Consider the following 113308-nt stretch of genomic DNA (forward strand, 5'->3'; position numbering starts at 1 on the left):
CAATATAGTTCCTACCGAGGGATATGCCACAGTTACAAATGTTTTATCTGATCACACGGCAATTCAATTTGCTGTACCTTCCCGCGAGTGGAATGAACTTGAAAAATCAGAGGAGTGGAGGGATTTTCAAGCTCTTCTGGAGAAAATTCAAGAAGCATTTTGCCAGCAGAAGCTCCCAACTGCTGAATAGCAATGGGAAATTCAAGATTATAGAGAAACTTACGATCAACAACTTCCTTTCTATGAAAATGAGAATATTCTTCTACACACAAAGGGTATTTTTTTACCGTTAATTCATGATTGTTTAGAAAAACATGCACATCAGTTATTGCAATGGGAAGCTGAGAACGGTTCTCAAAGGTAATATCTAGTAGCATTTGCTTTTGGTCTTTTTTGTAAGCAACATTGCTGACTTGGATTTTTAGATTTTTTCGTTTGGTATAGAGGGTAATAAGAGTACCAAATGAGCCGATGATAGAAAGTAAAAGCGTGATGTTCGCTTTTGTGAAGAAGTGACTTATTAAAGAAATGGAAGATTCGTTCATATTGTTCTCCTTAGTCTAAGTATTCAGGCATGGCAGTGCCTGTAATTACAGTATAGGAGGATACAACATAAAACACAATATGTACAACTAGAATAGACAGAAATCGAAAAAATAAGAAAGAGGTGAACGTGATGACAGAAGAAAGAAAAACTCTCTTGAGCGAAATTACAGAAAACCTGCAGCATCTGGATCAGAAATCCCTAGAGCTGATGCGTACAGGAGTAAAACTTCTCATAAGCAGAGACGCAATTGAAAATATGGAAAAGAAAGCGGGGTGAGAAAAAGCAGTTCGACAAATATCGACTAAAAAGGAAAGAGAGGTGAGAGATGTGGCAATTCAGTACACATCAGAAGAAAAAAAGTACGTTCTCCTTAAAGGAAACATCCTGAAGCGCATGGAAGCTGAAAGAGTATCGGATGCTCAGATGGCTGCTGCTACTGGAATGGCAGTGAGAACATACAGAGAGAAAAAATTATATCCAGAGAAATTCACTTATCCAGAACTCAGAAAATTGTTTATCCGATTGAAGTTTCCAGAGAGTGAGATATTGGAGGCACTGACATGAGAGATTTAATTGATTCCATCCTGATTGGAGCTTCTGCGAGCTTTCTTCCATTCTGGATCTGGAACAATGTTGGTGATCAGCTTGCCGGAGCACTGGCACTGATTGGAATAGTGTGCATAGCCAAAAGGTGGCGTGTATGGAATGCGTAACGAAAAAGGATCCTCAGAGCGGCAACTCAGGAGGACCCACTAACAATAGTTTATCACCCTTTCATTGTATGAGGGTAGAAAGGAAAAGTCAATGATTAAAGTTGAGAAAATTGAGAATGGAATGAAACTGGAAATGGCGGGAGATTCACATAATCTGATTCGTGAATTTAACGAGATTCTGAAAGCAATGTACAAAGTACTGGATGAAAGCCTTGTAAAGTCAGTTCCATTTACTACAGAAGATATCTTACACACAATGGTACATAATGCAGCGGCTAAAAAAGAGGAGGAAGAGGAAAGATGAGCATGAAGATCAATAAGCTGGAGATTGAGAATGTCAAACGTATCAAGGCTGTAAAAGTAGAACCAAAAGCAAATGGTCTCACTGTGATTGGTGGAAATAACAATCAGGGAAAGACTTCTGTTCTTGATTCCATTGCATGGGCTCTTGGAGGAGAACGCTACAAACCATCACAGGCAACACGAGAAGGTTCTGTAATTCCACCTACATTACATATCGTAATGAATAATGGTCTTGTTGTGGAGCGTAAAGGAAAAAACAGTGCCTTGAAAGTCACTGATCCAAATGGACAGAAGGCAGGACAGCAGCTCCTTAATGAATTTGTGGAACAGCTTGCATTAGATCTTCCTAAATTTATGGAAGCTTCTGGCGCGGAAAAAGCAAAGATCCTTTTACAGATCATTGGTGTTGGTCCGCAGCTTACTCAGTTTGAACAGCAGGAAAAAGAGCTTTATCAGGAACGCTTATATATTGGCCGAACTGCAGACCAGAAAGAGAAGTTTGCGAAGGAACAGCCATATTTCGCAGATGCACCCAAAGACCTTGTATCTGCCTCTGAGTTGATCCGGCAACAGCAGGAAATCCTTGCAAGAAATGGAGAAAATCAGAGAAAGCGTGAGCATCTGCACCAGTTGGAGCAGAAGTATCAGCGTATCAATGAACAGATGACGGTTCTTCTGGCAGAGCAGAACCAGGTGGAAAATGATCTGGAAATCGCCAGAAAATCTGCACTGGATTTGCATGATGAGTCTACAGAAGAGCTGGAACAGAACATTTCCAATATCGAAGAGATCAACCGGAAAGTCAGGGCAAATCTGGACAAGGAAAAAGCAGAAGACGATGCAAAAACATATCGTGATCAGTACAATTCACTGACAAAGGATCTTGAAGCTGTCAGAGATAAAAAAGCACAGCTTTTGGATTCGGCAGAACTTCCACTTCCAGAACTGTCTGTTAAGGAAGGTGAACTAATCTACAAAGGCCAGAAATGGGACAACATGTCTGGTTCTGACCGGTTAAAGGTGTCAACTGCAATCGTAAGAAAACTGAATCCGAACTGTGGTTTTGTGCTTCTGGACAAGCTGGAACAAATGGATATGAAGTCTTTGAAGGAGTTTGGTGAATGGCTGGAAGCAGAAGGTCTTCAGGCAATCGCAACAAGAGTAAGTACAGGTGATGAATGTTCGATCATTATCGAAGATGGATACGTGGTTGGACAGGATATTCCGGAAACACCGAAAAAGAAAGAATGGAAGGCAGGTGCATTTTAAATGGAGATTACGAGAGGTAAGATCCCATGTGCAAAAAAGGTAGTTATTTATGGACCGGAGGGAATCGGCAAGTCGACATTTGCCAGCCAGTTCCCGGATCCGGTGTTCATCGATACAGAAGGAAGCACGAATTCCATGGATGTGGCAAGACTGCCAAAGCCTACAAGCTGGCAGATGCTTTTGGATGAGATTCAGTATGTGAAGTCTCATCCGGATGTATGCAAAACATTGGTCATTGATACCATTGACTGGGCGGAATCCATGTGTATCCAGAGTATCTGTGATAAACATCAGAAATCAGGCATTGAAGACTTTGGTTATGGTAATGGTTACGTCTATACAAAGGAAGAAATGGGACGTTTTCTGAACAGGCTTTCAGAAGTTGTTGAAGCAGGTGTAAATGTCGTGTTGACTGCGCATGCCCAGATCCGTAAGTTTGAACAGCCGGATGAACTGGGAGCTTATGACCGCTGGGAACTGAAACTTGGAAAGAAAACATCATCCCAGACATCCCCACTCATTAAAGAATGGGCGGATATGCTTCTGTTTGCAAACTATAAGACGTTTTCCATTGCTGTTGATGATAAGGGGCAGAAAAGAAAAGCACAGGGCGGGGAACGTGTGATGTATACATCACATCATGCCTGCTGGGATGCAAAGAACCGCTATGGACTTTCGGAGCAGGTACCGTTCAGCTTTTCATCAATCGCACATATCATTGATGACAGCAGACCAGCTGAACAGCCAAAAGTTGAACCACAGCCTGCATATCAGGTAGAGAAGCCAAAAGCAACACAGCCTGCGCAGGCACCGGTTCAGCAGACATATACTGCAGGTGAGCAGGTGAACCTTCCATTGAATGGACCAACTAAAACGGAAGAACAGAAAACATTCCCTGCACAGGATCCGGCAATCCCTAAAGCACTGCGTGATCTGATGGAAGCCAATCACGTAGATGAATGGGACATCCAGAATGTAGTGGCTGCCAGAGGATACTATCCTGCAGATGTGAAGATCAGAGACTATGATAAAGAGTTTATCGATGGATGCCTGATCGGGGCATGGCAGCAGGTTTATCAAATGATCAAGGAAATGAAAGAAAAACAGGAAGTACCGTTTAATTAAGGAGGATATGAGATATGGCAACAGAAGGAAGAGAATTTGGATGGGATGACACTATTAAAGAAGATGCTCAGGAGTTCGAGCCGCTTCCGGAAGGTGACTACAATGTAACGATTGAGAAATTTGACAGAAGCAGATCTTCTGGAAGTGGAAAGCTTCCGGCATGCAATATGGCAGTTGTGTACTTTCATGTACATGCTCCGAATAGAGAGATAACTATCCGTGAGAACTATGTGCTGCACAGCAGTCTGGAGTGGAAACTGTCAGAGCTGTTCCGCGGTGTTGGACTCAAAAAAGAGGGCGAGGAGCTTCGAATGGACTGGAGTGCACTGCCGGGTAAGACTGCCCGTGCAAAGATCGGACTGAGAGCAGGTACCAAGGATCCGACAAAGAAGTATAATTTTATCGACAAGCTTTATCCGAAAGAAGCATCAAAGCCGGCATTTACACCAGGGGGATTTTAAAAAATGGAGCTGAGACCATACCAGCAGGAAGCAAAAGACGCGATCTTTGAGCAGTGGGACAGCGGAGTGTTAAAGACTCTGCTGGTCCTTCCCACAGGATGCGGAAAAACAGTGGTATTTGCGAAGGTTACAGAAGATTGTGTTCGTCAGGGAAGCAGAGTGCTTATACTTGCTCACCGTGGAGAGTTACTGGATCAGGCTGCTGACAAACTGAAAAAGACAACGGGACTTGGCTGTGCAGTGGAAAAAGCAGAATCCTCATGCCAGGGCACATGGTTCCGTGTGGTTGTTGGCTCTGTGCAGACTCTCATGAGAGAAAAACGGCTGAACAGTTTTGCATCTGATTACTTTGACACGATCATCATAGATGAAGCACATCACTGTATTTCTGACAGCTACCAGAGAGTGCTGCAGCATTTTTCAGGAGCACACGTGCTGGGTGTTACGGCTACACCAGACAGAGGGGACATGAAAAATCTTGGAGCATATTTCGAATCCCTTGCTTATGAATATACACTGCCGAAAGCAATCAAAGAAGGATATCTGTCACCAATAAAAGCACTGACGATTCCATTGAAGATTGATATGGGCGGTGTATCCGTACAGGCAGGTGATTTCAAAGCAAGTGACATCGGCACAGCACTGGATCCGTATCTGCAGGGGATTGCAGAAGAAATGAAGAACTACTGCCAGGATAAGAAAACAGTCGTATTTCTTCCGTTGGTAAAGACCAGTCAGAAATTTCGTGATCTGCTGAATGAAAATGGCTTTCGTGCTGCAGAAGTAAACGGGGACAGTCAAGACAGGGCTGAGATCTTAAAAGATTTTGATTCTGGGAAATATAATGTCCTTTGTAATTCTATGCTCCTGACGGAAGGATGGGATTGCCCGTCTGTTGACTGTATCGTAGTCCTCAGACCGACGAAGGTCAGAAGCCTTTACTGTCAGATGGTTGGACGGGGAACCAGATTGTCTCCGGAAACGGGAAAAGACCATTTATTGCTGTTAGATTTTCTCTGGCATATAGAGAGACATGAGCTGTGTCATCCGGCGAGTCTGATTTGCGAGAGTACAGAAGTCGCCCAGAAGATGACAGAGAACCTGGAAAAGGAAGCGGGCAGGCCTGTCGATATTGAAATGGCAGAGAAAAAAGCTTCTGAAGATGTTGTGGCGCAAAGAGAAGAAGCTTTGGCAAAGCAGCTTGCGGAAATGAAACGGCGAAAGAAGAAACTTGTGGATCCATTGCAGTTCGAAATGTCGATCCAGGCAGAAGATCTGTCGAGCTACGTGCCATCATTTGGCTGGGAGATGGAACCGCCATCTGATAAACAAAAGAAACGACTTGAAAAACTCGGGATACTGCCTGATCAGATCGATAACGCAGGGAAAGCTTCCAAGATTCTCGATCATTTGGAAAAAAGAGAGAAAGAAGGACTCAGCACTCCAAAACAGATACGTTATCTGGAGGGAAAAGGTTTCCGGCATGTAGGGACATGGCAGTTTGAAACAGCTAAGAACCTGATTGACCGTATAGCCGGAAATGGCTGGAGAATACCGGAAGATATTGTACCACAGGAGTATAAAGGAGCATAAACATGGAGCAGAGGACAAGCCTTGCAGAAATAATTGAATACATCGATCCCGGTTCCCTGAGTTATCAGGACTGGGTGAATGTCGGAATGGCACTGAAGCTGGAAGGCTATCCGATCAGCGTCTGGGATCAGTGGAGCCAGAAAGATTTCAGCAGGTATCATTCTGGAGAGTGCGAAAGGAAGTGGAGGACCTTTTCAGGATCCTCTTCCCCGGTAACTGGTGGAACTATCGTGCAGATGGCGATGGAACATGGATGGGTGCCTGAAAGAGGACATGAACTGGACTGGAACGACAGCATTCAGGTTGACAGTGACCGTGTTGTAGTAGATAAGAACTGGCTGGAAGGAAAAGAGGTCCATGAACCTAAGAAATGGAACCCGGCAGAGCAGCTGATCACATACCTGGAAACACTGTTTGAAGCAGGCGAGAATGTAGGGTATGTGACGGGTAGCTGGGAAAAGACGGATGAGAAAGGTACACGCTGGCTGCCTCAGAAGGGTTCATGGGACCGTACTGCAGGACAGCTTATTGAACAGCTCAACAGCTGTGATGGAGACATTGGTGCAGTACTTGGCGATTACAATCCAGAAGCAGGAGCCTGGATCCGTTTCAATCCATTAGACGGAAATGGTTGTAAGAATGAAAATGTAACGGAATATAGATATGCACTGGTTGAGTCAGATCATATGGATATCGAGCAACAGAATGCTATCCTTCGTGAGCTGGAACTTCCTATTGCATGCCTGGTGTATTCAGGAAAGAAAAGTCTTCATGCGATTGTACGTGTGGATGCTGCAGATTACAACGAATACAGAAAGCGTGTGGATTACCTTTATGAGGTGTGCCAGAAGAATGGCATTGATGTAGATACACAGAACAGGAATCCTTCCAGATTGTCCAGAATGCCTGGTGTGCAGCGTGGAGAAAAGAAACAGTTCATTGTAGATACCAATCTGGGAAAAGCATCCTGGAATGAATGGTATGAGTGGATCGAAGGTGTGAACGATGATCTTCCGGAACCAGAAGGATTGGAAACAGTGTGGGATAATCTGCCGGAGCTGTCACCATGCCTGATAGAGGGGGTCCTCAGAAAAGGGCATAAGATGCTGATCGCTGGGCCTTCCAAAGCTGGTAAGTCATTCCTGCAGATAGAACTGTGTATTGCCATTGCAGAGGGCAAGAAGTGGATGCAGTGGCATTGTGCACAGGGACGTGTGATGTATGTCAATCTGGAGCTTGACAGAGCAAGCTGCCTGCATCGATTTAAAGATGTTTATACATCTATGGGAATCGCTCCGGAGAACCTTCAGAACATTGATATCTGGAATTTACGAGGCAAATCAGTACCAATGGATAAGCTGGCACCTAAGCTGATCAGAAGGGCAGCCAAAAAGGATTATGTAGCGATCATCATAGATCCGATCTATAAGGTTATTACCGGTGATGAAAACAGTGCTGATCAGATGGCAAACTTCTGTAATCAGTTTGATAAAGTATGTACAGAGCTGGGCTGTGCCGTAATTTACTGCCATCACCACAGCAAAGGCAGCCAGGGCGGTAAGAAATCCATGGACCGTGCTTCTGGTTCTGGTGTATTTGCCCGTGATCCGGATGCACTCCTGGATCTGATCGAGCTGGAACCGACAGAAGCTTTGATGAAACAGGAAGAGAATAAGGCTATCTGTGGAGCCTGCAAGAGTTATCTGGATGCCCATTTCAAGTGGCAGGATGATCTTTCACGGGATGATCTGCTAAGCAGTATACAGATGATGGATTATTGCAGAGCACATCTGGATAAGTGGCAGATGATAGCCTTGGAGAGGCAGGTAGAAGCCGCAAAGAACGTTGCAAAGTCAAAAACAGCATGGAGAATTGAGGGTACGCTCAGAGAGTTTCCGAAGTTCGAACCGGTCAATCTGTGGTTTGATTATCCGGTACATCGTATTGATCAGATTGGAAGCCTTAGAGATCTGCAGTTGGAAGCAGAAAAACCGATGTGGGAAAAAGCAGCTCAAAAAAGGAAAGAAAATGCTCAGAAAACTCGTGAGCGTAAGCTGAATGAATTTGAGATTGCATTTCAGAATATTGAGTTTGATGGCAGGGAAATATCGGCTACGGAGTTGGCCGAAGCTCTTGATACAAATTCAAGAGAACTGCTTTCGTGGCTGGGAGAAACCAAAAGACAGAAGAAAGAATTAAGAAGAAAATTCGAAAAATATATGGGTGATGATGGTAAAGCCTACATCAGAAGAAGGAGTGCACAAGACTGAGCACAACCTAGATTGCGAACAGTACGCATAACTATAATTTTTATGGTTATGTGCATACATGCTCAAAATCATAAATTTCTGGTTATGTGCAGAGCACAAAAGGGTGCGTGCACAACTATATACTACGTATATATGTATGTGCGTACCCCCACCTAGCGGGGGTAGGTAGTCGTGCGACAAGCTTACGCACGACGACCACCCACCCCGCACTCAGGTGGGCACCATACCTTGAGCACCAAAAGAAGGAGTTGAAAAATTTTGGAGACTGAATTTTTTTTAGCAATGAATCCTCCGACAGTAACTCATCAGGAACACAAGGTTACGGTCGTAAAGGGGAAGCCGATATTTTATGATCCACCAGAGCTGAAAGCTGCCAGACAGAAACTGATGGCATATCTTGGCAAGGAAGTTCCGGAAGAACCATATCGAAACGGTGTTCGATTGGTAACGAAGTGGTGTTTTCCTGATGATGGTAAACATGGCAATGGATCATACCGGATCACGAAACCAGACACAGATAATTTGCAGAAGCTGTTGAAGGACTGCATGACCAGAGTTGGTTTCTGGGAGGATGACGCGCTTGTGGCATCGGAGATCGTAGAAAAATTCTGGTCACAGGTACCGGGAATTTATATCAGGATTGAAGAATTATGACAGGACAGGAATTAATAAAGCTCTGGGAGTTATACCCGGAAGCAAGAAATCTATATGAACAGTATAACAGTATTCTGGTTGAAGATGACAGAGCCTGGAAGGAACTTACAGGTACAGCAGAAGAGCTGATCAGGAAGAGTAACACAGAATTATACACAACAGTGATTTTGGAAACGGTACGTCAGCTGGAATATTTGGCAAAGAGGAGAAAAGCCGGATGAACAAGATGCGTGAATATGAGCGAGGCCGTGAAGATGGTCTTGACCTTGCTCTCAGGATAGTGAAGCAGGGGGGGATTGAAGCACTGGAGAAGGAAATAAAGTTCCGAAATATCACCGGTGTACATACATCTCTTGCAACAAAGGATCTGGACAAGGCATCCCAGAAGATTAAAGAGATGACCTTAGACACATTTACGATTCTTGGAATCGCGGTATTGCATGATACTTTTGGTTTCGGTCAGATACGCTGTCAGAGATTTATGGACGGCATGGACAAGGGAGCTGAGTATCTTGCGGATGATCTGGCGACATGGCCGGACTATATCAACAGTATCAAGGAACAGTTGGGAATTGATCTGGAGATCAGATGGAATAATTGAGGAGGAAATAAGATGCTAATCAGAAGTCAGGACAGAGAAACATTAATCAATTTGGACAATTCGATTGTGATCGGTATTATGGATATTGAAGGAGCTATCAAAGTTATATGTTCGTATTCGTGTGAAGATTATATTATCGGGCACTATTCCACCGAAGAAAAAGCTCTCAAGGTGCTGGATATGATTGAGAGGGCTTATGCAGATGCAGAGTTAATTCCAATGACTGTGCCAAATATTGGAAAAATGTTTGCGGAAGGATCAGCATCAAAAGAGAAAGAACTTTTGGCTAAAGCTATTGGAGAAGTGCTTATGAAGAAAATGGTATTTCAGATGCCAGCAGATAACGAAGTAGAAGTATAAAAACAGAAAGGAGCCAGCCTCCGGCCGGGGCAAGGGTATACCGGGCTTCTTGAAGAAATGAAAAATGAATTATCTACAGAAGAGTGGAAACAGCAGAAAAAGGAACAGCGGGCAAGGTTTACAGCATTGCAGAATCTGCCTTATGAGATAAAACTGAAACGACAGGCACGAAGAGCCTGGCTGTTTTATGAGGAACTTTTAAGCAGAGATATGAATTGTCATGTCAGTGTTGGAGGCTTAGATAGTATCACACTGTATATCTGGCTGCTGAGCATTGGAATCGAAGTTCCAGCTATTTCAGTAACACATGTAGAAGATGTCAGTATCCAGAGAGTACATAAGGCACTGGGGATTGAGATTGTTCGATCATACAAAAGCAAGGTTCAGGTTCTCAATGAGGTTGGATTTCCGGTTATAAGTAAAAAGATCGCCGGCAGGATCAACCTTCTCCAGAATCCTACACCGGATAATAAAACAGTGCGACATGCGATCATTACAGGAGAGTGCGGAGCACAGGGACATTTTGCCAAAAACAGCAGAATGCAGCTCCCTAAGAAATGGCTCAATAAATTTGGCGGCTATGAGAACGAGAATGAGGGTACTCACTACGGAAAGCCTGATCCGGAGATTAAGGTATCAAAGGAATGCTGCTATTGGCTCAAGGAAAAACCTTGTGATGACTGGGCGAAGCAGCACAACAGCGCACCGTATCTTGGAATGATGGCCAGTGAAGGCGGTCAGAGAGAGGAAGCACTGATCGAGCATGGCTGTAACTATTATGGCAAGACAGTAATCAGATCTGCACCATTCGCGATTTTTTTGAGGCAGGATATATTGTTGCTTGCCTTGGCGATGGACCAATGGTATCACGAGCATTTGGATTACTTCGAAAGAAAATTCCATGAACAGCCTTATGGAAGAAACAAAAATGGAAGTCTTAAGGAATACGTACCAGTAGATTCAATTATTCCGGCGATATATGGAGTGATCGAAGAAAATGACATTGGAGTGTTGAGGACGACAGGTGCTCAGAGAACCGGTTGTGAAATGTGTGGATTCGGAATTCATTTGGAACAGCGTCCACATAGATTCGACCGACTGAGGGAAAGAAATCCGAAAGCCTGGGAGTTTTGGATGTATCGTTGTTGTACAGATCCGAAGACTGGCGAGAAATATGGCTGGGGTAGAGTACTTGATTACATTGGAGTTGAGTGGGAAGACATTCCACCAGTACAAATGACAATATTTGATTATCCGGAGGTATTGCCGGAAAAGAAGGGAGAAAACGAACAATGTTTAACTTTACATTAGGCTTTTTAGTCGGTATTGTAACCGGAGCTGCTGGGCTTATATGCGTTGCACTCGCATATAGCAAGAATCATCCGGACAAATAAGAGAGGAGAAGATCATGCTGACAAGGCACAAGCACTTGAGAGATTACGGGATCCCAGCAGACGACATTGAAAAACTGAATAACATGCTCAAGGATTTCCCGGAAGAATACACAGACATCCTCTATAGTGCCGCCCTGTCAGCCTGCCCTAAAGGGCTTGCGGAGCTGATAAGTTACGGCATCCTACACCAGAAGGGGTACGACAGTATGACACTCGAGAGATATGTTCCGATCAACCGCAGAGATTTCTATGCATACAAGAGAAAGACGCTTGCGGAGATGTATGATCAGATGCGGTTGCTGGGACTGTGGAAAGGGGAATGAAAATGAGAGACATACTTTTCAGAGGAAAGAAACTGGGCAACGGCGAATGGGTAGAGGGAAATCTGATTTTCTCGGTAGATGCAGATAAAGAGTTTGAAGCAATTATTATTCCAGTTGAGAATAGCGATATGTTTACTTTAACCAATGATAAAGATTTAGGCTTTGAGAATTGGCACAAAGTAGATAAAGAAACCATTTGCCAGTATACAGGACTGACCGATAAGAACGGAAAGAGAATCTGGGAGAATGATATCGTCCAGTATGGCACAGTTGCAGCTACCGTGGAATTTGGAGAATACGGGAATGGAAGTTTAGGATTTTGCGTAGATTTTCCAGAAGAAACCAATTATCGAAAAGATTTTTCGTATTGGTCGAAGAAAGTGGTCGTTATTGGAAATGTTTTCGACAATTCAGAATTATTGCAGGAGGTGCCGGAATGAGTAAAGCGATAAGTGATAATTCATATGTAGTAAAAGCAGAAGATTGGTGTCCGCTGATGGAACTGTCAGAGAAAGATACAGGAGATTATCCGGTAAATACATTTGACGCCGGACATGCGGAAGGCTGGAATGCTTGTATTGATAAGATTACGGGAGAATCATGAACGGTCAAATAACAATCTTTGAATGGATGGAACATCGGGAACATCCTAAAATGGCAATGGGATGTGAAGAATGTTATTGTAAAAACTGCCTGTTCTGGTGGTCTTCCAGATGCCCCTATGGTGACTGTTGGGACGATCATCGGGCAAAGGTGAAACCGTTTTGCAAATTATTTCCCGACCAAACACCGCGAACATTGTGGAGCGACTGGAAGAAGCCTGGAGAGCAGGAACATTGGTGCAGAGGCGGTACATTTTATCCCGAGCGAAAATGCGAACATTATGTAAAATACGAAGGGCAGACTGTAGAATGGTGTGTCAGGGCAAATATAAGTATTTTTCAGGATGGATATACAATGTGCACTCTCAAAGAATCTATTGGATGTGATGCTTGCATAGCGGAATCCGAGGGCAGAAAAATCAACGAATATGCCTGTGAGTACATGAGAGATACTGGATGCGAGCGGATGTTTGAAACAAAAAGTCTGATACTAGACGCGATACAAGAGGGCGATGATATAGAGCCGTGCATGGAACAGTGCTGCATTGGATGCACAAGAACTTGTGGTTTCCGGTGCGGGCGGAAATTGAAGTGGAATTAAAAAAGGACGGCATCCAGAAATGGGTGTCGCCCTTGTACTATAATAAAGTTATGAATGTGCCTGGATTTTGGCGATCAATGCATCCTGTAAAACTTTTGAATAGTTGATACCATATTTTTCACACGCGGTATTAAGCCATGCAGGAATGCTTAAAGTCTTTTTGACAGCTTTGTCGCTGTATGCACGGGCGAATTCATCCAGGTTAACACAGATTAGGTTGACAAGTGCAGCATCTTCATCTTTTTTGACTTTATCAATCGGAGTTGGATCAGGAAGAACATCGCCGTCGCGCAAGGATGTGAATAAATACTGACCACAAGCTTCCTGAGCCATTGCGAAAGCATCTGCAAGGTCATCTCCAAAAGTTGCCAGATCGTTGAGGTCCGGGAAGATGACAGAGTAACGTCCGTCTTCTTCTGGATAAAAAACAGCAGGATAAATATAATTCATGGTAACGCTCCTTTCTTTATGGGGAGCAGGTCTCATTTGAGACCCGCCTGTTTGAGTATGGAGTTGACAACCCTTTGAGGTATGTCGCCTCGATGAAACGGGATTGTAACTCTTCCCGGTTTGGTTGGATGTTTATATTGATGATGTGAACCACTCACATCCACCAGTTTCCAACCATCATTGAGGACTACTTTTTCAATTTCTCGAAATCTCATTTGTATTGTTTCCTCCTTACAAGTATATAGTAACACGTAAAATACGTAATGTCAATAGAAAATACGTAAAATACGTAAAAAATAATGATTTCAAAGGACTGGATTAAACCGGTTCTCTTTTTTTACGTCAACATGTCACCTCAGAAATCCCATTCTGCATGATATGATATTGTGAGAAGTGATATTATAGCAATATTTTACCTACAGAGGTGATAATGTGGCGAACTTAAAAGCAATCTCAAAGAAATTACAGAAAGCTATATTGTCTACTGGACTGGTTATAAAGATTGGAACATCACAGTTTTACAGCAAGGAGCAGGAGCGACTTATTACAGTTACGATTGTATCAACGCCAGTATTTTATCAGAATAAGTGGGGGAATTGGAAGACCTGTGATCATGAGATTATGCGGACTGCATCCCAGTATGATGTGGTGATGTGCTTAAAGGAGATATGGGAGGCGTGCAGAGAATGGAAATAGACAGGGGTGATTAGATGGGATTAACGCCTAAGCAGAAAGCGTTTGCTGACGAGTATATAAAGAATGGCGGGAATGCCACTGATGCCGCAATAAAAGCTGGATACGCTGAGAAAAATGCAAGAATAACAGGAGCAAAGAATCTAACAAAAGCTAACATTTTAGAGTATATAGCCGAAAAACAGTCCCTTATCGAAAAGCAAAAAGGCACTGACATCATGTCACTGGCAGAGATTCAGCAACGCCGTTCTATGATCGCAAGGGGAGAACTGACTGATTCCTTTGGCTTTGCCCCTGACTTCTCCGATCAGCTTAAGTCCATGAATGATCTGGAAAAGGCACTCGCTATCAAAGAAGCAAAGGAAGAACAGCAGAGGATAGCAGAGAAAGCTCGACTGCAAGAAGTCTATCACCTTGATCTGAGTGTCGTCCCGGATGTGTTTCACAGAATGATCCGGGATATCCGGGCAAAGAAACATTCAGAGTATATTCTTCCGGGTGGTCGTGGATCCATGAAATCATCTACAGTATCTCTGGTTATTCCGGAACTGATTAAGAATAATCCGAACATGCACGCGCTGATTCTGAGAAAAGTAGGCAACACTATCAAAGATTCTGTTTATGCCCAGATGAAGTGGGCACTGGATAAGCTGAATCTGTCACAGGAATTTGCCTGCAAAGTATCTCCTATGGAGATTACATACAAGGCAACCGGTCAGAAAATCTATTTTCGTGGTGCCGATGACCCGTTAAAGATTAAATCTATCAAGCCAGAGTTTGGGTATATTGGCATTGTCTGGTTTGAGGAACTGGATCAGTTCGCCGGTCCTGAGGAAATCCGAAACATTCAGCAGTCTGCTATCCGTGGCGGTAATGAAGCATATAAGTTTAAGTCTTTCAACCCGCCAAGAAGCAAGAATAACTGGGCGAATGAGTACACAACACAGGCGAAAGAAAAAGACGAGAGTGCAATGGTTCAGCATAGTACATACCTTGATCTGGGAATAGAGCAGGAATGGCTTGGTGATATGTTCCTGAAAGATGCGGAACATCTGAAAGAAACGAACCCGGATGCATATGACAATGAGTACCTGGGACATGCCAATGGTAATGGCGGCAACGTTTTTGAGTATATCGAAGAAAGAACGATCACAGATGAAGAAATCAGCCACTTTGACAGAATCTATCAGGGTGTAGACTGGGGTTGGATGCCTGATAAATATGCTTTTATTCGCCTTTACTACGATGCGGCGCGGGAAACGATCTATTTCATTGATGAGATGTACGAAAACAAGAAATCAAATGAATGGACGGCAGGGGAAATCAAACGCCGGAAATATAACGATTATGAGATTACCTGTGACAGTGCAGAGCCGAAATCCGTAAATGATTACAGAGATTTCGGACTTCCTGCCAGAGCTGCTATAAAGGGGCCAGGCAGTATTGAGTACTCAATGAAGTGGTGGCAGAGAAGAAAACTTGTTATTGATCCTGCCAGAACACCGAACGCGCGGGATGAGTTCAAAAAGTATGAGTATGAGCGGGACAAAGAAGGGAATATCATCAGCGGTTATCCGGACAAAGATAATCACCTGATCGATGCCGCGCGATATGCTACAGAGAGATTATGGACGAGAAGGGGGCACAGTGCATGATGCAGGAATGTGATTTTTGCAAGAAAGTGAAATTTTGGAAAGAAAATTCTGAATGCTGTCGGTTTGGTTGTATGCTGCATATACGTCCGGAAAATGCAAGCGGAAGTGTTACCACCAGTCCGTACAAGATTAACTATTGTCCGGTATGCGGAAAGAAGATAACAGCAGGTGACTAAATGGGAATCATATCAACGATAAAAAGGTGGATAGGGATGTTTTTCAAGAATCAGGCAGAACAGGACTTCCGGACAGAGGTGATCGAATCCCCTGTGATGGAAGCGATGATACAGAAATGTGCGAATATATACAGAGGTACACCGTACTGGGTGGATGAGGACGACAGGATCAAGACGATCAACTTTGCAAAGTCTGTTTGTTCTGAAACTGCCCGGCTTGCCACTCTTGCGATCGGCATCCAGATTGATGGATCCGCAAGGGCGACATGGCTCCAGGAACAGATTGACAGGATGTACTCTGAAATCCGGCACTGGGTAGAATACGGATGTGCTTATGGGACAGCGTTTATTAAGCCGAACGGTGAGGGATTCGATGTGTTTACGCCGTTGGACGTACTTCTGACAGACTGTGATAATCAGGAAGTAAGAGGGATCATCTTCAAGGATCAGTACGCAGAGGGCGACAAGTATTATACGCGACTGGAATACCACAGGTTTGTAGACAGCGTGGTTGATGGAGTAAACGTATCGCCTTATTACATCAGCAACCGTACCTATGTATCATCCAGTGCTGACAGCATCGGAAATCCTATAGAGATGAGCAAGACCAAGTGGGCGGGACTGCTGCCAGATACGCCTCCGATTATGAAAGCCAGCGGCGAGAGCCTTGACGGTCCGATATTTGGAGTATTCCGCACCCCACAGGCGAATAATGTTGACTTGAATACCGTTCTGGGGCTGCCTATCTTTGCAGAAGCTATCGAGGAGCTGAAAGACCTTGATATAGCATATAGCAGGAACGCAAAAGAAATATTGGATTCTAAGAAAGTTGTCCTTGCAGACGACAGACTTCTTATACCGGATGGTATGCCGATTTCTTCGCGATCTTCGGAGGGATTTGAAAGAAAACGACAGCAGATGAAACTTCCGGACTATATCAAGAATATATTTGGTGAGGGACCGGATGCTTTCTATCAGGAAATCAACCCACAGCTTAACACAGACACCCGTATCACAGGCATAAACGCTCTTTTAAGCCAGTTGGGCTACAAGATTGGATTCTCTAATGGGTATTTCGTATTCAACGAATCTAGCGGCATTCAGACGGCTACAGGGGTGGAAGCGGAGCAGCAGAGAACAGTCCAGTTTATTAAGGATGTAAGAGATAAACTAGAATCCTGCCTTGATGGAGCTATCTATGCAATGAACGTCTATGCAGATCTGTATGGTTTAGCACCGGTGGGGACTTATAAAGTAAACTATGATTTTGGTGATATCCTGTATTCCTATCAGGAAGACAAAACAAGATGGTGGCAGTATGTTTCTACTGGAAAAGTGCCATTCTGGTACTACCTTATGAAATTTGAGGGGATGACAGAAAAAGAAGCAAAAGCCCTTGCAAACGAAGCAAAGCAACAGAACAAAGACAGCGGATTATTTGGAGAGGAGTAAAGATGGCAGATACATTTAAAGGTTTTATTACGTCAGATGGAAGAAAGCTAAGAATATCTCATAATGATCTTGTGGATCTACCAGAAAAAGGAACAGAGATATCCTATAATGATTTGAAAGATTTGCCGGAAGCAGATGCTACATTAACGAAAACAGGAGCGTTTGCCGATGCAAAGACAGTTGGGGATAAATTCACGAAAAGTGAAGAAAGGATACAGGAATTAAAGAAAGCAATTGATGATGCTGATCAGACAGGCGCAGAGATTCCGGATAATGTAGTTCTGTTTGAAGAAGTAGAAGATGAAGAGAATCCCATGGATATAGAGAGCTTTGTTAAAGAAAAAATCAAAGAAAATCTGACACTGGATGCAGATGGAGAATACATTCGTCTGCTGTATGGAGAAGATGAACTTGGAAAAGTTCCTATGGGTAATAGCGGGGTGGAAGTGGTACCGTGCACTGGTGTCACGATTAATGAGTCAGATATGAATATTGATATCAGTAGTGCTAAAAGTTACAAATTTACAGCAACGGTAACACCTGCAGACTGCACACAGACGCTTCGATGGATATCTTCAGTTCCTACTGTAGCAACAATTTCATCTACTGGCGAGCTTACAGTTGTGGGAGAAGGGGCAACGGTGATAACTGCGAGATGTGGAAATTATACGGATACTGTCAATATTTCTATTGTGGATTCAAATGTATCAGTAGGTGTTGATAAAAATGGTGGATGGTTTATATCGAGCGGCGCAGCACAGCTCGACAGCAATACTATGCGTGCACACACATATTATGGAGACACACCACCAGCACAGTACTATACAGATACGAATTATGATTATGGCGTACCTTTGAAAAAAGGTGTAACATACGTTGTCAACCTGGAGAACACAGTTTCCGAAGCATTTTATGGAGCACAAATATACGATGCGTCCACAGCATCAAGATTAGTTGATGCAGGATGGAAAAATGCAGGAACGAAATATATGTATACTCCAGAAAAAGATGATTTGTATCTTTATGTCAATTTTAAGTATACTGCAGGTGGAACAACGATTACTGATAATATTCTGCAACAAATACAAGCAGCTTTTTCTGTAAGTACGGAGGTATCATAAATGGGTTACATTCTGACAGACAAAAATGGAAATAGAATAGTTTCGCCAGCTAATTATGCTGCTACAGATGAGCAGGTATATGAGCAGCTTGAAAGGTTACTTGAAGAAGGAAAAATATCTGGATCAAATAATTCCAGAGATACGCTTATCAGAGGGATATCTATTGAATATGGCAGGCTTAATGGCAGCAGTTTTTATTTTGCACGGATTCCGCAGTTTGATTTAGAAGGAAAAAAGGTTACACCTAAGGTAGCTATCACAAGTGCAGATGGACTGGTTGATGGAGCTAAAATATCAGCATTAGATTATGCAAAGCGTGAAAAGACTGCTTTTTGTGTGAATGCATCTTTGTTTAATACCAATACATCTAAACCGGAGGGACAGCTTGTTATTAATGGTGTTGATAAGACTGCATATAAGACTGATAGTTCCGGGAAAAAATATGCATGGATGGATAGCGATATGGGAACAGCGATATCTGATACAGAATGTTATCCTTTGTGTATCGATGCAAATGGAAAACTTTCAACACCGTATACAGATCGAAAGACAGATGCGGCCCAGCCATCTGCATTAATTGAAGCAGGATATAAATATGCTGTAACAGCCTGGGGGACTATTATCGATAACTATAAAAGTACGACAGCCGATACATGGGATGAAATCGTGCATAAAGATAAAAAAGTAGTGCGACAGGTTATTGGACAATTCCAGAACGGCGATTATTTTGTATGTAGCTTTGATGGGATAAAGGGGGCAGTTACTGTAAATGAAGCAGGAATGGACTATGATACGATAGCTACTTTTCTCATTTCCAAGGGGGTAAGATTTGCATATAGTTTAGATGGTGGCGGATCCTGTGAGACAACTATTGGAGACCGACAGATAAATCCTATTTTTGAAGGCAGTACTGGGAGAAAAGTGGCAACAGTTATTTACTTTTCGGCAGATTAAAGGTGCGGGGATTATGAAAATTAATAGCCATGTCGGCAGCGTACATATAAAACTTGATACCAAACGGATTGATGGCAATCTTAAAAAAGCCCAGAAAAAACTGAATATGCAGATTGTAGCAGATTGCAAGCCTTATGTACCATTCCGACAGGGGGCATTGAGGAGTAGCGTCCGGTTCCCGCAGGGCATAGATGGCGGTGAAATCCAGTACAACACACCGTATGCACACTATCTCTATGTTGGAAAGGTGTATGGGCCCAATATCCCCATTAAGGATGCACAAGGTAATATTATCGGTTGGCAATCACCACCGAAGAAATCACCGACTGGTAGAGATTTACAATATCATACTCCGGGAACAACAAGCAAGTGGTTCGAGGAGGCAAAACGGCATAATTTACCGGATTGGACAAGACTGGTGAAGAGAACGGTAGGTGAAAAATAGTGCTATATCCAGAGTATTTTTTGGGAAAAGAACAAAGGATCCTTTCTCTCTATCAGGAATTAGAGGACTTCATCCTGACTGATATTTCTCGGCGACTTCTACAGGCAGGCAGCATGACTGCAACAGCTGATCGGCTTATCTGGAGACTTACACAGATGGGCGAAAGCCGGGCGGCGATCGAGCAGAAATTACAGAGTCTTACCAAGCTGTCACAGCAGGAGTTGAGAAAGGTCTTGCAGAACACTGTACTGACTTCCTGGGACAATGACAAGGACATCCTGCTTGGCATCAATGAGAATATCAGCCCGCCACTGGAAAATCCAGAAGTTATTGCGGTGATGGATGTGGAATTCAAGAAAACGCTTGGTGAATTATCGAACCTGACAAGGACAACTTTGAATCAGTCCCAGAAAGACCTTATTAATCTGCTTGACGAGGTGGATATGCGGATTGTATCTGGAGTGCAGCCTTACACCGCCGCTGTAAGTGATGTTCTGGACAATTATGCCGGTAAGGGACTTATGATAGATTATCCAACAGGAACAAGGCGAACACTGGAAGCGGCTGTAAGGTGTTGTGTAGTGACATCTATGAACCAGACATCGGCACAGGTGACAAATCAGTACATTGCGCAGGCTCAGACCAATTATGTCCTTATATCGGCACATCTGGGTGCGAGAACCGGGAAAGATGAACACTCCAATCATGCAGGATGGCAAGGGAAAGCGTACCGCCTGAGAGGATCAGAGCCGGGTTATCCAAATTTGGCAGAACATACGGGCTATGATATTGACCCGACAACGGGACAGGGAACTGTTCTGGATCCAATGGGATTGCATGGCTATAATTGTCGTCACAGTCACCAGCCATGGGCGAAAGGGCTACGGAATCCGTGGGAGAGTGAACACAAGGTTGATTCTGAGGAGAACAAGAAAGTGTACGAGAACACCCAGAAGCAGAGAGCGATGGAGCGAGCTATCAGGAAGACCAAGCGGCGTCTGATCGAGAAGCAGCAGATTTTGAGTTCTGACAATATCCCCGATGAGGTCAAGAAAGATATCCAGGAAAAATATGACCGTTTGGCGTATCGACTGACTGAACAGAACGGGGCTTATAATTCTTTCTGCAAGGATAACAACCTCACTGCACAGTATGATCGCAACAAAGTAGCAGATTTCGGCTACAGCCAGCAGTCAAAAACAAATGCCGGAGCAAAACGGTATATGAAAGGACATTAACCAATGAATGCAGCAGAATTTATTCAATTTTTTCTTACTATCTGTGGCGGTATCTCCATTGTAGGCGGTGCGGCGGCAGTGATCGTGAAGTGGATCGCCCCGGCGTTCCGCTTGAACCGAAGAGTGGAAGTGCTGGAAGACCATGATCGCCGCGATTTTGAAACGCTCAAGCGGATTGCCGACCGGGATTCCCTGATTCTTGAGGTCTTGTCAACTATGCTGGACAGCCAGATCTCCGGGAATAATGTCGAGGAATTAAAAAAAATGAAGCAAAAGCTAACGGAGTATCTGACGGCGAATCAGCGTTGAGATAGGGCAAACATGTCACCTCGCTTTTGGCTGCATTCTGATAGAATAAAGTTGTACAGCAGGTGAGGTGTAACCCGCAAGGGTTGTCGATAGTCATTTTATCTCCTCCTTTTCTGGTACGTGTCCTTAATAGAAACAGATATAGTGCAAATCCGGAGGTTGAAAAGCGGGTGCAATTTCCGACACGTATCATCGCCGTTCACACGCAGGCGGCGAGATCTCCTTGATTTTATAGGTTTGTGAAAAGTGAATAGTGTAATCCAACCCAGTGCAGAGGTGAGCTGACCGTTACAGGCGGCATTGACGTTAGTCTGAAACGACACGTGGCAGGCATGACACGTAAAATACCTTGCTAACCCGGATATCCGGGTTAATGGCAGGATAGAGAAATGGAATCTCGCAAGGTTCATGCCCTTGAGACTGGCGGTTCGAATCCGTCTCCTGCAATTACCCGCTTAGAACTACGCTGTCTGCTTGCAGGCGGTCTATAGTTTGGGTGGATTGCCCTCCCATGGGGAAAGGTTATTGCTTATCCTGATGGCTGCTGTGTGGTCCGAAAAGCAACGTTTACGACGAGTGAAAGACCGGCTTACCTTGCACGATATCAAGGGAAAAACCATCTTGGAATATAGCTCAGTTGGTAGAGCATCTGACTGTTAATCAGAGTGTCACAGGTTCGATTCCTGTTATTCCAGCTACCTTGCCAGTGGTTTAACTGGCTTAATCCATTACCGCTGACGGGCGGTTAATAATCACGTTTAGGAGGATAGTATGCAGAATTACGAACAGATTTTACAGGAACTCGGCATTGAGGTTCCAGAGGACAAGAAAAGTAATCTGAAAAAGAAGATGGATGAAAATTATCGTACAAAATCAGATTACGACAAAGTTGTCCAGAAAAGAGACGAATATAAGACCTCTCTTGATGATGTCCAGACTAAACTGGATGGATTCAAAGACGTTGATGTGAATGATCTGAAAACTCAGATTACAACACTTACCACGCAGCTTAATGACGAGAAAGCAGCGCGTGCGGCTGATGCCCGGAAAGTTGAACTTGAGAAAACAGTGAATGAATTCTTTGCGTCTACGGATGACAAGGGAGAAAAACTGTATGAGTTCCTTAATGACATCACTGAGAATCATTACCGAGAAGAACTGACAAAAGCATTGGATTCTGATTCTGCAAAAGGAAAATCCATTGCGGATATTTTCAAAGGCATGATTGTTGACAAAGACGGAAAAACAAAAGCAGGAATTTTTGTCGACAAGCAGCAGACACAGGCACAGCAGAATGCAGCCAGATTTACAACTTCTATTCAGAAAGGCAGTGGAACCGGCGGCACAATGACAAAAGAAGACTTCAAGAAGATGAACCTGGACGAACGTCTGAAACTCAAGCAGTCAGATCCGGATCTCTTCGCAGCACTTAGTAAATAATCAGTAACCGGCTATGCATTTGGAACATAGCTGCTGACCTGAACCCAACAATTACAGGTAGATGGGATTTTTCTATTTCAATTCTGAAAATAGTCCCATTCTACGGAAAGGACTATATCTATGGCAAGAACTGGAACATTTGGCGGCTTTTCCTTTGATCCGGAAGTATTCTCCGGTTACATGGCAGAGCAGTCAACATGGAACGATGCAATTATCAATTCTGGCATTCTCGTAGAAGATTCCACAATTATGGATCTGATCGGAACAAAAGGCAATGTTGCGACACTTCCTTTCTACGTTCCGATTGATGAAAACGATGATCCGGCACTCAACAACGATGGTGAAACCAACAATACACCGTCTGAGATCAGCGGAAAGAAACAGACAGCTATGCTCATTCAGAGAATGAAAGCATGGAAAGCGCAGGACTTCACGAAGGAGCTCACCGGAGCAGATCCGATGACCCACGTTGCAAACTCTGTGGCAGGGTATTACAGACAGGTACGTGTTCGTGATCTTATGGCAATTGTCGATGCGGTACTGTCACTCAAAGGCATGGAAAATCATATCACTGATCTGTCCGAAGAGACCGGAACAGGGGCCGTGACCGATGCGAACAAGGTGGACGAAACCACACTAATCTTCGCGCAGCAGAAAGCACTTGGAGATTCCGCGGAGAAGATGGGGCTTCTATTCCTGCACAGCTATATGTATGCGAAATACAAAGCACTGGGTCTGGTAGACTACAACAAGTACACAGTGACCAACGCGCTTGCGGGAGACGTGAATCTTCCATCTATCGGAGGCTTTATTCCGGTTGTATCAGATAGATTTACCGTGGATACAAGCAAACAGAACGCAGTGTACAAGACGTACATGATCGGTGCAGGATCCATTCTGACTTGTCCGAAAACTAACTATGAAGATCCGTACTATGCAGATTACGATCCAGAGACAAAAGCCGGTATCAGAAAACTGTACACCAAGCAGGGCTATGTGCTCCATCCGAACGGATTTTCCATTGATGCAAACAAGATCACGAAAGAATCTCCGACCAATGCAGAACTTGGAAACAAGGCAAACTGGTCGCTGGCATACAAAGAGAAGAATATCCGTATGGGTATGATTAAATCCAACGGTTAATGAAAGGAGCTATCTGGCATGGCTTATGCAGATTATGATTTTTACACAACTTCATACTTCGGCAATGTCGTGCCAGAAACCGACTTTCCACGAATGGCAGAGAGAGCCAGTGATTTCGTGGACAATATGACTTTTGACAGATTGATGGATGGTATGCCGAACAATGAACGTTACCAAAAACGTATCAAAAGAGCAGTCTGTTCGTTGACTGATCTGATGTATCAGTTGGAGCTTGCTGAAAAGAATGCTATTTCCGTATCTGTTTTTAGCAGTAAATCAGAGACAACAGGTGCAGAAGAGGTCGAGAAATGCACAGCTTTGCTGGATAAAGAGGGTTTTCTGTATTTAGACTGTGATGGAAAAGCTTTGTTGGATGAAGAAGGGTATGTGCATTTGGTAGGAACAGGCAGTACGTTTTCGTTGGATGAAGAAGAATACATACAACTTAATGAAAAAAAAGTGAGCGATCAAACCCAAATAGTATATCATTCATCTGATGAAATAGTTCTAAGCAGATCTTCGGGGAGTGAATCTATATCCTATGCAAATCCACAGCAAAAAGCAGCGAGCGCAAAAGAGTGGAGTGCAGTATATGCCGCCGCTGGAGACGCAAAGAAAACTAACGACTTACTTCTCAAGACAGCTTTACCGCTTTTGATGGGAGTAAGGACGGATGAAGGGATACCGATTTTATATGCAGGATTTCAAGGTTAATATCTTAGGCTCTGAATGGAACGTGAAGTTCGGAAGTGAGGAAGAATATCCGAACTTGGCAGAAATGGACGGTTATTCAGATTTCTCAACACGGGAAATTGTGGTCGATGATATGGAAGCGTCGCAGGGGCAGATCGGAGCGAAAGCAGACCTTGGACACTACCAGAAGCAGGTTGTCCGGCATGAGATCATCCATGCATTTCTGCTTGAATCCGGTCTCGATTCCAATTCGAACAATGCCGAAAGTTGGGCTACGAATGAAGAAATGGTTGACTGGTTCGCTATTCAGTTACCGAAAATTTTTAAAGTGTTCAATGAACTTGAATTAATGTGAGGTGAAAATAATGGACATTTCAACACTTGGTTCATGTGTGGCAATCGTTATGATCTGCTACATTGTAGGAATGGGCTGTAAGGCATCAAACAAAATTTCCGATGAATGGATTCCGGTAATCATGGCAGTAATCGGTGGTGTTCTCGGTGCTGTCGGAATGGGAGTTATCCCAGATTTTCCGGCAACGGATTACATCACGGCAGTTGCAGTCGGTATGTTTAATGGATTGTCGGCGACCGGAGTGAATCAGCTTATTAAGCAGAATATTATGAAAGAGTGAATTCATGGGCGGTCGAGGATCGTCAAGCGGTATGAGCGATAAAGGGAAGTCTTATGGCAGTCAATATCATACCGTTTTAAAAAGCGGAAACATAAAGTTTGTAGAAGCAAATGACAGGCATTCAGAAAGCCTGTTCGAAACTCAGACGAAAGGTCGTGTATATGTAACTGTAGGTGGAAATGATCTTCTGAAAATTACATATTACGATCAGCAAAATAAAAGAGCAAAACAAATTGATCTTGACCATAAACACAAGGGGATGCAACCGCATATCCATCATGGATATTATCATAACGAGAAGGATAGCGCGAAGGGAGCCAGTCATCTGACTCCTCCTGAAAAGAAAATGGTTGAGAGGGTAAAACAGATATGGTACAATCATATGAACAAAAAGCATTAGTTTAAGTCAAAAACGGCGTTATCAGCGCATAGTTCCCACAAAGGGATGCTTTTGCCAGCAAGTGTCGTATACCCTGGTGATTACGCCTTGATGGAGGAGAGTTCGGTTCAACTCCGAACGCTTGCCGAATGAGAGATATCATATCAGAAATGATGTGGTGTCTCTTTTTTGTTACATGGAGGTTAGTATGGGCGGACGTGGTGGAAGTAGCGGATTATCTCCGAGTTCAGAACAACAGCGGCTTATGGATGGCCTGAAAAGACGTAACGAACATTATGGATGGTCGGTACCGAAATTTGGTAAGAACAAAGATGGCTCTGTTTCTTATGAGTATACGAGAGAAAAAATCGTCCATCATGTTCATGGCGGAAAAATGCAAGGCCCAGAAAAGAACGATATTTACCGCCGTACAGAAGTTGTAACTGGAAAAATCATGAAAGATGGATTACGTCGGGAAAATAAGCCTGTCAAAACAGAAACTCTTATAAAAAGAGGAAAACGGTAAATTATGGCAAGTAAAGCAACCAGTATTGCATACGAAAATTTAAATCGCCGCATATTCTCCGGTACCGGCGAATATGGCATACCACAAATAGAACCGGAGACATTTGAGGGTAACTGTGAATTTACTGGTTTTAATTATGCCAGAGGAAAATGCAGTAATCCAGAAGAAAAAGCCGTTCATTTCTTCTTAGATGATTACCAGTTTGACGCACTATGGAGAAATCCAGACAGATACGTGGACAAGTTGAGCAGATTTCGGTATGTTTTGACACCGGATTTCAGCACCTACACGGATTTCCCTAAGGCTATCCAGATTTATAACCATTACCGCAAACACTGGATTGGTGCATATCTCCAAGAGTACGGTTGCCGTGTAATCCCGACAATCTCATGGAGTACACCGGATTCTTACGAATGGTGCTTTGATGGAGAACCGGAGGGCAGTACAGTGGCAGTATCTTCTGTTGGGTGCATGAATAGTAAGAAAAAGAAAGAGCTATTTCTATCCGGTTACAATGCCATGATTGAACGGTTACACCCGGAAAGCATTATCTTTTACGGCAAAGTACCGGAAGAGTGCAAGGGTAATATAGTTAGGGTCAAGGCATTCTCTGATAGATTTTCGAAAGCAATATGCGACGGATAGGAGAGTATTATGTACGACAGAAAAATCACGCTTTTTAACTATTGTGAAAATCCAGAAGCTGAGGATGCGTACTGGTATCCTCACGTGCTTTCCAACGTTGATCTGAACACCGACAGAGGTGCGATCATCAAAAAATACGGTCCGGACACCGCCGACAATGCACAGCTTCATATCCTGTACGGAGTTAATCAGTACGGCCAGAAAGTAATTGCCGACAAGGATAGTAACGCTGTTCCGTGGCTTCCACCAAAAGAATGGCAGAAACAGGCGGGCGACCGATTGTCTGAAACCCTTACATTTTCTCCGGAATCAGATTTCTTCTGGGAGGGCGAATGGGAGGGCGGTGTGGTAGCCGACAGTGATTATCGCGGCGGCTTCTACCAGTACATGAACCAGAACGAAGACAATGTATTTAAGATTACCAGTGTGGGCGGACCGTACAGTCTGATACCACATTTTGAAATCCTGGCAAAGTAAGGAGCAGTTATGGCAGATCTTGAAAAGCCCATCGGCAAGGATGTGAGCGGACATGAGATTCTGATAGAAGCAATGAAAGCACTTCTTAATCAGTACCCGGGTCTGGAAAAGGGTGAAAGAATCAAATACGAGGAACTTGGCGCAGATGGCGGTATTTCCTTCTATACCGATGCCGGTGCACTGGTTTATTCAGAGAAGGAAGATATTTGCGGGGTGATGCACCAGGTATGCCAGTTTCCTTTTATTGTGGTGTACCGTACCGCAGCAGATAAAGAATGGCAGAAGTTATCTGTTCAGAAGTTTTTGGACAGTCTTGGCAAGTGGATATGCCATGAGCCGGTCACTATAAACGGTGTTGAGACACGCTTATCCACTTTTCCGGAGCTTTCACAGGGGCGAACAATCAAACGCATTACCCGTGATAATTCCTATGGCACACAGCCGCAGGAGAACGGTGTACAAGACTGGTTACTCCCTATTACAGTCAAATACGAATACAACTGGGAGAAATAGCACATGTCTGAGGTGGTAAATTTCGTTGCAACCACGCACCATTTCGGTAATGTCACCGCTATGGTTAAAAGAGATGAAGGAGCCGCGACGCCTGCCCGACAAATTAAATATAACAACTAACCGACTATCGCTTGATGATAGCCGCTAACCTACAGGCCTTTTAAAAGTTATAGGCAGAAAGGACATTTCTATGATTGAAAGAAAATATCTTGCGCACTATCTGGATGCCAATTTTGGAAAAACAACAACATCTTATGTGCGTCTTGGAAAAAATCTCGAAGAATACAACGAAGAACTGAATCCTGACGTTTCCGTCAATAAGAACATCATTGGAGAACAGTACGTTCAGCACAATGGATACGAAGTGCAGGCAGATGTTGACCCATATTACTACGAATATGACGACACCCTGTCAGAAAAAATTGCTAAGATTGCAAATGAGCGTATCAAAGATGATAACGCAAAAACCACTATGGTTGATGTGCTTCTGAAGCCAGGTGCAGACTCAAGTGCTACTCCAACAGTAGTTTGGGCTTACCGCGAGGACGTTTATATTGTTCCGAACAGTGTAGGTGGGGACACATCCGGCGTGCAGATTCCATTTACAGTCTACAAGGCAGGAAACCGTGTAAAAGGTACATGGGACGTATCTAAGAAGACATTTACGCCAGCGGCAAGTAGCTTATCTGACTGATGGAGGAATAGAACATGGCAAAACAGATTAAAACATCGGTCAAGGCCGGTGAAGAATATGAATTTCTCGACACAGAGGGGAAACACCTTTTTTCTATCTGGATTAATCCGTCAGATGTTGGAATGGTAGAGAGGGCACAGAATCTCGTTGATTATCTAAACAACCTCGATTTATCTATTGATCACTCCACAGAAGATTCCGAAAAAGAACCTACTCTTGAAGAGGTATCTGCTGTTCTGAAAGAAAACACAGAGGTTCTCGGTGAAAAACTGGATGGACTTTTTAATGCAGAAATTTCTGTGGCTATCTTTTCTGTAATGTCCCCGTTTACTCCTCTTGCTTCTGGCAAGTTGTATATCGAGGAAGTTGTTGAAAAGATGCTTGATGCGATTACCGCAGAAACAAATGCACGATTCAAAAAGGTACAGAGCCGTCAGAGCAAATATACGGCAAAGTACCATAACTGATGAGTGCATGGGAGCTTCCCACTTCGATAACCGTTGACAGGACGGTATATGCAATAAGAACGGATTTCCGGGCTGTTCTGGACGTATTGGCGGCCATGAATGACCCGGATTTATTTTTACCGGATGCTTCTGATCAAGAAAAGGCATGGGTGCAGATTGATACGGCACTTCAAATTCTGATTGAAGATTATAACAAACTTCCCACAGAGAACTTCTTTGATGCTTATAACCAGCTGATCGATTTCATTGATTGTGGTATGAAAGAAGATTCGAACAAACCTCCAGTTCATTTGATGGACTGGGAGCAGGATGCACAGGTTATAATTCCGGCGATTAATCGCGTACAAGGGAAAGAAATCAGATCGTTACCGTATCTTCATTGGTGGACTTTTCTTGGGGCTTATATGGAAATCGGGGATTGCCTTTTCTCTCAAATTATCAATATCCGTCAGAAAAAGCAGAAACATCAGAAGCTTGAGAAGTGGGAACAAGAATTTTACAGAAACAATAAAGCAATAATTGATTTGCACAGAAAACTCAGTATGGAAGAAAAAACTGAGAAAGATGCGATTGAGAAGTGGCTGTAGGAGGTGATCTGCGAACATGGCTGACGGAAGCGTCATTATTGATACAAAAATGGATACGTCTGGTGTTGAAGCTGGTGCAAAGGACATAAGCAGTTCGCTAAATAGAATTGTTTCACTTCTGGAGACAATGTCCAGAGGCATAGACAATATTTTTTCACAGATGTCTTCTGGTGCAAATTCAGCCGCGCAATCTACATCAAATCTCAGAAAAGAGATTGAAGAGACAACAAAAGCACAAGATAAGTGGCAACCGCAAGATATGTCTACTGTGCCCATTCATAGAAGCAGCGAGGATGTTGATTACAGCTATGAAGGTCCATTACATGAGCCAGTTCAGCTTGATTCGCGAGTTATGGAAGACTATGCGAAGAAAGCCGAAGAAGCTAAGCAGATTATGGACGAAATGAGCGGAAGCACACAGGAAGCAGAAACTCATACAAATGAATTAAAGCAGGCTATTGATGATACTGTAGCAAGCCTCAAAGAAATGGAAAAAAATGGATTCTATTTTGGAGATGCTGAATACGATACTGCTTATCAGAAGCTTGTTGGTCTTACAGCGGAAGCAAAAGAGTATAAGAAGAACCTTGCAGTTGCTACAGTTGTCGGAGAGAACAACCAGGAACTTGATGAGCAGAATAAAAAGCTATCCATTGCTCAGAATCTTGTAAATAAAATTAAAGCTACTTTTTCTGGAATTGGAAAAAACCTTTCCAGTGGTGCAATTAAGAATAGCGGAAAATCAATGGCTGACGGATTCGGGAGTGCATTAAAAACACTTTTGAAGTATTCAATAGGTATACGAAGCCTGTTTGTACTCATGAACAAACTCCGTTCAGCGGTCGTTGATGGATTTAAAAATCTTGCACAGTATAGTGGATCAACAGATAGCAGTATTTCCATGCTGACATCTGCTCTGACAAGGTTAAAGAATTCTCTTGCAACAGCTTTTAATCCCATCTTGCAAGCTATTGCGCCAGCTTTGACCAGTTTGATTAATCTGCTGTCAAAAGCGGCGACCTATGTCGGTATGTTTTTTGCGGCGTTTACCGGACAGAAGACTTTTACCAAAGCAATAACTGCTCAGGAAGACTGGGCGGCAAGTTTGGACAAGTCTTCAAAAAATACCAAAAAAGCATCGAAGCAGACAAAAGATTATCTGTCCTCATTAGACGAAGTACATAAAGCAACCACAAACGGAACAGATGGGAATGATGGTGCCGGAGGTTACAAAGGTCCGTCTCCTTCAGAAATGTTTGAAACGGTTCCGATTGAAAATCGGTTCAAGAAACTTGCGGACAAAATCAAAAAGATACTTTCTGAAATCTTCAAGCCTTTTAAGGAAGCATGGGCTAAAGAGGGTGCGAATACAATCAAGGCAGCTAAATATGCACTTAAAAGTCTTGGAACACTTGCCAAGAGTGTAAGCAAAAGCATCGCTGAAGTCTGGACAAACGGAACCGGCACAACGATGTTGGAGACTATGCTCCGGATCGCTCAGAATGTCCTTACGACTATTGGAAATATTGCATCTGGGCTTGCCGAAGCATGGAATAAAAATAGTGTTGGTACGGCAATTATTCAGAATATTGCAAACGCATTACAAACAGTACTCAGCTTTATAGAGCGAATTGCTGCAGATACAGCAACATGGGCAGCGAATCTGGATTTCTATCCACTATTAGAATCTATCAGCAATCTGACGGCGACCTTTGCACCTATTCTGGAATCTATCGGGAATGTTCTTGAGTGGATTTATAACAATATTGTCCTTCCGATGCTTAAATGGGCGATTGAGACAGGGATTCCGACATTGATCAACCTGGTGGCTGATCTGCTTGGATTCTTCGCGGATCATCAGTCAATTATCGAAGCTTTTGGTGCGGCTCTGATTGGAGCTTTTGCAGCAGTTAAGATTGCAGGACTGGCAAAGAGTATTGGTGGAAGCATAACCGGCATTATAGGTTTTGGAAAGGGACTTGTATCACTAATGACAGGATCCGGCGGTATTCTTGGTGGTGTTAAAGCTATTGCAACAGCTATTGGAGGAGGTGGCGTATTTGCCATTGCTGTTGGTGCAGCTATCGCGATTGGAGTACTTCTATACAAAAACTGGGACAAAATCAAAGAAGTTGCCGGTGCAGTATGGAAGTGGATTTCTGAAAAAACAGTTAGTTTTGTTAATGGTATCGGAACAAAACTCAGTAATTTGGCAACAAAAATGTCCGCAATCTGGGGCAACATTAAATCTACTGCAAAAGAAAAATGGGATTCTATTTGGTCAACAATAGGTGGAGTTGTTGGAAAAATTGCAAATGGAATTGTAAATAAATTCACGTCAGTCAAGGATAGAGTGGTGGAAATTTTCGGAGGCATCCGCGATACCATCCGAGATATCCTCAACAAAGTTATCGGCATCGTCAACGGTGCGATTGGAACTGTCAACAGCGCGATCGGCGGTATCGAATCTGCATTTTCGTTCGGACCGTGGGAAGTGCCAACACCGTTTGGTCACAAGACTATTGGATTCAACGCAAGTTTTCCACGTGTTCCAACGATTCCGTATCTGGCAAAAGGTGCGGTTATCCCGCCAAGAAGTGAATTCCTTGCAGTGCTTGGAGATCAGAAGAATGGACGTAACCTGGAAGCACCAGAAGGAGTTATTAAGGAGATTATTGACGATGCATTTACAAGACATCAGCAGAGCAGCGGCGGTGGAAGTTACCGCTTTGTAGCTCAGATGAACCGCAGAACGGTCTTTGATGAAATGATTGAGGAAGCAAAGCTGAGACAGAGCACAAGTGGCAGAAACCCATTTGAACTGGCATAGGAGGTGGAGACGTGGCAACTATTCCAAAAAACATAACTGAACGATACAAGATGAACGGCGTTTCCATCTATCAGCCAGACAAGGACATGGGGTATAACTTCGAAACAACGTATTCAGAAGGTAGCAATCGTACACAGTTTGGAAAAGCTTTACTTACGCCATTGTTTACGGTTGAACAGTACAGCTATGAGGCAACCGATGTACCAGTAAAAGAAGCGAATAAAATCTTTAAAATTGTTGCAAAAGGAGAAAAATTCAATTTGTATCATTGGTCATTGTATCACATGGCATGGAGGACTGATCCATTTTATGTAGGAAAAGGAAGTCTTACTTTTGGAGAAGTATCGCCGGATCTGAAAACAATATCGAAATTATCATTTAACATGCAGGGGGTGAACCCACTTGATTAATGTATCAGATGCATTTAAAAAGAAATTAGAAGATGGAGAGAGAGTCTGGCAGATAGTGGATATTACTTTTGCGGATGGGACTACCAAGACTGGTGTGCAGAATGAGATCATGAGCGGAAATAACTCATTTTCTGATTGTGCAGAAAGCAGTAGTTTTCCGATAGGTTGTGTCATCTGTAAAACTATGACACTTGAATTGGATAATACTTCTGATCAGTGGAAAAATTACAATTTTTATCAGGCAAAAGTTCATGCATATTTGAAAATGCAGACTTCCGTAGCTTCTCCGTCCGTAACAGACGAACTATTGGACGAAAATTATGATCCAATTCTTGACCAGAGTGGCAATCCGATTCTTGCAACAAAAGCAGCGACAGAAGATAGAATTGAAACCATTGATAAAGGTGTCTATACGATCACAACACCGGAACAGTACGGTGAAATCCTTAATTTCACGGCACTGGATGATATGTACAAAACAAATGCTGCATACACATCAAATCTGGTGCTGCCACAGACGGTTATGAATCTTGTCAGAGATGCATGTGAGACACTGGATATTCCGATGGGATTCTCTTCAATGACTCATGGGAATCTGATTGTAAACGAATTTCCGGATAATATGACATTTCGTCAGTTGTTTGGATGGGCGGCGATGCTTGAGACAGCGAATGCAAGACTGGATAGCAGAGGATATCTGCAGTTCTGTAAGTGGGACTTTTCAGCCACTCCGATAGAGCTTAAAGATTATATCAACATGCCCACAGTGTCCAGTGACGATATTGTGATTACCGGAATCAGAGTAAAAAGTGGCGACAATTCTGAACTGTACGGAGAATTGGGATACGTTCTGGAACTCGAAAACAGCCTTATTGGAGAAGATGATCTTGCAACTGTAGCGGCACAGATAGGTGACTCGATTATCGGAGCGAAATTTAGAAGCCTCCAAGGCGATATGGCTTTTAATCCTCTTTTAGAATTTGGCGATATGACCTGCACCTATGACAGGAACATGAACAAGTATCTTACTCCACTGACAGATGTGTCATATACCATCAACGGAAAGACCGCTGTAAAGACTCAGGCAGATGATCCAATTAGGGGAATGAGCAAGTTCGTTTCTGATGGAATAAAAGCCATTGTCGAAGCAAGACGACTTGTCAAAATCGAAAAGACTGCGCGAGAGAAAGCTATACAACGTTTGGCAGACACTCTTGCATCTTCGGGCGGTCTGTATGAAACTGACGAAAAACAGGAAGACGGAAGCACAATCATATACTTACATAACAAACCGACGTTGGCAGAATCGAAAACAATTATAAAGTTTACTGCTGAAGCTATTGGTGTCTCAAATGATGGCGGTAAAACGTACCCTTATGGCTTTATTTTGACCGGCGAAATGATAACCAGATTGCTCTATGCAGAAGGAATAGATGCGACTTATATCAATGCAGGTACTTTCACAGTCAGAGATAAAAATGGGAAAGTCATATTTATGGCTGATATGGAAAACGGAACGGTCAGAATAGATGCGAGCTATATCCAAATTGGTGGATCTGCACTTGACACAACATTGGAAAACATACAAGGGCAGATTGATGGGAGTATCAATAAATGGACCGGAACAGATGCACCTACACTTGATAACTATCCTGCAAAAAATTGGCTGACTGATGAAGAACGAAGCAAGCATGTTGGTGATGTGTATTATGATTCGAAGAATCAGGGCTACCGTTTCAGAAATGATGGGAAGGGATACAGCTGGCAGATAGTCAGCGATACTGATATTGCGAAAGCATTACAAGATGCTGCGGAAGCAAAAGAAAAAGCTGAGAATGCTGAAAAGATGGCTGCCCTTGCCAAGAATATGACCCTGCAGCTGTCGAATGACATGCAGACGATCACATCTGATTCAGACGGTAACATTCCGGTATTTCCGTCGTCAGTATCTACAAGAGCGACCGTAATGTATGGCACGCAGGACATTACTGGAGATTGCAGTTTTACAGTCACAGTATCCGAAAGCATTTCTGGCTCCTGGAATATTTCAACTCATACATACACAGTCACGGGGTTGGCTGCTGATAATGGCTGGGTGGATATCAAGGCAACGTATTTGAATAATCTGTCCATTACGAAGAGATTTACCGTTTCTAAGCAGAAACAAGGTCCGCAGGGAATTCCGGGAGTGGGCGCAGATGGTAAGACAACCTATCTCCATATCCGGTATTCGCCGGTCCAGAAGCCAACGGCATCACAGATGACTACTGTACCGGACAAAAATACACAGTACATTGGTGTGTATTCGGATTTTAACGGAACTCCAAGCGCGAATCCATCTAATTATACTTGGGCAAAATTTAAGGGTGATGTCGGACAGCAAGGACCAAAGGGAGAAGATGGCAAATCATCCTACACATGGATGCGATACGCAACCAGACCAGATGGACTGGATATGTCGGACTCTCCGGATTACGTGAAACTCTTGGATAGCACCGGCAGTCCTATTCTGGACAGTGCCGGGGATCAGATATATACAATTACGCAGGCGACATATCTTGGGATTGCAACCAATAAGGATACCCCTATAGAAAGCGATAATCCGGCAGATTATATCTGGTCAAGATTTCGCGGTGTAGATGGATATGACGGTAAAGATGGAGCACAGGGAATCCCGGGACCAAAAGGAGAGGATGGACGGACACAGTACACACATCTCGCTTACGCCAATAGTGCTGACGGCAAGACTGATTTCTCAGTAGATAATTCGCACAGAGAATATATTGGTATGTATGTGGACTTCGAACAGGCAGACAGTACAGATCCGAATGATTATGCATGGACTCTTGTCAAAGGAGCCAATGGAGCTGACGGAACACCAGGAAAGCCTGGCGCGGATGGAAAGACACCGTATTTCCATATTGCTTACGCCAATTCAGCAGACGGCAAGACGGGATTTTCGGTAGACAACAGTGTGGATAAACTTTATATCGGACAATATACAGACTACGAAAAAGCTGATTCCACTGATCCGACCAAGTACAGTTGGACTCTTATCAAGGGGTCAGACGGTGCTCCCGGAAGAACTTATGAAATCGAGATGTCGGCAAATGTGCTGAAGCGTGGAGCCAACGGCATAATCACACCGGCAACATTGACAGCAAGAGCATATTACAGAGACGGTACAGAAGCAACGAGGCACGCTTATGCCGGACGGTGGAAAGTGCTGGTATCAGAGGACGGAGTAACTTATACGCAGATGGATGTTTCTACATCAGATGCCTCATCCAAGAGCTACACCGTAAGAAGTCTTAATGCGAAATATACTTACGTTCGCTTTGAATTGTACGCAGCAGGCGGAACGTCGGCAAAGCTGGATATGCAGTCCATTCCGATCACTGTTGATGTGGATGCGCTTACACAGGAACAGATTGTAAGTATCCTGAGCGACAACGGTGCATGGAAAGGAGTTTATTATCTGAACGGGCATCTGTACATCAGCCTGGACGCACTGTTGGGAAATTGTGCAGTACTTGGCGGGAAGAAAAACGGAAACGGATACCTCAAAATACAGGACGACAAGGGCACAGTCAAAGGCCTTGTTGATTACTCCGGATATACTGCTTTTACGAGTTACGAAGAAAATGCTGAGTACATGGAATACACGGGAGTCCAGTTTTCGAGTGAGGGAATATTACCCGTTGAGTTCACAAAATATTTTGGGGATAATGCTGTTGACATTGACACTTCTGCCACGGAATGGGGAATCCGCTGGAATAGTGAAGGACTGTCTATCCAGGCAACCGAGGTATCGGCTGGTACGGGCGAATTTAGAAATCTGACAGCCAAGAATTGCGATTTGGAAATTACAAATTTTTCGGCAACGGGAACAGTTGAATTTGGCGACAGCAGCAATGTGCGTTTTCATAATTCGTTCCGCGTACAAGGATACCCAACTGTAACGTCCGGATACAACGCTTATATAGACATTAATACCTACAAACTGGGGAAATATAGCTCATCATCGGAGAGGTACAAGATTCTTGGCGACGAGTTATCTGATGAATTCCTCGAAGAATTGTACAAGATCACACCGATAATGGCACGATATAAAGATGGCTATTTGGCAGAACACGATGAACGGGTAGGCATTGAATTCCCGATGTTCCGCGCGGAAGATGTAGACAAATATTTCCCTCTGGCGGTCGATCACGTAGACGGCAAGCCTGAGAACTGGAATGAGAGAATTATGATTCCAGCCATGTTTGCAATGCTCAAGCAGCAACGTCGGGAAATTGAGGAACTGAAACAAAAAATCGAAAATTTAATTTTATGAAAGGACAGAAAAAATGGGAATTTGGTCAGATTATGCAACTAAAACGCCTCCTGCAGATGCGGATGACATTATGATTTATGATGCAGCAGGAAAAGCAAATAGAAGAGTAGTACTCACAGGGCTGTGGGACTGGATAATTGTCAAATTGACAAATGCGGTAATTGGGAAGCTGGAGACCGATAATAAAACGATCGTTGGGGCAATCAACGGGCTGAATGCAGCCAGATACCCGTTTTTGTCCAAGGGCACAGTAGTTACCAGCGAAAATCTGAATACTGCAACAGCGTCAGGACTCCAGGACAAGATCTATGGGAAAGCTTGCACCAACAGTCCGGGATTCGGATGCTTTATCTTAAATGTTAAAGAGTCATCCACGAATGCAATATTCCAGATTGCACTGGGTTATCAGAATTCGAATATAGCAGTGAGAACCGGAAATAATGCAGGAACATGGACCACTTGGGTCATTATCCATAAGGATGAATAAAAAAGGAGCAATGAATGATGGAGTTAAAAGGAATTGATGTATCTGCCCATCAGGGCAAGATCAGTTGGGATAAAGTAGCTGCTTACGGTATGGATTTTGTGCTGATCCGTATTACGGAGAAAGGAAATGTTGTAGATCCATACTTTGAGATCAATTATGCAGCCTGCAATAAATATAATATTCCGGCCGGAGTATACAAATACTCTTATGCAATGACGATTACAGAGATCCAGAGCGAAGCCCGGAAGGTAGTCTCTACACTCAACGGACGCAAGATCCAGTATCCGGTATGGCTTGATTTGGAATATCACAACCAGAGAACTCTCGGATCTGAGAGTATCCACAAGATGGCTGATGCATTCCGGGAAATTGTAGAGGCAGCAGGCTATAAGTTTGGGATCTACTGTAACCTGGACTGGTACACAAACATGATCTGCAGTCACCTGAAAAAGTACGATTTCTGGATTGCACGTTATCCGACCAATGACAACGGCACTCTTCAGGAGAGATTACGGCCGGATTTCGGAGTTGGCTGGCAGTATTCCAGTAAAGCAACAATTCCGGGCATCAGTACAAAAGTAGACCGCAATATATTTTATAAGAACTATGTAGAAGAACCGAAGAAGGAGGAAACAGCAGTGGCGACAACAGACAAACTGAAAGAATTTACAGATCTTGGCGATCTTTATGCCGGTGAGGGAACAGGTAAGCCGTATCTGGAAAAGAGGACCAATGCATATCTGGATGATTTTCAGAAAAACGCAGGATACAATAACTACACGAAATTTGCTCGTGATGTCAATAGCTGGGGACAGCCGGGATGCCAAGGACAGCCGTGGTGTGCTGTATACCAGTTCTGGAAACTGGTAAAAGTATTTGGCCTGACGAAAGCCCTTCAGATCATGGGCGGTGGTTTTTATAACTGCCAGAGTGTGACCCGGCATGCAAAACAGAAAGGAACATGGAAAAAGACACCGAAGAAAGGTGCACTGATCATCTTCCGGAACGGTTCACATATTGGATCTGTGCGGACATATGATACAAAATATGTGTACACCAATGAGGGAAACACTTCCAGTGCAGCAGGTGTAGTTGCCAACGGCGGCGCATGCCGGAATAAAAAGTACAAACTTACGGATTCTGCGATTGATGGCTATGTGTGGATCGATTATGGAGCAACGGCTGATCAGACGTCGACAGAGACTGCAAAGACGTTGAATACAACTCCGAAATTCGTTGGCAAGGTCACAGCAACCGAACTCAATGTCCGCTCCTGGGCAGGAGCAGAGAATCCGAAAATTAAAAAATGGCCGCTCCTGAAGAATGGAAATCTGGTAGATGTTTGTGATACCGTCAAAGCAGCAGATGAGTCAGACTGGTATTATATCCGAATTGCTGGCAAATACTATGGATTTGTTGCGAAGAAATATTTGAAGAAAATATAAAAAATATCCCGGGGCATTTCCTTCCCCGGGGATTTTCTTTTATGTCTGTTTATTCTATTTCGTCAATATCAAGAGAGTATCCAAGTACTTCTCCGACATCTGTGCATTTTCCTTTTAATGTAACAGTATCACCTTTGGTTAATGATGCTACTTTTGCTTTCTGGTCATCATTTTTAATATAACACTGCACACCAATAATTTCGAAATCTCCATCAGCCATAAGGTCAATGTATTTTCCAGAAGCGTCAATATTTGTGAGCTTTCCGGTTATTTCAAGATACTGTCCTTTATATTTATCAGATGCACCCATGGCATTACTGTCAAGGTCGCTCATCATATCATTAACAGATACAGCAGTATATTCGATTGGAGTTGATTCTTCGGAAGCTGTGCTGGTTTTAGACGGTGTAGATGTACTGGAAGAAGATTCACCGCCGAGAGCGGCTCCAAGTATCGCAATAACAATAATTGCAATGACTATCCATTTTAATTTTCCACCTTTTAATTTCTTTCGGCATTGTGGGCATACTTTAGCATCTGCCGGGATTTCTGTTTTGCAATATTTGCATTTCTTTGTCTTTTCCATAAAAAAAATCCTCCCTGTATGGTTTGTTATTGAGTAATTTTACAATAAAAAGGAAATAAAAAATAGTAATACGAGATAATTCGACATAAATCAACATAAATCGAGAAATAATTCGATACAAAAGTTGAAAAACTGGAAAGAGTGACTCGCCATCAATTTGATTGGAGGTTAGGATTGCTCACCTCGTTTGAAAAGGACATGTGAAATTCACTCCTCGTTTGTAAAGGACGGTAGAAAATTTCCCCTCGTTTATAACAAATGTTGAATTTCAATGGTCGTGTGTAAGCAGGTGACAAAAGTCCACTTGCTTACAGAACTAGGTATTAAAATGATACCTGCTTATAAGAACTTGGTAGAAAATTTCTATCTGGTCAAAATGAGGTAGTCGTGAAATTCCGGAATGGTTGAAAGGTTGTCAAGAAATTCATGACAAGGTAAAATTTCCTCTTGACTTTTGTGTCACCATATTATAATGTTTATGTGTCACCAAAAGAAAGGAGGGAAGAAATGTCACCGAGGACAGGTAGACCTACTGATTCACCTAAAAAGCATGAAACAAGAATAAGAATGTCAGATGAAGATATTCAGATTCTTGAAGAATGTTGTAAGCTGACTGGAAAGTCGAAGGCTGATATTATCAGAAAAGGAATCAGAGAAGTATATGCAAAACTAAAAAAATAGAGATTCGCCGCACCGACCAAAGTTTGACGAATCTCTGCACCAGAAGTTTCCTTCTGTAAATATTATAATGCAGACGGGAGCTTCTTTCAAGAATCAAAATTTGAAAGGAGTTTTTTTATTATGCAGTTACCACAGACCGTAGAAATTTCCTCTTGACTTTTTGTGTACACCGTAATATATTTATTGTGTACTCGAAAAGTGAGGTGAAAAATATGAGTCCAAGAACAGGCAGACCGAAAAGTGATAATCCTAAATCAGAACAGATTAAGATTAGAGCAACAAAGCAAGATAAAGCATTGCTGGAAGCGTGCTGTGAGGTAACGGGAAAAACACAGTACGAGGTTGTTATGGAAGGAATCAACAAGGTTTATGCCGAGAACAAGAAATAAGAGCGTTACCACCCTGAGAAAGTTGTAAACGCTCTTACCCTGCGAGGAAAATCCTCTGAAAATATTATAACATTCAAAGGTTTTTCTCGCAATCAAAACTTGAAAGTGAGGAAAGAAAAATGCAGTTACCTAAGGTACTAGAAGTAAAGGGAGTTAGAGTTTTAACATCACAGCAATTGGCTGAAATGTATGGCACAACACGAAAACTGATTTCATATAACTTTCATTACAATAAAGATAAATATGTAAAAGGGAAACATTACATAGAGTTGGTTGGAGAGGAATTGAAGCAGTTTAAAAGGTGTCTTGAATTTCAAGACAGTTCAAAATTTGCTAGTACATTAAATCTCTGGACAGAAAAAGGAGCTTTGCTCCATGCGAAATCTCTCAACACAGACAAGGCATGGCAGGTATATGATTACCTGGTGGACTTCTATTTCAGAGCTAAGGAGAAAGAACCTGAGATTCCAGAGAAGAAAGAAGTAGTACCGACGAAGGTTAAAACAGAGCCGGTTAAGAAAAAGATTGTAGTTCCATATATGGAAGAACCGATATTTGTTTTTAAGAATCTGTTGGCACTTGCGGATGAGCAGGGCATTACATTGAAGCTTAAAGATATTGCAGGATATTCCAGTATTTTAAGAGGAAATCGAATAGCCGTTAGAAAACATCAGCTATTTGAAAAAGTGGTATATGAAGCAGCATACGAACTGGCACATTATTTTATTCATTATGATCAGGGCGATATGGTGAATAGTCCGTTGGAAAAAGATTATAACAAACAGGCTGAACGTGCTGCATTTATGATGATCCGGATGCTGGATATCAAAGCAAAACAGAGTTATTAAATAGGAAGAAATCCCGGCAGGTACCCACTGCCGGGAGGATATTGTATCATCGTTTCGTGTGAACTTTCGTGAGAACCAGTGTGGATTTTATATGTTTTCCTGCACTTCATCCTGTAATACAGAACATAATAAAAACATTGAATTTACAAGGGTTTCCAGACTTTCCTTGTATTTACTGGTGTTTGCGAAATTCCTCAAAAACCGGTTCGAGTCCGGCCAGCGGCACTCCAGGCTCCCTGAATATTCGGGGAGCTTTTTTGTTGTAAAAAAATATGTATTGTATAATATTGAAGATTCTTTATGAAAAGTTTATAAAAATTCATAGAATGAACATTGAATAACTGTTGAAAAAATGGTATGGTACATGACATAAATGATTTCAAAAGAATCTGGCAATACTTAATGCCAGAGATTGTTTTGAAGATATGGAGGACAGAAGATAAATGAAGTTCGGTAACAAGAAACCAGAGAAAATACCTATGTATGTGTATTATATCATCGCAGGTATTATTATCGTCCTTCTGAATATGCTTGTTGTTCCGGCAGTGCAGGAGCGAAGTGTACAGAAGACGGATTATTCTACTTTTATTCAAAATGTAGAAGATGGCAACGTGACAAAAGCTACGGTAGAAGAGAACTATATCTATTATGAAATGAAGAATACAGATTCCGGAGAGAGTACTCTGTGCAAGACCGTCAAAATGGATGATTCAGACCTTGTTAATCGTCTGTTAGATGCCGGTGTGACAATGGATGAAGTACTTCCGGAAAGCCCTTCTATTTTTATGACATTGCTTCTCAGTTATGTAGTTCCGATTGTTATTTTTATCTTTATCGGACGCTGGCTGAGCAAGAAGATGATGTCATCTATGGGTGGAGGACCTGGTGGAGCGATGTCGTTTGGGAAGAGCAATGCCAAAGTGTACGTCAAATCTTCTACAGGAATCAAATTCTCTGATGTAGCGGGAGAGGATGAAGCAAAGGATCTTTTAACAGAAATCGTTGATTATCTGCATAATCCTCAGAAATACACAGAAATCGGTGCTTCCATGCCAAAGGGAGCTCTTCTTGTAGGACCTCCTGGAACAGGAAAGACTCTTCTTGCCAAAGCCGTTGCCGGTGAGGCGGAAGTACCGTTCTTTTCTATTTCCGGTTCTGAATTCGTGGAGATGTTTGTCGGTATGGGTGCTGCCAAAGTGCGTGACCTTTTCAAACAGGCCAACGAAAAGGCCCCATGTATCGTATTTATTGATGAGATTGATACTATCGGTAAAAAACGTGATGGTGCTGGGTTCACAGGCGGTAATGATGAACGTGAACAGACATTGAATCAGCTGCTGACGGAGATGGATGGTTTTGACGGATCAAAGGGAGTTGTTATTCTGGCAGCAACCAACCGTCCGGATTCTCTTGATCCGGCGCTTCTTCGCCCGGGACGTTTTGACAGACGAATTCCTGTAGAACTTCCGGATCTTCAGGGACGTGAGGAAATTCTCAAAGTACATGCAAAGAAGATTAAGATTGCGGATTCTGTACGTTTTGATGATATTGCCAAAGCAGCGGCAGGTGCATCTGGTGCAGAACTTGCAAATATTGTCAATGAAGCAGCGCTTCGTGCAGTACGTGACGGACGTAAATTTGCGACTCAGGCTGATTTTGAAGAAAGCATTGAAGTTGTTATTGCAGGATATCAGAAAAAGAATCGTGTTCTTTCCAATAAAGAAAAGCTGATCGTATCCTATCATGAGATTGGACATGCACTGGTAGCTGCCAAGCAGACTGAATCGGCTCCGGTACACAAGATTACGATCATTCCGCGAACTTCCGGTGCACTGGGATATACCATGCAGGTGGATGATAATGAACATTATCTGATGTCCAAAGAAGAATTAGAAAACAAAATTGCAACATTTACCGGTGGACGTGCAGCAGAAGAGCTGATATTCCATTCGATTACAACAGGAGCTTCCAACGATATTGAACAGGCAACCAAAATTGCCAGAGCAATGATTTCCCGTTACGGTATGAGCGATGATTTTGATATGGTAGCAATGGAGAGTGTCAGCAATCAGTATCTTGGCGGGGATTCCAGCCTGGCTTGCTCTTTTGAAACGCAGACTCTTCTGGATAAAAAGGTTGTGGAACTCGTTCGAACGCAGCATGAGAAAGCATTGAAGATTCTTCAGGATAATATCGGAAAACTTCATGAGCTGGCACAGTATCTTTACGAACATGAGACAATTACCGGGGATGAATTCATGAAGATTCTGGAAGCACCTGCACCTGCACTTGCAGAATCACAGACTGAAAAACCTGCAGTTACAGAAATACAGGATGCGCAGTCAGAGAACGAAAAAGATAATTAAATCAAGTAAGTAAATAAAGAAGCGTTCCAGCTGAACGGTTATCTCGTATGATTTCCGACGAAACCTCAGTTGTGATACGCTTCTTTTTGTGCTATACTACAAGGAAATGGGATTTGGCAAAAGGAGGGAGAACATTGTCTGACATTGACTGCAGAATAGCAGAAAGTATGGTTACAAAATACATCAATCACACATTATCGATCAATGAACTGGAAGAATTTCTGGATCATATAGAACATTGTTCTTCCTGTTACGATGAACTTGAGACATATTTTATTGTCCATGAAGCAATTCAGCAGCTTGACGAAAAAGATGATGGTTCGGTTCTGGATTTCCGGGAACTTCTGGAGCAGGATATTCGTCGGACACGCAGACATATCCGTCAGAAACGCTGGCTACATTTTCTGTCGGTGCTTCTTTTTTCAGCAGTGTTGATTGCTGTAGCAGTATTTGCGATATTTCTGGCTATGGAAATAAAACATTTTTTATAAACCGAAACAGGAGGACGTTAATTTGAGTGACAAAATTTTGCTGATAGATGGACACAGTATTTTGAATCGTGCTTTTTATGGGCTCCCGGATCTGACGAATGCAGAGGGAAAACATACAGGGGCAGTTTATGGCTTTCTGAATATTCTTTTTCGTATTCTCGAAGAAGAAAAACCGCAGTATCTGACTGTGGCATTTGACCTGCACGAACCAACTTTTCGTCATAAGATGTTTGAGGCATACAAGGGTACTCGCAAACCGATGCCGGAAGAACTGAGAGAACAGGTGCCGCTGATTAAAGAAATGCTTACGGCAATGGGAATCAAAATTGTTTCCAAAGGCGGTTATGAAGCGGATGATTTGTTGGGTACACTGGCTGTCCGAAGTGAAAAAGCGGGAATGGATGTCACGATTCTGTCAGGTGACCGCGACCTTCTTCAGCTTGCAACAGAAAAAGTTATGATCCGTCTGCCAAAAACATCACGTGGAAAGACAACGATTGAAAATTTTCATGCTGCGGAAGTATTGGAAAAGTATCAGGTAACTCCGCCTCAGATCATTGAACTGAAAGCGCTGATGGGGGACTCAGCAGATAATATCCCGGGAATTCCGGGAGTTGGAGAAAAGACAGCGACCAAAATGATAGTTGCATTTGGTTCAATTGAAAATGCCTATGCGCATCTGGAAGAGATTAAGCCTAATAAAGCTCGTGAATCTCTTCGTGAACATTATGATATGGCAGAGCTTAGCAAGACGCTTGCCACGATTAATACAGACAGTCCGTTAGAATATTCGTATGAAGAAGCAAGACTCGGCAATCTGTATACTCCGGAAGCGTATCAGCTTTGTAAACAGCTTGAATTTAAAAATCTTCTCGGAAGATTTGATTCTTCTGCAGTTCCTGAGAGCGGAGTAGAGACAAATTTCTTTGTCTGCAGTGATTTGAGCGGAGTAGATTCACTGTTTCAAAAAGCATCTGCAAAAGACTATGTTGGTGTGGCTCTTCTTTCTGACAAAGAGGGTGTTTATGGGCTTGGTCTGGCACTTGCAGGTGAAGAAATCTATTATATTCCGGCAGAGGGGCTTCTGACCGGAGAGTATCTGTGCGGAGCACTGAAGGAGCTTGCCGGACGGACGGTTCTCTGTGCACTTGATGTAAAAGTTATGCTGAAATATGTCTGCTTGGAGGATTCCGGACATGTGTTTGATACAGGGGTCGGTGTTTACTTATTGAACCCGTTAAAATCCTCCTATAGTTTTGATGATATTGCAAGGGAATACCTCAACGGAGCCTTATTCCCGACACGTATGGACCTTCTTGGTAAGGAGTCTTTAAAAGCGGCCTGGGAAAAATCTGCGGAGGGACTGATGCCATATGCCTGCTATCTGGCATACACTGCATATGCAACCAGAGAACCAATCGAAAAAGCTTTAAAAGAGGCAGAAATGTGGCCGGTTTATACGGAAATTGAACTTCCGTTGATTTTTACCCTGAATTCCATGGAACAGTGGGGAATCTGTGTGAAAGGTGAGGAACTCAGGGCATATGGGGAAAAGTTGAGAGTCCGTATTGCGGAACTTGAAAAACTGATTTACGAAAAAGCGGGAGAAGAGTTTAATATTAATTCTCCAAAACAGCTGGGTGTGATACTTTTTGAAAAGATGGGAATTTCCGGAGGCAAAAAAACCAAGACAGGTTATTCTACCGCTGCGGATATTCTGGAAAAGCTGGCTCCGGAACAGCCAATAATAAAAGATATTCTGGAATATCGGCAGCTTACAAAACTGAAATCCACTTATGCAGATGGGCTAAGTGCGGTGATTGAGGCTGACGGAAGGATTCATTCAACTTTTAATCAGACGATTACGGCAACTGGACGTATCAGCAGTACGGAACCGAATCTGCAGAATATTCCGGTACGTATGGAACTTGGGCGTCTGATTCGTAAAGTGTTTGTGCCGGAAGATGGATACGTATTTTTGGATGCGGATTATTCCCAGATTGAGCTCCGTGTGCTTGCACATATGTCCGGTGATGAAAAACTGATTCAGGCATACCGTGAGGCAGAAGACATCCACAGGCTGACTGCATCCCAGGTTTTTCATGTGCCATTTGATGAAGTTACTGATCTGCAGCGAAGAAATGCGAAGGCTGTTAACTTCGGAATCGTGTATGGTATCAGTTCGTTTGGGTTGAGTCAGGACTTAAGTATTACGCGCAAGGAGGCAGCAGAATATATCGAAAATTATTTTGAGACATACCCAAAGATCAAAGGCTTTCTTGACGGACTTGTAGAGACAGGAAAAGAAAAAGGGTACGTTTCCACGATGTTTGGACGTCGCAGACCGATTCCGGAGTTGAAATCAGGCAATTTCATGCAACGTTCATTTGGCGAGCGTGTAGCAATGAATTCACCGATCCAGGGTACGGCAGCTGATATCATCAAGATTGCAATGAATCGTGTATACCAGCGCCTGAAACAAGAAGGATTACAGTCCAGGCTGGTCCTTCAGGTTCATGATGAGCTTCTGATCGAAACAAAGAAAGAAGAAGTAGAAATTGTATCACATATTCTTGAAGAAGAAATGAAAGGTGCAGCACATCTCTCGGTAGAACTGGATGTGGATATGCATGAGGGAAAAAGCTGGTACGAAGCAAAATGATGAGGCAGAATTGAATGAAGATTATAGGTATTACCGGTGGTGTAGGAGCCGGCAAAAGTACGGTTCTGGATTATTTAAGTCAGAAACATCATGCTTATGTGATCCAGGCTGACAAAGTAGGACATTTGGTGATGGAACCAGAGGGACTATGTTATGAACAGGTAATTGCATTATTTGGCAGACAAGTGATAAAAGATGACAAAACTATTGACCGCAGGCAGGTTTCTGATGTAGTATTTGGTAATGAGTTAATGCGTCAAAGTCTTGATGACATTATCCATCCCGCTGTTAAAACATATATATTAGATGAAATCAGACATCAGAAAGAGACAGGATGTGATCTTCTGATCGTAGAGGCAGCGCTTCTTCTGGAAGAACACTATGAAGAATTTTGTGATGCAGTCTGGTATATCCATACAGATGCGGAGGTTCGCATTCAACGCTTAATGGATAGCAGGGGATATACGAGGGCAAAAGCGAAGAGCATTATTGCCAGACAGGCTTCTGAAGAATTTTTCAAAGAACATGCAGATTATATGATTATAAATAATGGTGATCTGCAAACGACCTGGAACCAGATAGAAGAGGGGATTAAATTATTATGAGATTTTGCAGTATTGCCAGTGGCAGCAGCGGAAATTGTATATACGTAGGTTCTGATAATACTCACGTGTTGGTTGATGCAGGAATCAGCGGCAAAAAGATGGAGACTGGACTTAACAGTCTGGAACTTACCGGACGTGATCTGGACGGTATTCTGATTACGCATGAGCATTCGGATCACATCAAAGGACTTGGTGTCATTTCAAGAAAATACGGAATTCCTATCTATGCAACAGGTGGAACCGTAGATGCCATGGAACGCACCAATGCGCTTGGTAAGATTCCTGAGGGCATTTTCCATGAGATTCATGAAGATGAACCGTTTATGATTAATGATCTAAAGATAAATCCGTTTACAATTCCACATGATGCAGCTCAGCCGGTTGGTTATCGGCTCGAGCATGGCGGACACGCTGTTGGAATTGCGACAGACCTTGGTAAATACAATGACTATATTATTGAGAATCTTCAGGGCTTAGATGCACTTCTCCTGGAGGCCAATCATGATATCCGTATGCTTCAGGTTGGAAAATATCCATATTATCTGAAACAGAGAATTCTGGGGGACAGAGGACATCTGTCCAACGAAAATGCGGGCAGACTGTTGTGCAGACTTCTGCATGACAATCTCAAGGCAATTTTTCTTGGCCATTTAAGCAGGGAAAATAACTATGAAGAACTGGCCTATGAAACTGTTTGTTCAGAGGTAACACTGGGAGACAACCCTTACAAATCAAAAGATTTCAGAATTCAGGTAGCGAAACGGGACTTTGTGTCGGATGTAGTTACCGTATAACAGAAAGGAAAAAAGTCATGAAAAAAACAATCATTACAGTAGTAGGAAATGATACCGTAGGAATCATTGCAAAAGTATGTACATATCTTGCGGACAACAATGTAAACATTCTGGATATTTCCCAGACTATCGTACAGGGGTATTTTAACATGATGATGGTTGCAGATACCAGTAAATCTGCAAAAGATGCAGCAACACTCTCTAAAGAGCTTTCTGAAATCGGCGATAAGATCGGCGTAGTGATCCGTTGTCAGCACGAAGATATCTTCAATGTAATGCACCGTATTTAAGTATCGTACTGAAAAGGAGAGTTGACATGATCAATATTTTTGAGGTTAATGAGACAAACAAGATGATCGAGCAGGAAAATCTGGATGTGCGTACCATTACCATGGGAATCAGCCTTCTGGACTGTATCGACAGTGATCTGGATACCATGAATGAAAAAATTTACAACAAGATCACAACAAAGGCCAAAGATCTGGTTTCTACAGGTGACAAGATTGCCGCTGAATTTGGTATTCCGGTCGTAAATAAACGAGTTTCCGTAACTCCGATTGCATTGATAGGCGGGGTTGCATGCCACAGCACAGAAGATTTTGTGTCTGTAGCCAAGACTTTGGACAAAGCAGCCAAGACTATTGGGGTTAACTTTATTGGTGGTTATTCTGCTCTTGTAAGCAAAGGAATGACAGCGGCAGAAGAACTTCTGATTCGCTCCATTCCGCAGGCTCTGGCAGTCACAGAACGCGTCTGCAGCTCTGTTAACGTTGGCTCTACCAAGACTGGTATCAATATGGATGCAGTCAAACTGATGGGCGAAATTGTCCTTGAAACAGCAGAAGCATCTAAAGATCAGGATTCTCTTGGCTGTGCCAAACTTGTGGTATTCTGTAATGCACCGGATGATAACCCGTTTATGGCAGGTGCTTTCCACGGAGTTACAGAGGCAGATTGTATCATTAATGTAGGTGTCAGTGGTCCTGGAGTAGTAAAAACAGCTCTGGAGTCTGTTCGTGGGGCTGATTTCCAGACTTTATGTGAGATGATCAAACGTACAGCGTTTAAAGTTACACGTGTAGGACAGCTGGTAGCACAGGAAGCTTCCAAACGTCTCAATGTTCCATTTGGAATCGTTGACCTTTCTCTTGCACCGACTCCTGCAATTGGCGACAGTGTAGCGGAGATTCTGGAAGAAATCGGACTTGAAAGGGTAGGAGCTCCTGGAACAACAGCAGCCCTTGCACTTCTGAACGATCAGGTCAAAAAAGGCGGTGTCATGGCAGCTCAGGCAGTTGGTGGCTTAAGCGGTGCATTTATTCCGGTCAGTGAGGATCAGGGAATGATTGATTCTGTAAATCTTGGTGCTCTGACACTTGAAAAACTGGAAGCAATGACTTGTGTATGCTCGGTAGGCCTTGACATGATTGCCATTCCTGGTGATACGAAGGCTTCCACGATCGCTGGAATCATTGCAGATGAGTCTGCAATCGGTATGATCAATCAGAAAACAACTGCTGTCAGACTGATTCCTGTAATCGGTAAAGGAGTAGGAGAGACGGTAGAGTTTGGAGGGCTTCTTGGATATGCACCGATTATGCCGGTAAATCAGTTCTCCTGTGATGCGTTTGTAGAGCGTGGTGGGCGTATCCCGGCACCAATTCACAGTTTTAAGAACTGATGAGCTGTTGTTCTATAATGAGAAAATCAGACTTCTGATATCAGGAAATCAATGTCAAAACAGGGATTTGCTAATTTTCCCCGGAGAAGTTATTCTTCGGGGATTTTTACGTGTATTTCTGCTTGTTGCCAATTTTTTTCTGTGTGTCTGTGTAATAAAAGAATAAAATGGTTGAAATCATTGAAAATGCTTTATTTAACATGATAATTATGCTATAACATATTATATGATAAAACAGAAAAAATATGTTATATTAATGATTGGAAGGCGATCAAATGGATTTACAGGAAAAAATATATATAGAAAAAGCTCTGGGGATTTCAGTTCAATATCATCACTGGAAAGGAGAACTGGAACTGCCGTATTATATCACCGAGCGTTACGATATGCGCCTTGTTGAGCTTGCCCGTATTCGTTGTATTTTTCTGTGGCCAAGAGAAAAACTGAATCAGATCGGCTCCCTCAAAAAACAGATTCGACGTATCCAGATGGAAGAAGCACTTCCGGTTGTATTTGTATTTAAAACGATGGATCGTTATCATAGGCAGGCTTTTATTGCTGCTCAGATTCCCTTTGTGGTGGCAGATAATCAGATGTATCTTCCGTTTATGGGAATGTATCTGCAGGAAAAATATATCACGGAAATGAAAGCTTGTTACACGTTACAGCCCTTTACACAACTACTACTCTTCTACTGGTACTATCGGCAGAAAAAATGTATTTATATGAATGAAGCGGTCAAAGCACTGGGGTGTTCGGCAATGACCGTGACCAGATCATTTCGCCAGTTGGAACAGACTGGAATGTTTGAAACAGGTAAGAATGGTGTACAAAAATACCTCGAAGGAAAAGAAGCACCAGATGTGGTTCTGGAGAATCTGGAAGATCAGTTGAGTTCTCCTGTTTCTGAAATTATATATTTGAACGAGGCAGAACTGAAAAAGCAGATTCCATCGGAACAGAGATTTGTATCCGGCAGTTCAGCACTTGTCAGAATGGGAATAGAAACAGAAGAAAAAATATCCTGCTATGCAGTAAATAAAAAATCATTTCCACTTTCGGGCAGCAGAGAACTTCTTGATGCAACTTTACAGGCTAAAGTAGAATTATGGAAATATGATCCATCCATATTGGATGAAAGCGGATTGGTTGATCCGCTTTCTCTGGCCCTGTGCCTGAATAGGCCACTGATGCAATTTGTCAGAAATATTCCGAAATCCAAGCATGAGTTTCAAAAAAATGATTGACAGCAATAGTTTTCTGTGGTAAAGTATGAAACAGAAAAACCGATGAGGAAGAAGAGTAAATGATCCTGAATCATTCCAGAGAGCAGGTGTTGGTGGAAGCCTGTATGAAACAGATTATTGAATGGCCTTCCGAGGGCAGCCCGAAATTTTAATCTGAAGAGTAGGCGCTGACGGGAACCGAACCCGTTATCAATCAGGAGTGTATGTTTGTACATGAGAAAGTGGACGATACGTCAATTTGAGTGGTACCGCGATAATAAGAAATTATTACCGTCTCAAGCATAGCTTGGGACGGTTCTTTTTTTCTCATGGCACATAAAATGTAGAAAGAGAGAGGAATAAGACTATGAAAAAAAGAATGTTAGTAATCGCAGCAACAGTGGCAACCAGTATGATGATGGCTTCACCGGTAATGGCGGATGATTTCAAAGTAGGTATCTGCAATTATGTAGATGATGCTTCCCTGAACCAGATCGTAGACAACATCCAGTCCCGCCTTGAAGAGATTGGCGAAGAGAAAGGTATTACTTTTGATGTATCTTATGATAACTGTAATGCAGATGCCAGCGTTATGGAACAGATCATCTCTGATTTCCAGGCTGACAATGTAGATTTGATGGTAGGTGTCGCAACACCAGTTGCAATGCGTATGCAGTCCGCAACAGAAGGAACCGATACACCGGTCGTTTTTTCAGCAGTATCTGACCCGGTTGGATCCGGCCTTGTAGATTCTCTGGAAGCTCCTGGAGCAAACATCACAGGAACCAGTGATTATCTGGACACCTCCTCCATCATGAAACTGATCCAGGCACAGAATCCGGATGTAAAGAAAATCGGCCTTCTCTATGATGTAGGACAGGATTCCTCCACAACAGCGATCCAGGAAGCAAAGGATTATCTGGATGAAGAGGGAATCGAATATGTAGAGCGCACAGGAACTACAACAGACGAAGTTCAGCTCGCAGCAGAAGCACTGATCGCTGATGGTGTAGATGCAGTCTTCACACCAACCGACAATACCATCATGACAGCAGAGCTTTCCATCTATGAGAAATTCATTGAAGCAGGGATCCCGCACTACACAGGAGCTGACTCCTTTGCCCTGAACGGTGCATTTGTAGGATACGGTGTTGACTATGCAAACCTCGGACAGAAGACAGCAGACATGATCGCTGATATCCTGGTAGACGGTGCAAAACCAGAAGAAACAGCAGTTGAGACTTTTGACAACGGTACTGCAACAGTAAACACAGAAACCTGCGAAGCTCTCGGACTTGATTTTGAGACTATCAAAAAAGATTTCGAACCTCTCTGCACACAGGTAAATGAGATTACCACAGCAGAAAGCTTCGACGATGTAGAAGCGAAATAAAGTTACTGTGAATGGAAGGAACAGTAACAAATAAACCCAACTGGAGGAATTCATCGTGACGATTGCAACAATGCTCTCCCTCGGAGAGACTGCCCTGAAGCTCGGACTGATCTGTTCACTGACTGTCCTTGCTCTGTTTCTTAGCTATTCCATGCTGAATGTCTGCGATCTTTCCACTGACGGCTGCTTTACTTTTGGAGCAGCCGTAGGTGCTGTCGTGGCAGTCAGTGGTCATCCGTTTCTTTCCATTCTGGCGGCCATGCTCGCCGGTGTGGGTTCCGGATTTGTGACTGCGATCCTGCAGACGAAGCTTGGTGTTGACAGCCTGCTCGCAGGTATCATCGTAAATACGGCACTTTATTCTGTGAATATTGCGGTGATGGGAGGTTCTTCCCTCATCAATATGAACAGGACCGTGACCGTATTTACTATGATGAAAGATGCGCTTGCAGGTACCCCATTGAAGGGAAGAGAGGATATCCTCATTGCTGCGATCGCGGTGATCCTTGTGATCGTATTTCTGGTATTTTTCCTGAAGACAAGACTTGGCCTTGCGATCCGTGCAACCGGAAATAACTCTGACATGGTCAAATCTTCCTCGATCAACCCGGTGTTCACAACGATCATCGGACTGTGCGTAGCAAACTCCTTTACCGCACTTTCCGGATGTCTTCTGTCCCAGTCACAGAAATCTGTAGATATCAACATCGGACAGGGAATGGTCACGATCGCGCTGGCATCCCTGCTGATCGGAGGTACGATCCTCGGCCGCGGCGGAATCTTTGTAAGAGCCGTAGGAATGGTCCTTGGTTCCTTTATTTTCCGTCTGGTCTATACGATCGCGCTTCGTTTCAACATGCCGGCGTTCATGCTGAAACTCGTATCATCTGTCATCGTTGTCCTTGCAATCTCCGGTCCATATCTTAAGAAACAGTGGCCGCAGATCCGCCGCAGACTGACACACAAAAAAGGAGGCAGATGATCATGTTAAAAATCAGCCATATCTCAAAAACATTTAATCCGGGAACTGTCAATGAGAAAAAAGCAATCACAGATCTTTCGCTCGAACTAAAAAGAGGCGATTTTGCAACGATCATCGGTTCCAATGGAGCAGGAAAATCTACTCTTTTTAATGCAATCTGTGGGGACTTTATGACAGATACGGGTGCAATTGAACTGGATGGAAGGGATATTACTTTCATGCCGCAACATGCACGTGCAAGAGAAATCGGACGTCTTTATCAGGATCCGATGCGCGGAACAGCACCGGGCATGACGATTGAGGAAAATCTTGCTCTTGCAGCAGGCAAGGGCGGCTGGCTCTCCCACACGACCCGCCAGGAAAAAGAGAGATTCCGCGAGGAATTAAAGAAACTTGACATTGGTCTGGAAGAGCGCATGAGCCATCCGGTAGGACTTCTTTCCGGAGGACAGAGACAGGCTCTTACCCTTCTGATGGCGACGATGAACCCGCCGAAGTTACTCCTTCTGGACGAGCACACCGCGGCACTTGACCCGGGAACCGCCGAGAAAGTCCTGAACCTGACAAGACGTATCGTAGAGGAACATCAGCTTACCTGTCTGATGATCACACACAATATGCAGTCAGCAATCGACCTCGGAAACAGGATCCTGATGATGGATTCTGGAAATATCGTGCTTGATATCGGAGGAGAAGAAAAGAAAAATATGACTGTAGATGGTCTGCTTGAGAAATTCAGGACAGGAGCCGGCAAGGCTCTCGATAATGACCGTATTCTTCTGTCGGAATAAAAAATAAAAACCATCACTGATAAAGGAAATCTGTATGATTGCAGGACTCCAAAATCAGTGGTGGTTTTTTGCTGGTATCTATAGAATGATAAGCTGTTTCTGATATTCATGGATAAATTTTTTATCACTTTTCTGGCAAAGCAGTTTTTCGTAGAGATTGGAAGCGAAGGTTGTTTCGGCGAGCAGCTTCTGGCTGGTTTCATCGACGAGACTGTCTGTGTCTGCGAGCTTGGTGAGAAGCGAGATTGAACTGCTGCGTTTGATTTCTTTCAGCAGTGAGCTGCTTTCTCTGCGAAAGCCAAGGACACGGGCGTAGGGGACGGCAGATGGTACTTCCCGGATATCAAGGATGATATGGAGCAGCGCGCGCTGGATCCTGGTCTGGGTAAGTTCCCTCGTCTTGAGGAGAGAAGCGGCCTGGAGAAAACCATTGATCTCATTTGAGCGGTTCACGATCCTCTCAGCGAGATCTCTGGAGACATCCAGATAATTACAAAAGCTGTCTGCATTTCCTTTCAATATGCAATAAGAAAGAAGAGGATCCAGGGCATTTTCTGCCAGATATTCATTCTTCTGGAGAGAAGATGCAAGGAGCGAGCTGGCTTCATCTGGAACCTGCCTGGCGATCCGGGAAATCATTTCTGATGTGAGAACGGATGCGGAGTTCAGAAGTTCGCGAATCGCAGAAGCAGAAGCGAAAGGAACAGGATCGGCAGAAGCAGCCGCAGCCGGAAGTGTTTCGTGATATCCCATTCCCCGGCGTTTCAGGGTGACTGGCTTTATATTACTTTCAAGTCGCAGAAGTGCCTTACAGTATTCGATTCCAAGAATGTTGTTTGGAGAACCTAAGATCTGTGTGATCTGATTCAGAAGTGGAGTCAGATCACCATCAAAATCATCCCCTGTAAAATTACGGGGATTTTTGAAATATTCCATCAGCGCCTGACTTCTGGCCACAGGAAAAGACCGTCCACTACTCAGAAATCCTTTCAGAAGCCGACGGTATTCTTCTGGTTCCTTTACGAGAATTTCCGCAAGTTCCTGCAAGGCAGAAACGTCACCGTATTCACTTCCAAAACAGAGTTCATCCACAACATGCAATTCATTCAGTGTGGAAACCCCTCCCATGGCAAAGGCTTCCGCACTGGCGGTGCTCACAGATGCCGGCATCTCAAGTACGAGATCAGCACCACATCGAAGTGCCATCTCAGCCCGCGCATGCTTTGGAAGAAGTGCCGGTGTACCACGTTGTACGTAATCGCCGCTCATGGCAACGATCACATAATCCGAATGCAGTTCTTTTTTACAGTAATCAATCTGGTATTTATGCCCCCTGTGAAACGGATTATATTCCGCAATGATACCGGTTACTTTCATAAACAAATCCTTTCTGCCTGTGACAAAAGTTATCTGGTTTTCCTATTGTAGCATAAAAGATAATCACAGGATAGATGTTTTACTTTTAAACTTTTGTGATCCTGCCCGGATTGCACGTCAAAAAATACCGCTCTTTGGAAGAATCTGCATGTCAACTACTTGAAATGCACAAAATCTGGGGGTATAATGAATCTAGCTGTGAGGTCATGTTTCAGACACTCACACGGTCATATGACCGAAATAACGAAAGGAGCCATTTATAATCATGGGATTTGTTGATTTACTCAAAGAAAGAGCAAAAAAAAGCATCAAAACTATCGTACTGCCAGAGACTGAGGATATGAGAACTATCGAGGCAACAGATAAGATTCTGAAAGAGGGAGTTGCCAAGATTATCCTCATCGGTAACGAAGAAGAAATCAATAAGAAAGCTGCAGAAGGCGGATTTGATATCTCCGGAGCAACAATCGTTGATCCTGAGACATCTGACAGAACTCAGGCATACATTGATAAATTTGTAGAACTGAGAGCTAAGAAAGGTATGACACCTGAAAAAGCAAAAGAAATCCTTCATACTCAGTACCCATACTATGGTGTAATGATGGTAAAAATGGGTGATGCAGACGGTATGGTATCCGGTGCATGCCACTCTACAGCAGACACACTTCGTCCGTGTCTTCAGATTCTGAAAACAAAACCGGGAACAAAACTTGTATCTGCATTCTTCCTGATCGTAGTTCCGGACTGCGAATACGGTGCAAACGGAGCATTTGTATTTGCTGACTCTGGTCTGAACCAGAACCCGACTCCGGAAGAACTTTCTGCAATCGCAGCATCTTCAGCAGAATCCTTCCAGCTTCTTGTTGAAGAAGAGCCAATCGTTGCTATGCTTTCACACTCCACAAAGGGAAGTGCAAAACATGCAGACGTAGACAAGATGGTAGAAGCTACAAGAATCGCAAAAGAAGAACATCCGGAACTCAAACTGGACGGAGAATTCCAGCTTGATGCAGCAATCGTACCAAGTGTTGGTGCATCCAAAGCTCCGGGAAGTGAAGTTGCCGGTAAAGCAAACGTTCTTGTATTCCCTGACCTTGATGCAGGAAACATCGGATACAAACTTGCTCAGCGCCTTGGAAAAGCAGAAGCATACGGACCTGTTACACAGGGTATCGCAAAACCGGTCAACGACCTCTCAAGAGGATGCTCTGCAGATGATATCGTTGGTGTTGTTGCAATCACAGCTGTACAGTGCCAGGCTGAAGACAAATAAGAATTACATATTTTGAAACTTATTGAATAGGAGAATATTAAGATGAATGTATTGGTAATTAACTGCGGAAGTTCCTCTCTGAAATATCAGCTCATCAACTCTGATACAGAGTATGTTCTGGCAAAGGGTCTTTGCGAAAGAATCGGAATCGACGGAAGACTGGTTTATCAGAAAGCCGGCCTTGATAAAGAAATCACAGAATGTGCAATGCCTACTCATAAAGAAGCAATCCAGTTCGTACTGGACGCTCTGACAAATGATAAAACAGGCGCAATCAAGAGCCTGAAAGAAGTAGATGCAATCGGACATCGTGTTGTACACGGTGGTGAAAAATTTGCAGCTTCTGCAGTGATCACTGATGAAATGATCGCAGCAGTAAAAGAATGCAACGATCTTGCACCACTTCACAACCCGGCAAACCTGATCGGTATCGACGTTTGCTCTGAGCTTATGCCAGGTGTACCGCAGGTTGGTGTATTTGATACAGCTTTCCATCAGACAATGCCTGCAAAAGCATATCTGTACGGACTTCCGATCGAATATTACAAGAAATATAAAGTAAGAAGATATGGTTTCCACGGAACCTCTCACAGCTTCGTATCCAAACGTGCTGTTGAATTCCTCGGACTGGACAAAGATAACTCAAAAGTTATCGTTTGCCACCTTGGAAACGGATCTTCCATCAGTGCTGTTCAGAACGGCAAATGTGTAGATACAACTATGGGTCTTACACCACTTGAAGGTGTTGTTATGGGAACACGTTCCGGTAACATCGATCCGGCAATCGTTGAATATATTGCAAAGAAAGAAAATCTTGATATTACAGGTGTTATGAATGTCCTGAATAAGAAGTCCGGTCTTCAGGGTATGTCCGGTGTCGGCAGCGACATGCGTGACATCAGAGCTGCTATTGCAGATGGAAACGAAGATGCTAAGAATGCTTATGATGTGCTTTGCTATGGTATCGCTAAATTTGTCGGCGGTTATGTAGCAGCCATGAATGGTGTAGACGCAATCGTATTTACAGCTGGTATCGGTGAAAACGTAGGTCAGCTTCGTAAAGATGTCTGCAGTTATTTCGGATATCTTGGTGTTGAAATCGATGACAAAGCAAATGATACATTTAGCGAAGAGATCGTTATCTCTACTCCGAACTCTAAAGTTAAAGTTGCAGTTATTCCGACAAACGAGGAACTTGCAATCTGCAGAGATACAGTAGCACTGGTTAAATAATCAGCCATAAAACAAATTCGAAGGGGGCTTGCCGTCGGCAGGTCCTTTTCGTACTTTAAGAGGTACGCATATGAAAGTATTAAATTTTGGTTCTCTTAATCTGGATTATGTATATCAGGTGGAATCTATTCTGATTCCGGGAGAAACACAGGCATCAAAGAGCAGACAGACCTTTTGTGGCGGTAAAGGCCTGAACCAGTCAATTGCACTGGCGAAGGCCGGGATTCCTGTATACCACGCCGGACTGATTGGAGAGGGCGGGGAACCGCTTCTTGAGGTATGTAAGGAAAATGGCGTAAATACAGAGTTTATCCGGCAGATTTCCGGACCATGCGGACATACGGTCATTCAGGTTGATCAGAATGGTCAGAATTGTATCCTTCTTTTTGGAGGTTCCAACAGAAGCATGACGAAAGAATTTGTGGATTCGGTACTGGATTCTTTTGATGAGGGAGATATTATCCTTCTGCAGAATGAGATCAATGAACTGGATTATATCATTGATCGTGCATATGAAAAACATATGATGATCATTCTGAATCCTTCTCCGTTTGACAGTGCACTGCAAAAATGTGATCTGTCGAAGATCAGCCTGTTTTTGATGAATGAGATTGAAGGCTTCCAGATTACAGGAGAAAAGGACCCGGACAAAATCCTCGCGAAGGTAAAAGAACTTTATCCAAAGGCAAAAGTGGTCCTGACGCTTGGGGGAGATGGCTCCGTATATCAGGATGAAACAGGAATCTACCGACAGGGAATCTTCAAAGTAAAAGCAGTTGACACAACGGCAGCGGGGGATACGTTTACCGGATATTTTATTTCTTCCATCATTGATGGCATGCCTGTTCAGAAAGGTTTGGAGCTTGCGGCAAAAGCATCTGCAATTGCGGTTTCCAGACCGGGAGCAACCGCATCCATTCCGCTTCGCAGTGAAGTAGTAATGGAATAAAGCAACGGAAAAATATAGAAATAAAAGTAAAAATATCGTTGACAAATGGAGGCCTCCTATGTATAATTGGTAAAGTGTGAATAGGAGAGAACTATGCAGATTCATTTATCAGATATTACAGACAGCGAAGGTAAAGTTATACAGCTTCATCCGGAATTGGAATTAAATGAGATTTCATTTCAGATGGGAAATTATCCGATTTTGGATAAAGTTCCTGTAGAATTGAAGATTACTAATACTGGTAACAAGGTTCTGGAACTGACAGGAAACGGCAGTGTGACCGTCGGAATTCCATGTGACCGTTGTCTGGAAGAGGTATCCGTTGAGATTCCTTATGTAATTGATCGAAAACTGGATATGAAACAGTCTGATAAAGACCGAGTTGAGAATCTGGATGAGAATGACTATCTCACTGGTATGGACCTGGATGTGGACCGGTTGGTCTATCTTGAGGTACTGATGAACTGGCCTTTGAAAGTTCTTTGTAAAGAAGACTGCAAAGGAATCTGCAGCCAGTGTGGAAAGAATCTGAATGAAGGTCCCTGCGGTTGTATTGAAGAACCGAAGGATCCACGTATGGCAGCCATCAGTGATATATTTAGTAAATTTAAGGAGGTGTAACCTATGTCCATATGTCCAAAGAACAAATCATCTAAAGCTAGACGTGATAAAAGACGTGCAAACTGGAAAATGAGTGCTCCGAACCTGGTAAAATGCAGCAAATGCGGCGCCCTGATGATGCCTCACAGAGTTTGTAAAGAATGCGGAAGCTACAACAAGAAAGAAATCGTGAAAGTTGAAGACTAATCACAACGTATGAGAAACAGAATCCTGTATCAGGGTTCTGTTTTTTGTTTTATTATAAAACATCAGCTGCGAACAGTTGCTCTTTATGCTCGTTGCTTTTCTGACATTCCTCTGTTATACTTGTACAGATGAGGAGTTACGATTTCATGTATTATGGAGGAAAATTATGGAACAGAAGAATCAGATCACAGAAGGTGTGATCTGGAAACAACTTTTAATATTCTTTTTTCCGATTGTTATAGGTACTTTTTTTCAACAGGTATATAACACGGCCGACAGTATTGTTGTCGGTCGTTTTGTAGGTAAAGAGGCACTGGCAGCCGTCGGAGGATCGGTAAATCAGATTGTAAACCTGGTCGTGGAGGTTTTTGTCGGTCTGACATCCGGTGCATCCGTAATCGTAGCACAGTTTTATGGCGCAAAAGATAAGAAAAATTTAAACAGAACACTCCACACTTCCTATGCATTCGGTATTGTGACCGGTTTCGTGGTAGGTGTGATCGGACTTTTAGTCACAAATACTGTTCTTGAACTTATGAAGACCCCGCAAGAACTGATGGCTGATTCGAGACTATATCTTCATATTTATTTTTGCGGAATGATTTTTAATATTATATATAATATGGGGGCATCTATCCTTCGGGCTGTTGGAGATTCCAGAAGACCACTGTACGTTTTGATGGTTACGTGTGGGCTGAATATTGTCTTTGATATCCTGCTTGTAGTGATCTTTAAGCTGGGAGTCATGGGTGTGGCACTGGCAACAGTGAGCTGTCAGGGGATAAGTTCTATACTGGTTACAGCAATGTTAATGAAAAAACATCCTTTGTTCCAGTTAAAACTCAGAGAGATACGCTTCTACAGAGTTTCTCTTAATTCGGTTCTCCGGATTGGGATTCCGGCAGCACTGGAAGCGACTATGTATACCATTGCAAATCTGATTATTCAGGTGTTTGTAAATGAGTTGGGAACTGATACCGTGGCCGCCTGGGGAACGTTTGCCAAGATTGATGCGGTATACTGGATGGTTGTAAATGCTTTTGGTATTTCGATTACGACTTTTGTCGGACAGAATTATGGGGCAGGGAAAGTAAAACGTATGAGAAAGAGTGTGGGCGTCTGTCTGATAATGGCTTATGCAGGAGCTATTCTGGTAAGTGCCACACTTTACGTCCTGGCAGAACCGCTGTACAGGCTGTTTACAACAGATACAAATGTTGTCCGGATCGGTGCTGACATGATGCATTTCCTGCTTCCTTCATATTTCATGTATGTTGTGATCGGAATATTATCCGGAGCTTTGAGAGGTGCGGGAAGAGTATTGGTACCAATGATCCTGACATGCGGCGGCGTCTGTCTGATTCGAATTGTATGGATGTTTGGTGTATTCCCAGTGTATTCCAGCATTGAGACAATTATGCTGAGTTATCCGGTATCGTGGGGAATTACGGCAGTTTTATTTATTATATATTACTTCAGAAAATTTCCTAAGGCTGAAGAACACATTTTACAGTAAGGAGTATATAAATGAACGTATTGAATCTGGAACATATCAGCAAAACTTATGGCGAAAAAGTAATCTTTGACGATATCTCCTGTGGTATCCACCAGGGAGACAAAATTGGTATCATTGGTATTAATGGAACCGGGAAGACCACTTTTCTCAGGATCCTTGCAGGACTTGAGGAAGCTGACGAGGGACAGGTGATCACACAGAATGGACTTCGTATTACCTATCTTCCTCAGCATCCGGAATTTCCGAAAGGATCTACCATTCTTTCTTATGTAACACAGGGACAAAAAGAGCAGAGCTGGAATCCGGAGACGGAAGCGCATATGGTACTCAATAAACTTGGTATCGAAGATCATGAAGAAGAAATCGAACATCTTTCCGGTGGACAGAAAAAACGTGTGGCTCTTGCCGCTGTTCTTGTTAATCCGACAGATGTTCTGATCCTGGATGAACCTACCAACCATCTGGACAATGAGATGGCATCCTGGTTAGAAGACTATCTGAACCGATTTAAAGGTGTTGTGATCATGGTAACACATGACCGTTATTTTCTGGATCGTGTTACAAATAAAATTCTGGAGATCAGCCATGGCAAAATCTACAGCTATGAAGCAAAATATTCAGATTTCCTTGAAATGAAAGCACAGCGTGAAGAGATGGAAATGGCATCGGAACGCAAAAAACAGAGCATTCTTCGTATGGAGATCGAATGGGCAAAACGTGGCTGCCGTGCAAGAAGCACAAAGCAGAGAGCACGACTTGACCGTCTGGAAGCTATGAAAAATTCCACAGCACCTGTACGTGACAAAAATGTGGAAATTGATTCTGTAGAGACCCGAATGGGAAAGAAGACGATCGAACTGCACCACATTTCCAAACGTTTTGATGATCGGGTATGTATCCGTGATTTTGATTACATCGTTCTGAAAAACCAGCGTCTGGGCATTATTGGCCCGAATGGCTGCGGTAAATCCACACTGCTCAAGATCATTGCCGGAATTCTGGAACCAGACAGTGGAAGTGTGGAGATTGGAGATACGATTAAGATCGGTTATTTTTCTCAGGAAATCGAAGATATGAACTCCGGTCAGAGAGTGATCGATTATATTAAAGATGTAGCTGAGTTTATCCCTACCAGAGATGGACTGATCAGTGCATCGAAACTTCTGGAACAGTTTTTGTTTGATCCTGCAATGCAGTATGCACCGATTGAAAAGCTTTCCGGTGGTGAGAAAAAGCGTCTGTATCTTCTGAAAGTGCTTGCAGCTGCACCGAATGTACTTCTTCTGGATGAGATCACCAATGATATTGATATTCCAACCCTGACAATTCTGGAAGACTATCTGGATTCTTTTGCAGGTATTGTTATTGCGGTTTCTCATGACCGCTATTTTCTGGACAATCTGGCTGATCGGATCTTTGAATTTGACAGGGAGGGAAATCTGACTCAATATGAAGGTGGCTACACGGATTATCTCGAAGCTAAGAAGCGTCGGGAGGGTATGAGTACGGATGAAGCAGTGAATGCAAAGACTTCTTTTGCCGGAAAGAACATGCCAGAAGAAATTCAGGAAGAGAAGGCTTCGGTAAAGACATGGAAACAGAACCGTTCTTCAAAGCTGAAATTCAGTTATAAAGAACAACGAGAATACGATACCATTGATGATGATATTGCGGCACTGGAAGCAAAAATCGAAAAACTGGATGCTGATATCATGGCCAATGCGACAAATTCCGGTAAATTAAATGAGCTGACTCAGGAAAAAGCGGAAGCAGAAGCACAATTGGAAGAGAAGATGGATCGATGGGTCTATCTGAATGACCTTGCCGAGCAGATTGAGGCACAAAACAAAAATTAAAAGATTCTGCAGGAATACTATGCAGAAAACCCATATGGATTTGCACTGTTTTTATTGATTTTCATCGATTTCTTTAGTATGATAAAGTTTGAATCTTCATAAATTAAAAAACAATTTTTCAGATAAACAGAAAACAGGAGGAAAAATAATGGCAGAAATAGTAAGAGTTGTTGTAGATGCCATGGGTGGCGACCTTGCACCGGTGGAACCTGTAAAAGCAGCGGTAGAAGCCGTAAAAGAAAGAAAAGATATCATAGTTATCCTTACCGGGCAGGAAGAAGTGATCCGTACAGAACTTCGGAAATATCCGGATTATCCTGCAGACAGAATCCAGGTGGTAAATGCAACAGAAGTCATCGAAACAGCAGAACCTCCTGTATTTGCCATACGAAAGAAAAAGGATTCTTCGATTGTAGTGGGACTCAAAATGGTAAAAGAAAAAAAGGCAGATGCTTTTGTTTCTTCTGGAAGCACCGGCGCTGTACTGGTTGGCGGTCAGGTGCTTGTCGGCAGAAGTAAAGGTGTGGAGCGTCCGCCTCTGGCACCACTGATCCCGACTGCAAAGGGCGTTTCTCTCTTGATTGACTGTGGCGCCAATGTAGATGCAAGACCATCCCATCTGGTACAGTTTGCAAAAATGGGTTCTATTTATATGGAACATGTAGTAGGTGTTAAGAATCCGCGAGTGGCAATCGTTAATAATGGCGCTGAAGAAGAAAAAGGAAATGCACTGGTCAAAGAAACATTTCCGCTTCTCAAAGAAATTGAGGGAATTAATTTTATCGGAAGTATTGAGGCAAGAGATATTCCGGCCGGTTATGCGGATGTTATCGTCTGCGAGGCTTTTGTGGGAAATGTCATTCTCAAATTATATGAAGGTGTCAGCTCTGAACTGATCCACAAAATAAAAGAAGGAATGATGAGTACCCTGAAAAGCAAAATTGGCGCACTTCTTGTAAAGCCGGCACTGAAACAGACACTTAAGAGCTTTGATGCTACAGAATATGGCGGTGCCCCGCTTCTCGGTCTCAAGGGCCTGGTAGTCAAAACACATGGCAGTGCCAAATCGGTAGAGATCCGTCATGCAATTTTCCAGTGTGTTCAGTTTAAACAGCAGCAGATCAATGAAAAGATTGCAGAAAAGCTCCAACCGGTAGAGACTGAAATTTCTAAAGACAACGAACAGAAAAAAGAAAACTAAAAAGATAAAGAAGGAATAATCATGGAACAGAACATGGAACAATTAGAACAGATCATCGGATACGACTTTCAGAATAAAAGTCTGCTGAAGCAGGCTCTGACACACAGCTCTTATGCAAACGAGAAGAAACTCGGCAAACTTGGCTGTAATGAGCGGCTGGAATTTCTGGGAGATGCTGTTCTGGAACTGATCAGCAGTGATTTCCTTTATGCAAAATTCACACAGATTCCAGAAGGTGAACTGACCAAGAAGCGTGCCAGTCTGGTATGCGAGCCAAGTCTTGCCTACTGTGCAAGACAGTTTGGACTCCCGCAGTATCTGCTCCTTGGCAAAGGCGAAAATATGACAGGTGGACGTAATCGCGATTCTATCGTATCTGATGCAACAGAAGCTCTTCTGGGGGCAATCTACCTGGACGGTGGTTTTGCTAACGCAAAGGATTTCGTACTGAAATTTATCTTAAATGATATAGAACACAAACAGCTCTTTTATGATAGCAAGACCATCCTGCAGGAACTGGTTCAGGAAAAAGGAATTCAGCCGGTAGAATATATTCTGACTGATGAGACAGGACCGGATCATGACAAGCAGTTTACTGTGAATGTACAGGTCAACGGACAGGTTGTCGGAAGTGGTACCGGTCATACAAAAAAAGCAGCTGAGCAGGCAGCTGCATATCAGGCGATTCAGGAAAAGAAATTCTGAAGGATGAGCAGGCAGCAGGAAAAGAAAAACTGGCAGGTGAACTATGTATTTAAAGAATATTGAAGTGTATGGCTTCAAATCCTTTGCACAGAAAATCAATTTTGAATTTCACAATGGAATTACCGGGATTGTCGGCCCTAATGGAAGTGGAAAGAGTAACGTCGGCGATGCGGTTCGCTGGGTTCTTGGAGAACAGAGCGCCAAGCAGCTTCGAGGAGGCAACATGCAGGATGTTATTTTTTCCGGAACCGAAAGCAGAAAGCCTCTTAGTTTTGCTTCTGTATCGATTACGCTGGATAACAGCGATCATAAACTTCCGGTTGATTACAACGAAGTTACTGTTACAAGACGGCTGTATCGTTCGGGAGAGAGCGAATACCGTATTAATGGCAGTGCATGCCGTCTGAAGGACATTCAGGAAATGTTTTATGATACCGGTATCGGTAAGGAAGGCTATTCGATTATCGGCCAGGGACAGATTGATAAGATCCTGAGCGGAAAGCCGGAAGACAGACGAGAATTATTTGATGAAGCAGCAGGAATCGTCAAATTCAAGCGACGCAAGGCAACTACCTTAAAAAAACTGGATGAAGAACGGCAGAATCTGGTCCGTGTGACAGATATCCTGAGCGAACTTACCAAACAGCTCGGACCACTGGAACGGCAGTCCGAAACAGCGCGAATCTACCTTTCAAAAAGGGAAGAATTAAAAGAACTGGATGTTAATCTTTTTCTTCTGGAACATCAGCGCACAGGTGAACTTCTCAAAGAACTGGAAGGCAAACTGGGACAGGCGCAGAGAGAACTCACAGAAGCACAGGAAGCTTATGATCAGACAAAAGTAGAGTACGATCGTCTGGAGCAGGAGCTGGAAGAACTGAATCACAATCTGGATCGTGTTAAGGAAGAACAACAGCAAAATGCCCTCCAGAAACAGCAATATGAAGGGCAGATCAAGATTCTGGAAGAACAGATTTCTTCCGGAAGACAGAGCAGTGAACATTTTCAGTCTCGTCTGCATGTACTGAAGGAAGAACTGGAACGCCGATCGCAGGAAAGGGAACATCTTACAGAAGAACAGCAGGAACTGCAGAATAAACTGAGAGAAGTAAAAAAACAGTTAAAAAAAGAGACAGACGCAATGGAAAATATTGCGGCCAACGTAGAAGAGTGTACACAGGCTGTGGAAGACGGCAAAAATGAGATTATTGAGATTCTCAACAGCCGTGCGACAACAAAAGGTAAAGTCCAGCGTTTTGATGCCATGATGGAACAGCTGGATATCCGTAAAGCGGCTATCAGTCAGCGGATCCTTCGTCTGAAAAGTGAAGAAGAAGTGCTGGAAAAAGAACGTATCTCCGCTCAGAAACAGTACGATACAGTAACAGAACTGATTCAGTCTACTAATCAGGAATGTGTTCGTCTGAATGAAGAAATTCAGAAGCTGCAGGAAATTCTCAAAAAACAGAATTCTCAGATGGAAATCGGACAGACTGCATATCATCGCGAGGCTTCTCGTCTGGAATCACTCAGAAATATTACTGAACGTTACGATGGATATGGCAACAGTATCCGTCGAGTTATGGAACAAAAATCCAGAGAACCCGGTATCAAGGGCGTTGTTGCAGATATCATTCATGTACAGAAAGATTATGAAGTTGCTATCGAAACTGCTCTTGGGGGCAGTATTCAGAATATCGTTACAGATGATGAACAAACTGCCAAACGTATGATTGCGTTTCTGAAGAAAAACCGTTTTGGACGGGCAACATTTCTCCCATTATCCAATATCAGTGGAAGGGGTGGACTTAATCAGAAAGATGTACTTAAAGAAGAGGGCGTGGTCGGAACAGCAAATACACTTGTAGAAGCGGATCCGGAATACAGTGAACTGGTACAGTATCTTCTGGGACGAGTACTGGTCGTCGATCATATTGACCATGCAATCGCAATAGGCAAAAAATATCGTCATAGTTTACGTATGGTAACCATCGAAGGTGAATCCCTGAATCCTGGTGGTTCTATGACTGGAGGTGCATTCAAGAACAACAGCAATCTCCTTGGAAGACGACGTGAGATTGAAGAACTGGAACGCAGTGTCGGGCTTCTTAAAAAAGAACTGGAAGAGACTCAGAAACAGATTGGTGAAAACCGCAGCAAACGAAATGTTCTACGTGATACCATTGCCGAGTTTCAGCAGAAACTGCAACAGCAGTATGTGGAACAAAATACCGCCAAAATGAATCTTGCACAGTTTAAAGAAAAAGAGGACGAGATTCAGAAAAGCTATCGTCAGATTGAACGCGAACAGCAGGAACTGCGACAGCAGGCAGGAGAAATCCGGCAGGACCACAGCAATATTGCCAGGGAACTGGAAGATTCTCAAAAAGACGAAAAAGAACTGGAAATTTTTATTGAGACCAAACAAAAAGAACTGGAAGAATGGAAAGCAGAAGAGACTGCCAAAACACATGAACTGGAGCAGATTCGACTTGCTGAATCTTCTCTGGTACAGCAGGATCGTTTCCTTCAGGAAAATATAAGTCGTCTGTCTTCAGAAATTGATGTGTGCCAGACGGAATCCCGTGAGATTACAGACAGTCTTAATCAGAGCGCGGAGGAAATACATAAAAAGGAAGATGGCATTATAGAATTGCAGAAAGCTGCAGAATCATGTCTGACTCAGGAAACACAGCTTGAAGAACAGCGCGTGCACTGGCAGGAAGAAAAAGAAGAACGCAGTACAAAGCATAAATCATTTTTCGAAAAGAGGGATCATCTTTCTGAAAAAACTTCTCTTCTTGATAAAGAATGTTTCCGTCTGCGCAGTCAGGCAGAAAAAATCGAAGAGCAACGAGAGACACAGATCTCCTATATGTGGGAAGAATATGAGGTTACGCCAAATAATGCTCTGCAGTATCGCAGAGAAGAACTGAATGATCGTCAGGAAATACGTAAAAACGTTCTCCGTATCAAAGATGAGATCCGGAAACTTGGTTCTGTCAATGTCAATGCAATTGAAGACTATAAGGAACTTCTGGAACGTCATACTTTCCTGTCAGGACAGTATGAAGATCTTGTCAAGGCTGCCGAAACGCTGGAAGGAATCATACAGGAGCTGGATGAAGGGATGCGCCGGCAGTTTACAGAAAAATTTCGTGACATCCAGAGAGAATTTGATAAGGCATTCAAAGAGCTCTTTGGCGGTGGTAAGGGTACTTTGGAACTTGCCGAGGATGAAGATATCCTGGAAGCAGGAATCCGCATTATTTCACAGCCACCGGGCAAGAAACTGCAGAATATGATGCAGCTTTCCGGTGGAGAGAAGGCTTTGACAGCGATTGCGCTTCTTTTTGCAATCCAGAACCTTAAACCTTCTCCATTCTGTCTTCTGGATGAAATTGAAGCGGCACTGGATGATTCTAATGTCGGACGTTTTGCTTCCTATCTGCAGAAGTTGACGAAAAATACACAGTTTATTATAATAACGCATAGACGTGGCACTATGAATGCTGCGGATCGGTTATATGGTATCACTATGCAGGAAAAGGGTGTATCAACTCTTGTTTCTGTAGATCTGGTAGAAAACCAGTTGACCCAATAATAAGGAGGAACAGGTATGTCAGAAGAAAAAAAAGGTTTTTTTAAACGCCTGGTCAGTGGACTGACTAAAACAAGAGATAATATTGTAGCCGGATTTGATTCTATTTTCAGCGGCTATTCCAGTATCGATGAAGATTTTTATGAAGAACTTGAAGAAATCCTGATCATGGGAGATATTGGTATCAATGCGACCTCTTCGATCATTGAGCATCTGAAAGAACAGGTGGCCGAAAAACATATCAAAAATCCGCTGGAGTGCAAACAGCTTCTGATCGACAGTATCAAGGAGCAGATGCGTGTGGACAGTACGGAATATGAATTTGAAAACCGCAAATCCGTGATCCTTGTGATCGGTGTAAATGGTGTGGGAAAAACAACTTCCGTCGGAAAACTTGCCGGAAAATTAAAAGACCAGGGCAAGAAAGTTATTCTTGCGGCAGCAGATACATTTCGTGCGGCAGCAGGAGAGCAGCTTGCTCAGTGGGCAAATCGTGCCGGTGTTGATCTGATCGGCGGACAGGCTGGAGCAGATCCGGCATCTATCGTATACGATGCTGTAGCTGCAGCCAAGGCAAGAAATGCAGATGTACTGCTCTGCGACACTGCAGGTCGTCTGCATAACAAAAAGAATCTCATGGAAGAATTACGCAAGATCTATCGTATCCTGGAAAGAGAGTATCCAGAGGCGTATCTGGAAACACTGGTCGTTCTGGATGGTACTACCGGTCAGAATGCTCTGGCACAGGCAAAACAATTTGCAGAAGTTGCCAATGTAAACGGCATCATCCTGACAAAACTGGATGGAACTGCAAAAGGTGGAATTGCCGTTGCGATCCAGTCTGAACTGGATATTCCGGTAAAATATATCGGTGTGGGAGAAACTATTGATGATCTGCAGAAATTTGATGCCGATGCCTTTGTAAACGCACTGTTTGACATCGACGAAAAAGACTTGCATACAGAAGAATAAACAGGAGGAATACACAAAATGCTTACATTAGAGACCTTTGAACAGGCAGCAGAAATCGTAAAACAGGTAACCCAGGAAACAAAGCTGATCAAGAGCAGCTATTTTTCTGAACTGACTGGAAATAAAGTTTTCCTGAAACCAGAAAACATGCAGCGTACAGGAGCTTACAAAGTACGTGGAGCTTATTACAAGATCAGTACTCTTACAGAAGAGGAACGTGCGAAAGGTTTGATCGCAGCTTCTGCAGGAAACCATGCACAGGGCGTGGCATATGCAGCACACAAATTCGGAGCAAAAGCAGTTATCGTTATGCCGACAACCACGCCTCTGATCAAAGTAGAACGAACCAAGAGTTACGGAGCAGAGGTAATCCTGAAGGGTGACGTATACGATGAGGCATGTGCTTATGCACTGGAACTTGCTGAAAAAGAAGGATATACGTTTATCCATCCATTTGACGATCCGGCGGTTGCTACTGGTCAGGGTACGATTGCAATGGAGATTGTGCAGGAACTTCCTCTGGTAGATTATATCCTGGTTCCGATCGGAGGCGGTGGACTTGCAACTGGTGTATCTACACTTGCAAAGCTTCTGAATCCACATATTAAAGTAATCGGTGTGGAACCGTCCGGTGCGGCATGCATGAAAGCATCTCTTGAAAAAGGAGAAGTTGTGACTCTTCCACACGTAAATACAATTGCAGATGGTACTGCTGTGCAGACTCCGGGAGAACATATTTTTCCATATCTGCAGGAAAATCTGGACGATGTGATTACTATTGATGATGATGAACTGATCGTTGCTTTCCTTGATATGGTTGAAAACCATAAAATGATCGTAGAAAATTCCGGACTCCTGACTGTAGCTGCCCTTCGTCATCTCAACTTTACAGGCAAAAAAGTCGTATCTATCTTAAGTGGCGGTAATATGGACGTGATCACCATGTCTTCAGTTGTACAGCATGGACTGATCCAGAGAGACCGTATCTTTACGGTTTCTGTTCTGATTCCGGATAAACCGGGTGAACTGGTTCGCGTAGCTTCTATCATTGCAGAGAATCAGGGAAATGTCATTAAACTGGATCACAATCAGTTCGTAAGTACCAATCGTTATGCGGCAGTGGAACTTAAGGTGACTCTGGAAGCATACGGAACAGACCATAAGAAAAAAATTGTAAAAGCACTGGAAGATGCCGGATGCAGACCAAAAGTTATCCGCGCAAGCCTGTAACAAGATTCCTGAAATTCAGACTTCAGACCAAAATGAAGGAGGATGACCATGACGCCGTTTACGATGGAAGATTATCTCAAAGCCTATAAAGCCGGAAAAAAGGACTACCAGTCCAGGATGATGCGGGGAGAATTGCCTACACTGCAGGTCCTTGATGAGATTTTGCCGCCTAAAGGCTCCTATTCTGAGGTGCCTCTCGGTCTTGTGCAGATACCGATCGATCAGATCGTAGGTACTAAGAGCAGCGGAAGAAGCAGTTCTTTTGCCGGGAATTTTATGCCAATTCTTCGTGAAAATACAGAATTTGCATTCAAATGGGCTTCCTTAAGTCAGAGCCATATCGACGAAGGAATCCGTGATCCGATCAAAGCTTATGAGTATATGAATAAATTTTATATAGAAGAGGGAAACAAACGTGTCAGTGTTCTGAAATATTTTGATGCGGTTTCTGTACCTGGGTATGTGACCCGGATTCTTCCACAGCGCACAGACCAGAAAGAAAATAAAATTTATTATGAATACGTAGATTTTTATAATCTGTCGCAGATCAATTATATCTGGTTTTCAAGGCTTGGAAGTTTTGCCAGACTTCAGGCTGCTGTAGGCAAAGAACCGGAGGAGATCTGGAGTGACGAAGACAAACTGAATTTCAGTTCTGCATATTCTCGTTTCCAGGCAGAATATGAGGCGCTGGGTGGCAAAAAGCTGTCTATTACTACAGGAGATGCATTTCTTGCCTTTCTTTCTGTTTATGATTATGAGGATGTCTGCCAGAAAACAGTCAGTGAACTGAAACAGCTCGTAAACAAGAGCTGGGAGGAATTTAAGCTTCTGGAGCATGATCAGGAGATCGATCTGAAAATGGATCCGACTACAGAAAAGAAGTCTCTCCTTGACAGACTGCTTCCAATGAGTACACCAAAATTAAAGATTGCATTCCTGTATGCCAAAACACCGTCAACATCAGCGTGGACTTATGCACATGAACTGGGCAGACTTCATCTGGAACAGACCTTCCCCGAAGAAGTCACGACGGAATGTTACGAAAATCTCACACAGGATCTGGCAGAAAAAGCAATCGCAGATGCGATTCAAAAGGGGTGCAATATTATTTTTACCACAACACCGGAATTTGTACAGGCAAGCGTACAGGCGGCAATCGCCAATCCAAATGTACGGATTTTAAACTGTTCTCTGAACACATCTCACAGATATATCCGTACGTATTATGCACGTATGTATGAAGCAAAGTTTCTGATGGGAGCGATTGCCGGTGCCATGGCTGAGAACGGCCAGCTGGCTTATATTGCGGATTATCCGATTTTCGGAACGATTGCAAATATCAATGCTTTCGCATTGGGCGCCAAAATGGTCAACCCACGTGCACAGGTATATCTGGAATGGTCAACTTTAAAAGATGTAGATCTGGGAATTGCCATGGACAATGTTATCCAAAAAGGGGTAACTGTTGTTTCTGGAAGAGATATGGTGATTCCGGAGGATGCATCCCGTTATTTTGGACTTTATCATGTGGAAAACGGAGAACCTCGCAATCTTGCCATGCCATTGTGGCACTGGGGCAAATTTTACGAACAGCTGATCCGGACGATCATGGATGGAACCTGGAAATATGATGACAGCAAAGATGAGACAAAAGCCATTAATTACTGGTGGGGATTGTCGGCTGAAGTAATTGATGTAATCTATTCTCAGAACCTTCCGATCGGAACTCAGAAACTGCTTTCTATGTTGAAACGTGCGATTGCCAAGGGAGAGTACCATCCTTTTTCTGGTATCCTCTATTCACAAAAAGGAATGATCCAGTCTGATCCGGACAAGATTCTGTCGCCGGAAGAAATTATCACCATGGACTGGCTGGCAGATAATGTGATCGGCTCCATACCAAAACCAAAGGAACTTACAGAACAGGCAAAACCAGTGACTTTGCAGTCAGGTGTGGAAATACAGAAGGGATAAGCAGTTAAATGAAAATACTTGCCATAGCAGATGAGGAATCAAAGTATCTGTGGGATTATTTCGAAAAAAGTAAGCTGGAGGGAATTGATCTGATCATTTCATGTGGGGATCTGGATCCACGTTACCTTTCATTTCTGGCAACGTTTACTTCCGCACCGGTATTGTATGTACATGGAAATCATGATGACAAATATGAAAGAATCCCACCGGATGGCTGCATCTGCATTGACGACAAAATATATGTTCATGAAGGAGTCCGGATTCTGGGACTTGGTGGTTCCATGCGTTACAAACCGGGACAGTATCAGTATACCGAATGGGAGATGAAACGTCGGGTATTCAAACTCTTTCCCAAACTTTTGTGGCGGGGAGGATTTGATATCCTTGTAACACATGCTCCTGCATATCAGCTGAACGATGCACGGGATCTTCCTCATCAGGGATTTAAAGTATTTCGTACTCTGATTGAGAAATATCATCCCAAATTCTTTCTTCATGGACATGTCCATATGTCATATGGAAGACAGCATAAACGCTATGATAAATACGAAGATACACATGTGATCAATGCATTTGACCGATGTGTCTTTGAATTTGAAGCAGAAGATCCATCCAAAGGACTCTGATTCAGACATAATATAAAATCACAGAAAAACTTGTCAAGAAAAAGTACTTGACAGCAAGAAGTAAATCATGTATGATAGCCAAGGTGGTTACAAATGGAAAAATTCGTTGAACAGACATTGTTATATGATTTTTATGGGGAACTGCTTACAGAACGACAGCAGCAGGTATACGAAAGTGTGGTTCTGGAGGACTATTCCTTAAGCGAAGTGGCAGAAGATCTTGGTATCAGCCGCCAGGGCGTGCATGACATGATCAAACGCTGCAATCATACACTGGAGGATTATGAGTCCAGACTTCATCTGGTCGAAAAATTCATCTGTATCCGGAAACAGGTTCAGAAGATCAAAGATTTTGCAGACGGATATCATGCCAGTGAGATTACAGAAATTTCCAATGAAATATTAGAGGAGTTATAACGCATGGCATTTGAAAGCTTGACTGATAAATTACAGAATGTATTCAAAAAGCTGAGAGGCAAAGGTCGTCTGACAGAAGAAGATGTTAAAGTTGCTCTTAAAGAAGTCAAGATGGCACTTCTCGAAGCCGATGTTAACTTCCGGGTTGTTAAGCAGTTTACTAAGGCTGTACAGGAACGTGCAGTCGGCCAGGATGTCATGAATGGTTTGAATCCTGGACAGATGGTTATCAAGATCGTAAACGAAGAGCTTGTCAATCTGATGGGAAGTGAAACCACAGAGCTGCCGTTGAAACCAGGAAATGAGATCACCGTTCTGATGATGGCAGGTCTTCAGGGTGCAGGTAAGACAACAACGGTTGCCAAACTTGCAGGTAAGCTGAAATCCAAAGGCAAACGACCACTTCTGGTTGCCTGTGACGTATATCGTCCGGCTGCGATCACACAGCTTCAGGTCAACGGAGAAAAGCAGGGTGTCGAAGTTTTTTCCATGGGAGATAAACAGAGTCCTGTAGATATAGCAAAGGCGGCAATTGAACATGCCAGAGCCAATCAGCAGAATGTAGTCCTTCTGGATACTGCCGGTCGACTTCATGTTGACGAAGATATGATGCAGGAACTTGCAGATATCAAAGAAACTGTACATGTTGATTTTACACTTCTGACCGTTGATGCAATGACTGGTCAGGATGCGGTAAACGTTGCCAAGACTTTTGCAGAAAAAGTCGGTATAGACGGTGTGATCCTTACGAAAATGGATGGTGATACACGAGGCGGTGCTGCACTTTCAATCAAAGCAGTTACAGGAAAACCGATTTTATATGTCGGAATGGGTGAAAAGCTCTCAGATCTGGAACAGTTCTATCCGGAGCGTATGGCATCCCGTATCCTTGGTATGGGCGATGTCATGAGTCTGATCGAGAAAGCAGAAGCAGCGCTTGATCAGGATCAGGCGGCAGAGATGCAGAAAAAGCTCAAAAAAATGGATTTTGATTTCAATGATTATCTGACCAGTATGGAACAGATGAACAAAATGGGAGGCATTGGCAGTATTCTGAACATGCTCCCGGGGGTTGGAAACAAGGCCAAAGAGCTGGAAGACATGATCGATGAAAAAGCACTCGACAGAACGAAAGCAATCATTCTTTCTATGACTCCGAAGGAGAGAAGTAATCCGGGAATTCTGAATATTTCCCGCAAAAATCGAATCGCCAGAGGTGCAGGAGTAGATATTGCAGAGGTCAATCGTCTTGTTAAACAGTTTGAACAGAGCAAAAAGCTCATGAAACAGATGCCTGGAATGATGGGCGGAAAAATGGGAAAAAGAGGCGGCTTCAAGCTTCCTTTTTAAATAAAACAAATCACAAATAAACATATTATATGGAGGAAAACAAAAATGGCAGTTAAAATCAGATTAAGAAGAATGGGACAGAAGAAAGCACCTTTTTATAGAATCGTAGTTGCAGATTCCCGCAGCAAACGTGACGGAAAATGCATCGCTGAGATCGGAACATATGATCCGAACATCGAGCCAAGCGCTTACAAAGTAAATGAAGAAGAAGCTAAAAAATGGCTTGCTGCTGGTGCTCAGCCAACAGATGTTGTTGCTAGAATCTTCAAAGAAGCCGGAATCGAGAAATAAGAGATCCTTTACGAGACATACCGTCGTTTCCTACCCGGGGAACATGGATTGAAATTGTGAGGTCCTGTCAAAGACAGTACAGGGAGGTATGTAATGAAAGAATTAGTTGAAGTAATTGCAAAATCTCTTGTGGAGCATCCGGATGAGGTGGTTGTCACCGAAAACGAAAAAGAAGATGCAGTTATCATCGAACTGAAAGTGGGACCTTCCGACATGGGAAAGGTCATCGGAAGACAGGGACGAATTGCGAAGGCAATCCGTACTGTAGTTAAAGCGGCTTCTTCAAAGAGCAGCAAAAAAGTAATTGTAGATATTCTGCAATAATAAAGGAATGGAGCTGTGGAGACATAGCTCCTTTTTTAAAGGGAGTTTTTTATGGAAGATTTATTAAAAGTCGGCGTGATCACAACGACGCATGGTGTCCGTGGTGAAGTCAAAGTCTATCCTACAACAGATGAACCGGAGCGATTTCTTGACCTGGAGTATGTATTGCTGGATACAGGAAAAGAACTTCGCAGACTTGATATAAAAAATGTCCGTTTTTTCAAAAATCTCGTAATTCTGAAATTTGACGGAATTGATAATATAAATGATATTGAGAAATACAAAGGCCGTGATCTCTGGATTCCGCGCGAAGAGGCACAGGAACTGGATGAGGACGAATATTATATTGCAGATCTTCTTGGGATGAAAGTACTTCTGGAAGATGGCACAGAATTCGGAACATTAAAAAATGTCATGGAAACAGGTGCGAATGATGTCTATATCGTAGACTCTCTCGAGCATGGAGAAGTACTTCTGCCCGCGATTAAAGAATGTATTCTTGATGTGGATATCGAAGCAAACACAATGACTGTACATTTGATGAAGGGGCTTTTGTAAATGAATTTTCATGTACTAACACTGTTTCCGGAAATGATAGAGCAGGGTATGCATACCAGCATTATCGGACGTGCCATTGCCGGTGGCTATCTGTCTATTGATGCCATCAATATCCGTGACTTTGCATTTAACAAGCATCAAAAAGTAGACGATTATCCATACGGTGGCGGTGCCGGAATGCTGATGCAGGCAGAACCTGTTTATCTGGCGTATGCATCTATTGAGGAGAAACTGGGCTATCGTCCAAGAGTGGTCTATCTGACCCCGCAGGGAAAAGTTTTTAATCAGGAGATGGCAAAAGAGATGGCACAGGAAGAAAATCTTGTTTTTCTGTGCGGGCATTACGAAGGAATTGATGAACGTGTGCTGGACGAAATTGTTACAGACTATGTTTCTATTGGGGATTATGTTTTAACCGGAGGAGAGCTTCCTGCGATGGTCATGATGGATTCGATCTCTCGTATGGTTCCTGGAGTGCTGAGTAACCAGGAATCCGGGGAAACGGAATCTTTTGCAGGAAATCTTCTGGAATATCCGCAATACAGTCGTCCAGAAGAATGGCACGGAAAAAAAGTTCCATCTGTGCTTTTATCCGGACATCATGCAAATATTGAGGCCTGGCGACGCGAACAGTCCATTCTGCGTACTGCAAAAAGACGCCCGGATCTTTTGAAAAAGGCAGATCTGACTAACAAAGAATGGAGTCAGGTACGTCAGTGGAAAAAAGAATGGAAAGCCTCAGAAGCTGAGATTTCCCAAAAATAAAGGAGCAATTTATGAAAACATCAGATTTTTATTATGATCTGCCAAAAGAACTGATTGCTCAGGATCCATTGGAGGACAGAAGTTCTTCCAGACTGCTTCATCTTTCTATGGAGGACGGATCCTTTGAACACAGACATTTTACAGATATTCTGGACTATCTTCATGAGGGAGACTGTCTGGTGATCAATGATACAAGAGTCATACCGGCCCGTTTATATGGACACAAAGAAGAAACAGGTGCGGTAATAGAGATTCTTTTGCTTAAGAGAAGAGAAAATAATATCTGGGAATGCCTTGTCAAACCTGGCAAGAAGGCCCGTCCAGGAGCAAAGATCACTTTTGGCGATGGAATCCTCAAAGGAGAGATCATTGACATAGTAGACGAGGGAAACAGATTGATTCAGTTTCACTATGACGGGATTTTTGAGGAAATCCTGGATCAGCTTGGCGAAATGCCGCTTCCTCCGTACATTACACACAAGTTAAAAGATAAAAACCGTTATCAGACAGTTTATGCCAAGAATGACGGCTCTGCCGCAGCACCCACAGCCGGTCTGCATTTTACCAAAGAGCTGATGCGACAGGTGGAAGCAAAAGGTGTAAAGATCGCACATGTTACTCTGCATGTCGGACTGGGAACTTTTCGTCCTGTCAAGGTTGATGATGTAGAACAGCATCATATGCATTCTGAATTCTATATGGTAGAAGAAGATCAGGCAAAACTGATCAATGATACCAAACAGAATGGTGGAAGAGTAATTTCTGTCGGAACGACGAGTTGTCGTACCCTGGAGTCCGCTACGGATGAGAATGGAATCCTTCAGGCAGGAAGTGGATGGACAGAGATTTTTATTTATCCGGGATATAAGTTTAAGATGATTGACGGACTCATTACTAATTTTCATCTGCCTGAGTCAACCCTTCTTATGTTGGTATCTGCTCTGGCTGGAAAAGAACATATCATGGCAGCATACGAAGAGGCTGTAAAAGAACGTTACCGTTTCTTCTCTTTTGGAGATGCCATGCTGATCATTTAACATCAATTTCTAACATTTGTTGGGTGAAAGGAAAATACAGGAAATATAAGAATAACCAGGAGGTATGAACACTTCCTGGTTATTTTTGTGCCCGACATTTATGTCGGTGTCAATTTTCATAGATGAATTTGTGCGTAAGACCATTCTTAAAGACAATGGAGCTTACATGACCATCAGTGACATAAACGGAATCAAGAATTGTTTCCATGTATGTTCTGAGAATTTCAGAATCCACTGAGGTTGCAAGATTTTTGTAATAGATGTACTTTCGGTCTTTTAATTCCTTCTGTATCAGAAGATGACTAGCCTGCTTGATAAATTCTTCATCGGATAGTACAGAATCAGGTTCTTGGTTCATAAGGCCAAGTTGAGCATTGATACTTTTTAAGTAATCAGATATTTCATTTTTCTTAATGATATAATCTTTTTCAGACATTGATTCATCTGAATATAGGTATAAGCTCTGCAAACGTTGTAATGCACGTTCCTGTTTTTCTTTTTCCTTTCGGAGAGCTGCAATTTCAGGATTGACAGTCGCTTTTTTCTTGCGAGGTTTTTTTATTGCAAAAACATAGGAATTATCTGAACCATATCTGGACAGAAGATTAAAGAATTCATTTAGTCCGTTTTCATCAATGGAAGAAATATCAGAAAAGGTGGAACCTGTCAATAAACGTTTCTGCAATTCTTCCGGTGTATTGATCTTGGAAAATGTTTTCTTTGCATTAAGCATATTTAAAATATAATTTATGACAAATTCGCCAACAACCATATCGTTTACCGTAGCGTTATCACACTTATTACTTTTACGGTGTAGAGGACAACTGTAATTTGATGGACGATATCCGTCAGCGTGTTTCCTGCCAGGAGTGGAAACCATTTTATTTCCGCACTTACCACAATAGGCAATTCCCTGAAATATATGAATATTATCAGTAGTATGAGGTCTGCCGACGGGGTTATCAACATATGTAGAATTCGTTTTTAAAGAAGCTAACATTGCTGCATGTTCTTCCATGGTGAAGATGGCTGGATGGTGATTCGGAACCATTACCCAAGTTTCTTCTGGATTGAGAGTTCTGTTCTCAGTCCCTTTATATCGGTTATAGCGATAAATGCCAGCATAGAACGGACTGGATGCAATAATCCATACAGCAGTAGGTGTCCAGTCTACACCTGCCCTGGTTTTATAACCGTCTGCATTCAGAGCCCTTGCAGTATAGACGAGGGATTTATTGTCTAAATATAGGTCCTTTAGCTTGCGGCATACTACGGCCTCATCTTCTCTGATGGAGAACTGAGAAGTAGAGGAATCGTAGGAATATCCAAAAGGAACCCTACCTCCGTTCCACTGTCCATTGCTGGCTCTGGAGATCATTGTTGCAGTGACACGCTCCGAAGTTATCATTCTTTCAAGTTCAGCAAACACTAAAATGATTTTGAGTATAGCTTGACCGATGGCTGTAGAAGTATCAAATTGTTCGTTTTTGCTCACGAAGATTACCTGTAATAATTTAAGCTCTTCATACATTTTCGCAAAATCCAGAATATTTCTGGATATTCTATCGATTTTCCAAACAAGAATATGGGTGAATTCACCTTTCCTAATTTTTTCCATCATATATTGAAATGCTGGGCGAGCAGTATTTTTTCCAGAATATCCAGCATCTTCAAAAATCTCATAATTATCAGTACCAAGTATAAGCTGACAATATGCTATGAGATCTTTTCTTTGCATAGGGATAGAATCCCTGTCTGCTTGACGCACAGTAGACACTCGAATATATATAGCTACTTTGGTTGGGCGTTTAGATGCAGGTATAGCTCTAAAAGATGTTTTTCTTCTTGCCATGATATTATATTTCCTTTCAAGTGCATAAGGACAGCCCCTGTACGGGGCTGCCCTTTGATTTAAACGATATGTGGCACATATTTGTTGAGCACAGACCACACAATTTCCCTGTCCCTTTGATCTGCCAGCTGATAGCAGGCAAGGAGGCGTTGGAGTTCCAGGACAAAAGCATCTTTTTCTGGAATCAGTGGTGCTTGTGGCTGAATAGTGATCTTTTTATTCATAAGAAAACCTCCTGTTATTTGGTTTTGTTATTCCGATACCATTCAAAATAGTCAGGAGATATTATGCCCTCTTATCATCAGCGTATTTTTTTGGAGCAGCAACCATATGAGTACGCAGAAAATCCTTACAAAGTTGCTGGCGATCCTCTGGAATCTGAGATATGATGTCTCCCCATTCACTGCTCAACTCACAATTCTGAGTTTTGTTGGAATATGGAGCCTTACCTAATCCATAGACCAGCTCGTCTAAGCTGATCTGAAGATATTCTGCAATTTCCATGACAATATCCAAACGTGGAAATTTTCCTACTTTCCAACCGCCAGTATTGCCACTTGCCCTGCCTATCTCCGCTAAAACAGTGGTTATTGTGGTGCCTTCTCGCTCACAGGCAGCCTTAAAATTATCGTAGAACATAGTACCTCCTTCATAAAAACTCAATAAAATGAGCGAAAAGTATTGACCTGCTCATTTTTACGAGTTAATATAACAAATGTAAGATGATTTTAAAGTTCATTTTAAAGATAAAATCAATCTTCATTATAAAGAAAAATGCAACAAAAGTAAAGAAAAGAAAGGAGCAAAACATATGGCGGAAAAGTTGTCTCCTTGGTGCAAGAAAGCCAAGATTGCCATGATTCAGAAAGATATCGGAGTTTCTGATATGGCAGAGAAGCTCGGCAACAATCGCTCATACATTTCGTCAGTTTTAAATGGTCGTGTGGTGTCACCTCCTATCAGAAAAAGAATAAGTGATTATTTGAATATTACTGATGATGATTCTTGCTCGGATGATTGAGCATGAACTCATTATAAAAGATGAGGGGTGAAAACAGAATGGAGTTTGATTGTACGAAAGAGGGTAAGAACATTTATTTTGCCTGTAGAGAAAAAGCAGCAAAATACAATGATCTTCTAAACAGTAGAGAAAGAGCTGCTGAGTTGTTAGGAATCTCAACCTCAACTCTGGCAAATCATGAGTTGGGAGTAACCAAAAATGTACCACCAGATACAGTGGTGATGATGTCTGATCTGTACCGGACACCAGAGCTGCGGAGCTATTATTGCAAGTGCGAATGTCCGATAGGACGGAACCTGCCTCTGGCAACACAGGTGAGTGGTTTACAGGGTATCACTGTAAAAATTCTGAACAGTTTGGATGAAGATGCGGTACGAACCATGAAAAAGCAACTGTTAAGTATTGCGGAAGATGGAGAAATTACAGCAGATGAGCAGGAAGAATTTGACGGAATAGTGAAAAAGTTAGAAGTTTTGGCAACAGCAATTTCGGAACTGCGAATGCTGGCCGAGAAATTTCAGAAGTAGATGAAAGAGGCTGATACGAATGGAACTGAAAGAAAAGCTGAGACAGATTTTGAAGGAACGATACGGAATGGAGAACGATGCAGAGATTATAAAAGAGGCAGGAGCCTTGCAGGGTATTGATCTTGGCATATTTGTAAATCCGTATGAGAAAGATGAGGTAAAAAGTGCGTAGGAGTACACGAAGAAAATTGAAAGTATATGCGGTAGATGCGGCAATGATACTTTTGGCAGCTCAGGTAACAGTCGTATTAAAGGCCGACAATAAAGCGGAAGCATCTACATACACAGCAATACAGACTGTTCAGGATGAATATACAGAAACTGTATCTGATACAGAAGTGTCAGAAAATGATACAGAGGATATTTTTATATCAGAAAGTGTACAGAGCTGGAACAATAAAGATTCTGATATCCTTTTGAGAATTGCGATGGCAGAAGCAGAGGGAGAAGGAACCGAAGGAAAAGCTCTTGTAATGAAAGTAGTTTTGAACCGAGTTGCGAGCAGAGAATTTCCAAATAGCGTAGAGGACGTTGTATTTCAGTCGGGACAATTTGAACCGGTCTTAGATGATGGAAGATATTGGAATGTTGAACCGGATGCAGAATGCTACAAGGCTTTGTATATGGTCCAGTGTGAAAACTGGGATGATACAGAGGGGGCGTTATATTTCAGCAGAACTGGTAGCTCGCCTTGGATGGAGAACAACACAGAATATCTTTTCACTATGGGGAATCATTCTTTTTACAGATAGGAGGCAAGAATGCTGGAACGATGGATTGTGAAACATTGGATTGCATTAAGCGTGGGCTGCTTGTTAATGGCAGCAGCAGTGCGGATAACATATGCTCAGCGCGGATATGCAGCAATCGGCGGTGAATGGGCAATCATTCCGATTGTGTTCCTGATCGAATGGTTTATTAAAACCAGACGCAGGGAGGCACGAAGAAAATGCAGGAATACGAGAGCATAAAACAGCAATTAGAGAAAGACGGTTGCAAAATATCAAATGCAGAGTTTTCCTGTTTGGCGGAATATGCCAAAAGGAAAGCAAAGATTGCAGGAAAAGATGAAAGCTACATTCCAATATTACTTCCGGATATGGTAAAAGAATACTTTTTCCGAATGGGAGTGAATTTGGAAACCATGTCAAAAATGATGAAGAAATAATAACAAGGAGGCATAACACAATGAATGAAGTTCAGGTTAATTCACAGGGAAATGTCCAGTCGGTAGATTTTACCAGTCAGGAGCCGATGCAGCAGCAGAGATCGTCTCAAACAGAAATGATGGTAACCAGACAGGCACAGGAGGTACAGGTCGCAATGCTGGCAGCAAAGAGATTTCCACGTGATCAGGTTGTAGCATATAACAATATCTTGAGAGCGTGCCAGAGAAGAAAGCTGGCAGAGAATTCCATGTATGAGTTTCCAAGAGGAAACGAAAAGATTACTGGTCCATCCATTAGACTCGCAGAAGCCATTGCTCAGAATTGGGGCAACATTGATTTTGGTTTTATGGAGCTGGAACAGAGAAATGGAGCCAGTCAGGTTATGGCGTATGCGTGGGATCTTGAAACCAATTCCAGACAGACAAAATTATTCAGTGTACCACATATCAGACATACCAGAAAGGGCGATTATCCGCTTACAGACCCAAGAGATATTTACGAAGCAGTAGCGAACCAGGCAGCACGAAGGGTAAGGGCTTGCATTCTTGGAATTATCCCAAGTGATGTTGTAGAAGCAGCAGTGGATAGATGCAACAAAACATTGAGAGAAGGATATGAGGAGCCTTTAGTGGATCGTGTCAGAAAGATGGCAGAAGTATTTGAAAAGGAATTTTCCGTAAATATCTCAATGATTGAAAAATATCTGGGGTGTAAGAGCGATACTTTCTCAGAAAATGATTTTGTAAGATTGAAAAAGGTTTATCGTGCCTTACGCGATGGAATGGCAAAGAGAGAAGACTACTTCGAGATTGGATTACCGGTAACTGATAACAGTGAGATCAGCGATCCATTCAGTGGAGGAGAAAAGAAACAGGAGGCCAGCAAAGAGGGTGACAAGAAATGATTTTGAATAATGAAAATTATTACAGCCCAGAGGCAAATCAGGAATACATGAGCGTATCACAGTACAAAGCATTTATGAATTGTGAGGCAGCGGCTATGGCCAGTATCACCGGAAAATATGAAAGGCCAACAACCAGGGCGTTATTGGTAGGCTCATTTGTAGACAGATACTTTGAAGGCACACTTGATGAGTTCTTGAAAGAGAATCCAGCCCTTTACACAAGAAAACATGAACTGAGAGCAGAGTTCAAACGAGCAAACCAGATCATCGAAGCTGTGAAAACGGATCCGAAATTCATGGATGCCATGAGTGGAGAAAAACAGCGGATTTTCACCTTTGAATTATTCGGCGTGAAGTGGAAAGCAAAGCTGGACAGCTATAATCCAGGAAAAGCAATCACAGACTTAAAGGTTGTGGCGAAAATGGACAAGTTGCCTATGTGGAGATATGACATTCAGGGTGCTGTTTATCAGAAAGGTGTGGAAATTGTCACAGGTGAAAAATTACCGTTTTATCTTGCTGTAGTAACAAAAGAGAGGGTAATGGATAGAGACATCTGGCAGATACCGCAGTCTACCCTTGATATGGCATTGCGACAGGTCGAGGAAAACATTGGAAGATATGCAGATATTAAAGCTGGTTTGTTGGAGCCTGTTCATTGCGGTAGATGTGATTATTGCAAGAGCATAAAGCAGGCTGCTGTAAGAAATTACAATGAATTGTTGGAGGTATAAGGGCATGAAACTTGTAAAAATTTTAAGTGATAAAGTTCAAATCAGGTCCGACTACAAAGAATTTGACGATGTACGAATCAATGATCTGATTGCTGTATCGGATGGAGATGTGGAACTGGTTACTATGGTAAATACATTGACTGATATTGATACAGAGGATGAGGAGGAAATCGGAGAAAACGATTATATTTTAGAACATAGCAGTGCAAAGATGCTGGAATGCTCCATTATCGGAACCGTAAAAGACGGAACATTCCAGAAGGCAATAGACAAATATCCAACCATGAAAGTAAGTGCACATCGAATCTCCAAAGAAGAATTTGCTTCTATGCTGAGTGGGTATACAGAGGGATTTTGCATCGGAGAATATACAGCATATGAGTTCCCAGCATTTGTTGATGGAAACAAATTCTTCCAGAGGCACGCTTGTATTGTTGGAAATACCGGTGCAGGAAAGTCCGAGACAGTGGCAAAAATTTTGGAGCAGACAAGCAAATTACCTGGGGCAAATGTGATCGTATTTGACATTCATGGTGAATATAAAGAACTGTCGTATGCTAGAAATATTCAGATCGGTGGAGACAGACCATTCCCTATATGGATGTTTGGCTTTGCAGATATGATCTCCAATATCTTAAAAATCAAAGAGGAATCGGCAACCGTAGCAATGACAGCTCTCCGGAAGTGCTACTACAATGTATGCCCGAAAGGGAAAGAAAACAGACCGGTATATTTCAACTATGTAGAGTTTGTTAAATTGATGAAATTTCTTGATGAGGAAATGGTCGGAACCGGAGAGGTTTATAAATCGGGAGCACAGGCTGGAAAAGAGAAAATTGTAAAAGGCGATTACAATGGAAAGCTCACCAACATTGTAAATCTTCTTGTTGATAAGGCAAGAGACAGCAAATATCAGTTCTTATTTGAGGATATGCCGCAGCAATATTTATATGATTTTATGAAAGATGTGCTGAACAATGATGTTCCGATAAAGAACATTGATCTGTCAGAGGTACCGCACGATGTTGCTATTCCGATTATTGGAGTAATTACGAAATTGGTATACGAGATTCAGAGAACATACAAGAGCAAAGACGTAAATCCGGTCACCTTGGTATGCGATGAGGCTCATGTGTATATTCCAAATGACTTCTCATTATCTGCCTCTCAGCGGCGTATGGTAGAGATATTCGAGAATATTGCAAAGGAAGGTAGAAAGTTCGGGGTGACATTATTTCCTGCAAGCCAGAGGCCATCAGAGCTTAACAAGACAATCATGGCTCAGTGCGCGAACTTCATTGTTGGAAAAATGAATAACGAAAATGATAAGGCTATGATTAAAGGAATGATGCCAGAAGGAAGCGAAAGCGTGATTGATGAAACGTCAATGTTTTCGCCAGGTGATGTATTTGTAATCGGAGATGCAGTGCCGATCCCATTGAAAATTCATGTTGCGCTTGCAGAAGAAAGACCACAGTCCAGAACGATTGCTTTTTGGGACAGATGGAAAAATACAGGAACGATTGATGTTACCGATGCAACCACAAAATATATTACCGGATGAGGTGATAAGGATGAGACTGATACGTTGTAGAAAATGCGGAGCAGCTCTTGTAACGGAAGATGCACTTATCGAAAGAATGAATGATACGATACATGAACTGAATGAAAAGGCTAGGCATTCAAAAAATGGGAAGGTAGCGAAATCATATCTTGCAGAGGCAGCGAGCGTTACAAAGATGATGAAAGGTATTCTCCATAATACAGCACAGATGGAAGCCAGAAAAAGCGGAAGCAGTTACGAGTTGTCTGAGATCGTTCACTATATCAGAGAAAATGACCTTATTTCTGATGAAAAACTGGACGAGTTAAGAAAAACTGCAAGGGAAAGAGCGAAAATCCGTAACGAAGAGAATCAAAAAGAAATTGACAGGATATATGGCAAATATAAAGGGGGATATATTCCAAGTAACAATACAAAATCTGATAAAACAGCAGAAAAAGCCATAAAGAATGCCGGGAAGAAAGGGTGACAAAGGATGGCACAGAAAAGAATGTTTACAATGAAGATAGTCGACAGCGATGCGTTTCTGGATATGCCAATGTCAGCCCAGTGTCTGTATTTTCATTTGAATATGAGGGCTGACGATGATGGATTTATAGGGAATCCAAAAAGAATCATGCGTACAGTAGGTGCCAGGGATGATGATATGCGGATCCTGATATCCAAGAGATTTGTCCTGACATTTGATAATGGCGTGATTGTCATAAAACATTGGAGGATGCATAACTGCATTTCTCAGAACCGGTATCATGAAACTCAGTATACAGACGAAAAAAGAACGTTGCTTCTCAAAGATAATAAATCATATTCAACTACTCATGGGGTGCCTATGGATGATTCCAAAATGGTAGAGGCACAGGCTGGTACACCTGTGGCATTGGAAGATCGGGAGATGAACGTAGGAAAGCCAAAGAGAAATGACTACCCGGATGATTTTGAGGCGTTCTGGGCTGAATATCCCAAAAAAGCAGACAAAGGAATGGCATACAAGAAATATCAGGCTCGCATAAAGAGTGGATTTACACCAGAAGAATTGAGACTTGCAGCCAGAAATTACCGGATGGAATGTGAGAGAAGGCACACTGATTCTCAATATATCAAGCATGCCAAAACATTCCTGGGGGATGCGACACCATTTATGGATTACATAGAAAAAGAGAAGCCGCAGGAACCGAATTCAAATGGCAGTGCAGATTTTGATAAATACTTATAAGGAGGTGGCGAGATTATGGATGCAGCACAGTTTCTTCCTACAGAACCTTCACCGGAGGTTGCTCAGATTCATGAAGGAGATTACAAAGACGCTGACGGCTTATGGCATTGCGGAGTATGTGGAAAGGCAAGACAGAAAAAAATAGACAGTCCGTATTTCCATAAAACAGTATGGTGCATTTGCGATTGCAGGGAAAAGGAATTGGAGGAGCAGAGAAGGAAAGAGGAATACGAGGAAGAAATGCATCGTGTCCAGAGATTAAAAGATGCTTCTATGATGGCAAGTAAATTTCGAGATGCAGAGTTTTCGGTATACCAGAAAAGAAAGGAAAACCAGAGAGCATATGATGTATCGAGAAAATATGTAGCTCAGTTCAGACAGATGATTACAGAGGGAAACCCAAAAACCGGAGAAAGAAACATAGGACTTGTATTTTATGGTCCATGTGGAACCGGAAAGAGTTTTACAGCAGCTTGTATTGCAAATGAACTGATGGAGCAGAACATATCTGTGGTAATGACATCGTTTGTGAAGATATTACAGGACATTCAGGGACAGGATGAGGCGGCATACATTGGAATGTTGAATGCGTGCAGTTTACTTATCATTGATGATCTGGGGGCAGAGAGAAACACAGATTATGCACTGGAAAAAGTTTACAACGTCATAGATAGCAGGGTAAGGGCTGATAAACCTATGATTCTGACTACGAACCTTACATTTGATGAAATGATGAGAAATCCGGACATCCGTTATCGGAGAATTTACGACAGAATTTTTGAACACTGCTTTCCGGTGGAGATTCCTGGAAAATCATTCAGAATCATAAAGGCAGCACAGCGGCAGAAGGAACTTGCTGATTATTTTTAAATGATGGGAGAAAGAAAAAATGGAAATGAGTGCAACACAGAAAGTAGGACAGGAGATTAAAAAAGTCAGATATCGCATGGGATTGACACAGAAAGCATTAGGAAAACTTATTGGAAAGAGCGAGAGTCAGATTGGAGCATACGAGAACGCATCTGCAAGTATTACACTGGATGTTCTCTTCAAAATTGCTGAGGTTACCAAAATCAAACCAGAAGAACTGATTACTGGTCCTGCAAAGAAAGAGGTAAAAACAGGATGGGATGCAGAACTCAGAATTTATGGTCTGGAAGATCGAAAAACGGTTATGACAATCCTGGCTGTGAATGGTTACGATGTAGGGCAGCACAAAAAGCAGGTGACGCCCACTGGAAAGGCAGTTGCATATTATGTACATGCCACTGACCGGAAAGAGAATGCGGACACCTCAAAATGATGAGGAATCGAAGAAATATGAAATATAAAAGAAAAGTTCCTGCCGTAGAAGTGTTTCAACTTAACAAGGATGCAGAAATAAATGCTTCGGGATGGTTTGCAAGAGCTGTCAAAAAAGAGATGATTTATTTCGATAGATGCATTACAGACGGAGCGATTTTCATATATGGATGTACGATCAATACCGGATGTGGAAAGCTGAGAGCAAAGATCGGTGATTATATTGTGAAGGAAAGTTCGGGAGAAATCCGTCCATATAAATCTAAAGACTTTGTGAGAATATTCGAGAGGATGTAGGAACATGGAACTAAAATTTACAGTACATGGGGAACCAAAGGGAAAAGGCAGGCCAAGATTTAATACTAAAACAGGCCATGCGATCACACCGAAAGATACGGTAATCTATGAAAATCTGGTTCGTATGGAATATTTGAGCCAGTGCGGAGAAACCAAGTTTCCGGATGATGCCATGCTGGATATGAGAATAAAAGCATATTATACAATTCCACCGAGCAGACCCAAAAAGAAAAAAGAGCTTATGCGAGCTGGAATTATCAGGCCAACCAAAAAGCCTGATATGGATAACTGCATCAAGATCATTGCGGACGCTCTGAATAAAATTGCATACCATGATGATACTCAGATTGTAGATTGCCAGGTAAGAAAATTTTATTCTGACGATCCTAGAGTGGAGGTCCGGATTTTGGATATAAAGACACCATCAACAAAGTAAATGAGGAGGACAACAACAATGGAAATTATGAACTGGCAGGAAATCACAATGGAGAGTGAAACATTCTCGAAAATCAGAGAATCCTTCAACCTGTTGCTTCAAAGATTGTTCCAGAAAATGGAACAGAATCATTCTGACGAAGGAGCCATTACCTTAAAGGTAAATTTATCAATCAGTACAGACTTCATTCCTGATGGAAACGGAAGTTCCAGAGAAGTACATAAACCGATACTGAAATATAAGATTGATACGCAGGTACCGGTGAAAGATGGATTCGATGGAAAGAATGATACAGGAATGGAACTGGTCTACGATGATGAGCTGAAACGCTATGTCCTGAGATATGTTTCCGAAGGAGGTCAGCAGAGTATTTTCGATCCCGAATATGCAGATATTGTGAATGCAGAGGCAACCATTGTAGATGAGCAGCCGGCACTTCCAATGAATGCACCACTGTTAGAATGCTCAGGACAGGATGCCACAGAAGCGGATAATAGCAGTTCTGACAGTGAAAATACTTCCAATGAGGAAATTATAGACCATGACGATACAAACGGTGCAGGCGGCGGTACAGAATTCTCAGACGATGATTATGAGTACGATGAGGAATAGGAGAAAGTGGAAAGATGAGATCAAAAAATTCATTTGGTAACTGCTCAAAATGTGACAAACAGATCATGTGGATAAAAACAAAAGCCGGTAAGAATATGCCTTGCAATCCAAGCTTTGTATATTACAAAGAGGAGAAAGGTGGCAAGGACAGAATTGTCCTTACCAATGGTGAGGTGGTCGTAGGCACAGTACAGGATTATCCGGAACATGCAACCGGATTTGGATATATCTCACACTTTGCAACATGTGAAGCAGCACAGATGTTCAGAAAGAAGAAAAAGGCAGCAGCAGTTTAGGAGGAGCAGGAACAATGGGAAAGATTAACGATATGGTAAAAGATGTACATAAAACAGCGGTACAGCATGGATGGTGGGACAAGCCTTCGGAATTTGGAACTCTGATTGCATTGTGTCATAGTGAATTGTCAGAAGCGTTGGAGGAATACCGAAAGGGTAAGGAGCCGACCGAAACATATTACAGAGAAGATGGAAAACCAGAGGGAATCCCATCAGAACTGGCAGATACAGTAATCCGTATTATGGATATGTGCGGATATTACGGAATTGATCTGGAAGCAATGCTGGTGGAAAAAGCAGAATTTAATAAAAGCAGATCATACAGACATGGGGGAAAGAAAATCTAAATAAAAAAGTAAGCCCCTGCCAGAAATACATAAGACAAGAGCCCACAAACGGATAGCCTGATTATACATCGGGCGTGGAGTATTAGTCAAATAAAGTTTCTGGAGGGGCATTTTATGACGGCGAAAGAATATTTAGAACAGGTGCGACACAAACAAGCAGAGATTGGAAATCTGAAAAGGGATAAAGAAGCGGTAAAGGATATGCTGTATTCATTAGGTGGAGGTGGTGAAGGCGAAAGAGTACAGAGCAGCAGGAACAATGATAAGTTTGGGACATTGTTTGGCCGGATTGATGAGATGGAAAGAAAAATTGATGATAAGATCATAGATCTGATGCAGTTTCGGATGAAGGTATCTGAACAAATAAATGCTCTGGATAATGTAAGCTATATCACAATACTGAATTGCAGATATATTCATTTTCAGTCCTGGGAGAAAATAGCCAGATCAGCATTTGATGAGGAAAGAAACGTGCGGAGTGTCCAGAAATTGAATGGGCTGGCATTACAGGAATTCGAGAAAAAATATGCGGTCATGCTGGCAGAATTGACATTAGAGGCAATATAAGAATAGTTAGTGTTCGCTAATTGCCGCTATTTGTACATAAAATGCCGCCTGGTGTACATATAAGGGCATGAAGTGTACATGAAATGCCGCAAAATGCCTCTCGAAGTGTACTAGAAGTACATAAGGGAATGTGTTAGAGTATAAACTGCAACAAGCGGATGTGAAACATGCCCTCACAAATACTTGTTGCCGGCTGTGTTGTGCCGATTCTTTCTCATTTAGCCCTGCCTTACGAGGCGGGGCGTTTTAAAGAAAGATGAAACAATGGAATAAATGAGAAAAGCAGGGACGATGTGTAAAAGCATGGTCCTTTTATTATGTGCAAAATGAGAAAGGAGCAAGCGGAATGGGTAGAATGCAGATTGTATATAGGAGTATTAAAGACATACTTCCTTATGAGAAAAATCCAAGGATCAATGACGAAGCAGTACCGGCAGTAAAGGAGAGTATCAAGGAATTTGGTTTCAGAATCCCTATTGTTATTGATGTTAATGATGTAATTGTCGCAGGTCATACGAGAGTAAAGGCAGCAAAAGAGCTGGGGATGAAAGAAGTTCCTTGTACTATTGCTGATGATTTGACAGAAGAACAAATCAAGGCTTTTCGACTGGTGGATAATAAATCTGCTGAGATCGCCACATGGGATGAAGAACTGTTACAGCAGGAATTGTCAGAGATTCTTGATATTGATATGTCGATGTTTGGTTTCGAGGAAGGCGAGACAGATTTTGCCGATGAGATAGAGGATAATACCTACACAATGAAAGCCAACATTCCGCAATATGAGATCACCGGAGAATGTCCTACAATCGCAGAAATGTTGGATAAAGAAAAAAGCAAAGAACTGATTGCAGAGATTGAAAAAGCAGAAGGGATTACCGAGGAAGAAAGGCAGTTCCTGAAGGATGCTGCTGGCAGGCACAATGTTTTCAATTACAGAAATATTGCAGAGTATTACGCTCATGCAACACCGGAGATGCAGAGACTGATGGAAAAGTCAGCCCTTGTAATCATAGACATAGATAATGCAATCGCAAATGGCTATGCAAGTTTATTTGCTGATGTCTTAGATACTATGGAGGATGAGGAAGATGCGTGACGATTTTGTAGTATTCATTATTACACATAAGCGTCCTGATAATCAGATTACATATAAGACATTGAAGCGTGGAAAGTATACAGGAAAGATAATCTTTGTTCTTGATGATAGCGATAATACCATAGATGAGTATTGCGAAAAATACGGAAAAGAAAATATTCAGATTTTTCATAAATACGAAGATTTTGATATTGGAGATAATCTGACAGACCATAAAGGTGTTCCTGTATATGCAAGAAATATCTGTTTTAAAATTGCCAGGGAAAAAGGATATAAATATTTCGTGCAGTTGGATGATGACTATCCGAAGATAGATTACCGGTACGTAAAAGATGGAAAGTTAAAAGCAAAGCCGGTATCAGATTTTGATAAACTGTTTGAGGCTATGTGTAAATTTATGGAACCAGAAGCGATAAGTTGTGTGGCATTTGCTGTTGAAGGTGATTATATCGGCGGTGCGAATGGGAGATACAGAGACGGATTATACAGAAACGCAAGAAACTCATTCTTTTGCAGGACGGACAGACCTTTTGAATTTTTGGGACGTATAAATGAAGATGTTACCACACCTGCTGTTAATAATATGCTTGGAAGATTATTTTTCACTTTCATGGGTGTACGAGTTACCTTATATGATCATGAAAAGAACAAAGGGGGATCCACCGAACAATATCAGGAAGTAAATTTGTATTGGAATTATTTTTATCCGGTTCTTTATGTTCCGAGTGCGATAAGCGTTGCTTATGGTAAAACAGGATTTATAAAACGTGTGCGGTGGAACAATTTGCTGCCTCAGATTATAAATGAAAAATGGAGAAAAGGCTATGAGAAGTGATTTTGCTGTTTTTATATTGACGCATGGCCGGGCTGATAATGTGGCAACAATGGGAGCCCTGAAAAAAGGTGGATATACAGGAAAGTGGTACATGATCATTGATGATGAGGACGAGACAGCAGATCAGTATCGTAAAAACTTCGGACCTGAACATGTAATAATGTTCGATAAGCAGATGGCGTATGATCGAGCAGACACGATGGACAATTTTAATGAGCATCGAGCGATTATTTATGCCAGGAATGAAACATTCAGGATAGCAAAAGAACTGGGACTGAAATATTTCCTGATGCTGGACGATGATTACAAAGAAATAGATTTTCGATATGTAAACGGAAATAAGTTGTCAGCAAAACCGGCAAGGCAAATGGACAGGATTTTTGAAGATATGCTTCGTTTTCTGGATGTGTCTGGTGCAGCTACAGTAGCATTTGCACAGGGCGGTGATTTTGTAGGCGGTCTGGATGGAGGAAACTTCAAAAAAGGATTGCTGAGAAAAGCTATGAACAGCCTGTTTTGCAGAACTGACAGGCCGATAGATTTCAGAGGTACAATGAATGAGGATGTTACGACATATACCACGTTGGGAAGCAGGGGAAGATTATTCTTCACATTATGCAATATGTGTGTAATCCAGATTCCTACGCAGTCCCTTGATGGAGGAATGACAGAATCATACCTGGAGACAGGAACATACGTTAAGACATTTTATTCTGTAATGGCAATGCCGAGCTGTATCAAAGTCAGTATGATGTATACGAAGCATAAGCGGATCCATCATAGGATAGATTGGGAATGTTGCGTTCCGAAAATCATAAATGAAAAATACCGGAAGGAGGTGCGGTAGTGTGGAAAATATTGCAGGGGACAAGATGTTCGCTCATGTGGAAAGAGCATTGAATGATCGTAGTCCGATAACAGCAGATATATTCTTGACAAATTATTGTAATAATAAATGTCCATATTGCACCTACAGACGGTGGGAGCTTGAAGCAGGCGCATATTCGATGAGGTATGAAGAATTTGTGGAGTATGCGAAAAGACTGCTTGAACTTGGTGTAAGAGGCTTTATCCTGACAGGTGGGGGCGAGCCTACATTATGCAGGGACTTTAAGAAGATTACAGACTGGCTGGAGGCACACAGCATTCACTATGGAATCAACACAAATTTTAATGAGGTGCAGTACATAAGACCAGATTATTTGAAAGTTTCCCTGGATGGATGGGATGAGGATAGCTACGAAAAAAGTAGAGGCGTAAGAAAATATGAAAAGGTCAGAAACAATATTCAGTCATATGCAGACTGGAAAAGAAGGGAAAGCCCAGAAACAGCTCTGGGTATTCAGAGAGTTGTAGAATGGCCAAACGATGTATATGAGTTTTATGCTGCGAATTGTGATCTGGATGTAGATTACATAGTTTTCCGTCCTATAGAGAGCACAGGAGGAATTGCTTATCTGGATGAGTATTCCAGTGGTCATATCAAAGAGATTATTTATACAGTGGAAGAACTGGCAAAAAAAGACAGCAGAGTAAAGTTGAACTTTAAATGGAATTTGATCGGAGAACAGGAAAGCACCTGTACAGCACAGTGGGCACAGATTGCAGTAAATGAGCATGGACATGTGATGTATTGCTGTCATAAGCCATATGAGATTATAGGTCATGTGATGGACAGGAACATTCTGGAGGTCAAGGCAAGAGCCAGAACAGATATGGCAAGATGCGATATTCCATGCAGAATGACGGCACCGAATAAGTTTATGACACAGATGGAAAAAAAGAGAAAAGACCCATATTTTATCTGATTTTCTCAAATAATGACAGAACAGAGAGGTGGTGACGGTGCCGAATGAGGAAAACTTAAAAAAAGGTGAGCCATATCGCTTCCGAACAGGGGAACAACAGGTGGAAACAGCCAGAAAAGGCGGCATCGCATCAGGTGAAGCACGTCGCAGGAAGAAAGCCATGCGAGATACAGCGAAAATGTTGCTTGATATGCAGGTTCCGAAGGCTGCGAAAGAGTTGAAACAAAAGCTGGCAGTTATGGGAATATCAGAGGAGGACTTCACATATCAGACAGCGGTAATGGTGGGCGTTATCAATCAGGCAATGAAGGGCAACACAAAAGCCGCTGCGTTCCTGCGTGACACTGTTGGAGAAAATCCTGCACATGAACTCAGAGAAAGAGAACTCGATCAGAAGATTGCAGAATTTGAATACCATAGGCAGCAGGAGGAAGCACAGAGGAAAGAAAACGAAAGTACATCTTCATTGGCTGATGCGATAGAGGAGGCATACAGAAACAGGATGGAGGCTGAGAAAGATGCTGAGCAATGAGGCTATTTTATATTATGCCAACCATCCGGTAGAATTTGTGCAGGATATATTAAAGGCAGACCCGGATCCCGAACAAAAGAAGATATTGCGGAGCCTTGTTACAAACCAAATGACAAGCGTTCGTTCTGGGCATGGTATAGGTAAATCAGCGGTGGAGGCATGGTCTGTAATATGGTTCATGTGTACCCACCCATATCCGAAGATACCATGTACAGCCCCGACACAGCATCAGTTGTTCGATATCCTTTGGGCTGAGATCAGTAAATGGAAGCGTAACAATAAAACACTGGATTCTGAATTGATATGGACGAAGGAAAAGTTGTACATGAAAGGTCATGCCGAAGAATGGTTTGCAGTAGCACGTACAGCAAGTACGCCAGATGCTTTGCAGGGCTTCCATGCGGAACATATGCTTTATATCATAGATGAGGCCAGCGGTGTTGAAGATAAAATATTCGAACCAGTTCTTGGTGCCCTTTCGACACCAGGAGCAAAATTGCTTATGTGTGGAAACCCGACCCAGTTGTCGGGATTTTTTTATGATAGCCATAATAAGAATCGAGAGCAGTATTCCACATTTCATATTGACGGTAGGAACAGTACGAGAGTATCTCAGGAGTTTGTGCAGACTATCATCAATATGTATGGCGAGGACAGTGATGTATTCCGAGTACGTGTTGCCGGTGATTTTCCACTTGCTGAGGACGATATTTACATACCGCTTCCGCTGGTTGAGAAAAGCATTGCAACAGAATACTTTCCGAGGAGGCATCCGCAGATCATTCATATTGGCTGTGACGTTGCGAGGTTTGGTACTGATAAGACGGTTATCGGGTATCGTACAGATGAGAAGGTGCAGTTCTTCAAGAAACGAGTAGGACAGGACACAATGAAAACCGCTGATGATATTGTTTCGCTGGGAATGCTGCTCGTATACCAGTATGGATTAAAGCCAGACATAGATGAGCCTATACCGATAAAGATTGATGATGGAGGCGTAGGCGGTGGAGTAGTTGACAGACTAAGGCAGATCAAGAGAAATAATCCAGAACGCTTCTGGTGGATGGAAGTATATCCGGTTAAGTTTGGACAGAAGATCAGACATAAATTCTTCGATGATAGCACCACATATATGATGTCCGTTCTCAAAAAGTTGTTACAGCCATTTGATGATAACGGGCTTCCAAAAGACGTTGAAATTATTCTTCCAGACGATGATGCTCTTGTGGCTCAGATATCAGGAAGAAAATACGAAATGACAGAAAACTCAAAGATCAGAGTTGAAAGCAAAAAGGTTATGAAGGCCAGAGGAGTACAGTCACCTGATGAAGCAGACTGCGTATTGCTGGTATGTCTACCGGTTAAGAGGCCGAAGAAAAAGAAAGGGGCAACATAAAACATGAGCGGAAAGGCAAAAGGACAGGTCAAGGCAACAGTGATAAAAGCTGCGGATTCTGTAATATCGGCACCGGTAAAAAAATCTGATGCACCATCTCAGGTTACGGTAGAGGAAGTGGCCAATGCTGGCGATTGGATAGAACCGCCAATGATGCTGGAAGGCCTGAAAAACATGGTAACAGAAAGCTCTATATTACCACAGTGCATAAGGGCTTATAAAAATAATATTGCCGGTTTCGGAATTGGAATCCGATATACAGTAGATCAGGAGGAAACACCAGAAATGAAGGCAGAGTTCGATGCCATCAAAGAGGTTGTAGAACTCCTGAATGTAGATCAGGACACAAAACAGGTATTTGAGAACATAGTGGAAGCCAGAGAGACTTATGGAATTGCATATCTCGAAGTTATCAGAAACCTTGAAAAAGAGGTTCAGCAGATAGAATTTATCATAGATACTCCGAGCGTGAGAAAGTCAAGGCCAATGGAGCCATACGTTGAAATACCATACTTCCATCATGGAAAAGAAACGAAACGCAGGAAGAAATTCAGAAAGTATAAACAGGAAATAGGTGGACGGACAGTGTATTTCAAAGAGTTTGGCGACCCTAGAATCATGGACTTGAGGGATGGCAGGTACGTTCCAGAAGGTGGGGGCTTGGAACTTAGATACCAGGCCAATGAAATATTAGAGTTCGCTATCGGACCGCAATCCTACGGTGAAATACGCTGGATAGGACAGATTCTTGGCGTAGATGGAAGCCGCATGGCTGAAGGATTGAACAATAATTATTTCTATAATGGCAGGCACACGCCGCTTATGATTATGATTCGTAACGGTACTCTGACAGATGATAGTTATACTCACCTTAAAGAATACATGAACGATATTAAAGGGGAGGGCGGTCAGCATGGATTCCTGCTGTTGGAAACAGAAAGTATGGATGGACGTTCTGATTTTGATGATGATAAAAAACCAGAAATTGAAGTGAAGGATCTGGCAAGTATCTTACAGAAAGACGAATTGTTTCAAGGATATCTTGACAACAACCGAAAACGTGTTCAGTCAGCATTCCTGTTGCCGGATTTATATGTTGGATACACCACAGACTTTAATCGTGCAACAGCACAGACAGCCCAGGAGGTAACAGAACAGCAGGTATTTCAGCCTGAGAGAACATCTCTGGCATGGGTCATCAATAATAAATTGCTGAACTGCTATCGTTTCCAATATGTGGAGGCTTACTTTCTGGCTCCGGATATCAGCAATCCAGATGATATGTATAAACTCCTGCATGTGACAAACAATGCAGGAGGCATCACCCCGAATATGGCGAAAGAGGTTATTTGCGATGCTTTAGGACGAACCTGCGAACCGTACACAGATGAGTGGGGCGATGTACCACTTACAATCTGGAAGGATAAAGCTGCACAGACAGATATTAACGGTTTGATGGGACAGCTTACAAAGCAGATTGAGAAAGCCCAGGGTAACAATGAACCAGATCAGGTTGTTACGGTAATGAAAGAAGTCAAAAAGTTGCTTGTGAAGATACAGAAGCAGGAGGAGAATCATGCAGCTTGATACGAAACCATTGATAGATGCAATAGACAAGCTGATTGCAAAGGCAGACGATGATCTGAAAGATTCTTTAGAGGCAGAGGGCTATGTAGCAGCCAGTGAACTTGTAAAGAATATTAACAAGTTGGAGGAAGCCATAGACGAGGCATTGGATGCAGATTCTTTGGAGTTCCTGGAAAGGATTGAAGCAGCAACAGGAGTATCAGACTTCATATCCGATGTTTGGCCAGGAATAAAAGATGCAGATGATCTGGAAAAGGCACTGAGAAAGATATTTCGGAAGCAGTTTGATGATATGTTCAGGGAATTTACATATCAGTGGGTTCTTGCCGAGGATCCAGTTCTTGCAGCAGAGGTGGAGGAAATCACAAAACCGGCAGAAGCATTCATTCAGGGATGGTCAGGAGAACTTGCCAGGATTATGAATCTGAATACCAAAGACACTATGGAATGTTTACTGCTGAAAGCACAGGAAAAGAAATGGTCCATAGAGGAATTATCCGAAGCTATTGGAAACAGCGGCATCCGGGAGCATGGGTACCGCAGCCGGCGTGTTGCTTTGACAGAATCACTCAGGGTAGAAAGCTATGCACAGCAAGAAAGTATGATTCAGAATCCGCTGGCGTACAAGAAGAAATGGAAACATGTCATGTCTGCTCATCCAAGAGAGAACCACATGGCAATGGATGGACAGGAAGTGCTCAAAAGGGAAATGTTCACTCTGACAGGCAAGAACGGAGCAACGTACATGGTGTTGTGCCCGAGAGATACCAGTCTTCCGGTGGAGGAAACAGCAAACTGTCATTGCCTTATGGAAACCATTGCAGATGAAAATGCACTTGGTATGACGGCAGATGAAAGAGCAGCAGCACGAAAAAAATATATGGATGAGGTCAATGCGGAATACGATGCTTGGGAAAAGAAATTCAAAGAAGATACAGGCATTGAGGAACCGAGAGACGATCCTTCCGTTACATGGGAAATTTACAATTCATATTACGAAGCATACCGAAAGGGTGAAATAGCATGAAGCGCAGGAGATGGCATGGCACAAGGGCACCATGCTTTTTTTATGCCCTGAAATCGAAGATACAGAAATTTATGAAAGGAGCAAAAGAAGTGCCAAAGGGTAATATTGTGAAGTCTTATGCCATTAGTGATGCAAAAATCGGTTTTGTTTCACTGGTGGATAAGGCAGCAAACAAGCATAAATTTTTGATCACCAAATCAGAAGGTGATACTGCTACGATTCAGATTTATGGCCGGATTGTAAAAGCGGATGAAGATAAGCATTACGTAACCGGAATTGTGTACGAGCCTATGACTGAGGACACAGACGGAAATTACATGACGGAGGAGGAAATCACAAAGGCTGCCCACTGGTTCATGAAGAACTCTGGCAAGCCAGACATTCAGCATTGCTTTGAAAAAGCAGATAATGTGGAGATCGTAGAATCTTATGTTGCAAAGAGCGACATGGAGATTGAAGGCCAGCAGATTAAAAAGGGAACTTGGCTTATGACGATGGAGGTCGCAGACGATGATGTTTGGGGCAAAATCGAAAAGGGCGAAATTACCGGTTTTTCTATGGGAGGCACAGGAAATTACAGTACTGAGGATGTAGACCTTTCGAATCCTGATAATTCCATTGAGAAAACGCAGAAAAAAGGAATCATGAAGGCAGTTGTTGATGCTGTGTCAAAAGCATTACGTTTAGACGATGCGATTGAAAAAGGTGCTGTGAAAGATTCCTACAACAAGCGTATTGTCCGGGATAATTTCTGGACAGCATATTATTCCCTTTCAGATTATTTGCTGGAAACGTATAACCCACAAACAGGATGTTACGAGCCGATACACGATGAAACCACAATCAGGGAAGCATTAGAGGATTTCAACTCAATCGTAGTAGATTTGCTGGCTGATAAAGATGGAGTATTTAAATCTATTGAGAAAGCCGGCAAGAAAATAAGCGCACAGAACATGGAAACCTTAAAGGGAATCCACGAAAGCATGGGTGCCTTTCTTGAAAAGTTCAAAGAAGAGGAGGACGAAGAAGTGAACAAAGCAGAAATTGAAAAGACCGTAACAGAGGCGATTGCAAAAGCAATGTCCAATTTCACCGTAACACCGGCTATTTCAGCCCCGAATGCAGCAGGTGAAGTGACTAAGGGTGAAACCAATCTGACAGCCGCACCTGGCAGTAACGGAGCCTCAGAGCCAATCACAGCCGCAGACATCGAAAAGATAGTAGGGGAGGCAATTCAGAAGGCGATGCAGCCGAAAGAAGAACCAGTAACCAAAGAATCTGTAGAACAGATGATTCAGGATGCAGTTGCAAAAGCAATGGAACCAGTCATGAAAAGCGTTGGTGTTCCGAGCAGCCTGAATGATGTAAACCTGCAGAAGGGTGCAGACGAAGAACATTATCTGCATGGTTTTCTTTAAGAAAATAAGGGAGGAAAAGCAGAATGAATACAAACAGAGCGATTGTGAATAAAGCAGGAGCGATTACCACTTCCGTAGTAAGTAGTGGATTACTCCAGCCATATCAGGCTAAAAAATTTTTACAGCAGACCTTTGACGCTACACCACTGATGCAGGCTATCCGTCATGAGGTCCGTACAGAAAAATCCGGCGAGATTGACAAGATTGGAATTGGCAAGAGAAAGCTGAGAGGAAAGATGGAGAACGTAGACGATGGCTACAGAGGCGACGTTAAATTTGGTTCCATTAAGTACGAAACTACAGCAGTCCGTCTTCCATGGGAAATCACAGAGGAAACCATCCGTCAGAACATTGAGGGTGAAAATCTTGAGAATGTTATCACCAATCTTATGACAAGACAGGTGGGTGTTGATACTGAGGATCTGCTTATCAATGGTGATGAGAACGTAAGCAAAGACGATCCGGATTACGATTTCTTGAAACTGAACACTGGGGTCAAAAAGATGATTCTGGATGGAGGCCATGTTGTTGACGTATCTGGTACCGGAGGCATGGATCTTGAAATGTTTTACAAGGCTGTGGCATCTATCCCGAACCGATTCAATAATGGTAACCTTCGCTGGCTGATGAGTCCGACCAGAGCACAGCAGTGGGAATTATTCCTTCTGGAAAAGATTACTGAAAAAGGTGGAGCTGTTCCACAGGAACTTTATAAGAGCCCTGTTGCGATCCCGTCCATGCAGGTTCCGGGTCTTTCAAATGATGCGATTATCCTTGCAGAACCGAAGAACCTTATTGAAGTAAATACTTACAACATGAAGCTCCGCAAAGATGCCACATCCAAAGACGCGATTATGCAGGATAAGAGATTCTATGTAATCCACTTTGATTTTGATGCACTGATCGAGGAGCTGGAAGCAACTGCAATCATTACAGGACTTCCGGAGTATGTATTTTCTTGATAAGGAGGGCTGGAAATGTTTCATTTGAGATTATGCAAAGGTCTTTCCTATCTGGGAATTGTCAGAGCAACAAAAGCTGAACCAGATGTTTATATTCCAGAGGAAGAAAAGGCAAAAGCTCTTGTTGCGTCCGGCTATTTTGAGATGATAACCAGTGAGGCTGAGAAGATTCAGCCTTTAACTGGTGATACCGAAAAAGCAGAATCAGCCGCAGATATGTTTGAGGAAGAATCCGAAGACGAGATACAGGGCGATCCTGAACTGATGGAGTTGCAGAAAAAGAATAAGGCTGAACTGATCGAGTATGCCGGTCAGAATGGTATTGATATTACTGGTTGCAAGACAAAGGATGATATCTACCAGAAGATTGTTGAGGCTATTGCAAGAGCAGCAGCTTCAAGGGCAGCACTCAGGGAAGAATAGAAGGAGGAGAAAAGCATGTTACTGAATGGTTATGATTTAGGCAAGTGTGGAATCGAGCAGGTACTGTGTGCTGGAAAAGTATCATTCGATACAAAAGATGCCGGCAAAGGTGTTGTGCTGCTTGAACTTCCAGAAAATATCATCATCACCAAAGCTGTTTCAGTAGTAAATACTGCTTTTAATGCCGCAACAACCAATGTGCTTACTGTTGGAACAAACGATGCTGCGGATGATCTGCTTGGCGCTAATGATGTGACGGAAGGAACTGCCGGTGTATATCAGAAGAGCCTATTCAAAATCATCAAAGGAGAAAAACCGAAGATCAAGGCTAAGTTTACATCCACTGGGGCAGCGGCAACAGCAGGTGAAGCTGAAATTTATCTGGGTGTTGTAAGAATCCCAGAATAAGTGAAGAGGGTGTGAAGCATGGCAGTAAAAAGACCTTGGGTTCTCCCCGATGATGTAAAAAGCTATACAAGCCATAAGGAAGTTTCCGAAAGGCCAGATGATAAGCTGGCTTTTGACATTGCCAGAGCAGAGATGAAGATTATTCATATCACAAACAACAAATTTGCTGGATATGATGAGATTCCAAAACCTGTAAAGATGGCAGTCATACTTGTCGCAGAAGCATATGCGAAGAATGATACTGATGCAGCAAAGAAGAACATCAAAAGCGAATCTTTTGACGATTATTCTTACACTGTAGAAGCCAGCACGATCAGTCTTGATAGCCTTGATCTGGAAGAATTACTGGCTGATTACATCATTACAGATGGAATTGGAAAAACAGTAATGCGGCTCAGAGCTTTGTAGGGGTGTTATATGTTTGAAGAATTTTTAAACCACAGATGCAGTATATACCATCCTGAGCAGGTGGAAACCAATGCTAAATATGGTATAAAAGCCACACAATCAGAACTGTGCAAAGCCACTCCTGATCTGGAAGATGTGCCATGCCATTTTTATGTAAATTCATCCCTGACAATAAAACAGAATGAGCCTTTTGCATCTATTGAGGGAGAAGCAAAGCTGGCACTGCCATATGGTACCGATATCCGGGAAAATGACTTTGTAAAAAGCAGAGGCTATATGTTCAGGGCCGGAATCCCAAAGGCAGTGCATGGCAATCATCATATTGTTGTTACAATACGCCGGGAGGATGGCATAAAGGGGGCGATTTAATGATTGATGCAAGCCAGTTGGAAGCGTTTGCAAGGAAAGTGGAGGCTGCCAGTGCAGACCTGAAACCGTATATGGGAAAGACTTTACAGGAGGTCGGAGAAGAATTTCTTACGATAGTACAGGAAGCCATAGAAGGTGCAGGAAATGTGGACACAGGGAAATTACTCTCTTCGTTCGCAAAGGGAGGTTCTGGAAATGTTTGGAATCTTGACCTTGGAGGACTGACGCTGGAAATCGGCTCCACTCTTGATTATGCGAAGTATGTGAACGATGGACACAGGCAGCAGCCTGGACGCTTTGTTCCGGGATACTTGGAAGGAAATCATTTCAGGTACAGTCCTGGTGCGAAATCTGGAATGGTATTAAAAGCCTCATTTGTTGCCGGTTCACATTATTTTGACAGGTCAGTACAGACCCTTGAACGAATGTTTCCAGAAATGGCAGACAAAGCGTTTGAGCAGTTCTTCCGGCGGTATTTCTCGTAGGAGGTAATTGTATGGATGTCAACTTAGAACAGAGCCTTGCGGCTGTAGTGAGGTTTATACAGGACAATTCAGAAGAGGGGACGCAGTTGTACTTCGATGAGATACCGGAGAACTTCTATGTTCCCTCTGCTTATTTCCAGATACCATATTCCGCAGGAAAAAAAGCTACCCTAAGTTCTTATTGTACGACTATGACAATGAATATCTGGTTCATGGCACATTTGGACTGGGATGCACAGGCGATGGCAGCAAGCATGAGAGATGAAATCATGTTGAATGATTGTCAGATTCCGATTGTGGATGAGGAGGGAAAAGCAACTGGAAAGGCATTGAGGGTAACGCCTCCGACAACCAGAAAGGTTGATGAAGGAATCGTACAGTTATCCCTATCGTTCGATGTGTATTTCCAACTAGGAGAACAGAAAACGAAGATGCAGAAATTTTATCTTGCTTGGCAAAATGCTAAACAAGAAATACAGAACAGGAGGTTATGAAATGGCTACAAAGAAAAACACTGAGGTCACCGATACTGTTGAAACTACGGTAGAAAAGCAGGCTGATGTTGCAAAAAACGAGCCAAAGTATGCGGTAGGAAAACTCCGGGAGAAAAGTATTCTCCTGTTTGGAGTGTCTCAGAGCACCTTTGATGGTGCAATGTACGGGCATACTGAGGAGGAATACAGCAAAAAAGAGGTTGAAGCCATCATCAATGAATGGCTTTACGGAAAGGAAGGTAGAAAATAATGGCAGGTGGAACATTTAAATTATCACAGCCAAAGGTAAGACCTGGCGTATATGTCAATGTGAAGAATGGAAGTCAGCCAACCGCTTCCGGATCCACCAGAGGAACAGCAATCATTCCGCTGATTGGTTATGACTGGGGACCGAGAGGAGAATGGATCGTCATTTCGGCTGATTCTCCAGATGGTCATGTAGCAGAGCTGGGACGTAGCGTTTACGATGAGGATAATTCATCTATGATCATGTTACAGCTTTTACTGCTTAATGCCACTACGGTATATGTCTATATTCCAGATGGAGGAGCAGCAGCTAAGAAGTCCATCACCGTAGGCTCTGGAAGTCTGACTGCAACCGCCAAATATAAGGGAACTCTCGGAAATACAGTAAAGATCGTGTCAGTTGCCAATCCGGTTGCTGGATTCGATGTTTCTGTCGTTATCAATGGCTCTGAGGTTGAGCTGTTCGAGGGCATCAAAACTATGGATGAGCTGAAAGGCGTATCAGAATATGTCGATTTTTCCGGTACAGGTGCAATGGTGGCATTCGCATCCGCAACACTGGAAGGTGGAACAGATGCTGTTGCTGGTTCTGGAAATGCCGGTATCTCTGATTTTCTGGATAAGTCAGAGAAAGTACGCTTTAACTGTATGTGCTTCCCAAGCACAGAGAGTTCTTTACAGACAGCACTTCTCACAAAGATCAAGTATATTCGTGAGAGTATTGGCTGGAAATGCCAGGCAGTAGCTCCGAATTTCGCCGCAGATTATGAAGGAATCATCAATCTGGTGAACTCTTTTGTATATGGTGACAGATCACTGACAACCGCAGAAGCGTGTGCATGGCTGGCAGGAGCCACCGCAGGGGCAGATTATGTATCTACTCTTACATATGCTCAGGTGGCAAATGCTACATCCGTTGTTGGAGAAATGAATAACGAGGCTTCCATTGCCGCTATTGAGGCAGGCCAGACATTTTTCAGTGTAGATGATGAGGGCAATGTCATTCTTGAATATGACATTAACAGCCGAGTTCACATTGATTTTGAAACCCCACAGGACATTAAAAAGAATCGCCCGCTTCGTGTGTATGATACTTTTGCAAATGATCTCCTGATCACATTCCGTCCTGGCAAGTTTGACAATGACGATGATGGATGGGCTGTTGTAGAAGGCCTTGGACGTTCCATGCTCCAGAATTACGCTGATGATGGAGCTCTGACAAATGTAAATCTCGATGAAGATTTCCTGGTTGATACCGGAAGATCTATCGGAGACAGTATGTACCTGAATGTAGGATTACAGGCAGTGGATAGTGCCGATAAATTCTACTTTAGTGTAATTGCACGATAGGAAGGAGGATAAAATATCATGGCAAATAAACGTGTAAACAGAAGCCCTTTATCTGCCAGAGAAGGTAAAGTATATCTGGATGGAATACTGATTGCTGATACCTGTAAATTCAAGGTTGTATTTAAACCGGATGTATGGTCCGGGAAACAGCTTTCTGAGCCGGGAACCAATCGCCGGTGGATTGGATACGATATTGAGGTAACCATTGAGGAATGGAAAACAACCAGAAGATATCGTAATATGATTGATTCCTACTTGAAATCAGGAAAGACACCTGAACTCACTATTCAGGGCGTACAGACTGATAAGAACTCTGACTTCTACGAAACGAATAAGAGTGAAAAGGTTACATGTATCGGATGTGTGCCGACTGGCGATATGAACCTTATCGACATGGATACTGAGGGCGATGTTGTTAAGGAATCCATTACATTTGGTGCAAAGAGAGTAGCGTAACGATACGCAGTAAAAATAAACAAATAATCGGGAGGGGACAACCCTCCCTATATTTTTGAAAAAATGGAGGAAAAAAAGAATGGGCATTAACATGAAAGCATTTATGAAACCAGAACTGAAAGATCGTGGAACAATGGAGTTTCCAGGCATTGAAAGATACAAAGATGAAAAGGGGGAAGTTATCCCGTTTATCATCAAAAGACTTTCCATGAAGAAAATTAAAGAGATCAGAAATAACTACAAGACCAGAGAAGTATATCGAGACAAAAGAAATGGTGATCGTCCGATCATTGGAAACAACGGACAGGTTGCAGTTATCAATGATTATGATGGAGATTCTGCAGGTCTTGAGATTATGGTGGAAGCATTCGTACAGCCGAAACTGGACGATCCTGAACTGATGGAATATTACGGAGCACTTGATCGCCTGGATATGCCGAATATTATCTTCCCGGATAAGGACGATTTCAAGTACGCTGATGATTGCCTTATGGAAGCGTGTGGACTTGCTTCAAAGAAAGATGATAAAGAGACGGTTGAAGAATTAAAAAAATGATGTCCGGGGAAGGCGATGACGAGGATTCTTTTGACTGGATGTGGGCTCATGTCCTGTGGCAGAAGAAAGGACTTCGTATGGAGGAATACGCCACGATGGAAAGGAATGTTCGTCTTGCCTATATTGCCTCGGAAGAACTGGCAATAAAAGCACCTTTAAATGCCGATGAAAGATTGGCACGAGGATTTTTGAAAAAGAAATGAAAGAACGGTGATGGAAAATGAATGATGTGTCTGTAAGAATGACGTTGCAGGATGATGCAAGTGCGAAAATGCAAAGGATAACAGCTTCTGCACGAACAGCAGCTACACAGTTCAGTAATGCCGGTAGAGCTATGGACAGTGCTTTTCGTTCCAGTGCCGCCACTTCATTTGCAAGTCAGGCAGGAAGTGCCTTCAATTCAGTTGAAAGTGATGCGGAGGCACTTGGAAATGCCATTGACGAGGCTGTAAGCGGTTTTGAAAGTTTTTCAGCAGGAGATACCAGAGGGATGGGCTCTGCTTTTTCCGAAGCGGCAGACAGTGCAGATGATTTATCTGACAGTGCATCCAGAGCTTCGGAAAGTGTAGATGATCTTGCTGATGCAACCGGTGATCTGGGAGATGGTGCCGATGGCATGGATTCGCTTGCAGGACAGGTGGATGATGCAGGAAACTCTATGGAGGAAGCATCATCAAAAGCAATAAATCTCAGTGGAGCATTAAAGACATTATTTGCAGTCGTTTCGGCGGCAGCAATTATGGGGCAGGTTAAAGATTTTACAGCAGATTCCATAGAGCTTGGAAAAAATTACACATCTGTAATGTCGGAAGTAGCTGCGATTTCTGGGGCTTCGTCCAGTGATCTTGCAATGATGGAAGATACTGCAAGGGAATACGGTGCGACCACAGTTTTCAGTGCATCAGAGGCAGCCGAAGCACTTAAATACATGAGTTTGGCCGGTTGGGATGCACAGCAGTCCACATCAGCACTTGGCGGCGTTCTTAACCTTGCTGCGGCATCAGGCATGGGATTAGGCGAGGCATCCGATATGGTTACCGACTACCTATCTGCATTCGGAATGGAGGCAAGTCAGTCTACATATTTTGCTGATATGTTGGCGTATGCTCAGTCAAACAGTAATACCACAGCGGCACAGTTGGGAGAAGCATATAAAAATGCAGCCGCAAATATGCACGCCGCAGGGCAGGATGTTGAAACAACTACATCTTTGCTGGAAGCTATGGCAAATCAAGGTCGAAAGAGTTCTGAAGCCGGTACGACATTGGGAGCCATGATGCGAGACATTACAGCCAAAATGGACGACGGAGCAATTAAGATCGGTGAAACGTCTATTGCTGTCCAGGATGCTTCTGGAAACTTTCGAGATATGACAGATATCTTGACAGAGGTAGGAGAAGCAACAGAAGGAATGGGAAGTGCTCAGAGGGCTGCCGCATTAAGTTCTGTATTTACCGATGATTCCATTAAGGGTGTAAATATGGTCTTAACCGAAGGCATGGACAAGGTTGCCGGGTATGAGGAAGCCTTGAGAAGTGCTACCGGAGCATCAGAAGATATGGCAGAAACGATGAATGACAATCTTTCTGGTGACATGGCAAATATGAACAGTGCCTATGAGGAAATGCAGTTGCAGGTATTTGAAGCAATGGAGGAACCGTTGCGAGAGGGTGCACAGTGGATTACCAGTGATATTATCCCTACACTTATGTCCTGGGTTCCTGATGCATTTGGAACGCTGGCAAGTGGAATCTCCAAAGTAGGGAATGCACTGTCTCCAATGATCAAGACTGTATTGCAGAATCCGAAAGCTGTCGCAAGTGCGTTTGCATCCATAGGTGCAGGATTTGCGGCAATGAAAACTGTCAACACTGGTATAAAAATTGCTGGAATGGTTACGAAAGCCGGTGGAATGGCAAGTGCTTTGGGAAAATTAGGCACAAGTTTATTTGGTTCACCATGGGCGGCAGGTGCAGCGGCGGCTGTAGCAGCGATAACAGCCGTAGGCTTGGCTGTAAAGAAATATAATGATATTCAGGTAGAAGATAGCCTAAGTACGCATTTTGGCAGCGTAGAGCTGGATGATTCTCAGATTGAGGATTTTGCATCACGTGTAATAGATGCACAGTGGCTTGTGAATATCAATGCAGCAATAGGCCATTTTGAGAATGCGGAGGAATTTAATCAGCAGGCTGAGGAAGCTCTTGCTGCAAATGACGCTCTGGAATGGAAAGCACGTGTCGGCATTCAGCTTACTGAGGATGAGCAGTCCTCATATATGCAGAATATAGAGACATTCAAAGAAAATATTGAACAGGCTCTTACGGAACAAACGCTTGCCGCAAAAATGACGGTAAATGAGTTCGATATAAAAATGGCTGATGGCTCCAGCCTTGGCTCTCAGATTGAGAAATGGGCCGAGCAGGATCTGGGCGAGATGCAATCTTTGTCGGCAGGTCTTACAAACTTGGTTCAGACTGCATTGGAAGATGGCATCATAGATGTTGATGAACAGGCAGCGATTGACCAGTTGCAGGGCAAAATCAACAATATCATGGAAGGATGGCAGGAAGCAGAAGCACAAGCCCAGATGGATGTGCTTACGCAGAAATACGGCAAACTTTCCGGAAAAGATTTGACAGCAGATACCTTTACAAAGGTAGTGGAGGAACTTGGCGAACAGAGAGAAACCGCTACAGCGGCTCTGGAAACATCAGAAAAAAAACTGTACACTACACTGAATGCCCTGAACAAGGCTGATAAAAATGGAGTACAGCGTATTTCAGATGAAGAACTCGTCAGTTATAAACAGCAGGCAGGATATGCCGTAAGGAACGATCAGGCAAGTATGCTTGGAAATAGCCTGGAATTTGAAAAAAATACTCTTTCAGACGCTTATGGCGAAAAGTTGGATTCCAATTATTCTGCAATCCAGGAGCAGACAGGAAATTTCCTGAACAATGCCAATTCATATCTGGCAAACCAGGATTATACATCCTTGGTTGATTCAATGCAGAGTGGATTTTCTAGTGCTATGACTGGTACAAGCATATTCAGCGATAAAGACCAGAAAGCATTGTCAAAAATTTATGATTCAATGAAACCTGACGTAGAGAGTATGGCGGGTCTTATTGATGAGTATAGGGAAATGGGGCAGGCAGTTCCGCAGGATGTAATGACTGCCTTTAATGATGCTGTACAGGTAGGAGCAGCAGCCGGAGATGCTGATGCAGCATGGCAGGTATTTGCAAATCAAATGATTGCTGATCCTGCAAGTGAAGCGTTGGTGCAGGCGATTCAAGATGGAACTGTAAATGTTCCAGATGAATTAAAAACTGCCATCGACAGAGCAACTACAGATATAGACCCGGATCCTGTGACTGTTGAAGGCATGCAGGCCGAAGTAGATGATGTCGAGGTAAATCAGGACCATGTAGATCAGCTTATTCAGGATGCTCTTGGTGATCTTGGTACCGTAGAAGGCGAAGTGGATGGAGACATTCAGATTAAAGTTGAAAAAGGCAACTGCCTTTCTCAGATTGGAGAAGCCCTTGGAGTAGACTGGCACGAAATTGCCGAGTATAACGGTATTGAAGACCCATACACAATTTATCCTGACATGGAATTAAAGATTCCAAAAGAAAAGGTTGACACAGATGCTTCCGGTGTGGGAGAAGCGGCAGAGGAAGCAGCAAAAAGCGAGACAGGGGAAACCATAGAAACTGAGCAAGGAGTAAAGACTACCCTTACAGATGAAGGTGTGGATGGTTCCCAGACCGCACAGGCAGTAGAGGAGGAAGCAAAGAGCCAGACAGCAGAAACCGTAGAAAGGGAACAGCCGGTAAAAACCAACATGACAAATGCTGGCATGGATGATTCCCAGGTAACACAGGCGGCGCAGGAACAGGAAACACAGGCTGAGCCAAAAGAAACTGATGTGCCAACAACCATCAAATTTGAGGTTGCGAGCCTTGATGATAGTGAACTTGCATCTGCAATCTCTGAGAAATTACAGCAGGGTGAAGCTGTTCCGGTGGAGGTTCCAGCGAATGTAACTATTAAGGCTGGTGCGATTGATGACACCCAGTTATCATCTGAGATCACCGGAAAGCTAGGAGAACAGAGTACAGTTCCAGTAAATGTTCCAGCGAATATTACTCTGACAGCAGGAAAAGTGGATTCGTCTCAGGCTGTAGCAACTACACAGAGTGATGTAATCAACGCATTTTCGACAGCTCTTCCTGCTAATGGCACAGTGGATGTTACCCTGGCAAAAGGAAACGACAACATTGCGTCTGTATATGACTATGTAGGAGGGCTCGTTCGTAGTGCATGGGCGAATCCATATTCCGCATCCGGTATTGTAAATGTAACACTGACAGCAAATTATTCTTTGGCAAATCCGTCAAAGACAATCAGCTTTGGTGGAGGAGCAACCGGATCCGCAACAGTGACAGCTTCCCTTCATGCAGAAGGCGGTATTTTTGACGAGCCTCATCTTGGTATGGTTGCAGAGGCAGGACCGGAGGCAATTATTCCACTGGACGGTTCTGGAAATGCTATGGAATTATGGCAGGAAGCAGGAAAACGCCTTGGAGCACTGGAAGATGGACCTATTCAGATAGCACCGTCAATGTATTCTGGAGGAAAAAATACTGATGGAAATGGGCAGGAAGTAAAGACAAGCAGCAACCGAACTATTGATATTAATATCAATGGAAGCGGTAGCATTACTGCCGGTAAAGGTGTTTCCAAAGATGATATTGTACAGGTTCTTATGGAAAAGGTACGAGATGTATTTGTAAATATTGTTACAGAGGAAGCTCTGGTAGGAGGTGACGCATCGTATGAGTTCTAATATGTTCAAGCAAGATGCAAATAATCCAACGAAATACCGGATGTTTTTCAATTATGATAATGACAAAAAGGTATATGTTGCCCCGATGCTTCCAGAGAAGATCACCCTTACCGTTAATGGAAAACTGACATCTGTGGATATTGACACTTTTGGAGAAATACTGCATAGAGGGAAAAGGGATGCCATAACCATAGAGTTTGAATCCATTTTCCCTTCGCAGTACGGAAATAATTACTGTGCTTGTATGCAGAAGGAGTTTAAAACACCTGCCACATGGCACAAGTGGATGCTGGCTCTTATGAATGCAAAGAACCCGTTTCATTTTGTACTGGTAGGTGGTCCATTTGCAATAAATATGTATGCTGATCTGGCATCTTATGTTCCATATGAACAGGGCGGAGATGTTGGAACTATCTATTATAAAGTGAAGATCAGAGAGCACCGAAAGATTTCTGTCAGCACGTATAAGAAAAAGGCAAACAAAAAAGCAAAAAAGACAAGCACTGGTAAACGCACAAACAATAAAAAAACCATCAAATACAAAGCCACTGCAAAAAGCGGTCTGCGTCTGAGGAAAGGACCAAATTCAACAATACTGGGGCTGATACCATATGGCAAAACGGTTACTTCGGATGGAAAAAAGAAGGGGAACTGGTACCATGTGAAGTATGGCAGTAAATGGGGATATGCTCATAAATCATATCTGAAAAAAGCATGATGGAGGTGCCTGAATGAACGAAATCACATTGAAGATAGGGAAGAATGGCACATATAAGAATATTTCAAAATTAGTAAAGACAGTTTCTGTTACTGGACGAAGAGGTGATGCTCCAAGAACGTTGAGTGCCACCCTTTCTGATTCGGAACAGTTTGCGAGAGCATCTGCAAATTCTGGCGAAGGACAGCAGGTGCTTTTTTCATGCGATAAGAATGAAATATTTCGTGGTCTGCTTATGACAGATAGCCGAAGCAGCAAGAGGACATTAACCATAAAGGCATATGACAACTGTATTTATCTCTGTAACAACAAAGGGAGCTTTTCTTTTAAAAAGAAATCAGCAACATATATTTTTAAGTATTGCCTAAAAAAGCTGGGGCTTCCTTTGGGCTCGGCAGTAAATACCGGTCACATCATAGGGGAATTGGTAAAAAAAAATACAACCTACTGGGATGT

131 protein-coding genes, 2 tRNA genes and 1 other annotated feature (1 of these 134 cut by a window edge) are annotated in these 113308 nt (G+C 42.8%); of the genes, 125 read left to right on the forward strand and 8 right to left on the reverse strand.

Going from position 1 to position 113308, the window contains the following annotated elements; all coding sequences use genetic code 11:
* Positions 1 to 32 precede the first annotated feature (32 nt).
* Positions 33 to 545 (reverse strand): hypothetical protein, encoded by a 513-nt coding sequence (locus KQI91_RS10850; RefSeq protein WP_216392797.1) that lies wholly within the window; start codon positions 543 to 545, stop codon positions 33 to 35.
* Positions 546 to 676: 131 nt separating this feature from the next.
* Between KQI91_RS10850 and KQI91_RS10855 the strand changes: the two genes are divergently transcribed.
* The 18 genes from KQI91_RS10855 (at position 677) to KQI91_RS10940 (ending at position 12816) form a co-directional block, all read left to right on the forward strand.
* Positions 677 to 823, forward strand: coding sequence for a hypothetical protein (locus KQI91_RS10855; protein ID WP_216392798.1), 147 nt, complete (start codon positions 677 to 679; stop codon positions 821 to 823).
* 51 nt (positions 824 to 874) lie between these two features.
* A complete protein-coding gene (locus KQI91_RS10860) occupies positions 875 to 1111 on the forward strand; it encodes a toxin HipA (RefSeq protein ID WP_216392799.1) in 237 nt (78 codons plus the stop codon).
* On the forward strand, positions 1108 to 1260 hold the full coding sequence (locus tag KQI91_RS10865) for a hypothetical protein (RefSeq protein WP_216392800.1): 153 nt from the start codon (positions 1108 to 1110) through the stop codon (positions 1258 to 1260). Before KQI91_RS10860 ends, KQI91_RS10865 begins: the two co-directional genes overlap by 4 nt.
* A 91-nt stretch (positions 1261 to 1351) precedes the next feature.
* Positions 1352 to 1564 carry a hypothetical protein gene (locus KQI91_RS10870; protein ID WP_216392801.1) on the forward strand — a complete coding sequence of 71 codons (213 nt, stop codon included), beginning with the start codon at positions 1352 to 1354 and terminating at the stop codon, positions 1562 to 1564.
* Entirely contained in the window at positions 1561 to 2832 is a 1272-nt protein-coding gene (locus tag KQI91_RS10875) for an AAA family ATPase (protein ID WP_216392802.1), read from the forward strand. The genes KQI91_RS10870 and KQI91_RS10875 overlap by 4 nt, the downstream gene beginning before the upstream one ends.
* Entirely contained in the window at positions 2833 to 3957 is a 1125-nt protein-coding gene (locus KQI91_RS10880; protein WP_216392803.1) for an ATP-binding protein, read from the forward strand.
* Between the two features lie 14 nt (positions 3958 to 3971).
* Positions 3972 to 4418, forward strand: a complete 447-nt coding sequence (locus tag KQI91_RS10885; RefSeq protein WP_216392804.1) for a DUF669 domain-containing protein — start codon at positions 3972 to 3974, stop codon at positions 4416 to 4418.
* A 3-nt stretch (positions 4419 to 4421) separates the two neighbouring features.
* The gene (locus KQI91_RS10890; protein ID WP_216392805.1) at positions 4422 to 6011 is read left to right on the forward strand and encodes a DEAD/DEAH box helicase; all 1590 of its coding nucleotides are present in this window, start codon (positions 4422 to 4424) and stop codon (positions 6009 to 6011) included.
* Between the two features lie 2 nt (positions 6012 to 6013).
* Entirely contained in the window at positions 6014 to 8281 is a 2268-nt protein-coding gene (locus KQI91_RS10895) for an AAA family ATPase (RefSeq protein ID WP_216392806.1), read from the forward strand.
* 258 nt (positions 8282 to 8539) lie between these two features.
* Positions 8540 to 8935 (forward strand): RusA family crossover junction endodeoxyribonuclease, encoded by a 396-nt coding sequence (locus KQI91_RS10900; protein WP_253288541.1) that lies wholly within the window; start codon positions 8540 to 8542, stop codon positions 8933 to 8935.
* Positions 8932 to 9156 (forward strand): hypothetical protein, encoded by a 225-nt coding sequence (locus KQI91_RS10905; protein WP_216392807.1) that lies wholly within the window; start codon positions 8932 to 8934, stop codon positions 9154 to 9156. The genes KQI91_RS10900 and KQI91_RS10905 overlap by 4 nt, the downstream gene beginning before the upstream one ends.
* Positions 9153 to 9536: a hypothetical protein gene (locus KQI91_RS10910; protein WP_216392808.1), complete on the forward strand. Its 384-nt coding sequence runs from the start codon at positions 9153 to 9155 to the stop codon at positions 9534 to 9536. Before KQI91_RS10905 ends, KQI91_RS10910 begins: the two co-directional genes overlap by 4 nt.
* A gap of 12 nt (positions 9537 to 9548) precedes the next feature.
* The gene (locus tag KQI91_RS10915) at positions 9549 to 9896 is read left to right on the forward strand and encodes a hypothetical protein (protein ID WP_216392809.1); all 348 of its coding nucleotides are present in this window, start codon (positions 9549 to 9551) and stop codon (positions 9894 to 9896) included.
* 57 nt (positions 9897 to 9953) lie between these two features.
* Positions 9954 to 11207, forward strand: a complete 1254-nt coding sequence (locus KQI91_RS10920) for a hypothetical protein (protein WP_216392810.1) — start codon at positions 9954 to 9956, stop codon at positions 11205 to 11207.
* A 97-nt stretch (positions 11208 to 11304) separates the two neighbouring features.
* Positions 11305 to 11613, forward strand: coding sequence for a hypothetical protein (locus tag KQI91_RS10925; RefSeq protein WP_216392811.1), 309 nt, complete (start codon positions 11305 to 11307; stop codon positions 11611 to 11613).
* A complete protein-coding gene (locus tag KQI91_RS10930) occupies positions 11610 to 12053 on the forward strand; it encodes a YopX family protein (protein WP_216392812.1) in 444 nt (147 codons plus the stop codon). Before KQI91_RS10925 ends, KQI91_RS10930 begins: the two co-directional genes overlap by 4 nt.
* Positions 12050 to 12217 carry a hypothetical protein gene (locus KQI91_RS10935; protein WP_216392813.1) on the forward strand — a complete coding sequence of 56 codons (168 nt, stop codon included), beginning with the start codon at positions 12050 to 12052 and terminating at the stop codon, positions 12215 to 12217. Before KQI91_RS10930 ends, KQI91_RS10935 begins: the two co-directional genes overlap by 4 nt.
* Entirely contained in the window at positions 12214 to 12816 is a 603-nt protein-coding gene (locus tag KQI91_RS10940) for a hypothetical protein (RefSeq protein WP_216392814.1), read from the forward strand. The genes KQI91_RS10935 and KQI91_RS10940 overlap by 4 nt, the downstream gene beginning before the upstream one ends.
* Positions 12817 to 12864: 48 nt before the next feature.
* Here the strand turns inward: KQI91_RS10940 and KQI91_RS10945 are convergent, their stop codons facing one another.
* Both KQI91_RS10945 and KQI91_RS10950 read right to left on the reverse strand, forming a co-directional pair.
* A complete protein-coding gene (locus KQI91_RS10945; RefSeq protein WP_216392815.1) occupies positions 12865 to 13266 on the reverse strand; it encodes a type II toxin-antitoxin system HicB family antitoxin in 402 nt (133 codons plus the stop codon).
* A 32-nt stretch (positions 13267 to 13298) separates the two neighbouring features.
* The gene (locus KQI91_RS10950) at positions 13299 to 13481 is read right to left on the reverse strand and encodes a type II toxin-antitoxin system HicA family toxin (RefSeq protein ID WP_216392816.1); all 183 of its coding nucleotides are present in this window, start codon (positions 13479 to 13481) and stop codon (positions 13299 to 13301) included.
* 217 nt (positions 13482 to 13698) lie between these two features.
* Between KQI91_RS10950 and KQI91_RS10955 the strand changes: the two genes are divergently transcribed.
* From KQI91_RS10955 to KQI91_RS11095, 29 genes are all read left to right on the forward strand, one after another.
* On the forward strand, positions 13699 to 13962 hold the full coding sequence (locus tag KQI91_RS10955) for a hypothetical protein (protein ID WP_216392817.1): 264 nt from the start codon (positions 13699 to 13701) through the stop codon (positions 13960 to 13962).
* A gap of 14 nt (positions 13963 to 13976) precedes the next feature.
* The gene (locus tag KQI91_RS10960) at positions 13977 to 15614 is read left to right on the forward strand and encodes a PBSX family phage terminase large subunit (protein ID WP_216392818.1); all 1638 of its coding nucleotides are present in this window, start codon (positions 13977 to 13979) and stop codon (positions 15612 to 15614) included.
* Positions 15611 to 15790: a hypothetical protein gene (locus KQI91_RS10965; protein WP_216392819.1), complete on the forward strand. Its 180-nt coding sequence runs from the start codon at positions 15611 to 15613 to the stop codon at positions 15788 to 15790. Before KQI91_RS10960 ends, KQI91_RS10965 begins: the two co-directional genes overlap by 4 nt.
* A 36-nt stretch (positions 15791 to 15826) precedes the next feature.
* Complete coding sequence (locus KQI91_RS10970) at positions 15827 to 17242, forward strand: hypothetical protein (RefSeq protein ID WP_253288543.1); 1416 nt, start codon at positions 15827 to 15829, stop codon at positions 17240 to 17242.
* A gap of 2 nt (positions 17243 to 17244) precedes the next feature.
* Positions 17245 to 18363: an Ig-like domain-containing protein gene (locus KQI91_RS10975; RefSeq protein ID WP_216392821.1), complete on the forward strand. Its 1119-nt coding sequence runs from the start codon at positions 17245 to 17247 to the stop codon at positions 18361 to 18363.
* Entirely contained in the window at positions 18364 to 19317 is a 954-nt protein-coding gene (locus KQI91_RS10980) for a phosphodiester glycosidase family protein (RefSeq protein WP_216392822.1), read from the forward strand.
* Between the two features lie 13 nt (positions 19318 to 19330).
* Positions 19331 to 19762, forward strand: coding sequence for a minor capsid protein (locus KQI91_RS10985; RefSeq protein WP_216392823.1), 432 nt, complete (start codon positions 19331 to 19333; stop codon positions 19760 to 19762).
* Entirely contained in the window at positions 19762 to 21000 is a 1239-nt protein-coding gene (locus KQI91_RS10990) for a phage minor capsid protein (protein ID WP_330654548.1), read from the forward strand. The genes KQI91_RS10985 and KQI91_RS10990 overlap by 1 nt, the downstream gene beginning before the upstream one ends.
* 3 nt (positions 21001 to 21003) lie before the next feature.
* On the forward strand, positions 21004 to 21309 hold the full coding sequence (locus KQI91_RS10995; RefSeq protein ID WP_216392825.1) for a CTP synthase: 306 nt from the start codon (positions 21004 to 21006) through the stop codon (positions 21307 to 21309).
* Positions 21310 to 21683: 374 nt separating this feature from the next.
* Positions 21684 to 21756, forward strand: a tRNA-Met gene (locus KQI91_RS11000).
* A 175-nt stretch (positions 21757 to 21931) separates the two neighbouring features.
* Positions 21932 to 22004: transfer RNA gene (locus KQI91_RS11005), tRNA-Asn, on the forward strand.
* A gap of 76 nt (positions 22005 to 22080) precedes the next feature.
* Complete coding sequence (locus tag KQI91_RS11010; RefSeq protein WP_216392826.1) at positions 22081 to 22749, forward strand: phage scaffolding protein; 669 nt, start codon at positions 22081 to 22083, stop codon at positions 22747 to 22749.
* Between the two features lie 120 nt (positions 22750 to 22869).
* Positions 22870 to 23892: a hypothetical protein gene (locus KQI91_RS11015; RefSeq protein WP_216392827.1), complete on the forward strand. Its 1023-nt coding sequence runs from the start codon at positions 22870 to 22872 to the stop codon at positions 23890 to 23892.
* A gap of 18 nt (positions 23893 to 23910) precedes the next feature.
* On the forward strand, positions 23911 to 24606 hold the full coding sequence (locus KQI91_RS11020) for a hypothetical protein (protein ID WP_216392828.1): 696 nt from the start codon (positions 23911 to 23913) through the stop codon (positions 24604 to 24606).
* Positions 24566 to 24940, forward strand: coding sequence for a hypothetical protein (locus KQI91_RS11025; protein WP_253288545.1), 375 nt, complete (start codon positions 24566 to 24568; stop codon positions 24938 to 24940). Before KQI91_RS11020 ends, KQI91_RS11025 begins: the two co-directional genes overlap by 41 nt.
* A 10-nt stretch (positions 24941 to 24950) precedes the next feature.
* Positions 24951 to 25220 (forward strand): phage holin family protein, encoded by a 270-nt coding sequence (locus tag KQI91_RS11030; protein WP_216392829.1) that lies wholly within the window; start codon positions 24951 to 24953, stop codon positions 25218 to 25220.
* Between the two features lie 4 nt (positions 25221 to 25224).
* Positions 25225 to 25620 carry a hypothetical protein gene (locus tag KQI91_RS11035; RefSeq protein ID WP_216392830.1) on the forward strand — a complete coding sequence of 132 codons (396 nt, stop codon included), beginning with the start codon at positions 25225 to 25227 and terminating at the stop codon, positions 25618 to 25620.
* 187 nt (positions 25621 to 25807) lie between these two features.
* On the forward strand, positions 25808 to 26125 hold the full coding sequence (locus KQI91_RS11040) for a hypothetical protein (RefSeq protein WP_216392831.1): 318 nt from the start codon (positions 25808 to 25810) through the stop codon (positions 26123 to 26125).
* A 3-nt stretch (positions 26126 to 26128) separates the two neighbouring features.
* Positions 26129 to 26770, forward strand: coding sequence for a DUF4417 domain-containing protein (locus KQI91_RS11045; protein WP_216392832.1), 642 nt, complete (start codon positions 26129 to 26131; stop codon positions 26768 to 26770).
* Positions 26771 to 26779: 9 nt separating this feature from the next.
* Positions 26780 to 27247: a hypothetical protein gene (locus tag KQI91_RS11050; RefSeq protein ID WP_216392833.1), complete on the forward strand. Its 468-nt coding sequence runs from the start codon at positions 26780 to 26782 to the stop codon at positions 27245 to 27247.
* Positions 27248 to 27256: 9 nt separating this feature from the next.
* Positions 27257 to 27760, forward strand: a complete 504-nt coding sequence (locus tag KQI91_RS11055) for a hypothetical protein (protein ID WP_216392834.1) — start codon at positions 27257 to 27259, stop codon at positions 27758 to 27760.
* 190 nt (positions 27761 to 27950) lie between these two features.
* Entirely contained in the window at positions 27951 to 28454 is a 504-nt protein-coding gene (locus KQI91_RS11060; protein WP_216392835.1) for a hypothetical protein, read from the forward strand.
* Positions 28455 to 28468: 14 nt separating this feature from the next.
* A complete protein-coding gene (locus tag KQI91_RS11065) occupies positions 28469 to 28921 on the forward strand; it encodes a hypothetical protein (protein ID WP_216392836.1) in 453 nt (150 codons plus the stop codon).
* Positions 28921 to 29508, forward strand: coding sequence for a Gp15 family bacteriophage protein (locus KQI91_RS11070; RefSeq protein WP_216392837.1), 588 nt, complete (start codon positions 28921 to 28923; stop codon positions 29506 to 29508). Before KQI91_RS11065 ends, KQI91_RS11070 begins: the two co-directional genes overlap by 1 nt.
* 16 nt (positions 29509 to 29524) lie before the next feature.
* Entirely contained in the window at positions 29525 to 32338 is a 2814-nt protein-coding gene (locus tag KQI91_RS11075) for a phage tail protein (RefSeq protein WP_216392838.1), read from the forward strand.
* 11 nt (positions 32339 to 32349) lie between these two features.
* Entirely contained in the window at positions 32350 to 32748 is a 399-nt protein-coding gene (locus tag KQI91_RS11080) for a hypothetical protein (RefSeq protein ID WP_216392839.1), read from the forward strand.
* Positions 32741 to 37084, forward strand: a complete 4344-nt coding sequence (locus tag KQI91_RS11085; protein WP_216392840.1) for a hypothetical protein — start codon at positions 32741 to 32743, stop codon at positions 37082 to 37084. The genes KQI91_RS11080 and KQI91_RS11085 overlap by 8 nt, the downstream gene beginning before the upstream one ends.
* Before the next feature lie 13 nt (positions 37085 to 37097).
* Positions 37098 to 37571 carry a pyocin knob domain-containing protein gene (locus tag KQI91_RS11090; RefSeq protein WP_216392841.1) on the forward strand — a complete coding sequence of 158 codons (474 nt, stop codon included), beginning with the start codon at positions 37098 to 37100 and terminating at the stop codon, positions 37569 to 37571.
* A 14-nt stretch (positions 37572 to 37585) separates the two neighbouring features.
* Positions 37586 to 39016 carry a GH25 family lysozyme gene (locus KQI91_RS11095; RefSeq protein ID WP_253288547.1) on the forward strand — a complete coding sequence of 477 codons (1431 nt, stop codon included), beginning with the start codon at positions 37586 to 37588 and terminating at the stop codon, positions 39014 to 39016.
* A 49-nt stretch (positions 39017 to 39065) separates the two neighbouring features.
* Here KQI91_RS11095 and KQI91_RS11100 read toward each other — a convergent pair whose 3' ends face one another.
* The gene (locus KQI91_RS11100) at positions 39066 to 39602 is read right to left on the reverse strand and encodes an OB-fold putative lipoprotein (RefSeq protein ID WP_216392842.1); all 537 of its coding nucleotides are present in this window, start codon (positions 39600 to 39602) and stop codon (positions 39066 to 39068) included.
* Positions 39603 to 40109: 507 nt separating this feature from the next.
* Between KQI91_RS11100 and KQI91_RS11105 the strand changes: the two genes are divergently transcribed.
* From KQI91_RS11105 to KQI91_RS11170, 14 genes are all read left to right on the forward strand, one after another.
* Positions 40110 to 40283, forward strand: coding sequence for a ribbon-helix-helix protein, CopG family (locus KQI91_RS11105; RefSeq protein WP_216392843.1), 174 nt, complete (start codon positions 40110 to 40112; stop codon positions 40281 to 40283).
* Positions 40284 to 40495: 212 nt separating this feature from the next.
* On the forward strand, positions 40496 to 40672 hold the full coding sequence (locus KQI91_RS11110; RefSeq protein WP_216392844.1) for a hypothetical protein: 177 nt from the start codon (positions 40496 to 40498) through the stop codon (positions 40670 to 40672).
* A gap of 119 nt (positions 40673 to 40791) precedes the next feature.
* Entirely contained in the window at positions 40792 to 41520 is a 729-nt protein-coding gene (locus KQI91_RS11115; protein ID WP_216392845.1) for an ORF6N domain-containing protein, read from the forward strand.
* A gap of 443 nt (positions 41521 to 41963) precedes the next feature.
* Complete coding sequence (ftsH, locus tag KQI91_RS11120; RefSeq protein ID WP_216392846.1) at positions 41964 to 43886, forward strand: ATP-dependent zinc metalloprotease FtsH; 1923 nt, start codon at positions 41964 to 41966, stop codon at positions 43884 to 43886.
* Between the two features lie 134 nt (positions 43887 to 44020).
* Positions 44021 to 44377, forward strand: a complete 357-nt coding sequence (locus KQI91_RS11125; protein WP_253288551.1) for an anti-sigma factor family protein — start codon at positions 44021 to 44023, stop codon at positions 44375 to 44377.
* Between the two features lie 22 nt (positions 44378 to 44399).
* Positions 44400 to 47039 (forward strand): DNA polymerase I, encoded by a 2640-nt coding sequence (gene polA / locus KQI91_RS11130; RefSeq protein ID WP_216392848.1) that lies wholly within the window; start codon positions 44400 to 44402, stop codon positions 47037 to 47039.
* 14 nt (positions 47040 to 47053) lie between these two features.
* Positions 47054 to 47644, forward strand: coding sequence for a dephospho-CoA kinase (coaE, locus tag KQI91_RS11135; protein ID WP_216392849.1), 591 nt, complete (start codon positions 47054 to 47056; stop codon positions 47642 to 47644).
* A complete protein-coding gene (locus tag KQI91_RS11140) occupies positions 47641 to 48438 on the forward strand; it encodes an MBL fold metallo-hydrolase (RefSeq protein WP_216392850.1) in 798 nt (265 codons plus the stop codon). Before coaE ends, KQI91_RS11140 begins: the two co-directional genes overlap by 4 nt.
* 17 nt (positions 48439 to 48455) lie before the next feature.
* Complete coding sequence (locus KQI91_RS11145) at positions 48456 to 48728, forward strand: ACT domain-containing protein (RefSeq protein ID WP_216392851.1); 273 nt, start codon at positions 48456 to 48458, stop codon at positions 48726 to 48728.
* Between the two features lie 26 nt (positions 48729 to 48754).
* Positions 48755 to 50119 (forward strand): PFL family protein, encoded by a 1365-nt coding sequence (locus KQI91_RS11150; protein WP_216392852.1) that lies wholly within the window; start codon positions 48755 to 48757, stop codon positions 50117 to 50119.
* 275 nt (positions 50120 to 50394) lie between these two features.
* Positions 50395 to 51366, forward strand: a complete 972-nt coding sequence (locus tag KQI91_RS11155; RefSeq protein ID WP_216392853.1) for a hypothetical protein — start codon at positions 50395 to 50397, stop codon at positions 51364 to 51366.
* Between the two features lie 33 nt (positions 51367 to 51399).
* Positions 51400 to 51647: a binding site (T-box leader), on the forward strand.
* Positions 51648 to 51712: 65 nt separating this feature from the next.
* The gene (locus KQI91_RS11160) at positions 51713 to 52738 is read left to right on the forward strand and encodes an ABC transporter substrate-binding protein (RefSeq protein WP_216392854.1); all 1026 of its coding nucleotides are present in this window, start codon (positions 51713 to 51715) and stop codon (positions 52736 to 52738) included.
* A 70-nt stretch (positions 52739 to 52808) separates the two neighbouring features.
* Complete coding sequence (locus KQI91_RS11165; protein ID WP_216393059.1) at positions 52809 to 53720, forward strand: ABC transporter permease subunit; 912 nt, start codon at positions 52809 to 52811, stop codon at positions 53718 to 53720.
* Positions 53721 to 53722: 2 nt separating this feature from the next.
* The gene (locus KQI91_RS11170; RefSeq protein ID WP_216392855.1) at positions 53723 to 54511 is read left to right on the forward strand and encodes an ABC transporter ATP-binding protein; all 789 of its coding nucleotides are present in this window, start codon (positions 53723 to 53725) and stop codon (positions 54509 to 54511) included.
* A 78-nt stretch (positions 54512 to 54589) separates the two neighbouring features.
* On the opposite strand, the gene KQI91_RS11175 is transcribed toward KQI91_RS11170, so the two are convergent.
* On the reverse strand, positions 54590 to 55888 hold the full coding sequence (locus KQI91_RS11175; protein ID WP_216392856.1) for a tRNA(Met) cytidine acetate ligase: 1299 nt from the start codon (positions 55886 to 55888) through the stop codon (positions 54590 to 54592).
* A 265-nt stretch (positions 55889 to 56153) separates the two neighbouring features.
* On the opposite strand from KQI91_RS11175, the gene pta reads away from it, so the two are divergent.
* From pta to queA, 21 genes are all read left to right on the forward strand, one after another.
* Positions 56154 to 57161 (forward strand): phosphate acetyltransferase, encoded by a 1008-nt coding sequence (gene pta, locus KQI91_RS11180; RefSeq protein WP_216392857.1) that lies wholly within the window; start codon positions 56154 to 56156, stop codon positions 57159 to 57161.
* Between the two features lie 42 nt (positions 57162 to 57203).
* The gene (locus tag KQI91_RS11185) at positions 57204 to 58394 is read left to right on the forward strand and encodes an acetate kinase (protein WP_216392858.1); all 1191 of its coding nucleotides are present in this window, start codon (positions 57204 to 57206) and stop codon (positions 58392 to 58394) included.
* Positions 58395 to 58464: 70 nt separating this feature from the next.
* Complete coding sequence (locus tag KQI91_RS11190; RefSeq protein WP_216392859.1) at positions 58465 to 59343, forward strand: ribokinase; 879 nt, start codon at positions 58465 to 58467, stop codon at positions 59341 to 59343.
* Positions 59344 to 59436: 93 nt separating this feature from the next.
* Positions 59437 to 59964, forward strand: a complete 528-nt coding sequence (locus KQI91_RS11195; protein ID WP_216392860.1) for a YceD family protein — start codon at positions 59437 to 59439, stop codon at positions 59962 to 59964.
* A 3-nt stretch (positions 59965 to 59967) separates the two neighbouring features.
* Positions 59968 to 60150: a 50S ribosomal protein L32 gene (gene rpmF / locus KQI91_RS11200; RefSeq protein WP_005425421.1), complete on the forward strand. Its 183-nt coding sequence runs from the start codon at positions 59968 to 59970 to the stop codon at positions 60148 to 60150.
* Positions 60151 to 60316: 166 nt separating this feature from the next.
* Positions 60317 to 61666: an MATE family efflux transporter gene (locus KQI91_RS11205; RefSeq protein WP_216392861.1), complete on the forward strand. Its 1350-nt coding sequence runs from the start codon at positions 60317 to 60319 to the stop codon at positions 61664 to 61666.
* Between the two features lie 11 nt (positions 61667 to 61677).
* Positions 61678 to 63522, forward strand: a complete 1845-nt coding sequence (locus KQI91_RS11210; RefSeq protein ID WP_216392862.1) for an ABC-F family ATP-binding cassette domain-containing protein — start codon at positions 61678 to 61680, stop codon at positions 63520 to 63522.
* A gap of 148 nt (positions 63523 to 63670) precedes the next feature.
* Complete coding sequence (plsX, locus tag KQI91_RS11215) at positions 63671 to 64723, forward strand: phosphate acyltransferase PlsX (protein ID WP_216392863.1); 1053 nt, start codon at positions 63671 to 63673, stop codon at positions 64721 to 64723.
* Positions 64724 to 64744: 21 nt separating this feature from the next.
* Positions 64745 to 65428, forward strand: coding sequence for a ribonuclease III (gene rnc, locus KQI91_RS11220; protein WP_216392864.1), 684 nt, complete (start codon positions 64745 to 64747; stop codon positions 65426 to 65428).
* 43 nt (positions 65429 to 65471) lie between these two features.
* The gene (gene smc / locus KQI91_RS11225; protein ID WP_216392865.1) at positions 65472 to 69032 is read left to right on the forward strand and encodes a chromosome segregation protein SMC; all 3561 of its coding nucleotides are present in this window, start codon (positions 65472 to 65474) and stop codon (positions 69030 to 69032) included.
* A gap of 15 nt (positions 69033 to 69047) precedes the next feature.
* A complete protein-coding gene (gene ftsY, locus KQI91_RS11230; protein WP_216392866.1) occupies positions 69048 to 70001 on the forward strand; it encodes a signal recognition particle-docking protein FtsY in 954 nt (317 codons plus the stop codon).
* 18 nt (positions 70002 to 70019) lie between these two features.
* Positions 70020 to 71231 (forward strand): threonine ammonia-lyase, encoded by a 1212-nt coding sequence (gene ilvA, locus KQI91_RS11235; protein ID WP_216392867.1) that lies wholly within the window; start codon positions 70020 to 70022, stop codon positions 71229 to 71231.
* A gap of 48 nt (positions 71232 to 71279) precedes the next feature.
* Positions 71280 to 73208, forward strand: coding sequence for a BMP family ABC transporter substrate-binding protein (locus KQI91_RS11240; RefSeq protein WP_216392868.1), 1929 nt, complete (start codon positions 71280 to 71282; stop codon positions 73206 to 73208).
* Positions 73209 to 73216: 8 nt separating this feature from the next.
* Positions 73217 to 73834, forward strand: a complete 618-nt coding sequence (locus KQI91_RS11245) for a metallophosphoesterase family protein (RefSeq protein WP_216392869.1) — start codon at positions 73217 to 73219, stop codon at positions 73832 to 73834.
* 93 nt (positions 73835 to 73927) lie between these two features.
* Positions 73928 to 74251, forward strand: a complete 324-nt coding sequence (ylxM, locus tag KQI91_RS11250) for a YlxM family DNA-binding protein (RefSeq protein ID WP_216392870.1) — start codon at positions 73928 to 73930, stop codon at positions 74249 to 74251.
* Between the two features lie 3 nt (positions 74252 to 74254).
* Positions 74255 to 75601, forward strand: a complete 1347-nt coding sequence (gene ffh, locus KQI91_RS11255) for a signal recognition particle protein (RefSeq protein WP_216392871.1) — start codon at positions 74255 to 74257, stop codon at positions 75599 to 75601.
* 45 nt (positions 75602 to 75646) lie between these two features.
* Complete coding sequence (gene rpsP / locus KQI91_RS11260) at positions 75647 to 75892, forward strand: 30S ribosomal protein S16 (protein WP_005424344.1); 246 nt, start codon at positions 75647 to 75649, stop codon at positions 75890 to 75892.
* A 93-nt stretch (positions 75893 to 75985) separates the two neighbouring features.
* Complete coding sequence (locus KQI91_RS11265; RefSeq protein ID WP_005424345.1) at positions 75986 to 76216, forward strand: KH domain-containing protein; 231 nt, start codon at positions 75986 to 75988, stop codon at positions 76214 to 76216.
* A 51-nt stretch (positions 76217 to 76267) separates the two neighbouring features.
* Positions 76268 to 76774, forward strand: a complete 507-nt coding sequence (gene rimM / locus KQI91_RS11270; protein ID WP_216392872.1) for a ribosome maturation factor RimM — start codon at positions 76268 to 76270, stop codon at positions 76772 to 76774.
* On the forward strand, positions 76775 to 77539 hold the full coding sequence (gene trmD, locus KQI91_RS11275) for a tRNA (guanosine(37)-N1)-methyltransferase TrmD (RefSeq protein ID WP_216392873.1): 765 nt from the start codon (positions 76775 to 76777) through the stop codon (positions 77537 to 77539). It begins immediately after the preceding gene.
* Between the two features lie 11 nt (positions 77540 to 77550).
* Positions 77551 to 78576 (forward strand): tRNA preQ1(34) S-adenosylmethionine ribosyltransferase-isomerase QueA, encoded by a 1026-nt coding sequence (queA, locus tag KQI91_RS11280; protein ID WP_216392874.1) that lies wholly within the window; start codon positions 77551 to 77553, stop codon positions 78574 to 78576.
* Positions 78577 to 78685: 109 nt separating this feature from the next.
* Here the strand turns inward: queA and KQI91_RS11285 are convergent, their stop codons facing one another.
* From KQI91_RS11285 to KQI91_RS11295, 3 genes are all read right to left on the reverse strand, one after another.
* Positions 78686 to 80428, reverse strand: a complete 1743-nt coding sequence (locus tag KQI91_RS11285) for a recombinase family protein (protein ID WP_216392875.1) — start codon at positions 80426 to 80428, stop codon at positions 78686 to 78688.
* Positions 80429 to 80487: 59 nt separating this feature from the next.
* A complete protein-coding gene (locus KQI91_RS11290) occupies positions 80488 to 80652 on the reverse strand; it encodes a hypothetical protein (protein WP_216392876.1) in 165 nt (54 codons plus the stop codon).
* A 61-nt stretch (positions 80653 to 80713) separates the two neighbouring features.
* On the reverse strand, positions 80714 to 81067 hold the full coding sequence (locus tag KQI91_RS11295; RefSeq protein ID WP_216392877.1) for a hypothetical protein: 354 nt from the start codon (positions 81065 to 81067) through the stop codon (positions 80714 to 80716).
* Between the two features lie 172 nt (positions 81068 to 81239).
* Between KQI91_RS11295 and KQI91_RS11300 the strand changes: the two genes are divergently transcribed.
* From KQI91_RS11300 to KQI91_RS11510, 43 genes are all read left to right on the forward strand, one after another.
* Positions 81240 to 81449, forward strand: a complete 210-nt coding sequence (locus KQI91_RS11300; protein ID WP_216392878.1) for a helix-turn-helix domain-containing protein — start codon at positions 81240 to 81242, stop codon at positions 81447 to 81449.
* Between the two features lie 38 nt (positions 81450 to 81487).
* On the forward strand, positions 81488 to 81976 hold the full coding sequence (locus KQI91_RS11305; RefSeq protein WP_253288553.1) for a helix-turn-helix domain-containing protein: 489 nt from the start codon (positions 81488 to 81490) through the stop codon (positions 81974 to 81976).
* Between the two features lie 19 nt (positions 81977 to 81995).
* On the forward strand, positions 81996 to 82148 hold the full coding sequence (locus tag KQI91_RS11310; protein WP_216392880.1) for a hypothetical protein: 153 nt from the start codon (positions 81996 to 81998) through the stop codon (positions 82146 to 82148).
* Positions 82149 to 82164: 16 nt separating this feature from the next.
* Positions 82165 to 82728 carry a cell wall hydrolase gene (locus KQI91_RS11315; RefSeq protein WP_216392881.1) on the forward strand — a complete coding sequence of 188 codons (564 nt, stop codon included), beginning with the start codon at positions 82165 to 82167 and terminating at the stop codon, positions 82726 to 82728.
* Positions 82729 to 82737: 9 nt separating this feature from the next.
* A complete protein-coding gene (locus KQI91_RS11320; protein ID WP_216392882.1) occupies positions 82738 to 82947 on the forward strand; it encodes a hypothetical protein in 210 nt (69 codons plus the stop codon).
* Positions 82926 to 83144 (forward strand): hypothetical protein, encoded by a 219-nt coding sequence (locus KQI91_RS11325; RefSeq protein WP_216392883.1) that lies wholly within the window; start codon positions 82926 to 82928, stop codon positions 83142 to 83144. The genes KQI91_RS11320 and KQI91_RS11325 overlap by 22 nt, the downstream gene beginning before the upstream one ends.
* A 20-nt stretch (positions 83145 to 83164) precedes the next feature.
* Entirely contained in the window at positions 83165 to 84049 is an 885-nt protein-coding gene (locus KQI91_RS11330; RefSeq protein WP_216392884.1) for a hypothetical protein, read from the forward strand.
* Positions 84046 to 84783 (forward strand): PD-(D/E)XK nuclease-like domain-containing protein, encoded by a 738-nt coding sequence (locus tag KQI91_RS11335; protein ID WP_216392885.1) that lies wholly within the window; start codon positions 84046 to 84048, stop codon positions 84781 to 84783. Before KQI91_RS11330 ends, KQI91_RS11335 begins: the two co-directional genes overlap by 4 nt.
* A 4-nt stretch (positions 84784 to 84787) precedes the next feature.
* Positions 84788 to 86347 carry an ATP-binding protein gene (locus KQI91_RS11340; RefSeq protein WP_253288555.1) on the forward strand — a complete coding sequence of 520 codons (1560 nt, stop codon included), beginning with the start codon at positions 84788 to 84790 and terminating at the stop codon, positions 86345 to 86347.
* 10 nt (positions 86348 to 86357) lie between these two features.
* Positions 86358 to 86816 carry a hypothetical protein gene (locus KQI91_RS11345; RefSeq protein ID WP_216392887.1) on the forward strand — a complete coding sequence of 153 codons (459 nt, stop codon included), beginning with the start codon at positions 86358 to 86360 and terminating at the stop codon, positions 86814 to 86816.
* Between the two features lie 6 nt (positions 86817 to 86822).
* Positions 86823 to 87560 (forward strand): replisome organizer, encoded by a 738-nt coding sequence (locus KQI91_RS11350; protein ID WP_216392888.1) that lies wholly within the window; start codon positions 86823 to 86825, stop codon positions 87558 to 87560.
* Between the two features lie 15 nt (positions 87561 to 87575).
* The gene (locus tag KQI91_RS11355; protein WP_216392889.1) at positions 87576 to 88430 is read left to right on the forward strand and encodes an ATP-binding protein; all 855 of its coding nucleotides are present in this window, start codon (positions 87576 to 87578) and stop codon (positions 88428 to 88430) included.
* Between the two features lie 19 nt (positions 88431 to 88449).
* Complete coding sequence (locus KQI91_RS11360) at positions 88450 to 88863, forward strand: helix-turn-helix domain-containing protein (protein WP_216392890.1); 414 nt, start codon at positions 88450 to 88452, stop codon at positions 88861 to 88863.
* A gap of 17 nt (positions 88864 to 88880) precedes the next feature.
* Positions 88881 to 89159 carry a hypothetical protein gene (locus tag KQI91_RS11365; protein WP_216392891.1) on the forward strand — a complete coding sequence of 93 codons (279 nt, stop codon included), beginning with the start codon at positions 88881 to 88883 and terminating at the stop codon, positions 89157 to 89159.
* A gap of 4 nt (positions 89160 to 89163) precedes the next feature.
* A complete protein-coding gene (locus KQI91_RS11370; protein WP_216392892.1) occupies positions 89164 to 89595 on the forward strand; it encodes a RusA family crossover junction endodeoxyribonuclease in 432 nt (143 codons plus the stop codon).
* Positions 89596 to 89613: 18 nt separating this feature from the next.
* The gene (locus tag KQI91_RS11375; RefSeq protein WP_216392893.1) at positions 89614 to 90207 is read left to right on the forward strand and encodes a hypothetical protein; all 594 of its coding nucleotides are present in this window, start codon (positions 89614 to 89616) and stop codon (positions 90205 to 90207) included.
* A gap of 14 nt (positions 90208 to 90221) precedes the next feature.
* Entirely contained in the window at positions 90222 to 90503 is a 282-nt protein-coding gene (locus tag KQI91_RS11380; RefSeq protein WP_216392894.1) for a hypothetical protein, read from the forward strand.
* 14 nt (positions 90504 to 90517) lie between these two features.
* A complete protein-coding gene (locus KQI91_RS11385; protein ID WP_216392895.1) occupies positions 90518 to 90850 on the forward strand; it encodes a hypothetical protein in 333 nt (110 codons plus the stop codon).
* Between the two features lie 114 nt (positions 90851 to 90964).
* Entirely contained in the window at positions 90965 to 91417 is a 453-nt protein-coding gene (locus tag KQI91_RS11390; protein ID WP_216392896.1) for a hypothetical protein, read from the forward strand.
* Positions 91418 to 91763: 346 nt separating this feature from the next.
* A complete protein-coding gene (locus tag KQI91_RS11395; protein WP_216392897.1) occupies positions 91764 to 92516 on the forward strand; it encodes a ParB N-terminal domain-containing protein in 753 nt (250 codons plus the stop codon).
* Positions 92509 to 93351 (forward strand): hypothetical protein, encoded by an 843-nt coding sequence (locus tag KQI91_RS11400; protein WP_216392898.1) that lies wholly within the window; start codon positions 92509 to 92511, stop codon positions 93349 to 93351. Before KQI91_RS11395 ends, KQI91_RS11400 begins: the two co-directional genes overlap by 8 nt.
* Positions 93341 to 94198: a hypothetical protein gene (locus KQI91_RS11405; protein ID WP_253288557.1), complete on the forward strand. Its 858-nt coding sequence runs from the start codon at positions 93341 to 93343 to the stop codon at positions 94196 to 94198. The genes KQI91_RS11400 and KQI91_RS11405 overlap by 11 nt, the downstream gene beginning before the upstream one ends.
* A 1-nt stretch (position 94199) precedes the next feature.
* Complete coding sequence (locus tag KQI91_RS11410) at positions 94200 to 95159, forward strand: radical SAM protein (RefSeq protein ID WP_216392900.1); 960 nt, start codon at positions 94200 to 94202, stop codon at positions 95157 to 95159.
* A 37-nt stretch (positions 95160 to 95196) separates the two neighbouring features.
* Positions 95197 to 95691: a hypothetical protein gene (locus KQI91_RS11415; RefSeq protein ID WP_044925519.1), complete on the forward strand. Its 495-nt coding sequence runs from the start codon at positions 95197 to 95199 to the stop codon at positions 95689 to 95691.
* Positions 95678 to 97087, forward strand: coding sequence for a terminase B (locus KQI91_RS11420; protein ID WP_216392901.1), 1410 nt, complete (start codon positions 95678 to 95680; stop codon positions 97085 to 97087). The genes KQI91_RS11415 and KQI91_RS11420 overlap by 14 nt, the downstream gene beginning before the upstream one ends.
* 3 nt (positions 97088 to 97090) lie before the next feature.
* Positions 97091 to 98674 carry a phage portal protein gene (locus tag KQI91_RS11425; RefSeq protein ID WP_216392902.1) on the forward strand — a complete coding sequence of 528 codons (1584 nt, stop codon included), beginning with the start codon at positions 97091 to 97093 and terminating at the stop codon, positions 98672 to 98674.
* On the forward strand, positions 98664 to 99701 hold the full coding sequence (locus KQI91_RS11430) for a phage head morphogenesis protein (protein WP_216392903.1): 1038 nt from the start codon (positions 98664 to 98666) through the stop codon (positions 99699 to 99701). Before KQI91_RS11425 ends, KQI91_RS11430 begins: the two co-directional genes overlap by 11 nt.
* Positions 99702 to 99772: 71 nt before the next feature.
* Positions 99773 to 101119, forward strand: a complete 1347-nt coding sequence (locus KQI91_RS11435; protein ID WP_216392904.1) for an XkdF-like putative serine protease domain-containing protein — start codon at positions 99773 to 99775, stop codon at positions 101117 to 101119.
* A 23-nt stretch (positions 101120 to 101142) separates the two neighbouring features.
* On the forward strand, positions 101143 to 102081 hold the full coding sequence (locus KQI91_RS11440) for a hypothetical protein (RefSeq protein WP_216392905.1): 939 nt from the start codon (positions 101143 to 101145) through the stop codon (positions 102079 to 102081).
* Positions 102082 to 102096: 15 nt separating this feature from the next.
* Positions 102097 to 102504 carry a hypothetical protein gene (locus KQI91_RS11445; RefSeq protein ID WP_216392906.1) on the forward strand — a complete coding sequence of 136 codons (408 nt, stop codon included), beginning with the start codon at positions 102097 to 102099 and terminating at the stop codon, positions 102502 to 102504.
* Positions 102505 to 102519: 15 nt separating this feature from the next.
* Positions 102520 to 102912, forward strand: coding sequence for a hypothetical protein (locus tag KQI91_RS11450; RefSeq protein ID WP_216392907.1), 393 nt, complete (start codon positions 102520 to 102522; stop codon positions 102910 to 102912).
* An 18-nt stretch (positions 102913 to 102930) separates the two neighbouring features.
* Complete coding sequence (gene yqbG, locus KQI91_RS11455; RefSeq protein ID WP_216392908.1) at positions 102931 to 103320, forward strand: protein YqbG; 390 nt, start codon at positions 102931 to 102933, stop codon at positions 103318 to 103320.
* 9 nt (positions 103321 to 103329) lie between these two features.
* Complete coding sequence (locus KQI91_RS11460) at positions 103330 to 103689, forward strand: DUF3599 family protein (RefSeq protein WP_216392909.1); 360 nt, start codon at positions 103330 to 103332, stop codon at positions 103687 to 103689.
* Positions 103689 to 104174, forward strand: coding sequence for an HK97 gp10 family phage protein (locus KQI91_RS11465; RefSeq protein WP_216392910.1), 486 nt, complete (start codon positions 103689 to 103691; stop codon positions 104172 to 104174). The genes KQI91_RS11460 and KQI91_RS11465 overlap by 1 nt, the downstream gene beginning before the upstream one ends.
* 11 nt (positions 104175 to 104185) lie before the next feature.
* Positions 104186 to 104668, forward strand: a complete 483-nt coding sequence (locus tag KQI91_RS11470) for a hypothetical protein (protein WP_216392911.1) — start codon at positions 104186 to 104188, stop codon at positions 104666 to 104668.
* Position 104669: 1 nt separating this feature from the next.
* Positions 104670 to 104918 carry a hypothetical protein gene (locus tag KQI91_RS11475; RefSeq protein WP_216392912.1) on the forward strand — a complete coding sequence of 83 codons (249 nt, stop codon included), beginning with the start codon at positions 104670 to 104672 and terminating at the stop codon, positions 104916 to 104918.
* Positions 104918 to 106264, forward strand: a complete 1347-nt coding sequence (locus KQI91_RS11480) for a phage tail sheath family protein (protein ID WP_216392913.1) — start codon at positions 104918 to 104920, stop codon at positions 106262 to 106264. Before KQI91_RS11475 ends, KQI91_RS11480 begins: the two co-directional genes overlap by 1 nt.
* Positions 106265 to 106282: 18 nt before the next feature.
* The gene (locus KQI91_RS11485) at positions 106283 to 106720 is read left to right on the forward strand and encodes a phage tail tube protein (protein ID WP_216392914.1); all 438 of its coding nucleotides are present in this window, start codon (positions 106283 to 106285) and stop codon (positions 106718 to 106720) included.
* A 79-nt stretch (positions 106721 to 106799) separates the two neighbouring features.
* Positions 106800 to 107276, forward strand: a complete 477-nt coding sequence (locus KQI91_RS11490; RefSeq protein WP_216392915.1) for a phage tail assembly chaperone — start codon at positions 106800 to 106802, stop codon at positions 107274 to 107276.
* Complete coding sequence (locus tag KQI91_RS11495) at positions 107273 to 107479, forward strand: hypothetical protein (RefSeq protein WP_216392916.1); 207 nt, start codon at positions 107273 to 107275, stop codon at positions 107477 to 107479. Before KQI91_RS11490 ends, KQI91_RS11495 begins: the two co-directional genes overlap by 4 nt.
* A 17-nt stretch (positions 107480 to 107496) precedes the next feature.
* A complete protein-coding gene (locus tag KQI91_RS11500; protein ID WP_216392917.1) occupies positions 107497 to 112134 on the forward strand; it encodes a phage tail tape measure protein in 4638 nt (1545 codons plus the stop codon).
* Positions 112124 to 112852, forward strand: coding sequence for an SH3 domain-containing protein (locus tag KQI91_RS11505; RefSeq protein ID WP_216392918.1), 729 nt, complete (start codon positions 112124 to 112126; stop codon positions 112850 to 112852). Before KQI91_RS11500 ends, KQI91_RS11505 begins: the two co-directional genes overlap by 11 nt.
* Before the next feature lie 13 nt (positions 112853 to 112865).
* Positions 112866 to 113308: the beginning of an XkdQ/YqbQ family protein gene (locus KQI91_RS11510; protein ID WP_216392919.1), read on the forward strand. 526 nt of this gene lie beyond the right edge of the window; the window shows 443 of its 969 coding nt (coding positions 1–443); the start codon lies at positions 112866 to 112868; its stop codon lies beyond the right edge, outside the window.

It is taken from the genome of Blautia sp. MSJ-19 (genome assembly GCF_018918125.1).
In the GTDB taxonomy this organism is placed as follows: domain Bacteria; phylum Bacillota; class Clostridia; order Lachnospirales; family Lachnospiraceae; genus Blautia_A.

Excerpts from the sequence above, each read along its gene's own strand:
- KQI91_RS10850 (WP_216392797.1), bottom strand. The coding sequence starts at position 545 with ATGAACGAATCTTCCATTTCTTTAATAAGTCACTTCTTCACAAAAGCG.
- KQI91_RS10855 (WP_216392798.1), top strand. The coding sequence starts at position 677 with ATGACAGAAGAAAGAAAAACTCTCTTGAGCGAAATTACAGAAAACCTG.
- KQI91_RS10865 (WP_216392800.1), top strand. The coding sequence starts at position 1,108 with ATGAGAGATTTAATTGATTCCATCCTGATTGGAGCTTCTGCGAGCTTT.
- KQI91_RS10870 (WP_216392801.1), top strand. The coding sequence starts at position 1,352 with ATGATTAAAGTTGAGAAAATTGAGAATGGAATGAAACTGGAAATGGCG.
- KQI91_RS10875 (WP_216392802.1), top strand. The coding sequence starts at position 1,561 with ATGAGCATGAAGATCAATAAGCTGGAGATTGAGAATGTCAAACGTATC.
- KQI91_RS10880 (WP_216392803.1), top strand. The coding sequence starts at position 2,833 with ATGGAGATTACGAGAGGTAAGATCCCATGTGCAAAAAAGGTAGTTATT.
- KQI91_RS10885 (WP_216392804.1), top strand. The coding sequence starts at position 3,972 with ATGGCAACAGAAGGAAGAGAATTTGGATGGGATGACACTATTAAAGAA.
- KQI91_RS10890 (WP_216392805.1), top strand. The coding sequence starts at position 4,422 with ATGGAGCTGAGACCATACCAGCAGGAAGCAAAAGACGCGATCTTTGAG.
- KQI91_RS10895 (WP_216392806.1), top strand. The coding sequence starts at position 6,014 with ATGGAGCAGAGGACAAGCCTTGCAGAAATAATTGAATACATCGATCCC.
- KQI91_RS10905 (WP_216392807.1), top strand. The coding sequence starts at position 8,932 with ATGACAGGACAGGAATTAATAAAGCTCTGGGAGTTATACCCGGAAGCA.
- KQI91_RS10910 (WP_216392808.1), top strand. The coding sequence starts at position 9,153 with ATGAACAAGATGCGTGAATATGAGCGAGGCCGTGAAGATGGTCTTGAC.
- KQI91_RS10915 (WP_216392809.1), top strand. The coding sequence starts at position 9,549 with ATGCTAATCAGAAGTCAGGACAGAGAAACATTAATCAATTTGGACAAT.
- KQI91_RS10920 (WP_216392810.1), top strand. The coding sequence starts at position 9,954 with ATGAAAAATGAATTATCTACAGAAGAGTGGAAACAGCAGAAAAAGGAA.
- KQI91_RS10925 (WP_216392811.1), top strand. The coding sequence starts at position 11,305 with ATGCTGACAAGGCACAAGCACTTGAGAGATTACGGGATCCCAGCAGAC.
- KQI91_RS10930 (WP_216392812.1), top strand. The coding sequence starts at position 11,610 with ATGAAAATGAGAGACATACTTTTCAGAGGAAAGAAACTGGGCAACGGC.
- KQI91_RS10935 (WP_216392813.1), top strand. The coding sequence starts at position 12,050 with ATGAGTAAAGCGATAAGTGATAATTCATATGTAGTAAAAGCAGAAGAT.
- KQI91_RS10940 (WP_216392814.1), top strand. The coding sequence starts at position 12,214 with ATGAACGGTCAAATAACAATCTTTGAATGGATGGAACATCGGGAACAT.
- KQI91_RS10945 (WP_216392815.1), bottom strand. The coding sequence starts at position 13,266 with ATGAATTATATTTATCCTGCTGTTTTTTATCCAGAAGAAGACGGACGT.
- KQI91_RS10950 (WP_216392816.1), bottom strand. The coding sequence starts at position 13,481 with ATGAGATTTCGAGAAATTGAAAAAGTAGTCCTCAATGATGGTTGGAAA.
- KQI91_RS10960 (WP_216392818.1), top strand. The coding sequence starts at position 13,977 with ATGGGATTAACGCCTAAGCAGAAAGCGTTTGCTGACGAGTATATAAAG.
- KQI91_RS10965 (WP_216392819.1), top strand. The coding sequence starts at position 15,611 with ATGATGCAGGAATGTGATTTTTGCAAGAAAGTGAAATTTTGGAAAGAA.
- KQI91_RS10970 (WP_253288543.1), top strand. The coding sequence starts at position 15,827 with ATGTTTTTCAAGAATCAGGCAGAACAGGACTTCCGGACAGAGGTGATC.
- KQI91_RS10975 (WP_216392821.1), top strand. The coding sequence starts at position 17,245 with ATGGCAGATACATTTAAAGGTTTTATTACGTCAGATGGAAGAAAGCTA.
- KQI91_RS10980 (WP_216392822.1), top strand. The coding sequence starts at position 18,364 with ATGGGTTACATTCTGACAGACAAAAATGGAAATAGAATAGTTTCGCCA.
- KQI91_RS10985 (WP_216392823.1), top strand. The coding sequence starts at position 19,331 with ATGAAAATTAATAGCCATGTCGGCAGCGTACATATAAAACTTGATACC.
- KQI91_RS10995 (WP_216392825.1), top strand. The coding sequence starts at position 21,004 with ATGAATGCAGCAGAATTTATTCAATTTTTTCTTACTATCTGTGGCGGT.
- KQI91_RS11010 (WP_216392826.1), top strand. The coding sequence starts at position 22,081 with ATGCAGAATTACGAACAGATTTTACAGGAACTCGGCATTGAGGTTCCA.
- KQI91_RS11015 (WP_216392827.1), top strand. The coding sequence starts at position 22,870 with ATGGCAAGAACTGGAACATTTGGCGGCTTTTCCTTTGATCCGGAAGTA.
- KQI91_RS11020 (WP_216392828.1), top strand. The coding sequence starts at position 23,911 with ATGGCTTATGCAGATTATGATTTTTACACAACTTCATACTTCGGCAAT.
- KQI91_RS11025 (WP_253288545.1), top strand. The coding sequence starts at position 24,566 with ATGAAGGGATACCGATTTTATATGCAGGATTTCAAGGTTAATATCTTA.
- KQI91_RS11030 (WP_216392829.1), top strand. The coding sequence starts at position 24,951 with ATGGACATTTCAACACTTGGTTCATGTGTGGCAATCGTTATGATCTGC.
- KQI91_RS11035 (WP_216392830.1), top strand. The coding sequence starts at position 25,225 with ATGGGCGGTCGAGGATCGTCAAGCGGTATGAGCGATAAAGGGAAGTCT.
- KQI91_RS11040 (WP_216392831.1), top strand. The coding sequence starts at position 25,808 with ATGGGCGGACGTGGTGGAAGTAGCGGATTATCTCCGAGTTCAGAACAA.
- KQI91_RS11045 (WP_216392832.1), top strand. The coding sequence starts at position 26,129 with ATGGCAAGTAAAGCAACCAGTATTGCATACGAAAATTTAAATCGCCGC.
- KQI91_RS11050 (WP_216392833.1), top strand. The coding sequence starts at position 26,780 with ATGTACGACAGAAAAATCACGCTTTTTAACTATTGTGAAAATCCAGAA.
- KQI91_RS11055 (WP_216392834.1), top strand. The coding sequence starts at position 27,257 with ATGGCAGATCTTGAAAAGCCCATCGGCAAGGATGTGAGCGGACATGAG.
- KQI91_RS11060 (WP_216392835.1), top strand. The coding sequence starts at position 27,951 with ATGATTGAAAGAAAATATCTTGCGCACTATCTGGATGCCAATTTTGGA.
- KQI91_RS11065 (WP_216392836.1), top strand. The coding sequence starts at position 28,469 with ATGGCAAAACAGATTAAAACATCGGTCAAGGCCGGTGAAGAATATGAA.
- KQI91_RS11070 (WP_216392837.1), top strand. The coding sequence starts at position 28,921 with ATGAGTGCATGGGAGCTTCCCACTTCGATAACCGTTGACAGGACGGTA.
- KQI91_RS11075 (WP_216392838.1), top strand. The coding sequence starts at position 29,525 with ATGGCTGACGGAAGCGTCATTATTGATACAAAAATGGATACGTCTGGT.
- KQI91_RS11090 (WP_216392841.1), top strand. The coding sequence starts at position 37,098 with ATGGGAATTTGGTCAGATTATGCAACTAAAACGCCTCCTGCAGATGCG.
- KQI91_RS11095 (WP_253288547.1), top strand. The coding sequence starts at position 37,586 with ATGATGGAGTTAAAAGGAATTGATGTATCTGCCCATCAGGGCAAGATC.
- KQI91_RS11100 (WP_216392842.1), bottom strand. The coding sequence starts at position 39,602 with ATGGAAAAGACAAAGAAATGCAAATATTGCAAAACAGAAATCCCGGCA.
- KQI91_RS11105 (WP_216392843.1), top strand. The coding sequence starts at position 40,110 with ATGTCACCGAGGACAGGTAGACCTACTGATTCACCTAAAAAGCATGAA.
- KQI91_RS11110 (WP_216392844.1), top strand. The coding sequence starts at position 40,496 with ATGAGTCCAAGAACAGGCAGACCGAAAAGTGATAATCCTAAATCAGAA.
- KQI91_RS11115 (WP_216392845.1), top strand. The coding sequence starts at position 40,792 with ATGCAGTTACCTAAGGTACTAGAAGTAAAGGGAGTTAGAGTTTTAACA.
- ftsH (WP_216392846.1), top strand. The coding sequence starts at position 41,964 with ATGAAGTTCGGTAACAAGAAACCAGAGAAAATACCTATGTATGTGTAT.
- coaE (WP_216392849.1), top strand. The coding sequence starts at position 47,054 with ATGAAGATTATAGGTATTACCGGTGGTGTAGGAGCCGGCAAAAGTACG.
- KQI91_RS11140 (WP_216392850.1), top strand. The coding sequence starts at position 47,641 with ATGAGATTTTGCAGTATTGCCAGTGGCAGCAGCGGAAATTGTATATAC.
- KQI91_RS11145 (WP_216392851.1), top strand. The coding sequence starts at position 48,456 with ATGAAAAAAACAATCATTACAGTAGTAGGAAATGATACCGTAGGAATC.
- KQI91_RS11150 (WP_216392852.1), top strand. The coding sequence starts at position 48,755 with ATGATCAATATTTTTGAGGTTAATGAGACAAACAAGATGATCGAGCAG.
- KQI91_RS11155 (WP_216392853.1), top strand. The coding sequence starts at position 50,395 with ATGGATTTACAGGAAAAAATATATATAGAAAAAGCTCTGGGGATTTCA.
- KQI91_RS11160 (WP_216392854.1), top strand. The coding sequence starts at position 51,713 with ATGAAAAAAAGAATGTTAGTAATCGCAGCAACAGTGGCAACCAGTATG.
- KQI91_RS11165 (WP_216393059.1), top strand. The coding sequence starts at position 52,809 with ATGCTCTCCCTCGGAGAGACTGCCCTGAAGCTCGGACTGATCTGTTCA.
- KQI91_RS11170 (WP_216392855.1), top strand. The coding sequence starts at position 53,723 with ATGTTAAAAATCAGCCATATCTCAAAAACATTTAATCCGGGAACTGTC.
- KQI91_RS11175 (WP_216392856.1), bottom strand. The coding sequence starts at position 55,888 with ATGAAAGTAACCGGTATCATTGCGGAATATAATCCGTTTCACAGGGGG.
- pta (WP_216392857.1), top strand. The coding sequence starts at position 56,154 with ATGGGATTTGTTGATTTACTCAAAGAAAGAGCAAAAAAAAGCATCAAA.
- KQI91_RS11185 (WP_216392858.1), top strand. The coding sequence starts at position 57,204 with ATGAATGTATTGGTAATTAACTGCGGAAGTTCCTCTCTGAAATATCAG.
- KQI91_RS11190 (WP_216392859.1), top strand. The coding sequence starts at position 58,465 with ATGAAAGTATTAAATTTTGGTTCTCTTAATCTGGATTATGTATATCAG.
- KQI91_RS11195 (WP_216392860.1), top strand. The coding sequence starts at position 59,437 with ATGCAGATTCATTTATCAGATATTACAGACAGCGAAGGTAAAGTTATA.
- rpmF (WP_005425421.1), top strand. The coding sequence starts at position 59,968 with ATGTCCATATGTCCAAAGAACAAATCATCTAAAGCTAGACGTGATAAA.
- KQI91_RS11205 (WP_216392861.1), top strand. The coding sequence starts at position 60,317 with ATGGAACAGAAGAATCAGATCACAGAAGGTGTGATCTGGAAACAACTT.
- KQI91_RS11210 (WP_216392862.1), top strand. The coding sequence starts at position 61,678 with ATGAACGTATTGAATCTGGAACATATCAGCAAAACTTATGGCGAAAAA.
- plsX (WP_216392863.1), top strand. The coding sequence starts at position 63,671 with ATGGCAGAAATAGTAAGAGTTGTTGTAGATGCCATGGGTGGCGACCTT.
- rnc (WP_216392864.1), top strand. The coding sequence starts at position 64,745 with ATGGAACAGAACATGGAACAATTAGAACAGATCATCGGATACGACTTT.
- smc (WP_216392865.1), top strand. The coding sequence starts at position 65,472 with ATGTATTTAAAGAATATTGAAGTGTATGGCTTCAAATCCTTTGCACAG.
- ftsY (WP_216392866.1), top strand. The coding sequence starts at position 69,048 with ATGTCAGAAGAAAAAAAAGGTTTTTTTAAACGCCTGGTCAGTGGACTG.
- ilvA (WP_216392867.1), top strand. The coding sequence starts at position 70,020 with ATGCTTACATTAGAGACCTTTGAACAGGCAGCAGAAATCGTAAAACAG.
- KQI91_RS11240 (WP_216392868.1), top strand. The coding sequence starts at position 71,280 with ATGACGCCGTTTACGATGGAAGATTATCTCAAAGCCTATAAAGCCGGA.
- KQI91_RS11245 (WP_216392869.1), top strand. The coding sequence starts at position 73,217 with ATGAAAATACTTGCCATAGCAGATGAGGAATCAAAGTATCTGTGGGAT.
- ylxM (WP_216392870.1), top strand. The coding sequence starts at position 73,928 with ATGGAAAAATTCGTTGAACAGACATTGTTATATGATTTTTATGGGGAA.
- ffh (WP_216392871.1), top strand. The coding sequence starts at position 74,255 with ATGGCATTTGAAAGCTTGACTGATAAATTACAGAATGTATTCAAAAAG.
- rpsP (WP_005424344.1), top strand. The coding sequence starts at position 75,647 with ATGGCAGTTAAAATCAGATTAAGAAGAATGGGACAGAAGAAAGCACCT.
- KQI91_RS11265 (WP_005424345.1), top strand. The coding sequence starts at position 75,986 with ATGAAAGAATTAGTTGAAGTAATTGCAAAATCTCTTGTGGAGCATCCG.
- rimM (WP_216392872.1), top strand. The coding sequence starts at position 76,268 with ATGGAAGATTTATTAAAAGTCGGCGTGATCACAACGACGCATGGTGTC.
- trmD (WP_216392873.1), top strand. The coding sequence starts at position 76,775 with ATGAATTTTCATGTACTAACACTGTTTCCGGAAATGATAGAGCAGGGT.
- queA (WP_216392874.1), top strand. The coding sequence starts at position 77,551 with ATGAAAACATCAGATTTTTATTATGATCTGCCAAAAGAACTGATTGCT.
- KQI91_RS11285 (WP_216392875.1), bottom strand. The coding sequence starts at position 80,428 with ATGGCAAGAAGAAAAACATCTTTTAGAGCTATACCTGCATCTAAACGC.
- KQI91_RS11290 (WP_216392876.1), bottom strand. The coding sequence starts at position 80,652 with ATGAATAAAAAGATCACTATTCAGCCACAAGCACCACTGATTCCAGAA.
- KQI91_RS11295 (WP_216392877.1), bottom strand. The coding sequence starts at position 81,067 with ATGTTCTACGATAATTTTAAGGCTGCCTGTGAGCGAGAAGGCACCACA.
- KQI91_RS11300 (WP_216392878.1), top strand. The coding sequence starts at position 81,240 with ATGGCGGAAAAGTTGTCTCCTTGGTGCAAGAAAGCCAAGATTGCCATG.
- KQI91_RS11305 (WP_253288553.1), top strand. The coding sequence starts at position 81,488 with ATGGAGTTTGATTGTACGAAAGAGGGTAAGAACATTTATTTTGCCTGT.
- KQI91_RS11310 (WP_216392880.1), top strand. The coding sequence starts at position 81,996 with ATGGAACTGAAAGAAAAGCTGAGACAGATTTTGAAGGAACGATACGGA.
- KQI91_RS11320 (WP_216392882.1), top strand. The coding sequence starts at position 82,738 with ATGCTGGAACGATGGATTGTGAAACATTGGATTGCATTAAGCGTGGGC.
- KQI91_RS11325 (WP_216392883.1), top strand. The coding sequence starts at position 82,926 with ATGCAGGAATACGAGAGCATAAAACAGCAATTAGAGAAAGACGGTTGC.
- KQI91_RS11330 (WP_216392884.1), top strand. The coding sequence starts at position 83,165 with ATGAATGAAGTTCAGGTTAATTCACAGGGAAATGTCCAGTCGGTAGAT.
- KQI91_RS11335 (WP_216392885.1), top strand. The coding sequence starts at position 84,046 with ATGATTTTGAATAATGAAAATTATTACAGCCCAGAGGCAAATCAGGAA.
- KQI91_RS11340 (WP_253288555.1), top strand. The coding sequence starts at position 84,788 with ATGAAACTTGTAAAAATTTTAAGTGATAAAGTTCAAATCAGGTCCGAC.
- KQI91_RS11345 (WP_216392887.1), top strand. The coding sequence starts at position 86,358 with ATGAGACTGATACGTTGTAGAAAATGCGGAGCAGCTCTTGTAACGGAA.
- KQI91_RS11350 (WP_216392888.1), top strand. The coding sequence starts at position 86,823 with ATGGCACAGAAAAGAATGTTTACAATGAAGATAGTCGACAGCGATGCG.
- KQI91_RS11355 (WP_216392889.1), top strand. The coding sequence starts at position 87,576 with ATGGATGCAGCACAGTTTCTTCCTACAGAACCTTCACCGGAGGTTGCT.
- KQI91_RS11360 (WP_216392890.1), top strand. The coding sequence starts at position 88,450 with ATGGAAATGAGTGCAACACAGAAAGTAGGACAGGAGATTAAAAAAGTC.
- KQI91_RS11365 (WP_216392891.1), top strand. The coding sequence starts at position 88,881 with ATGAAATATAAAAGAAAAGTTCCTGCCGTAGAAGTGTTTCAACTTAAC.
- KQI91_RS11370 (WP_216392892.1), top strand. The coding sequence starts at position 89,164 with ATGGAACTAAAATTTACAGTACATGGGGAACCAAAGGGAAAAGGCAGG.
- KQI91_RS11375 (WP_216392893.1), top strand. The coding sequence starts at position 89,614 with ATGGAAATTATGAACTGGCAGGAAATCACAATGGAGAGTGAAACATTC.
- KQI91_RS11380 (WP_216392894.1), top strand. The coding sequence starts at position 90,222 with ATGAGATCAAAAAATTCATTTGGTAACTGCTCAAAATGTGACAAACAG.
- KQI91_RS11385 (WP_216392895.1), top strand. The coding sequence starts at position 90,518 with ATGGGAAAGATTAACGATATGGTAAAAGATGTACATAAAACAGCGGTA.
- KQI91_RS11390 (WP_216392896.1), top strand. The coding sequence starts at position 90,965 with ATGACGGCGAAAGAATATTTAGAACAGGTGCGACACAAACAAGCAGAG.
- KQI91_RS11395 (WP_216392897.1), top strand. The coding sequence starts at position 91,764 with ATGGGTAGAATGCAGATTGTATATAGGAGTATTAAAGACATACTTCCT.
- KQI91_RS11400 (WP_216392898.1), top strand. The coding sequence starts at position 92,509 with ATGCGTGACGATTTTGTAGTATTCATTATTACACATAAGCGTCCTGAT.
- KQI91_RS11405 (WP_253288557.1), top strand. The coding sequence starts at position 93,341 with ATGAGAAGTGATTTTGCTGTTTTTATATTGACGCATGGCCGGGCTGAT.
- KQI91_RS11420 (WP_216392901.1), top strand. The coding sequence starts at position 95,678 with ATGCTGAGCAATGAGGCTATTTTATATTATGCCAACCATCCGGTAGAA.
- KQI91_RS11425 (WP_216392902.1), top strand. The coding sequence starts at position 97,091 with ATGAGCGGAAAGGCAAAAGGACAGGTCAAGGCAACAGTGATAAAAGCT.
- KQI91_RS11430 (WP_216392903.1), top strand. The coding sequence starts at position 98,664 with ATGCAGCTTGATACGAAACCATTGATAGATGCAATAGACAAGCTGATT.
- KQI91_RS11435 (WP_216392904.1), top strand. The coding sequence starts at position 99,773 with ATGAAAGGAGCAAAAGAAGTGCCAAAGGGTAATATTGTGAAGTCTTAT.
- KQI91_RS11440 (WP_216392905.1), top strand. The coding sequence starts at position 101,143 with ATGAATACAAACAGAGCGATTGTGAATAAAGCAGGAGCGATTACCACT.
- KQI91_RS11445 (WP_216392906.1), top strand. The coding sequence starts at position 102,097 with ATGTTTCATTTGAGATTATGCAAAGGTCTTTCCTATCTGGGAATTGTC.
- KQI91_RS11450 (WP_216392907.1), top strand. The coding sequence starts at position 102,520 with ATGTTACTGAATGGTTATGATTTAGGCAAGTGTGGAATCGAGCAGGTA.
- yqbG (WP_216392908.1), top strand. The coding sequence starts at position 102,931 with ATGGCAGTAAAAAGACCTTGGGTTCTCCCCGATGATGTAAAAAGCTAT.
- KQI91_RS11460 (WP_216392909.1), top strand. The coding sequence starts at position 103,330 with ATGTTTGAAGAATTTTTAAACCACAGATGCAGTATATACCATCCTGAG.
- KQI91_RS11465 (WP_216392910.1), top strand. The coding sequence starts at position 103,689 with ATGATTGATGCAAGCCAGTTGGAAGCGTTTGCAAGGAAAGTGGAGGCT.
- KQI91_RS11470 (WP_216392911.1), top strand. The coding sequence starts at position 104,186 with ATGGATGTCAACTTAGAACAGAGCCTTGCGGCTGTAGTGAGGTTTATA.
- KQI91_RS11475 (WP_216392912.1), top strand. The coding sequence starts at position 104,670 with ATGGCTACAAAGAAAAACACTGAGGTCACCGATACTGTTGAAACTACG.
- KQI91_RS11480 (WP_216392913.1), top strand. The coding sequence starts at position 104,918 with ATGGCAGGTGGAACATTTAAATTATCACAGCCAAAGGTAAGACCTGGC.
- KQI91_RS11485 (WP_216392914.1), top strand. The coding sequence starts at position 106,283 with ATGGCAAATAAACGTGTAAACAGAAGCCCTTTATCTGCCAGAGAAGGT.
- KQI91_RS11490 (WP_216392915.1), top strand. The coding sequence starts at position 106,800 with ATGGGCATTAACATGAAAGCATTTATGAAACCAGAACTGAAAGATCGT.
- KQI91_RS11495 (WP_216392916.1), top strand. The coding sequence starts at position 107,273 with ATGATGTCCGGGGAAGGCGATGACGAGGATTCTTTTGACTGGATGTGG.
- KQI91_RS11500 (WP_216392917.1), top strand. The coding sequence starts at position 107,497 with ATGAATGATGTGTCTGTAAGAATGACGTTGCAGGATGATGCAAGTGCG.
- KQI91_RS11505 (WP_216392918.1), top strand. The coding sequence starts at position 112,124 with ATGAGTTCTAATATGTTCAAGCAAGATGCAAATAATCCAACGAAATAC.